A 115343-nucleotide genomic window follows, 5' to 3' on the forward strand; every position below is an offset into this window, starting at 1 on the left:
TGAAAGAATTCTGGAAAAAAAGAAATGTAAAAAAGTAGCATTAATTGCTGTATGCAATAAACTTTTAAGACAAGCTTTCGGGATTTTAAAGAATAAAATACAATATCAACAAAATTATTAATAAAATATAAATATTTTAACTTTTAAAAGTTGGCAATTAACATAGAATGTCAAGGTTCAAAATCTTGACAAGGATAATAATTAATATAGTTATAAAACCTCAATAGCTTGCCACCCGTTTTTTAAGTATTCCCCTTGATTACTATTTAATTTTGTCATAGATTTAATGAAACTCATAGTACATTTAAATAAACAATCCGGAATGCTGCCCTACAAATCATTAATACAACTGAAGAGAGATTCGAGTGTTGCGCTGTATATTCAGCTTTGTAACAGTTTTATCAATCTGATCACGAATGGAACGCTTCAGCCGTCAGATGTTTTGCCCAGCACACGTTTGCTGACAGAATTGACAGGTCTTAACCGGAATACCATAAAATTGGCCTATGAAGAACTGATCAGTCAGGGCTGGGCCGAGTCTGTAGAAAGAAAAGGAATTTTTGTTTTATCTAAACTTCCGGCACTTTCCGAAAAGAAAAAAACAGATTCTGAGCAAAAAACAAATACGCTTGAAGAAGCGTTTTCATGGACGAATCCTTTTAAAGAAATACAGATCAGTGAAAACTACCAGCAGTCGGTGCTTACTATTGATGATGGATTTCCTGATGTTCGTTTAACTCCGGTTGATCTTTTGATGAGAGAATACCGAAGCATCTCAAGAAAATTCTATGGTAAAAACTTTCTTAAGTATGGATTCCCGAAAGGTTCGGAAAACCTTCGTTCAGCGCTGTCCCGGTATTTATCGGATACCCGTGGGCTGGTTGTAAATCCGGACAACCTGCTTATTACCAAAGGAAGTCAGATGGGTATTTATCTGGCTTCACGGCTTTTGCTCACCCCATCTGACAGTATTGCGGTAGGCGTATCTAATTACCGTTCTGCTGATGAAATATTCAGGTATGTTGGGGCTCATCTGCTGCGTATTCCCGTGGATGAGCATGGTATGGACATAGATTTTCTTGAAGATATCTTAAAGAAACAAGTCATCAAAGCGGTGTACATCATTCCTCACCATCATTTTCCGACCACGGTAACCATGAGCATGGAGCGCAGATTAAAGCTTTTAAAACTGGCCAAGGAATATCGTTTTGCTATTATTGAAGACGACTACGACTTCGATTTTCATTATGATGCCAAACCCTATATTCCGTTGGCCAGCATTGATCATAACCGGAATGTCATTTATATAGGATCTGTTACCAAAACCTTTGCTCCCGCATTACGCATAGGATTCATGATCGCCCAGCCGGAATTTGTCCGGGCAGCAGCTTCATTGCGTCAACTGATAGATAAACAGGGAGATTCACTTCTGGAGGAGGCTTTTTCGTCTCTGTTTGAAAACGGAGAAATGGAAAGGCATTTTAGAAAATCACTGAAAATATATAAACAACGCAGAGACCTGTTTTGTGAGATTCTGCAAAGCGATTTCAGCGGTGTGATTGATTTTAAAATTCCCGAAGGGGGAATGGCAGTGTGGTCAGTTTTTGACCAGTCGATAAGTCTCCCGAAACTGTCTTTAGAGGCAGGGAAAAAGGGACTTAAGATCGCTGACGGATCTTTTTACAACAACGAAGTTTTTATACCGAATGGCCTCAGATTAGGTTTTGCATCACTCAATGAAACGGAGATTGTGAAATCACTTGAATTATTAAGATCAGTCATTTAACAGCTTCTTTTTTCATATTTAAATAAAAATAATAATTTCCTAACTTTGTCATTCCTAAATAATTATTCAACCCAAAATAAAAGACGATGTCTATAACCAATGAACAGGAATTGGCAGGAATGCAAAAAGCGAGTGAAGCTGTTGCCTACACTTTAAAAGAAATGATTCAGTACGCTCAACCCGGTATGACTACGAAAGACCTGGATGAATATGGCGCGAAGATCCTTTCCGACTTTGGGGCAAAATCTGCACCGCATCTTACGTATGGATTTCCCGGCTGGACCTGTATTAGTGTAGACAATGAATTTTGCCACGGAATTCCTACCGACAAAAGAGTTTTGAAAGAAGGAGATCTGATTAATATAGACGTTTCCGCTGAACTTGATGGATACTGGTCGGACAACGGTGGTTCTTTTGTGATCGGAAAAGACATTCATCAGCATCAGAAGCTGGTTAATGCTTCCAAAGAAATTTTACAGAAAGCGATCAACAATATTAAAGGTGGCGTAAAAATAGCAGACATCGGATTTCTAATGGAAACCGAAGCTAAAAAAAGAGGTTTTAAAGTGATCAGAAACCTTGCCGGACATGGCATCGGAAGAAGCCTGCATGAGCAGCCGGACGAACTGATGAATTACAGAAACCGTTATGATTCCAGAAGATTTAAAAAGAATTCTGTAGTTGCTATTGAAACCTTTATCTCTACATCCTCCAATATTGCAGTAGAATTGAACGACGGCTGGACGATGGTTGGCAACAAAGGCGGCTATATGGCACAGCACGAACACACCATTGTGGTAACGGATGGAAAGCCTATTATTTTAACTGAAATGAATGAGATCTTGAACTAGGGATTGGAAGCAGGAAGAAGGATGAGGGAAGTTCTTATCGGACCTTTCATTGCATCCTCTTTGGAGTTTTAAATTTCTTACTTAGTATAAAAGCATCCATATACTTACGGATGCTTTTTTGTTTAATATAAAGCAAAATCGTATAATTAAACGCTATTGTTTTTTATCTACGGTAATTTTGAATTCTTTTTTTTGCCCTGTACCGTAAAAGTGCTCCAGACAGCCTTATGGTCTGTAGGCCAGATTCCCTTCGGAAGAGAAAATTTATCTTTTGAAGTTTCCGGAGTCGCTACATTCTTAACAATGGTTGCTTTAGGCCCTACAATATAACTGTCATCTACTGTTATTTTCCCGTCATCATAGTAAAATATATAGTCAATCCTATCTCGCTCATCTGCCTTAGGTGCCCATGGTGCCTGTGTTACCCATGTGAATCCCGGATAATCTACCTCATTTGGATACATCATCCTGTAACTGTCTTTAAAACCTGCTTTGTCGAGAGATAAGGTGGAACTCCACAACATAACGACACCATTATGGTCATATTTATTTTTGACAGCCTCTGTCCAATCCAGATGAGAAGCTTCATTAAAATCTCCCCCTAATATTACAATTCGTCCCTTTTTAATATCTTCCTGTGCCCGCTCTATAAAATCTTTAATTTGTTGCGGCCTTTGAGATTGATTATTCATCTCAGTGATTTTCCTCAGATCAGTTACAGGTGCTGATAACTGATTTGAAGTTATAGGGTCATAACCTCTTGGGTAGTATAATGCATAGTGGGTATAATCCAGATGACCGGAATACACAGCAATTTCCTGACCGGGCCTGATTTCTGCAACAAGACGATGATAAGTGTTGCCACTAAAGCTTGAATAGTCTTTAATAGGATATTTACTCAGAACGCCATTATCGTATCCCTTGGATGCATAATAGGTTTTTCCTTTTGCTTTCAAAGAGGCTGTAATACGCTCATCAAACGAAGTATTGTTATAGTTCCTAACCTCTGACAATGTTACAAAATCCGGTTCTCGATCCGCTATTTCATTTACGATTGCGTCATACCCCCCGGAAACCTGGGTTCCTTCTTGCCATATATTGAACTGCAGGACACTAAATGAATACTTTTCCTCATTTAACACTTTGCTGGAAACGATCTTAGATTGCAGGGTATCTAAATTCTGAGAAGAATCAGTACAGGTTTCCGAAAAAGAATAAAAACTTAATAATGCTCCTATAAGAGAATTTAAATATATATGTCCCATTATTTTAATTATTTAGTACAGTCCTTGTATCAAGTTATTGAAGATGAACAGGCGATCATGGATATTGTTTTCAGCCTATTCGAACTTACAAAAAATTGTACTACAGAAAAAGAGAATTGGCAAATGGCTTGATTTTAGATTACAAATAACTAATTATCATTATCAATATTCATCAAAATTATGGATTTATGGAAAAATTTAAAAAAATAATTTTGAAAATTCTAAAATGGACCGGAATTTCAATAGCAACCCTTTTATTTTTAATGTTCATCATTCCCATCCTTTTTCCGGGAACGATTTCTCAGCAGGTAAAGATATTTGCCAATCAACATCTTGCGGGAAAACTCGATTATAAAAAGACGCATCTTACCTTCTTCCGGCACTTTCCTTCCCTTACGGTTTCTGTAGACAACCTCGTTTTACAGGGTTCAAAACCTTTTCAGAATGACACTTTACTGACGGCAAAAGAAGTTGCTGTGGGAATTAATCTTAAAAATTTAATTTTCAACCGTGAAGTGAAGATCGATGAAATCTATGTAACCGATGCCAATGCCAATGTATTCGTCAACAGTAAAGGGGAAGCGAATTATAATGTCTACGTCTCCAAACCTTCCGGAAAGCCTAAAGATACTACAGAAACAGGTGCTTCTATCAAATTGGACCTGATCAGGTTTAAAAACTGGAATATCAAATACAACGATCATTCTGCAAGGGTTTTAGTCGATGCCAAAGGACTGAATTATACTGGAAAAGGCGGATTGAGCGAAGATATTTTCGATCTTCAGACGAATCTTGATATTGATAAAGTAGATTTCAGCCTGAACAGAATTTATTACGCCAAACAAAAGACTTTACATGCGGACCTGATCACCAGAATTAATACCAATGCCTTAACTTTTGTCTTAAAAAAGAATGAGTTGAGGATTAATGATTTACCCCTAAAATTCATCGGTTTTATCAGTATTCTTAAGGATGGATACAATATGGATATCAAAGCAGCTTCGGAAAAAACTACGATCCGTGAGATGATCTCCGTGCTGCCTCCGCAATATCTCGACTGGGCAAAAGACACCAAAATAGAAGGCAACAGTGATTTGTATTTCCATATCAAAGGCAGGTTCAGTGAGCCTAAAAATATGAAACCGAGAGTTAAAGTACGACTTTTGGTTAAAAACGGTTTTGTGTCTAATGGAAAAGCACCTGTTCCGATGAATCATCTGAATATGGATCTGAATGTGGATTTACCGTCATTAGACACCAATCAGCTTGCAGTAGATTTGAAAAAACTGAGTTTCGATCTCGGTCCGAATAATAATTTCCGCGCTTATGTAAAAACCAAAGGTTTGAACGAAATGCAGGTGGATGCTAATATAAAAGGTGCTGTAGACCTGAAAACGTTGAGCCAGGCTTTGGGACTGAAAAATATTGATATCCGGGGATTGATGGATACCAATATTAAAGCCAATGGAATGTTCAGTCTGGATAAAAAGCTGTTTCCAAAAACCAACGGATATCTGAATCTTAAAAACGGTTTAGTCAAAACAAAATATTACCCCAACCCTATCCAAAATATCAATTTAGTAGCGAATATTATCAATACAGACGGAACTTTCAAAAGCCTTGGTGTAAAACTGGATCCTTTCAGCTTTGATTTTGAAGGAAATCCTGTGTTTGTGAATGCCGATTTGCAGAATTTTGAAGATCTGCTGTATAAAGTCCGGGCAAAAGGTGTATTGAATGTGGGAAGAATCTATAAAGTTTTTGCAAAAAAAGGATTCGATATCAGCGGATTAATCATGGCGGATCTATCGCTCAATGGCCGACAGAGTTATGCCACAACCGGTCAATACAGCAAGCTGGACAACAAAGGAACTTTAATTTTAAAAAATATTAAAGCCACTACAGAATACCTCCCTCAGTCATTTTTTATCAAAGAAGGAAATTTCCAGTTTGAAAATGAAAAAATGTGGTTCAGAAAATTCCTGGCTACCTACGGAAAATCTGATTTTGCACTGAACGGTTATCTCCTCAATACCATCAATTATTTTATTGAAAGAAAAGGAACGCTTCATGGGAAATTCACTTTAAATTCCAATTACATCCTGATCGATGAGTTTATGGCACTTAAAAGCGGAGACAATACCGATAAATCCATTGAAGTGGAGTATGCAAAAGTAGAAAACCCGAAAAGCAGCGGCGTGGTCATCATTCCGAAAAACCTGGATGTTTCCCTGGAAGCCAATGCGAAAAAGGTTGAATTTAAAGGATTGGCGCTTAATCATCTGAAAGGAAATGCTTCTGTGAATAAAGGAGAAGTATATCTTAAAAACACCTCGTTTGACATTATCGGAAGCCGGATGAATATTGATGCCCGTTATCAGGATGAATCTCCGCTCACGGCTAATTATGATGTAGCCCTTAAAGTTCAGGACTTTGATGTTCAGAGAGCTTACAAAGAGATTGATATGGTTCGTGAAATGGCCACCGCAGCCAAAGATGTCAAAGGAATTGTATCTCTGGATTATAAATTGAAAGGTGATTTTGATAAAAACATGAGCCCGATTTATCCATCACTGGAAGGCGGCGGAACGGTCAATCTCCGGGATGTGGAAGTGAAAAACCTGAAAATGCTTTCTGCAGTCGGTGATAATATCGGAGCAAAAGCTTTTGATAATCCTGATATGAAAGGCGTAACGATTGAAACCAATATCAAAAACAATTTGATCCACGTAGACAAATTCACCTTTAAAGTTTCGGTTCTGAGACCTTCTATCAGCGGAACCACGAGTTTCAACGGACTGCTGGATTTAAGAGTGAGAGTTGGTCTTCCTCCGGCTGGCTGGATTGGTTTTCCAATTGTAGTCACGGGAACTCACAGCAAACCGAAAATTAAAATTTTCAGCAAGACTGGGCAGGGAATCGTAGATGCGCTGTACAATAAAAAGTCCAACAAAGTGATCCGTGAAGAAAAACGGGCTGAGAAAAAATCAAGAAGGCAGCAACGGAAAGAAAAAGAAGCTCAGGAAGAGAAAGCTAAAAATGCGGAAAAGCAGATCAATACAGATCTTAAAGAGAAATAAAAAATTAAAGACTGCCGGATGTGCAGTCTTTATTTTTATAGTACAGAACAATGTATGATCTACTCCGCTTTATTTTTAAGCATCATCAGAAGGCTGTACGCTCCCTTTTGTACTATTTTTTTATCCTTTAAGAAATCTGCTTTCAGAACTTCTGTGAACTGATCATCGGATATTCCTGCTGTAATCAGAATCATCTTATAGCTGCCTTTTCCAAGATCTTCAAAAACATAACTTCTGTTTTCAAAAGAAACGACGGATTCATTGGGAAGTCCCATTGTATTTCTACCGTTAATGCTTACTTCTGCATTGATGTACATTCCTTTTACAAAATCTGAATTGGGAGAAGAAAGTTTCGCAACAGCCATCGCGGCGCCTCCGTTTTCAATGCTGGGAACTACGCTGATGATTTTTGCGTTCAGTTTAAGATCTGGATTTTCATTGCTGTACACCAGAATGTCCTGCCCGGTTTTAATATCATTCACGTCATTTTCAAAAACTTTAAGCTCGAGCAATAATCCGGCAGGATCAATCAGTTCAAATAAAGTATCAGCCGGATTAATATATTGTCCGTTATTGACCAGAATCTTGCTCACAAATCCATTGAAAGGTGCATAAATACTGATTCTGCTTCTGATATTTCCTGAACTCAGTCCTTTTGCATTGATGCCTATGATTCTCAGCTTTTCCTCCAAACCTTTTAAAGTGGCATTTAAAGTCGAATAATCAGCCTGTGCGGTCTGCAGGGTTTTATCGCTGCTGGCTTTACTGATATTAAGATCTTTCTGACGGCTGAGATTCAGTCTTGCAGATTCCAGCTGTGCTCTGGTCACCAGATAATCCTGCTGTAGCTGTATAAACTGGGGATCTTCCACCACAGCCAGCACCTGACCTTTCTTAAAATGACTTCCGCTGATCACATGAATCGACTTGATGTGTCCGCCCATAATACTCGAAACCGAACTCATATGCGACGGCGCAATCTCTGCTTTTCCGTTCAGCCTGACCAGTTTCTCCATATTCCTGCTTTGAATCATGGTCGTGGTCACACCTACTGTCTGAAGCTGCTTTTCTGAAAGATTTACCGTGTTTTCTTTATTCTGTGCAAATTTTTTATTCTCGTAAATGGTTTTCTTCTCTTCTTTTTTTCCTGAACATGAAGATAAAACAAGAGCTAAACCAAGGCTGTATATAGATATTTTTTTGAATGACATTCCGCTGTTATTTTGAAATTAAATAATTGAATTCTGCTGCAATCTGGTTAAGCTTTTCCAGATGATCGATGTAGTCTGCTTTCGTTTTTACTGCCTGATTGACCAATAAAACCCAGGTCATATAATCGATTTCTCCGGCATCCATCTGTTTTTGAGCGGCAGTTAAAATGGTTTCTGATTTCGGAAGCTGTTTCTGCTCATAATTGTCAATGATCTTCTTTTGATTCATGTAATGGCTGATCTGCTGTCCTATTCTGTTGTTAAGCTCAATCTCTTTACGCTGGTATTCATTTTCGGAAACCGCAATTTTAGCCTGAGCAGCTTTTGCCAATGCCCTCTGCCCTTTCGTGAACAACGGAATTCCCACACCCACCTGAACGGAATTAAAACGGTTGTTATTGATGTTCTTCATGCTCTGATTCGTGTATCCTACAAGAAGTTCTGGGAGAAGTTTACTTTTTTCAAGTTGTACTTCAGCTTCATTGATTTTAATCTGCTGCTGTAAATACTGAAGTTCAGGATGCTGGCTGATGGTTTCCTCAGAGAGCTGAAGATTGATATCCATTACAGATTGATCAGCTACCGGTTGATATGGCTTTTCGGACTGAAGCAGTAACTGGAATTGCAGCTTCGAGATATTCAGGTCATTTTCAAGGGTATTCAGTTGGATGTCTGCCTGTTCTTTCTGGATGGAACCGGTAGATTCTTCTAAAATATTAGCCTCTCCTTTTTTCAGCCTTAAGCTGGCTTTGTCAGCAAAATTCTGGTAGAGACGGCTGATGTATTCCAATACTTTTTTCTTTTCCTGAAGAATCAATATCCTGTAAAAAACATCTGAAACTTCCTTTCTGAGCTGAGCTTTGGTCAGGTTTTGATTCATCACACTAGCCGTCCATGAAGCATCAAGCATTTGTTTTCTTTTCGAATATACTGTCGGAAAACTGAATCTTTGGGATACGGAAAACGAATTGTCGGTTTCCTGCCCCTGAATCTGTCCGATAGCGCCAGCCACTTCCAGTTGCGGAATATCAAGATAAGTTCCTTTCAGTTTTTCCTGATAATCAGAGATCAGTTTTGAATTTTTAAGTGTCCCGTTTTGCTGATAAGCCTTTTCCAAAGCCTGTTCATAAGTAATATTTTCCTGTGCACTGATTCCACTTACGGAAAGTAATAACAGAACCACCGACAGTTTTTTATAATTAAATTTTTTAGAGAATTTCATTTTCTTTTTATTAATTCGTTCAAATAAGACATAGAGAATAGGAAGCACAAATAGGGTAAGTAAGGTGGCCAACATCAGTCCGCCGATAACTACGGTTGCCAAAGGCCTTTGTACTTCTGCCCCTGCACCGCTGCTGAGTGCCATCGGAAGGAAACCTAGTGAAGCTACAAAAGCGGTCATTAAAACCGGACGAAGCCTCATTCTTGTTCCCATCAGGACAATTCTGCTGGTGTTGGTTATCCCGTTCTTTTTTAACCGGTTAAACTCTGATATCAAAACAATTCCGTTAAGTACCGCAACTCCGAAAAGGGCAATAAATCCAACTCCCGCACTAATGCTGAAAGGCATTCCTCTCAACGCCATAAAATACACCCCGCCAATGGCTGATAAAGGAATCGCTGTGTAAATAATCAGACTGTGTTTTACAGAACCGAAAGCAAAGAATAGCAATAAGAAAATCATGACCAGTGAGATCGGAACGGCAATTCCCAGTCTGGCTTTGGCTTCATTTAAATTCTCAAAGGCACCGCCATAAGAAATTGTATACCCGGAAGATAATTTTAAATCTTTATCCGCCTTCTTCTGAAGCTCCTCCACGATGCTCTGAACATCTCTCCCACGCACATTGAATCCTACAACAATCCTTCTTTTGGTATCTTCCCTCTGAATCTGATTCGGGCTGTTTTTTAATTCCACTTTAGCCAATTGAGATAACGGAATCTGTTCACCTGACGCCGTAGGAACCAAAAGATTCCGGATGCTTGTGATATCTTTTTTATGTTCGTTATCCATACGGACTACAATGTCAAATTTTCTTTCTCCTTCGTATAAAGCTCCGGCGGTCTGTCCTGCAAAAGCCATATTGATCACTCTGTTGATTTCTGCTACGGAAATACGGTGACGTGAAAGTTCTGCCCGGTTGTAATCAATCAACACCTGAGGCGCTCCCACAACAGGTTCCAGATAAAGATCCTGAGCACCTTTCACAGTATTAATGATACTGCCCAGCTTTTTTGCATAGACCGCAAGACTGTCCAGATCTTCACCATAAATTTTACAGACCACATCCTGTCTGGCTCCCGTCATCAGCTCATTGAAACGCATCTGTACCGGAAACTGGAAGCCTGTTGTTAATCCCGGAATGACTTTGAGGGATTCGCTCATCTTAGCTGAAAGTTCAGGGAATGATGTGGCGGATGTCCATTCTTTTTTCGGTTTTAAAACAATGATCATGTCTCCCGCATCCATCGGCATGGGTTCTGTGGGAATTTCCGCACTTCCGATCTTGGTGACTACTTTTTCTACTTCAGGAAACTGTTTCAGAAGAATTCCGGCAGCCTGGCTGGTCACTTTTTTTGTTTCATTGATGTTGCTTCCCTGCAGAATACGCATTTCAACAGCAAAATCACCTTCTTCCAATGATGGAATGAATTCACCGCCCATTCTGGAAAGGATCAACACAGCGCCTGCAAAAAGGACCAAAACAGTAAGAAGAATTGTTTTCCTGAATTTAAGTGCTTTCATCAGGAATTTCTGATGACCTGCTTCTACTTTGGCCATGACCCTGTCTGAAATATTGTCCTTCTCCTTTTTCTTTTTACTCAAAACAAGCGAGCTCATCATCGGGATATACGTTAAGGAAAGCAGAAATGCTCCCACCAGAGCAAAAGCAACCGTTTGAGCCATCGGTTTGAACATTTTTCCTTCAATTCCCTGAAGCGTAAAAATCGGAAGATAAACAATCAGAATAATAATCTGTCCGAATACGGCGCTGTTCACCATTTTTGAAGCAGAACTGGAAACCTGTTCATCCATTTCCTTCTTGCTGAGCATATTGTCTTTACCGAAATGCTTTTTATGAGCCAGCTGATGGAGAACCGCTTCCACGATAATAACGGCTCCGTCTACAATCAATCCGAAATCAAGGGCTCCGAGACTCATTAAGTTTCCTCCGACGCCAAAAATATTCATCATGATAATGGCAAACAGCATGGCTAAAGGAATCACCGATGCCACCAATAATCCGGCTCTGAAATTCCCAAGGAACAGAACAAGAATGAACACGACGATCAAAGCTCCTTCCATAAGGTTGGTTTTTACAGTGCTGATCGTATTATTCACCATTTTAGCACGGTCCAGGAACGGTTCTACGACGACCCCTTCCGGTAATGATTCCTGGATTTTTTCAAGTCTTTGCTTTATATTTCCGATGACTTCATTGGCATTTTCACCTTTTAGCATTAAAACAATGGCTCCGGATACTTCTCCGGTATCATTGTAAGTCATGGCTCCGTATCTTGTGGCAAAGCCGATCTTAACTGATGCTACATCCTTGATATGAACCGGAATTCCGTCTTTAGTATCCGCAACCTGGATATTTCCGATATCTTCCACACTGCCTAAAAGTCCTTCACTTCGGATAAAAAGAACGGTTTCTTTCTTCTCAATATAGGCACCCCCGGTATTCTGGTTGTTCTTTTCCAGAGCTGCAAAAACATTATTAATATTGATGTTGAATGCCTGTAATTTATTTGGATTAATCGCTATTTCGTATTGTTTCAGCTTCCCTCCGAAACTGCTGACATCTGCTACCCCTTTTGTTCCTAAAAGCTGGCGCCTGATCACCCAGTCCTGAATGGTTCTGAGTTCAGTTTCATTGTAAACATGTTCGTAGCCTTTTTTAGCTCTTACCACATACTGAAAGATCTCTCCCAGCCCGGAAGAAATAGGTCCCAGCTCCGGTTTTCCAATGCCCTCGGGAATGTTTTCCTGAACAAGCTGAAGACGCTCCTGAACCTGTTGGCGGGCCCAGTAGACATCCGTTTTATCATCAAAAACGACCGTTACAAGAGAAAGTCCGAAACGTGAAAAACTGCGAAGTTCGGTGATTCCGCTGATGTTGCTGGTAGCCTGTTCTATGGGAAAAGTAACAAGACGTTCGATGTCTGCTGCTCCATAAGAAGGCGCTGTGGTAATGATCTGAACCTGGTTATTGGTAATATCCGGCTGGGCATCAATAGGAAGTTTGGTGGTTTCATAGATACCAAGAAGAATCAGCCCTATGGTAAAAAGAGCGATGATGAGTTTATTCTTTACAGAAAACTCAATAATTTTATTTAACATGGAAAAATTATTAATTGATAAACAAGAAATTGGCTGCTTCAGGGCAAAATCCTAAAGCATTAATTTTCAATTTAAAATCAATTAAGAGAACCGTGGAGGCTGGAAAATACGGGAAAGATAAAGACTTGGGAAGTTTTTCTCCTGATAGGTGCTGTTTTTCTGTGGAACCCTGATTTCTTTAGGTTTTTCTATGTGAAAACTGATATCAGGAAGCTGGGCATTCACCATCAGCACAATGGGTGGATTGATAAAGGGAAGTTTCTGGTCTGTAGCCCAGTCTGAATCTTCTTTATGGTTGTCATAGTGTTCCATGACAAACTCTGCGAAGTTTCCTTCATATTCCATAAGATGCTCCACAAACAACGGCACTTTGAGTACTTCCGCCGTATTGGTGGTAGCAAGCACATACATCATTGAACATATTATGGAAAGCCATTTTAACATTGCGATGCAAATATAGGGCTTAAATTTTTTCTAAAACGGTCCTCTGTATTAATTTTATGAGAATAATCCCTGTGTCAGAAGTCTTTCCCATAGATATTCGATATTTCAAAAGATGAATTGTTTTGTAAATAAGTAGAGATCAGTGAACTGATTTTCTCATTTCCTAAAATATAAACAATGGTATTTTTACTGCTTTCAGGGAATTTTTCCTTTATAATTTCCACGATTTTCTCCGGTGTTAAAGGATTAATGGTATATGATGTTAACGGAAAACTGTGATCAAGATCGGAAAATACATCTTCTTTTCGTTCAGTATAAATAAAGCTATCGACTTTCTTACTTATGGCTAATGCCCTGTTAATCTCATATAGATAAGCCAGTGCTTTAACATCTCCGATCAGGAAATAATGACTTCCGGATTCATCTAAAATCAATTCATCAGAGAGTTTTCTGAAAAACACCGTATCGCCTTCCTGAATGGTTTCTATCCATTTTGAAGTATGATTCATCACATCTGTATGGATAGCAAAATCTGCGGTATGAAAAACCGGTTCGTAATTCCAGAACGCATACTCCCGGATTTCAGTCTCCGGATTGTAGTAAGGGTCAGAAAGGAAAATTTCCGCCGTGTATCCCGCAGCATAGTGAAGCTGCGAAAAATCCCTGCTCTGAATTCTGATGTGAAAAGTGTTTTCTGCAATTTTACTTTTTGAAAGAATATTGCCTGAAAAAAAATCAGAAGGTTTAGGCTTGCTGTGCATAAGAAGCTAAAAATTAAAGATTAGACGGAGAAATTCAGAGAATGACAGAATCAGAGTTTTGATTTTAATCTGCTTAAGGTCTCCTGAGAAATATTGAGGTAGGAAGCTACCATTTTGTTGGAAAGTCTACGTACAATAATCGGGTTTTCATCCAGTAACTGGCGGTATTTTTCTAGGGCATCCTGTACCAGAAAAGACATCAATCGTCGTGTATTGTTTACATAAGCGCCTTCAAGGTAGATTCTGTAAAATTTTTCCCACTGCGGAATCTGATCCAGTAAATGATAAAAGCTTCCGTGCGTGATGTAGTAGATTTCTGAATCTTCCACAGCCTGAATAAATTCATCCGACGGCTCTGAGGTAATAAAACTGACCAAAGCGGTTGCAAACTGATTTTCAAAAGCAAAATACCGGGTAGAGTCCTGCCCTTCTTCATTGATAAAGAAGATGCGGAGACAGCCTTTTACTACAAAGAATGTTCTCTGGCTGGATTGTCCGTTAGCAAGAAGCAGTTCATTCTTTTTCAGTTTCATTGGTTTGAAATGGGAAAGAATGATACTAAGTTCTTCATCGGTTACCGATATTTTGCTTTTGATATATGAAGCTAATAGTTCTTCCATTGATTTTAAAATCAGTCGTCAGCAAATGTAGCAATAAATGCTCAATCTCTCTGGTTCTGCCGCTCTCTGGATGTTTCGTCCTCCGACTGACCAGCCTTCCAGTAAGAAACCACATGCATGCCGTGTGCATCCCAGTTTAATTCAGTTTTGAAGTAAGTGCGGATTTCTTTTGCCGTAGTATATTCGGTAGCGGCATAAACATATTCTTTCAGGATTCCTTTTGGAAATACAAAGCTTTTGACAACATCTGCCAATTGGCTTCCCTGTTCAGGATGAGAGTTATAAAGCCATTCTACGGATATATCGGCGGCAGAGCACAATATCACTTCATCTTCTTTTCCATGTACCTCCAAAAATATTTTTGCGTTTACAAAAGAAGGCAGCTGTTCTGCAATCGCACTGATAACAGGTAATGCCGTGGCATCACCAACGAGTAAATATAAATCTGCATCAGGAATCAATGGCCGTGTGCTTTCTTTCATGCCTATTTCAAGTGAATCACCCGGGTTTGCATTCAATGCCCATGCTGATGCCGGACTGTTTTCCCCATGAGCAACAAAATCAATGGTGAGTTCACGATTTTCCAGATCAATTTTACGGTTGGTGTAGGTTCTGGTGATAAATACCGGTTCTGACTTTTGGTCTTCTCTGTGGACAGGAATACATATTTTGTTATTGGATCCGGATCGAACATGGGTTAATAATTCCATCTGGTTTTCGTCTATTTTAAATACCACCCGGATAAGATGTGGGGTAAGGTATTTTTTATCTTTAACGGTAAATACGGAACGTATTTTTCGTGATGTTATTGAACTTGTTATCATTGTTTTTAAAGAATTATTTTTTGTTAAATAATAGAATAATCATAGAAAGAATACAGCTGATGGCTCCGAAAAGATAGACAGCCTGATAATTAAACCATCCCGCAGCAAGGCCTGCTGCCGGTCCCGCCAATCCCAGCGAAAGATCTACAAAAGCTACATAAGCTCCCAAAGCAGTTCCCCGCATCTGTGGTTTTACTTTCTGAATAGCCAGTACTCCAAGGGCAGGAAAAATAAGGGAAAAACCTATTCCAGTCAGTCCACACCCGATAATTGCTACAGCTTTTGAGGCTGAAGTCCAGATCATGATCTGTCCGGCTGCTTCAATAATCAGCGAAATAAAAGCGACCTTGAAACCTCCAAATTTGTCCGGAAAAGAAGCAAAGAAAATCCGGGTCAAAACATAGCATGCCCCGAAAGTCATGAAAGCCAGCGATGCATCACCCCAGTTTTTTTCCATAAAGAAAAGCCCTACAAATGAGGCAATGCAGCCGAAAGCCATAGAAGAAAATGCAAGACTTAACCCTTGGCCAGCCACTGTTTTGATTACCTTGTAAAAAGGAGTTCTGATATGGTCTTTATCCACAGGGATTGCAGGAAGTTTCGCTGTAGAAATCCAGCTGACAAGTGGCAACAGCATGATCAGAATAAATGCGGGAAGGTCTCCAAAGCCTTTACTTAACCAAATGCTTAACGGAGCTCCAATCGCAATCCCCGCATACATGGCGATACCATTCCAGGTCATTACTTTTCCCGACTTTTCGTGGCCTGCAAGCCCGATTCCCCAGGTTAAAGCTCCTGTAACGAGAAAACTTTCACCTACCCCATGAATAATCCTTGCCAGCAGAAGAAATCCAAGAGCCAACATAGGAGAAGTTTGAAAAAATACGGCAAGAACATAGGCTGCTCCGGCAATGACAGATAATATGATTCCTGACATTTTGCTTTTTTTAGCGCCTTTCGTATCTGTTATTTTTCCGGAATAAGCTCGGGTTAAAAGGGTAGCCAGCGACTGAAGCCCGATCACCAGTCCGATGATAAGGCTGTTGAAACCTAAGTTGTTCTGGACAAATTTTGGAAGTACACCTAAGGCAATTCCTATCGTCAGGTATATGGCAAAAACAGACAGGATAATGGGCATAGTTGCCTGATAGAAATTAATGGACTGTCCCTTTGCTAATGTTGCACTCATAATTTTTGTTTAAATATTTCGGTGCAAATGTCCTGGTACGACAGAAGAAAAACTTTGACTTAGGTCAAAAAAAGAAAAAACGAAACTTCTTTCTATTCAAAATCCAGAAAACCATCCGAAAGTTTTTTCCATTGGATCTTGGAAACACCTATCATTCCTCCGGCAGCGATCATAAGATTTCTAACAACATCAATCAATCCTGCATCGAAATTCGGTGTTTCATTCCGTCCGTAGACTGCCGCTTTTAAGTGAGTGGCTGTTCTGGAAATCATAAAGGTAGATGTAGCTTTAGCACTGTAAAAATGGGCAATATGTTTACTGTGTTTATCTTCAGGATCCTTTGATGGATTACAGGTGATCATAATACTTTCAGAGATATTGTCTTCCTGAAAACAGATATCAGTGATTTCTACCCAGTCATAACCCTTCGCTGCTTTTTCTCCCGGTCCGGGAATATCTATTCTTATAAAATCTCCTATCTGAGGAATTCTTACGACTTCATTTCCTTCGGCATCATACAGTTTAAAATCTGCAAACCCTTCTCCACAATAGCTTTTCCATTGGTTGACAGCAAAAAACCTTTCTTTCAGCAGTTCAAATTTTATCGGAAGAAGTGTTGGCTCAAACTGTTTTTGGCTTTCTGTATCGTGAAATCCACCGGATATTTGCTGGGGAACTCTCGGGATCTGCTTTGGTTTCATGGTATTGAATTTTAGACTAAGTTATAAAAACCGGAAGAATTCTTTTATGAGCGGAATCACAACACTGGTTTTTAAACACAAATGACACAAATACTATCGCAAATAACACTAATGTGACAAAGAGATTTGTATTACCCGTGAAAAATATTTGTGTCATTTGAGCAAAACATTGGTGTTATTCGTGTTTTAATCATAGAATATAAAAAACCTCTCAATTGAGAGGCTGATGTTAAAACGTAATGTATTAAAATATATGGAGTTTTATAATGCATGCCAAAAGTAAAAAGAATGGGTGATGTATTTTATGACTGGAGTCATGTTGTCGTGATTTCATTGTCAATTTGTTAAAGTTTGCTCATTTTACCTTCTTTTTATAAACTAATATTTATTTTTGGATAAAAATTTAAAGCAACAGCCGTGAAATTGATCTGAACAATTCAATCTCATGGTCTTTGTGTCCGATATGCCTATGATAATCGATGAAGAACTTTTATTGTCCTCGGGAGCCGAACTCGTTCGTTATGGCGTCAATGATGTTATTTTTAAAGAAGGAGATGCTCCGAAGTATTATTTTCAGATCAAAACCGGAACGGTAAAAATCAATAATTACCATGAAGATGGGCGGGAAATTATTCACAGCATCCCATTCGATGGGCATTGTCTGGTAGAGAGCTCCCTGTTCATTGATAGGGACTATCCTGTTAACGCAGTGGCAATGACGGTTTGTGAAATCATAAAGCTGGATAAGGTCAAATTTCTGGCGCTTATCGGAAGCTCGCCTGATCTTTTCTCAAAACTCTACACTTACACAGCAGAAAGGATGTATTACAGACATGTAATGCTGAATAATATCTCTGCACCCGATCCGGGAACCAAAGTAAAACGCGTGATGGAGTGTCTGAAATCTTACAATCAGTACACCAGCAAATATTCCTACCAGTTTCCGTTTACAAGGCAGCAACTGGCTTCTCTTACGGGTCTATGCGTAGAAACAGTGATACGTGTTGTGAAAAAAATGGAGAAAGAAGAAATGGTGCGGATAGAGAACGGTAAAATATTCTACTGATCAGAATTTTTTCAGCTGGCTCGGAATTATTCCGAATTTTTTCTTGAAAGCCGTCGAAAAATGGCGTGGATTTTTGTATCCTATTGCATCTGAAACTTCACTGATGGTCATTTCTTTTTCGAGGATCATTTTCCTGGCTTCGTCCATTTTAAGGTCGCTCCAGAATCCGAAAACGGTGGTTCCGAAAAGTTCTTTGAATCCTTTTTTTAGGGCAAATTCATTTGTACCGGCATAATGGGCAAGCTCAATCAGTGAATGATCCGAATCATGGTTTTTCATAATGAAATCCTTCACCGCATGAATCTTGTCGATTTCCGTCCTTTTTAAAGAAGTTTTTATCAATGACTGATCGGACATCTGTTCAAACTGAAGCAGTAGCAGTTCAATGGTTTTAGCTTCAATAAACATCCTTTTGAATAGTCCTTTTCGCTCACAGTTGATGATTTCATTGATCAACTCATACATCCGGGCATTGATTCTGTTATGTTCCGGGTTCAGTTGGCAACCATTCCCTTTTTCCATCCGGTTTCTGAAAGTTTCAAATAACGAGGATTCATCAGGCAGAAATTTTTTAAAGAAACCAGGAGAAAGATTGATCTCAAAAAGTTCAAAATTCCGGCTCTCCCATTCCATCGTTCCTTCCATTCCTGATGCGTAGATGATATTGTTCTGACCGTCGGAAAAGTCTATATTCTCAACAAAATTTCCGGAAACGGCACTGCTTTTTCCTTTCATGGCAAAATGCATTTCCACCGTTTCGTGATCGGTCTCAAAATTCAGCAGGGTTTTGTCTGCAAGATTGGCAAGCCCATATCCGATGTGGATGTCTCCAAAGTAAATCTCGTTATAGCTTCCTCTTCCGTAAGGCAGATCCAAATGGGTCTCACATTCTATGATGTCCTGATATGGTAATGAGCCGGTGAGCGGATGGTCTCTCTCCATCAGCGGGTTTTCAATATCGTCTCCATACAGTTTAAGCGCCATTTGTATTAATGTATTTCTCCTTTTGACGGAGTTTTTACTCCTTTATACAGACCCTGAAAGGGGAACCCGGCATCTATATTTGTACAAAGTTAATGATTATTTAGAATCATTCTTAATTATAAGCTATAAATGATGCAGATAAGCCATGTTTTATTCCGTACAGATGATCTAAACCGTGCCGTTCAACAACTGACAGATGCCGGATTCAGTGTTGAATACGGAGCCCATCCTTCCAAAGCGTACAATGCTTTTATCTGGTTTGAAGAGGGTGTTTTTATTGAAATTTTTAAAATCCGAACTATTCCTTTGCTATTCAGATGGTTGATAAGAATATTTGGGTATTCGCCAGTTGTGGACCGGATGAAGGTTTGGAAGGAAAGTTCAGGCTGGTGCGACTGGTCATTGGAAACCCGGAAGAAAGATCTCAAATATTATCAGCTTCTTCTTGAATATTTGGATATTGGATGCAAAGTTTTCAAAAGCACCCGAAAGGATCTGCATGGAAGAAAACTCTCATGGCGGCTTGCCTTTCCTGAGGACACCCACTTTCCTTTTTTAATGTCTGCCTATTCCGTAAATCCCAGACCTGAAAAAATTACACACTCAAACGGAATCAAAAGTATAAGAATGATAAAGGTTGGAAAAGAAAGTCTGGATACTGTTCTTCTTGATGCGCTTCTCGAAGATAAAGAAGCATTGAAGCTCATGGAGGGTTGTCAAGGACTTCAGACGGTGGAATTCCTTCATTCAAATATAAAAATAGAAGACATACTTATATAATGGAAAAGCAGAAACAACTTATTTTAAACGGGAATATGTATCGGGTCATGTGGCAGCTTTCATGGCCCGCCGTGATTGCGATGGTACTTTATGGAATGAATAATTTTCTGGACGGAATCTTTGTCGGCCACCTGATCAGTACAACAGCTCTTGCGGCAGTAGGTATAGCTTATCCTTTGGCCCAGTTTGCCCAGGGATTCGGGACACTGATCGGAACAGGAATTGGTTCTGCAGTAAGCATCTGGATTGGAGCTGACGACAAGGAAAAGCTTAACAACTCTTTAGGAACAGCGAATTATCTTACTTTAATTTTCTCTGTCCTGATCACCATTCCATGCTTTATTTTTGGAAAAGAACTGGTATATATGATGGGCGGAAGAGGTGAAATTCTGTCATTGGGAACCGAATACTTCCGTGCAACGATTCTCGGAAGCTTTTTCTGGATTCACGGGCTGGCCCTGAATATGATGATCCGTGCAGAAGGCCGTATGAAAACCGCAGCATGGATGATTGCTGTCGGGCTGGTGGTAGATGTTGCTTTAAAGCCTGTTTTCATCCATACTTTCGGCTGGGGTGTTGCAGGGGCAGCCTGGGCAACGAATGTTTCAATGATCATTTATACCGTTCTCGGAGTCTGGTATTATTCATCGGGAAAAGCGTCTTTTAAAACCAGGTTCTGGTCCCTGAAAAAAGATAAAGCCATTATTAAAGAAGCACTTTCGCTGGGAATGCCCGGATTTATTATGATGATTATGATCGTTATACAGAATATTGTCGTTTTCAATGTGCTGGCGAGGTATGGCAAAGATTCGGACATTACATTTTTCACTGCGGTAAGCCGTTTCTATATCCTCCTGAATACGCCGCTTTGGGGTCTCATGCGGGCATTTCAACCGGTATCGGGCATGAACTACGGAGCCGGAAAATATGAAAGAAGCATCAGCGCTTACCGGATCTTCTCTTTAGTTGGGTTGATGATTTTATTGCCTTTCTGGCTGTTTGTCATGTTCTATCCGTCTGGGGTATTATCGGTAATGATTCCGGATATGGTTTTCAGCAATAGCCAGCTGACTGATTTCAGAATTTACATGAGTATTCTGCCTGCGCTGCCATTTGTTTTTATGGCAATGGTCTGGTTTCCGTCTGTAGACCATGCGAAACCAGCTACAGTGATTAGTATTCTGAGGCAGGCTGTTTTTTATATCCCTGCCCTCCTTATTGTGCCCGTAATATTTGGAATTAGTGGCATCTATACTGCGAGTGCAGTCATTGACTGGATTATTTTTGGATTGATGATCTATGCAGTAGCAAAAAATTGTAAAAAAATGAAAGAAAAAGCCAATTAAGATCAAAGCCTATTTTCAAGTAGAATTAATAATTTTTGAATATTTATACCTTTATGATGTTTTGCATAATGTAAATTTTACTTATATTTGTGCTTCGAAATAATTTTTTTTCATCATTTGTGTTTTTTTAAGGTCTCCTCATCTAGGGGACCTTTTTCATTATATGCATACGTAATTGTTTATTTCATGTGTATATGAAAACATGTAATGAAAAATTCATCGTGTAAGTGTAAATACGTAATGATGAATTTGGTACTTTATACGCTGATATATATCCCTTTAAAGTGACAACTTTGTAATGTTAAACAACTTAAAACATTACACCATGTCAAAATTCAAAATCAACATCGTTGCAGGTCCGCTTTGGAGCAACGACGAAGCACAAAAAATCGGAGGTCGTATTGCAGCGGCCCATTTAGGAAAATTCACTGGACAATGGAGCACCATTGTTGAAGGTCAGATGAGCGTTATCGAAGTGGAATACGATACAGAACCATCCGGAAGTACAGAATATAAGTTGAATGTCCTTGCCGGGCCTATCTGGAGCACTGAAGATGCGAAGGAAGTATGTCCTGCAATATGCGCTTCTTATGGAGGCACATGGACAGGAGCCTGGTCAACGGTTGTTGAAGGTAAAATGAGTGTTTGCGAATGCTTATTTAAGTTCTAGAAATTATTTAAATTCGTCATAAAGATAATCTCCGGGGCAGCCTGGAGATTATTTTATTTTAAATTATTGAGTGGTTTTAATAAAATCAGTCGGCCTCGACTGCATCACAGACCGGAAACTTCTGGTAAAAGCCTGTACACTCTTATACCCTACCTGATACGCTGTTTCTGATATGGTAAGATCTCCGGAACTCAGGAGTTCAAGGCTTTTAATGATCCTCAATATCTGCTGGTATTTGCTTAAGGTCATTCCTGTTTCTTTCTTAAAAATCCGCTCCAAAGTACGTAAGGAGAGAAGAGAAATTTCACTCAGATCTTCTATCCTGATATCTTCCTGATAATGGTTGTGCAGATATCCAATGGGTTCAGACAGGCGCTTGTCCTCAGGAAGACGGATGTGGAGTTTAAGAGAATGTTCCACAAAACGGGGAAGCTCATTGAAAAGTGCTTTTAAAAACAGCATTTCATCGGGGTCTTTTGACATTATTTTAGACCATCTTTCAGCGTATTTTATCATTTCCTTTAAGACCGGAGGTACAGAAAACACATGGATTTCCTGGTGAAAAGATATATCCGGATCTACATCAGCAAACATAATCATCAGCTTAATTTTCTCAGAATGCGTATTGGTTTTATGAACAGAACCGGGAGGAATCCAGGCTGCATGGTTTTGCGGAAGCAGATAGATCTTCCCATCTACGGTAATGTACTGAAACCCGCTTTCCACATACACCAGCTGGCCTTTTTCGTGGGAATGAAGGATATCATCATGGGTCCAGTTGTCTTCAAACCATACAAAATAAGGTTTTTCCAGTTCATCAATCGCAATAGTATCGTGAGGATTCATGTCGTTTTAAGTTAAAACTTTGGCAAAATTAAACAAAACAACTGAATTAATTTTGCATCAAATATATCTGTATGATGAAGAATGAAACAAGAAAGAATGCTTCTTACGTTTTGATGCTGATTAATGTACTGGTTGTCATACTGGTATCCAGTAATCTGAGGTCTCCAATTATTTCTGTATCTCCGGTACTTTCCGAAATACGAAATACTTTGAAACTGGATAGTTTTCAGGTTAGTCTTCTTACGTCTATCCCTTTATTTATGTTTGCAACCTGTTCCGTTTTGGTTAGCAGATTTTCGCATAAATTCAGTATTAGCAGGTTTCTGATGTACTCTCTGATTATTTTAAGTTTCGGACTGTTTCTGAGAATTACAGGATCTCTTTGGATGCTTTTTGCAGGATCCGTGTTCATAGGACTTGGAATTTGTATCGGAAATGTGGTTACTCCCGGGTATATTAAAAATAATTTCCCCAAACAGATCGGACTGATGACCGGAATTTTTGCCGTGTCTATGAATCTCACCGCAGCTTTGGCATCAGGTTTCAGTGTAAGAATCGGTGAATGGACTGGATTCGGATGGCGTGGCTCATTGGGAATCTGGCTGGTGATTGCAGGTTTGGGGCTGTTTGTTCTGATTCTGGAATTGATATTTAATAAAAAAAATCCGGGTCAGTCCAAAACAGCATTGACAGTTTCTGACTTTAATATGTTTAAATCCGCCCAGGCATGGAATATCAGTATTTTTATGGGCCTTCAGTCATTGTTTTATTACTGTATGATGGCCTGGCTTCCGTCGTTTCTTACGGATTACAATATGCAGGGCGAAAGCACCGGATGGGTTCTATTCGTTATCCAGATTACCATGATTCCTGTTACTTTCTGTGCCCCGATTATTGCGGGAAAAATGAAAGATCAGCGGATTCTGATCATACTTATCTGTACTTTAATGTTCGGAAGTACCATGATGTTCGTCTGGCTGCAGTCTCAATGGATTTATGCGAATGCCATTATTATTGGTCTTTCCAACGGTTTGTCTTTCAGCTTATCCATTCTTTTCTTTTCAACAAGAACAAAAAACAGCGCCAATGCAGTAAAAATATCCGGAATGGCACAGTCTGTCGGCTATCTTATTGCGGCATTCGGGCCTCCGGTCTTTGGAAAGCTGCATGATTGGGATGTATCGTGGAAAAGTTCTTTTTACTTTTTAAGTTGTGCCGTTATCGTGATGTTTTACTTTGGAATGAAGGCGGCAAGGAATAGATTTGTGGAGGATTAGTGAAAGATATCAGATCTCAGACACTAGATATCAGATTAAGGTGAAGAAGTAAGGCACATTATTACTCATTGCTGATTACCCATTACTTATAATTTATGTCACACGTTTCTTGTTGCTTGCTTCCACCCATTCGTCTTTCCTGCATTTTGGACAGTTTCCGGCATTTCCTTCTGTTTTACATTCGGTATGTCCACAGAATGTACAGGAATAATGGCCTTCTTGAGGAATGATCTTCAATGGATTTTCCAATGAGTCAGGCATGATCGGAAGTCCGTATTTCACAGCTTGATCTTCATGAAAAAATATGCTGATCTCACCGGAACTCTCCACAATAGCTGTTTCGATCTGTCCGAGTTGTGAAACGCCTTTTAATCTAAGCTCGGCAAAGAATTCATCGCTGCCCAGATTTTCTTTTTTGAAATTATCTATAGCAAATTCTCCATCGCGGATCAGGCAGGCAGAAGTCCCTTCCACCAGTTTTTCAAACCTTTTACTTTTGGCGATAAAAATAGTAATGATCGTATATAAAAGAATAATAACAATAAAAACCAGGATTGAAGAGACAATTCCTACATCTTTGTTAAACATCGGGTCACCAGCTGCAGAGCCTAAACCTATAATAACGACTAACTCAAAAATGGAGAGCTGTTTCACGCCTCTTTTGCCCAAAACCCTTAAGCCGATGATAATAGCCAGAAACATAATGGCCGTCCGCAGAATGATCTCTAAAAGAAAAGACCATTCTTCATGTCCCATCAGTAATTCTTTCCAGTTGAGTTCTAAGAGAAATAAGGCTAGCATAGATATTAATTTAAAAGGAGTATCCAAAAAATGAGCCATAGCCTTTTTGGAAAGGTGGCTTCGAGTGCCTAAGCCACCATTTATTTATTTATTTATTTACCCATTCTTCTGCAAGGATTGCATAAATCACATCATCGACCCAAACACCATTGATGAACAAACTTTTAATGAAATGTCCTTCTTTTCTGAAACCGATGCGTTCTATCAATTGTAATGAACTTGCATTATCAGGATCAATTGAAGTGGTAATTCTATGTTTTTTCAGATCTTTAAACATGAGGTGAATCAATCCTTTCAACGCTTCTGAAGCATATCCTTTGTGATGATGCTTTTTGCTCAGTGTGATTCCAAATTCCACCTGATCACTGTCGATAAAATGCACGCCTACATCACCTATGACTTCTTTCGTCAGCTTATCCGTAATTAAAAGCTGATACCATGTTTCCGGCAGATTGAATTCTTTGGAGTTTCTGATGATGAATGCTTCCACTTCTTCCAGTGTTGTGGGAATCCAGCTTTGAAATTGATTGGTTTCCGCATCTGACCGATATCCGAAAATGGCTTCCTTATCATTCAGATCAAGATCTCTGAGTAACAATCTTTCTGTTTCAAGAATCATTTGTCAAAATTTTAATAGGCTAAATTATGAATATTAATGACATTAAATTCCCAATTCAATAAGATTAATCAAAGGAATATTCTTCACCATCCTGCAAAACAAAACATCGGTCCTGTAATCCGCTTTCTATGATTTTATCCTGAATAAATTTCCGGTCTTCTTTACAGTGACTTACCGCCTCAAGATGAGTTACCAAAACGGTCGCCTCCGGAATATATTCACAAAGTTTAATGATATCCCGGCTGGTCATAATAATAGGATCTCCCATGACAAAAGTGGCTGCACCGCCTGCAACTACAATATGCTGAGGCCTGTATTTATCAATTTCTGCGGCAATTCCTTCATACCAGATACTGTCGCCAACGATGTAAAGCGTTTTTTCTTCCGTTTTAAAGACAAAACCATTGACTTCCCCCATCTTCTCTCCTATTTCTCCGGTTCCGTGCTGTCCCTGTGTAATGGAAATATTGATATTTTCCCAGATGATGCTGTCTTTAATGGAAATTATATTTTTAAAACCTGACTGCGCAATCTGTTCTGCAATCACTTCAGGACAAATCACGGGAATATCTTTGTTTAAAAGTTCAATCGCTTTTCCGTCCCAGTGATCGGGATGAAGGTGAGTTACCGCTATAGCATCAATTTTTGACAGCTTATCTTTCAATTCCTCTTCACTGAATGGAAGATCAACTAATGGATTCAATAATTCGTTATCCGTCATCGGCAATTTTCCCAGAGAACTTTTTGCTCCAAGCATGGGATCAATTAAAATATTTTTTCCTCCGATTTGGATCAATAATGTGGCATTGCGCCATAATTCCAGTTTCATTTTGTTTAATTTTGTCCTGTAAAACTATCACTAAATTAAGGCTGGATAATAGACGGTTACCAAAAGGTTCACCACTTATATTAAAGGATCTATGAATTTTGAAGAATTTAAAAACTGCGGGCTCAGACGAAGCCTGGATATTCTTTCCGGAAAATGGAAACCGCTAATCCTTCAGAATCTTTTTGAGGAAGAGCAGATACGGTTTGTAGAATTGTGGCGTAAAATGCCCAGAGTTTCAAAGAAAGTGCTTTCGGAGCAGCTGAAACAAATGGAGGAAAATCATATGATTCAACGAATTGAAGTTTACAATTTTCCTCCTGAAGTCTATTATAAGTTGACGGATAAAGCCCGGAAATTAGGTCCTATTCTAGATCAGCTGCATCAGTGGGGCAATGATCTGGATTCTTAAAAGCATTCAGTACCTCCAGTATATTCTGATAAACAAAGTTCAGTTCTTCTGGTGTAATGCAATATGGCGGAACTAGATACATCACATTCCCCAGCGGACGCATAATGATCCCGCGTTCTAAAAATTCATCATACAAAACCTTTCCTATTTGATTAAAATAAGAAGTATTTTGATCGGTTTTATACTCAAAAGCCAGAATAGTTCCGGTCTGACGGACATTTTCAACATCCGTATGCTTTGAAAGAGTTTTAGAAAAATCTGAATGCTGTCTGCTGATACGATCAATAGCCGCTACCGTTTCTTCCTGTAATAAAAGCTCCATACTTGCCAGTGCTGCCGTACATGCTAAAGGATTCGCCGTAAAAGAATGCCCGTGAAACAGCGTTTTATACTTATCATCAGATAAAAAAGCATTGAAAATTTCCTGTGAACACGTGGTGATTCCCATAGGCATCGTTCCGCCGGTAAGACCTTTTGAAAAGCACATAATATCCGGCATTTGCGTCAGATGGTTGGCGGCAAAAAGCTTTCCTGTTCTTCCGAAACCTGTGAATACTTCGTCCTGAATCATCAGAATTTCTTCAGCTCGGCAAAACTTCATGAGTTCATCCAGATGTCTGGCTTCATACATCAGCATTCCTGCAGCACCCTGTACCAATGGCTCATAGATGAAGCAGGCTGTTTCTTCCGCCAGATCCTTAATCTGGATTTTCAAACTTTCCAGGTTTGCTACATTAGGTATATCGATAAAAACTACCTCAAACAGCATACTTCCGAAAGGTTTTGTCCAAACACTTCTTCCGCTTACGGACATGGCCCCGAACGTATCGCCGTGATAAGCATTTTTAAAAGCAAGAATCTTGGTTTTTTCTTTCCCTGAGTTATAGGCATACTGAATACACATCTTCAGTGCCGCTTCCACCGCTGTAGAACCATTATCCGAATAAAAAACTTTTTTCTGATTCTCAGGCAGCAGTTGTAATAAATTCTCTGACAACTGAACTGCCGGTTCATGCGTAAAGCCTGCAAAAATAACCTGTTCCAGAGTATTCAGCTGCTGAAAAACACGTTCTGCAATATAAGGATGAGCATGACCGTGCAATGTCACCCACCAGGACGAAACTGCATCAATATACTTTTTGCCATCCTCATCATATAAATAAACACCCTTTCCTTTTACGATAGGCACTGCATCACCAGCCGTTTTCATCTGCGTGTAAGGATGCCAGTTGACGGCTTTATCTCTTGATTGCAGTGATTGTATTACTCTATTCATTTTTTTTGAATTAGAAGTTAGAAATTAGAGGTTAGGAGATGGTAGCTTTACAGGTCAACCCGTAACTTAGAAAACAACGCCTTATAAACCCGAACCCCACATCCCGAACCTCGTTAACAACAACTACTCTTCTCATTCATCTTCATCGGCTTCAGACCCAGTTTTTCCAGCATCTGCATATCTTCTGAAACGCCCGGATTTGGTGTTACCAATAAGGTTTCTCTTTCACCTGTAAAGATAGAATTCGCTCCGGCCATAAAGCACCAGGCCTGTTCTGTTTCATTCATTTCGATACGTCCGGCACTTAATCTCACCATGGATGAAGGCATAACAATTCTTGCGGTAGCGATCATTCGGACCATTTCCCAGGTGTCTACTTTTTCGTTGTCTTCAAGCGGTGTGCCTGCCACTCTGGCTAAAGCGTTGATGGGAACAGATTCCGGATGTTTTGGCATGGTAGCTAAGGTTAAAAGCATTGAAATTCGGTCTCTATGCGTTTCTCCAAGTCCAATAATTCCTCCGGAACATACTGTTATTCCGGCATTTCTTACGTTGTTGATCGTATTAATTCTGTTATCAAAGGTTCTGGTCGAAATGATTTCTTCATAATACTGCTCAGAAGTATCCAGATTATGATTGTAAGCGTATAAACCTGCTTCCTGAAGACGGATAGCCTGCTCTTCGGTAAGCATTCCTAAAGTACAGCATACTTCAAGTCCAAGCTCATTCACTCCTTTTACCATATCGATGACACGGTCGAAATCACGGTTATTTCGGACTTCACGCCATGCTGCAGCCATACAGAAACGGGATGAACCGCTGTCTTTTGCCTTTTGAGCGTGGGCAATAACTGTTTCTGTCGGAAGCAACGCCTGTACTTTGATATTGGTATGGTAACGCGCCGCCTGACCACAATATGAGCAGTCTTCAGGACACCCTCCTGTTTTGATGGATAATAAGGTGGAGATCTGTACTTCTGACGGATCGTGCCATTCACGGTGAACGGTAGATGCCTTATAAATCAGTTCCAGCAAAGGCTGGTGGTAAATTTCTTCTATTTCTTCTTTTGTCCAGTTGTTTCTTACGGTTGTTTTTTGGTCCATTATCATAATTTTGTTTTTGTTAATTGTTCTGCGACAGCTTTAATGCTGTCTTTTGTGGGTTGGTCAATTTCAGGAATACGAATGATTCTCGTTTCTCTTTTAATAAAGTGGCAGATCACTCTCTCGGTATCCGGAGGAAAAACTCCGTTGAGGATCAGATATTCCAGTTTGAGTTTTTTCTGTTCTAATGCAATGATGGAAAGCAAAGTATGATTGATACATCCTAAATAATTTCTCACCACCAATGCCACCGGAAGTTCCAGTTTTTCTATAAGATCAATCATGAAGATATCATCTGTAAGCGGTACCATAAGCCCTCCGGCTCCTTCTACAATAAGACTGTTCTGTGTTTCAGGCAGGTGAAACTGATCAAGATCAATCTGCACATTTTCTTCCTGTGCCGACTGATGTGGTGATGCAGCCAGCTTAAAACGGTAAGTTTCCGGATGACAGACTGTATTTTCCGTCCATGATTCTATTTTATGGCTGTCCGTATAGTCCAGATCTCCGGATTGTACAGGTTTCCAGTAGTCGGCTTTAAAATATTGTGTTAAAACGGCAGAGCAAATTGTTTTTCCTACTTCGGTGCCTATGCCGGTAATGAATAGTTGGATCATGAGTGTTACGTGATTCGGGGTCTAAGTTTGGTTTATAGGAATGCTTTAATGATTCCTGTGAGTTGTTTAATTTCTTTTTCGGTATTGAAGCTGTGGAGGCATATTCTGAGTCTTTCGGTTCCTTCTTTTACGGTTGGACTGTATACGGCGTAGGTTAAGAAATTATTATCAAAAAGTGCTTTCTGTAAACTTCTTAATTGTTGATTATCCGTAACCAATACAGCCTGTATCGGACTCAATTCCGAAGATGGTGTTTCTATATTTTGATTTCTGAAAATTTCAATATTTTGATGAAGCTTTTCTGGAAGTTCCGGTTTTTGCTTTAAAAATTCATATCCCGTTTTAATAGCCATCCATAAAAAATCCTGAGCTGCGGTGGTATAAATAAACGGAGACGCAAAATTCACTAAATAGGATTTTACGGTTTCATCACAAATAACAGCCGCTCCATGGGCTCCTAAAGCTTTTCCATAAGTAATTACTGAGGCAAAAACATCATTCTGTAATTCGCATTTCTCAATCAAACCATATCCGAAAACACCGAAAGCGTGGGCTTCATCTACAATCAGTGCAGCATTATATTTTTTCGCCAGAGCAGCAATTTCCCGGAGAGGGGCAAGATCTCCATCCATCGAATACAGGCTTTCTATCGCAATAAAACATGGTCCGGTTTGCTTTTTCAGGATACTTTCCAGATCTTCCGGATCATTGTGACGGAATTTTAATTTTCTGGCATGAGACATCCTGCACGCATCATGAACAGAGCGGTGAATCTGCTCATCAATAATAATCGTGTTGTGACGGTCCGGCAGGGATGAAAATAATGCCAGATTCGCGTTGTAACCAGAAGAAAAAAGCAGAGCTGCAGGATATTGATGCTGTTCAGCAATGTACTCTTCTGTTTCATCAGTTATAGTACTGTTTCCACTAATCAATCTTGAACCGGAACTTCCGGAAAGAAGTGTAGGATTTTCCTGAACTTTTAGAAGCAGTTGTGCCTGAAGTTCTTTATTTCCCGCTAATCCAAGATAGTCGTTGGAATAAAAATCAATCCCAGCTGATTTTGGCTTTAAAGTTCTTAATATGCCCGCTTCTTTTCTTTTGTCAAGCGCTTCCTGAAATTTTTTAAGCATAATTCAACTCTGAAACTTCCTCTGCGATGGCATTGATCCACAGATCATGCAGTTCTTTTTCTATGGTCAAAATCTTTTCTGCGTGCTGCTTCCAGTCAGCGGAAAATTCATTTAACTGATTGATCATTTCTTCAAGATGTCCTTCCTCTTCCAAAATAATAGATTTCACCATAATCCTCGACGACTCTTTGGTCAGAATATCCTGATATACGGGATACAGTTCATCTGCACGAACTTCAATAGCATACGTCACAAAAAGGTAAGCTGCATATTTAAGCTCTTCTTTATTCAGGTTAAATACAGTCTGAAGGTATCTACAGGCTTTTACATCCAGCGAATGAAGATATTGTCGTGTCGCAGTTGGAGCCAAAAGTTCGTTCGCTTCATAGGTCTTGCACAATTCAGGATCTATTTTTCCAATCTGTTTTTTTAGATAATAAGCATGACGGTGCTCTTCAGCAGCATGTTTCAGCTGAATCAAAGTAACGGAAACCGGATGCTCACATTTGGAGATCTTTCTGGCGCCAGCATTTTCCATGAACGAAAGCGTATTCAGCCATTTGGCGTGTGTGCCACTGTCCTGTACAATTTTTTCAAGCAGTTGTTGAAATTCCATAGATTTTTATTTTGAACCAAAATTAGTATATTGCCGGACCATTAAAAGGTGCCAGTTTTAATATTATGGATAGTCCGGTTAAAATTCCTTACGAAAGTTTTATAGAAATTAACAGAAATTCAGAGACTTCAATCTATATGCAGATCGCTAATCAACTGATTAATGCTATTCAGCGGGGGGTTCTGCCCTATGGCACCAAGTTACCGGGAACGAGAGCCTTCAGTGAAGTTCTGGAAATCCATAGAAATACTGCTGTGGCTGTTTATGATGAATTATCTGCACAGGGTTGGGTGGAAAGCCTTCCGAATAAAGGAACGTTCATCATTGGAGAACATCAGGAAAAGCCTGTAAAGGTGAAGGATTTTGAAAAAGATAACCTTCAGAATTATCCTGAGACGACAGGTTTTTCATTCAAAACTTCGAATATTTTAGATAATCCTTTTGAACATTCAGACTGTCAATATGTGTTTAATGATGGTGTTCCGGATATCAGACTGACCCAGATCGGGCAGCATTCCAGGTTCTACAGTTCTATTCTTAGAAGAAAATCCAACCAGAAAATGTTGGGGCATTATAATCATGATGGTAGTGAATTTTTTAAGGAACATCTGTCGCATTACCTTAATCTCTCCCGTGGACTGCCTATTTCGAAGAACAATCTTCTTATCACCCGAAGCACGGAAATGAGTATTTATATTGTTTCCGAAATTCTACTTTCCGCAGGAGATACGGTATTGGTGGGAGCTTTGAGTTATTTTTCCGTGAATATGATTTTCCAGAAAGCAGGTGTGAATATTGTTTCCCTGCCGATAGATGAAGAAGGAATTATCGTTGAACATGTCCGGGAAGCCTGTAAAAAGCAAAAAATCCGGATGCTTTATCTTACGCCACACCACCACTATCCTACTACCGTTGCTTTAAGTGCTCAGCGAAGACTTGAACTGCTCGATCTTGCTCATGAATACGGCTTTATTATCCTTGAAGATGATTACGATTATGAATTTCATTACGACAAAAGTCCCATTCTTCCCTTGGCGAGTGCAGATACAAAAGGAATGGTGATTTATATCGGATCTTTTGGAAAATCGCTGGCTCCGGGATTCAGAACCGGGTTTATTGTTGCTCCGGAAAATCTGATGGTTGAGATGAGGAAATATCTCGGAATCATAGACCGTCAGGGTGATATTCTAATGGAAAGGGCTTTAGGTGAAATGATTGAAGAAGGAGAAATACACCGGTACCTTAAAAAATCTTTAAAGGTGTATCAGGAAAGGCGTGACCACTTTGCAGAACTGCTTAAAGATAATTTAGACGAATGTATTGAGTTTGAAAAACCTTCGGGAGGTCTTGCTTTCTGGCTGGAATGGAAAGTCCCCGTCAATCTGATGCAACTAAGCCGGAACTGTGCCCAGAACAATCTGTTTATTCCTAAAACACTGCTTTATCAGACAAAAGATCTTACGGCGATGAGGCTGGGTTTTGGAAATCTCAACTTTGAAGAAATGGAAAAGAGTATTGACATTCTTTCTGGGCAAGTGAAAAAAATGTTGTAAAATAAGCTGAGGATTATCAACCACAAAAGTGACAAAAGTTTTTAACACTTAAGTTATTTAAAGTTTAAAGTTCTATTGCTAAAAGTACACTTAAGTTTTTGTGAAAATCTTTGATTTTCTTTACTATAAAATCTGCCTGATCTTTTTAATCTGCGAGAGATAACATTTTAAACCATTGAAATTAACCACGGATGGCACGGATTTTCACAGATGTTTGCGTTTTATGGGTGTGCAAAATATAGCGGATTTTTTGGGGATAAAAAAAGTGCAACGGTTAGGTTACACTTATCTAAATTTTTGTTGTTTTTTTTAATTTGTAGGGACTGATATCTTTACTTTCTTTTTCTTGGGTTTCTTCCTTTTTCTGTTCAGATAAATAATGAATCCTGTGATGGGAAGTGAAGCGGCAATCATGCCTGCAAAAAGATATAAAATCCGGCCTGTCATTCCAAAAATGCTTCCTGTATGAAGGTCATAATTTCTTTCTCTTAATGCAGTTCCATTGCCGATGTTTTTGTCTTTGTAGGATTGATGTTTTAGGAGTTTCCCTGAGTATTGATCAAAACTAAACTGCTCATTCTGGTATTGCTTATTTCCGTACGTCACCTCAGCATAATACGTTCCTTCTTTTGTCTTCGGAAAGCTGATGAGTGCAGATTTCTTATCCGCCAAGCTTTGTTCTACCCTGTTTCCAACGATATTCAAGATGTTTTTCTTGTCTGACGATTCTTCGGAAGGAATGGTGCTCTTGGCCTTCTGTTCGGTTTTTGTTTTTCCGTTCAGTGTTTTTTTGACCCATTGATCTACATCCTCAAAATTCCATATCAAAGCGGCGTATGAAATAAGGCATAAAGGTATGACTGCATAAAATCCCAGGACATTGTGCATATCATAATTAACCCTTTTCCATTTGGCTGATGTTTTGATCATAAACATCCCTTTGAGTGCCTTCTTATTCATTTTTCGCGGAAACCAGATCACCAGTCCTGAAAAAAGCATGATCGCCAATATCAGTGTAGAATATCCGGTAATGGTCTTCCCGATTTTTTCACCCAATAAAAGCCTGCGGTGCAAATCCATCACGATTTCAAAAAAATCATTTTTGGCATTTTCCACCTCAAGAACTTTTCCCGTGTAAGGATCTACATACACTCTGTAATAATGAATATAAGAACCCCAATAGGTCAAAGCCTCTTTATCCATTTTCAGGGAGCGGAACGCATAGCTTCTGGATGGATCTGAGGATATTTCTACCCTGCTTACCTTTAAGCTGTCCGGAAGTGCCTGCTCTGCTTTTAGTTTAAGATCGGAAAACTGTAGCTTTTCTTTTTTTATGGTTTTGACGAAATATTTTTCAGGGTGTAATGCATGTTTCAGCTCTTTTTCAAAAGCGAGAATACATCCTGTCACCGCCATTATGACAACTATAAGCCCGGACGTTAGTCCGAGCCATAGATGTAATTGATATGCTGTCTTTCTTAGTATAGAATTCATATTAAAACTTAAGAGTAACCTCCGCCACAAAGTTACGAGGCATTTGGGCAACTATAACACCCTGCCCTGCGAAATACTGCGCATTTCCTAAATTATTCATTTTAAATCCTAGTCTGTATCTTTCTTTTTCAAGTGATACGGAAGCATTCACTAAAGTATAAGCCGGGAATATAAACTGTCCGGTAGCCGAGTTGTCTACACTAATCTGCTCACCCACACGGTTCATCCCAAAACCTAATCCAAGACCTGAAAGTCCCTGGATCGGCAATATGTAGCTCACCCAAGAATTGAATACATTAGCAGGCCCTGAAGAAGACGGACGACGGCCATCTACATTGGCAGCCGCTTTTACAAACTTACTGTCATTATAAGAATATCCTGCCATAATATTCAGGCCCTGAATAGGATTCAGAATGGTTTCAATTTCAATCCCTTTACTTCTCTGTTCTCCGTCCTGGATGGTGACATTATAGCTTGTTCCGCCCCGCGACACAATATCTGCTCTTAGCATATTGTTAACTAAAATATCATAATATCCTACTGTGAAATTCACTCTGTTTCTCCAAAGATTTCCTTTGAATCCTACTTCCCACTGATTAGACCTCTGCGGTTTGAAATCTCCACTGTAGTCTGCAAGTGGCTGCGCAACCGGAGCTAAATTACTGAAACCATTCATGTAGTTAGCGTATGCTGACAAACGCTCTTTAATGATCTGATAAGATAAACCAAATTTTGGAGACAACGCATTCTGATTGAATGGTCCCGAATTAGAATTCTTAACTAAATCAAGCTGTCCTTTGCTTTCATAATGGTCAAAACGTAAACTCAACAAAGTAACCAAACGGTCTGTAATATATACTGCGTCGGAAATGTAAGCGCCATAAATATTACTTGATGCCGTATTTCGTACTAAAGGTGCTGTAGAAGTCTGAATTTTCTGTAACGCCAAATCTCTGGTTATATTACCATATGTGCCTGTTATCGGCGGAGCTATAGGCGCTGTAGGATTTCTGGGATCAATGTAATCAAATACAACAATTGGTGAAAGGTTATTATTCATAGACTGGTTTAAATAATCCAATCCTACAAGAACCTTATTTTTGATTTTTCCTATTTTGAATTCCCCGTTAAAGTTCTGCTGAACACTGGTAGACGCTCCTTCGCCATTCTGCCACTGTACATTACGCTCTAAAAGATTATCCGTATTTCCTCTCATGAACTGATATTGATACAATCCTTCCGTTTTTCTGTAATTTCTTGAGATCAAAGTCTGTGAAGTCCACTGATCTGAAATTTTATAATTAATCTCAGCTTTTACGTTAATGGAAGGTGCCTTTAAGCTCATATCATTATTGGAATAAGATCTTTTCCAATCGTATCCAAGCTCATCCGGAGTGGTTGCGATGAATGGTCTGGTTCTCGGCAAAAAGATGATCGGCGTATTCGTTCCTTCATAGGTGTAAATCTGGGCTCCCAAATTAAATTTTAAACGGTCATTCACCTGGTAGCTGAATGTAGGCGCCACAAACATGGATTTTCTGAACTCAGAATCTCTGAATCCGTTCTGGTACTGATAGGCAGCATTCAAACGGAATAACGTCTTTCTTGACTCTGTGATTGGACCGTAAACATCAGCCGTCACACGGTTCAGGTTATAACTTCCCAAAAGATAAGAAGCTTCTCCCCCGAAATAATCTTTTGGCTTTTTCGTCACCACATTAATTAATCCTCCAAACGAATTCACCGCACCACCATACAAAGTTCCGGAAGGTCCTTTGATCACGTCGATACGTTCAATATCCGCAGGATCAATTTCTGAGTTGGTGGTCGCGGGAACACCATCTACCATAGAAACCCTGGTAGGAAAACCTCTTAAATTGTAGTAGAAACTTCCGTCTCCCGCTCTACCTGCACTTCCCTGCATTTTCACAATACCCGGGACGTTTTTTAAAGCATCTGACATATCATACACCAACTGCTCTTTCAGGATTTGCTGATTGATGCTTGTATACATTTGTGGGTTTTCAATGTTTCTCAAAGGCATTTTAGAGATTGAAGTACTGTCTCTGTCCAGAAACTTATTTCTGCTGAAGGCATAAACTGTAATCCCTTCAATCACATTGTTTTCTGTTTCAGGGTAAATCACCGGAATTTCAAAGACATCTTTTTCAATACGGATTTGCTCACGCATCAATTCAATGTCATTTAAAACCACCTGAAGCGTATATTCTCCCGGTGGCACATTATCAAAATAGTATTCTCCTAAACTGTTGGTCTTAGCCTGATACGGCGTATTAACTAATCTTAAAAGTGCATTCTTCACGGGCACCTTTTCAGACAACATGATCTTTCCGTTAACACGTTCACTCTGCTGGGCAGAAACAAATAATGGAAGACCGACAAGAAATAAAAGTAATATAGGGGTTTTAAATATTTTCATGCTGTAAGTTTTGTAACAGGGGATAGTTGATTTTGCCGTTTTGTGATAATGGAAATGATTCGATGTGTTCGGTGCGTACGTACTGCGGGTTGATTCGCAGCTTATTTTTAATGGTTTCTGTAATGGTTTGGGGATCAATTTCGATGTTGTCATACAGAACAATGATTTTTTTGTCATTGCCGTTCAGACAAACCACTGTATTCCCTTCGAGTTCATTCTTAAGGATAAACTCTACCTCATCCAGATTGAGACGGATCCCGAAAAGCTTCATGATGCGTTTGATTCTTCCTGTGATATAATACAGTCCGTTCTGCCCTCTTCTGCCTGTATCTCCTGTATGAAGAAGCTTAGGCTGTTCGTAGGTCGACAGATCTTCAAGCTTGTTGGCATATCCACCGCTGATGCTTGAATGTAAAAATAGGAGTTCATCTGTTTCTTCATCGATCTGGAAGCTTCCTCCGTGTACAGGAGTCCCAATAGACGTTTCTTCTTCAAGGAGTCCGTCTGTGGTAAGATAAGCCATTCTTCCGCCTGCTTCGGTCTGTCCGTATTGGGCAAAGAACTGTTTATTGAACTCAAGGCAGTAATTGAAGATGGTTTTTCTCAATTCTGCATTGATTACTCCTCCCGTATGAGTCATGTATCTCAGGCTGGTGCTGTCTTTTCTGAAGAATCCGATTCTGTTCAGGTTTTCATACAGATACGGAACGCCTCCCAATGTGCTGTAACCGTACTCTTCCATTTCATCCCAGAATGCTTTCTGCATGATGTCTTTGTCCGTGCAGACTATTCTTCCCGCACGCATACAGTTGGTGGTAAAAATAGAAAAACCGTACACGAAATTAATCGGTACGTTGAGCGGAACTACATCAGATTCCAGGATAGGCATGTATTGAAGGATGCTCACGGCATTCTGATAAAGGTTTTCATCCGAAAGTTTCACCAGTTTTGGAACTCCGGTGGTTCCGGAAGTGCTTAAAAGGATCTTGATATCAGGATGAATCGTGACCTCCGGTTGGTAATCTTCTTTAGCAAAGATTTTCACTGTTTCCGAAAACTCCTTTAACGAATATCCCTGGACCTCATCTCTTGAGGGATCAAAGATATATTTGGGACGGTATTCTGCTTCCAGACGTTCTTTAAATTCCGGATGCAGTTTCTGTCCCAAAACAGCAATGGCATGTGCGGTTCCATAGAAATTTAGGAGTACTTCAATACTGGGCACCTGATTGTCATTGTACAAAAAGATCAATCCTTTTTCTACAGGATTGAGGCCTAAAGAACGATACAGCGTTCCAACCGGCGTGGAAACACCGGTGGAAGCATCTGTAAACAACAAGTTCTTGTTGGCAATTACATTTTCTAAAATTTTCATATACTTAGTTTTCTACGAGTACATCGTATTTTTTCATTTTTTCGCGGATCTTTCCGACGGTTCCCATTTCAAGGATGTCATTAAAGTCAAACTTGACACGGTAGAACTGCTCCAAAGCTTCTACAATAAGCAGATGCGATATAGAGTCCCACTCAGGAATCTCCTGATAGGTAAGGTTTTCGTCTACTATTTCTTTTTTCACAGCGATTGCTGATGCGATAATTTCATAAAATTCGTCTGTTGTGTGCATTTTAAATTTTTATAGTTTTCCATTTACCATTTTTGAAGATCATGAGGAACAGTACAGCCAGTACGATTTCCGAAGAAACAATAGCGGTGAATATTCCTTTCAGTTCCCATTGAAGCCTTACCCCAAGCAGGTAAGCCAAAGGAAGCTGAATCACATAGAACATGATCATGTACAGCAGGGTTACCTGCATAATATTGCCGGCCGCATTAAGCGCACGGCTGATCACCATTGTAAAGCCTAATAAGAGATAAGCCATAGACACCACATGGATGTATTGTACGGCATATCGTGCTACCTCAGCTTCCTTGGTGAAGAACGTCACCACATATTCCGCAGCGAACTGCCAGAATATAGCGACGGCTATCAGATAAGTCATATTGATCCCTCCGGCTCTCCATACCGTTTTCTCTGCGCGGTCCGGATTTCCGGCTCCTAAATTCTGTCCTGTAAGAACCCCTGCGGCATTTCCTATTCCCCAGGCAGGCATCGTAGCAACAGAAGCAATTCTCTGCGCAATAATGTATCCTGCAAGAGCAGTAGTCCCAAAGGTAGCGATGATTTTAACCATGATCAGCCAGCTTGAAGCAGGAATAATATACTGAACCAGCCCGCCAAAAGTAATTTTCAGGATTTTCTTAATTAAAGGCAGATCAAGATGAAATTTCACAAGGATATTCACACTGGTTTTGCGTGTAAGAAGAATAAAGAACTGATACAAAACCGCCAGTAACCGGGATAATATGGTAGCATATGCCAATCCCATTATTCCGTAAGCGGGAATAAAACCCAATCCGAAAACAAGAATTACCGCAAAGACCATACTGGAGATATGACAAAGCCAAAGCGACTTCATCGCCAGATCCGCATCACCGGCTCCTCTGAACAAACCATTGATAGACAGGCGCAAAATTACCAGACCGATACTCAGAAAGACCAGTTTGGAAAAAGGGAGTCCGTTATCTACAATCCCCGTATTGAATCCAAGGAAACTGATAATCTCACCCGCAAAAAGGAATGACAGACCGCCAATCAGTAATGCAAAAGCAGAGGCCAGCAATATGATATAATGCGCAGTCCGGCTCATACCTTCCTGATCTTTTTCTCCGGCTCTCCTGGCCGTAAGTGTTGCAGCAGCGATACCCAAACCAATAGCAATTGCATTGGCAAAATTGATATAGTTATCTGCAATTCCCACGAGTCCAAGGACCTTGTCTCCCAATTTTGCAATAATTAAAAGATTGATACTGACAAAAACAGATTCCATCACGAGCTCCATCACCATCGGAATGGCAAGGCTGAAGATAGAACGGTTGATACTCCCTGAGGTAAGTTCTACTTTTTTTCCCGCTAAAGCTCCGTACGCAAATACAGAGCCTTCTTTTACAAGATGCAGAAACTTTCTCATACCGTCGCTACAGAGTTTTTATTGGCAATCTGATACAAAGGATTCGGCAGTGCACCGTCTTTCTTTGGAATAGCAAATGCTTTATTTTCGCTGTAACCGTTGTTTTTCAAACGCAGACTGTTGATGTAGAACCTTTTGAATGTAGGAACATACAGGTCATATTTTTCATAACGTTCATTCAGATGAGGATTGTGATTTTTATAGTTTTCTATACAAGCGTGAACAAGCGTCCAGAAGGTTTCTTCCTCAAAGTTGGAATGCGTATGTAGAACATTGGATAAATACCTGAAGAACGCATCAAAAACACCCAAAAGAATAGACAACGGAACGTTTTCCTTGTTGGAAGACTGGATCAGTCCGTCTGCCAGATGATCAGGAAGTTTCTGCCTAGCTTCTGCGGTCAGGACAATATCATCCACAAAATCTTTGATCACAATTCTCTGCGGTACTCCGTTTTTCAATACCACCATGATGTTTTCTCCATGAGGCGTTACACAAAGAGAATGGGTGTAATAAATGTGAAGCAACGGCGTAAGATAAGCATCCAGATAATCTGTGATCCACTGCTGAATAGTAATTCCGGCCTGCTCTGCAAAAGCCTGTACCAATGGAACTCCATTCTGATCTACAAAAAGCAGGGAAGCCATGGTAAACATTTCTTCGTCTTCCTGTAAATAGTTGGAAGCACTTTCGCGCCATAAAGCTCCAAGAAATTCGTTGTACTGATAAGGAACACCGGCAATCGCACTGTATTGAGGATGCAGATAAGCAATAGAAGCTTCTTCTCCTAAAAATATGGTTCCTTTTGTTTCAAGATAAGCATCACCTTTGATCAGTCCTTTCACCCAGTCTGTAATGGAAGGGGCAATTTTCATCTGCTTAGGCGACAGTCCTCTGATATTTCCTGTACTTAAAATAGAAACAGCGGTTTTCAGATATCTTTTTTCAGGATGATCTGTATTAAACAAAGTTCTGATACTCTGTTGCGGGCTATACACATCATTTCCTTCTCCTAACAGAATTAAGATACCGGATGCAATATCGCCTGCAAAGTGAATCTTCAGCTTATGTTCCCACTGCCATGGATGCACGGGAATTAAATTATAATCCTCAGGAGACTTTCCGGAATCAATCAACTTTTGTTGAAAATCCTGATACAATTCGTCTCCAATTTCAGAACGGTAAAAGTCTTCCTGATCAATAGGTTCCAGCGACTGGAACGCTGATCTGTCCTTATGAGCAGCCAGCCACAGCACTTTTAATTCCTCTCCCGCTTCCGGAGCAAAGGTTTCAAGATCGGTAGGAGAAAATCCTAACCTGCTTTTGTTAACGATCACCCACGGATGACCTGTCATCTGATGTTCTACCGTTTGGTAATTACTGGATGCCAGTTCTTTTGAAGACATAACGCCTCTTGATAAAATCAGTGCATCACAATATAAGGTATGAAGCAATTCTTCGGTATATCTCGCCAGTGTATTGGCATCTAAATCGAATACAGTCTGCATTTCAAGGAAGAACTGAGGAATATTCAGTGCTGAGGTTGGTACTCCATTCTCTATTTTCGCGATACTGTCTGTATCAATATGCCAGTAGTCCATCATTCTTTCCTGTCCGCGGAAAACGTATTCTATAGTTTCGATCCCCGTTTCCAGTTTGAAGACCGTAAATCCGCCTTCATCCTGAGTAACGGCAACAGGTTTTAACCGTTCTTCATGCATTAACTCTGCAATCGTCTTGGCCATAAGGTCTCTGTTTGCCTGTAGCCAGATTTCCTGGCTTATTGTATTATTTTTTAAGTGGGTGTTCATTGTTCTGTTATATTTTGACAGTTGATACAGCAGCATGTTTCTCTACATCAAAATCCTGGAAAGCAATTTTCTTTTCGATTTTGTAATGTTCTCTTCCCAAAATGTCATTGATGATATAGGAATTACGGTAGGCCGCCATTCCAAGATCGGTAGAAATGTAGCTGTGGGTGTGTACTTCTGCATGAAGCACATAGATTTCACCGCCGTTATGGTCTATGGAATAATTCCTGTTGACCGCAAATAATCCTGTAGAATCTCTTTTAATTCTGGACTGAATATTTTTCAGGAAAGCAGGTTCATGATAACGGTATCCTGTTCCTACTACCAGATAGTCAGCTTCCTGTTCGTAAGGAACCTCTTGTTCCAATTGTGTGAACTCAAGAGTTAAATGATCAGGATTGCTGTTGTCAACCCTATCCAACTGGCTGTTTGGAATGATGGTAAGGTTTGGATCAGCATTATCAATATTCAGGTCGTAGATGAAATCATAGATCTGGTTGATGAGGTCGTAATTGATTCCTTTGAACTGGGCCTGCTGCTTGCTTAATATTGATTTTCTTGCCGCTTCGTCCCTGCTGTAGAAATAATCAACATAATCAGGAGAAGTCAGTTCCAGCGTCAGCTTTGAATATTCCATCGGGAAGAAACGGTCCGGACGTGAATACCAACCCAATTGGGTATTTTCATCACGGCTTTGCAATAAATCATAAAAAACCTCAGCTGCACTTTGTCCTGAACCGATCACGGCAATTTTTTTACCCTGCGCTAAAAGTTCTTCCTTACGGTACAGATAAGAGCTTGTATGAAGAATACGGGAATCCTCTTTCGGAATAAACGAAGGAATATGAGGCTGTGTCCCTGTTCCCAGGATCAGTCTTTCTGTTCTGAACACCTCTGTCTCCTTGGTTTTGGTATGAATGGTTGTGATTAAATACAGTCCGTTTTCATACACAATATCAACCACCTGTGTTGAAAAACGACACTGTGGAAGCTGGCTCACTACCCATTGACAGTAACGGTTGTATTCTTTACGCGGAATGAAAAAATCTTCCCTGATAAAGAATTTGTACAGCCTGTTCGTTTCTTTCAGATAGTTCAGAAGGCTTAAAGGATTCGTAGGATCTGCCATGGATACACAGTCGCACAGAAAAGGCGTCTGTAGTGTTACGTGGTCAATCATTAATCCCGGATGCCAGTCGAAACCATCTCTCTGGTCAAGGAAAAGTGTTTTTAATTCAGAAATCGGATTGGATAAAGCGGCAAGTCCTAAATTAAAAGGACCAATACCTATTCCGATCACGTTATATATCGTGTCGTTATTCATGTTCAGTGATTTTTACGGTGAATTCTACGTCTTTGTTTTGCGGGAATTTTTCCCAGTACCATTCCCTGTAGCAGAAATTAAGGTTGGCTTTTTTATGAGGCATTTCAATGACTTTATCTACTTTGAAGCCTACATGGGCTTTATTCATCATAGAAGCCAGAGAATCTACCGAACCCTCGCCTACCATTTTTCCAACCTCAGGCTGGGCAAATACATAATCTACCATAGACTGTGTGGAAGGAGAAACGTATTTCTTCTTCGGATCTGTGGGTGCGATAAATTGGTGGGTTCCATAATCGGTAGGCAGTACATCATAGTAATCACCTACAATGTCTCTACACGGCCAGTAAACCTCAATATTACATGTAGGTTCTCCATTACTCATGACAATGTAGCTGTGTGCTTCATCACCTGGTAACATTAATCGGTAATAGGTTTCCAGTTCGTCTATCGGCCAGTTCATCTGCCAGATTTTGATCGCGTGTTCACGGTTGAACCACTCATGAAGCATTTCAAGATCTTCATCAAGATCAACAGGTCTCATGGTAACCGTGACATCATCTTTCTGGAAATAACGCTTGAAGAAAGCTTCTTTCCCTTTCGGATGAATCAGCTGATCTGAGAAGTAATGGTAGTGAAGAAGATTCGGAACTTTAGTATAAGAAATGGCTGCGGCGCTTGTAATTCCGTCAATTTCATTAGCAACCGCCTTAAAGTTGGTTTTTGTTCCCCAATGACGGTTTTCAAGTGCATAACGCGTAAAATCTGAAGGCATTTCCTGATGAACCTGTTCAAATTCGCTGTGCAGCATATTGATCAGTGTTCTTTCTTTCACCCATCCTGTCTTTCCTAATGAAGCCACCAATGCTGAAAGATTACTCACTAAAACATGGTAAGAGATAATATCTAAAAGACGCTCATCCCTGATGAAAAGATCTTCAATCTCAGGATACGTTTTGGAAAGCGCCGCATACTGTTCTCTTGCACTTTCTCTTAACAAATATCCTTGTGCATCTCTTACAAAAAGAGTTGTTGGCAGCAACTGATCATCCAGTTGGATCAGAAGATTCTGTTGATGCGCTTCAGGAGCCATGCCGTACTGGCTGTATAAATGGTTTAAAGGAGCAATCAGCAGGTGAATATATTTTGAAAACCAAGTGGTCACCGATTCTTCCGGACTTGTTCCCAGTTTTTCAGAAACATCTGTAAAGAACTTTTGGATAAAATTTTGTCCGTCTGCAGGTTCGTCCTGACATAATCTTGCTAAAAGAAGGATTTTATCTTCCGGCTGGAACGGATTTTCGCGAATCAGAAGATTAAGGCTTTCAATATTTTTATTCTGATGATAAACGCCTAATGTTACAGGTTCCAAAAGCAGTTTAAACTGGTTGAAATCCTTTTCAAATGCTGCGCCTGCATGTTTTCTCCATAAAGCCGATGCATAGCCTCTTTTGAGATCTTTCTCCGTATTGATTCGTATCGATCCTGTTAAAAGAACATTTAAAGAAAACTTAGGCATCCACGGAATTTGAGGACTGTACATACTTCTGATGGAAGAGGTTGAATAAAATTCTTCTCCAAAAGCTCCGATGTGAATTAACGTACGGTCTTTCACCATTTCCGCTCCTTCTTCGATAGACAAAAGATAAGTAGCTTCCCAAGGATGACACGGAACTGTATAAAAATCAGAAAGTTTTTCACCTTCGTTAAGGTATTTCGCTTCCAGATCTTCCGGTAATAAAACGATACTCTTCAGGAATTCACGATAAGGCTGTTCTAAAACCGACTGTTCCTGAACACAGCTTTTGTGCACCAGAAAATACTCCAGCTGAATGCCTTTATTGAATTCCGGGCCGTAAAGAAGCTGTTGTGCTCGGGAGAATCCCATTCTCGCTTTTGTAAACGGATGAAGATTGTGTCCTACAGGAAGCTGTTGTTCAGATTCCAGGAAAGAATATGTCAAAGCATCCTGATCCTGTAAACCTTCCTCCATGATCATTTCCAGATTTCTTAGGCTGCTGTGAATCCTTTTGGTAAATAATTCAAGGCCTTTTTCACTGAACTGCTCAGAAAGTTCGCGGTATACCAATTCAGTAAGCTGATCAACATCCGGTTCAAAAACCTTCTGATTGTTATGATCAACCACCCACAAAGGCATTCCATAATTGTGGAAAGCACTTTCGGAACGGTAAGAAACCGGAGCGAATAAAAAGATCTCGCTTTTCTTTAATTCAAATCTTATATGAAGCGGATAGGTACTGTTTTCCAGCGCCTGAGCCGTAAGCATGTCATATTTCGGAGCTCCCTGATAGAATTTTCCGTTTCCAAGCTCACGAAGCATTCCGTTGAGCAGGATTCTGATCGTAATTTCCTGTGCTTTTTCCGTAAGCTTAGTTTGCTGTATCAAAGTCTTCTCCATGCGATTTGATTGTATTTAAAATTTGGTGAACATCTTCTGTCGTGGTGATCGGGTTCAGGAAGGTAAACTTCAGGTAGAAATTTCCATCTACTTTGGTACTTGCCACCAGAATTTCCCCGCTGTAGAAAAGCTTCATTTTGATGTGCTGGTTCAAAGCATTCAGGTCTTCAATATCAGGTCTGATATAACGGAAAACCAGAACGCTCAGATCCGTATCGGAAAGCAGTTCGAAATGAGGGTTTTCAGTGATCATAGACGCTACGTCTTTGGTAAGGTCTATCACCGTGTCTGTATATTCTGAGAGCTGTTCTTTGCCCATCATTCTTAAAGTAAACCACAGTTTCAGCGCATCGAATCTACGGGTGCTCTGGATAATGGATTTGTTGATCTGCGCAGGAATTTCCTCTTCATCCATTTCCGCAGGATTCAGATAGTCTGCATGATGTTTCAGGATTCTTAATTCCCTTTTATTTTTAACGATGAAAGCACTACTGCTGATTGGCTGGAAGAAAGATTTATGATAATCTATCGTCACAGAATCTGCTCTTTCGATACCATTCAGAAGATGACGGTACTTTTCGCTCAATAATAAAGCACATCCGTAAGCCGCATCTACGTGCATCCAGATATTATATTGCTCGGCAACATTGGCGATATCTTCCAGTGGATCTACGTTTCCGAAGTCTGTGGTTCCGGCCGTAGCCACAATTCCGATAGGAATATTTCCCATCTGCTCTTCTCTCTTAATGTATTTCTTCAGTAAACCGATGTCCATGCAGAATCTTTCGTCTGTAGGAACTTTAACAATACATTTTTCGCCTAATCCCATGATGGAGGCATTCTTTAAATTGCTGAAATGAGACTTATCAGAAACAAAAATTCTGAATCTGCTCGCTTCCTGTGGAAGTCCATCCAGCTTTATATTATGGTTGTATCTCTTCTGGGAAAAGCAGTCGCGCATCATCACAAGGCCCATCAGATTGCTCTGTGATCCGCCTGCTGTGAAAACGCCATCGCTGGTTTCCGGATTATATCCTAACTGCTCTGCGGTCCAGTCGATCAGTTTTCTTTCCATGAAGGTTCCTCCTGCACTCTGGTCGTACGTATCCTGTGAAGAATTGATGGCGCTTACAAGGATTTCTCCTGCCAATGCAGGAATGACGATAGGACAGTTAAGATGTGCCACATATTGTGGAAGGTGAAAAGCAGTGGCATGCTTTACATATATAGTATCTACCTCTTCAAGTAGCTCCTGATACGAAGATAGTTTTTGATTAAGGTCTATCTGCTGTACCATGCCTTTCATTTCTTTGGCTTCTATTCCGCTGAAGGGTTTGTCATTTCTGTGAAGAAAAGTTCCTACAAGGTCTAAAGTTTCTTCTACAGCGGAACGATAATGATCATAATTGTCAGTATGAAAAATATTTCCAAAATTCCCCGAAATGTGAGGTAAGGAGGCACCCAGGATCTCTCCGGCGGGCATTTGATTGTTGTTCATATGGTATTTGTAAGGTGATTTTTGAAATCAATAAGTTGTATGAATTCTGTATAGTATATAGGCGTATATACTTGATTGTCAAGTTTTTATTTTTAGCATTTTTTCAAGTTTTTTTTTGGTGATTGATAAATTATTCCTAAATTTGAACCGTCTATTGTTATTTAGAATAATTAAAAACAAATATAAAAATTATATTAACACACCAAATATTTTTTTAATGAATTCGCTAGAAATTTTAGATAACGACAGTATTACTGCGGTAAAACTGCTTCCAAGAGTCATTGAGATCACCTCTCAGGAAAGAAGAATGATACAAGATGCGGCGGTGCATCTTCAGAGAAAGTATGGCAGCTATGAAAATAGAGATTTCATTACCCACGTTCATCAACTGGCTTCTTATTTTTTGCCGGAAAGAATTCTACATATGGCCGCTGATTTTGCCAGCGACTTCTCAATAAATCAATATGGAGCTCTGGTATTCAGAGGATTAATGGACATCGATCAGGAAAGTATCGGGAATACACCACCGAACTGGCAGTCTGCAGATTATTCCAAATTCAATATCTATGGTTTTGCCTGTGCTTTGATTCACGGAGCACTTCCGTCGAAGCCTGTACAATACTATTCTCAGCGTAAAGGAGGAGGATTAATGCATGCGATTATCCCGGACGAGAAAATGAGAGAAACACAGACCGGATCGGGATCTGCAACAGATCTTTATGTACATACCGAAGATGCCTTCCTGAAACATCAGGCAGACTTTTTAAGCTTTATGTACATCCGTAATGAAGAGCAGGTACCTTCTACCCTATACTCTATCCGTTCTCACGGAGCTATCGGCGAAAATTTCAGACCTCTTTTTGAGCGTATGTATAAAATACCAAAAGATGCCAATTTAGAGACCGGTATGGAGGAAGAAGAGAAACTGGATGCCGTATTGTATGGTAATTTTGAACTGCCTTTTATGAGGTTTGATGCTGCAGAACAGTTATTCAATCCAAGCATTAAGCAGACTGATGATGCCTACAGCCATCTGACAGAATTCTGGGAAGAAGCAAGAGATCTGATTTATTCGGGTTTCACGCCACAGGCCGGAGATGTCATATTGGTGAACAACCATTTATGTGCTCACGGAAGATCAGCTTTCCGTGCCGGGGTAAGAAACATCAATGGCGTGGAGCACAAATGTCAAAGGAGAATTATGCTCCGTATGATGAGCAAAGTGAGCCTGCTGGAAATGAGAGCCCACACGCTTACAGAAGACCCGTTCTTTGTTATTGAAGAACATTTGGGTAAAAATTTCGAAAACATTTAAAATGTTCTATTAGATATTTATTTGATAATAATTATGATGGATCCTTTTAAGCCTTGTGCTTAAAAGGATTTTTTTTAACCTGAAAAATATTTAAACCATTAAGAGCATTTAAGTTTTTAAGATGATTAAGGTGAGCATCGCTTTTAAAGGTATGGCTTAAAAAAATCATTTGATTTTTCTTAACTATTCTTATCATCTTAATGGTTTAAAGATTTGAGCCCTGTTAACCATGTCAAGATTTTGAACCTTGACATGGTTAGGAGCGTTGATTTCAACTTAAAATAAAACAACATAAAACACTATAATTAAGATAAATACAGCAATTTATGTAAACTCAATTTTACGGCTTGAAAAACCGATCAAATAAAGTCAATTGTTCAGATAAAGATCTGCTCCAATATTTAGGATCATGGATTCCTAAGGACTCTATATAAAGATGCGGGATCTTTTGGTCGGTTAATTTTTTATGAAAGTTTCTGTTCATAGCGATCATCTGGGTATCTTCTGTCCCGCAGTCAAAGATGTACTGCTGATCTGCTGAAGCCATTGTTTTCAACTTATTATCTGTAAGAAATTTAGGATTCAATGAAATTACAGGACCCGCCACTTTATCTACCTGATACTTCGTGTACCCTTCTCCAAATGAGGCCAGATCCAAAGCACCACAAGAACTTCCAACGATGCCAAACGTTTTATTGTATGTCGTACCAATGTTTACAGCACCATAACCTCCCATGCTCCAGCCCAGGATGCCACGGAATTTTCTGTCGTTTTTCACAGGATAGTTTTTATTGACAAAATCCACAAGTTCCTGCCCGATAAAAGTCTGGTACTGGGAATCTTTAACCAACGGACTGTCTAAATACCATGAATTGAAATTTCCGTCCGGCAAGACATAAATCATCTTATACTCTTGTGCTTTCTGAACCAGATCAGGAATATCCTGTTTGATCGTTCTGTCGGGATTTCCGCTGTACCCGTGAAGAATATAAACCGATGGATAAGTTGCGCCCTGCTGCACATCCGGGGTGATGATAATGGTTTTAATATTCTTATTCATTCTGGCACTGAACACTTCTTTATAAATGATTTTCTGTGCGGAAAGCTGTGCAGATATTGTTAATACACAGACAATGCTTACTATATTTTTCATAGGATATAATTTTAAATCTGATAGGACTGCATCCTATCTTAGGCTAAATCGCCACGTTGTGGCTGGCTACCATACCATTGTTATTGATTTACGGTACAAATATGCGGCCGATAGAATAAAAAAGCCTCAACATATGTTGAAGCTTTTGTCAGTTTATTTCCTTTTTTATGCGGCTCAGCTGAGTGGGTGTAATGCCCAGGTAAGAGGCGATGTGATGCTGTTTAAGACGGTCATGCAGATGTTTATTCTGCAATAACTGTAAATAACGCCGTTTGGCTGTTTCATGCTTTAGAGAAATCTCCAGCGGTTCTTTTTTTACCACCCAGTTTTTTTCCAGATAATGGATTTGAAATAATGCCAGATCATGATACCGGTTGATCAGTTCTCTGAAAGCCTTTGCCGGATATTTGATCACCGAACAGTCTTCAAGGGCAACAATATTAAAATCACTGGGTTTATCCTTGATTACAGCTGCAGTAGAAGCCACAAAACTCTTTTCTTCAAAGAAAATTTTATACACAGAATCTCCCTGTTCATCCACAGTATAATACCCTACCAGCCCCGATTTTATAAAATAATAATATCTGGCCGCAGTTCCGGCTTCCTGAAGAAGATCATTTTTACTGAATCTTTCTTCAGTACAAATATTGATCAGGGCATCAACCGTTTCTGCTGATAATGGGTAATAGAAATTGATTTCTTCTAAAAATTCTTTCAAAGCTGATGGTTATTAATCTAAAATTTTCTTCATCATCAGATCGGTCTGTTCATCATTTCCCAAGGTAAAAGTATGGGTTCCGAATTCCTCAAAACCATTTTTTCTGTAAAAGTTCAGGGCTCTCAGGTTCTTTTCCCAGACCCCAAGCCAAAGATAATTTTTGCCAAGACTTTGAGCACTTTCTAAAGCTTTATCATACAGTAATTGCCCTACTTTCTGTCCGTGGTGGCTTTTTTTGACGTAAATACGCTCTATTTCCAGGGAAGTATCATCGTCCTGCAGTTCAGTTTGTGCCGCTCCGGAATTCAATTTAAGATAGCCAACAGCATTGTCCTCTTCCCAGGCAATAAAGAAATGAGAATCGGGGTTATTTAATTCCAACTTTACTTTTTCCGTACTGAAACTTTCATCCAGATACGTTTTCATGGCCTCTTCGGAATTACTTTCCGCAAAGGTTTCGGAGAATGTCTGTCTACCCAGACTCTGTATGGTTTCAAGATCTTCAGCCGAAGCTGTATTAATGATAATAGATGCCATTTTTCTTTTTTGTTAAAATAATAATTTCTTAAACGCTTCAGAAGCCAGATGTACCTGAACGGCCCAGTCGTCTGCGGCATCACTTCCTGCATCGTCGGAGATATATTTCAGGCACAGGAAAGGGATGTTCTCTTTCTTAGCGATCAGGGCAAGCGGATAGGCTTCCATATCTACAATATTATAATCCGTTTCAGAATGATTCATCTCAAAACTGTCGCCACTGCCACAAATTCCTTCTTCCAGTCCGTTCATCTGAAGACCGTATTCCAAAACAGGCGGAATTCCGGATAAAGGAGTTTCATAAAGACTGAAGCCGAGACCTCTCACATCCATATCGCGCTGGATAAATTTTGTACAGCAAACGACTTCTCCCTTCCCGAAGCTTTTACTTCCTGCAGACCCCAGATTAACGATCAGTTTGGGTTTTCTGAAATGAATTTCTCTGGTCAGTTCAATCGCAGCATTTACTTTTCCTATTCCTGTCACCAGTTTATTTTTTCCTTCAAAAGCCTTTCCTGCTTCCGAATCCAAAGCAAAGACAAACAGCGTTTCAGAAACCGGATATTGAGCTTCGGTATTGATTTTTATCATTGAACATAAATATTTAAACAAAAATAAGCATTGAGCAGCTAAAACGGGAACCTTTTTACTGTTTTTTATAATCTGTACTGAACAAAAAAAACACCCCGGTTTGAGGTGTTTTTATATTGAATATGCTAAATTATTTTTCATTGAAAACACTAATATCACTCATCTTCTTTCACTAATTACACGAATATTTCCGCTCTTCAATAGTGACATTAGTGAATCTATTGGTGTTATTTGTGGTTAACATAGTCAGGAAGGTTGCAAACCCTAAGACTCTCAAACTTCCTCACATTATTAAATAGCGCATCCATCTGTATCACAAGATGCACCTCCTTCTTTCGAAAGATCCTTAAACGGGCTTACCGTTTCTTTATACGTCTGTTGAAGAGCATCTGCAAAAACTTCAGCAGGTTGTGCTCCGGATACGGCATATTTTCCATTCAGAACAAAAAAAGGAACGCTGGAAATACCATTGTTTTTAGCCTCCTGAATATCCTGGTTAATTTCAGAATCGAATACATGTGATGTTAAAGCCTGTCTTGCCTCATCCTTATCAATCCCTGCATTTTCAGCAAGGGAAACAAGTTCTTCTATATCCCCAACATTTTTCCCGTCGGTAAAATGAGCAATGAAAAGCGCTTCTTCCATTTCATTGGCCTTCCCGTGTTTTTTCGCAAGGTGAAGCAGTTTGTGTGCTGTAAATGTATTGATGATCAAAGCTTTTTCGAAATTAAAATCTATTCCGGCACTTTTCCCCATCTGAGCCACCTGACCAATCATCTGAGATGCCTGTTCTGCTGGAAAACCTTTTTTCTCTTTAAAATATTCAACGGTATTCTGAGGTTTTGAAGCATCTAAACTAGGATCTAACTGGAAGCTCTTCCACTCTACTTCGATTTCGTCTTTAAACGGCAGTTTTTCAAGAGCCTGGTCAAAATTATTCTTTCCGATATAGCAGAACGGACACATAACATCCGACCATATTTCTATTTTCATTTTCTTTGTTTTAATTTTTGATGAAATTTATTAATCCATCAAAATTACTGCTTTTCGCCAATGTAACAAAATTTGTTACACTATATTACCCACATGGAATAATGATCTTTTCCTTTTCAGCTCTTTTTTCCAGAATACTTCTCAGAATGATCATCAAAAACGCCAAAACGCCAAACACAAGGCCTATCCACGGATTGTATGAAGCTCCTTTAGCCACAATCATCCAGCCTCCCAGAGTTGTTCCCAGAGTTACTCCGAGGTTTCCAAAAGAAGTTGCTAAGCTGTTGGCAAATTCAAGAGAATCCGGGACAGAAGAAATCATGTAGGTAGACGCATTCTGAAAACTTGGTGAATACAGAAAACCCCAAACTGCAATACTGATGATATTGGCAGGCAGACTGTCCCCGGAAAAATACAGTAAGAACGGCATAATGACAGTCCCGGAAAGGAACAGAGCGGTCGTTTTCGGGACATTCCAGCTCAGCATTTTTCCCGCAATCCAGTTTGAAAATACACCAATAATTCCGAAGAGGAAAAGCATGTAACTAACCATCGTTCCGTCCATTCCTTTGGCTTTATTCAGATAGTCTGCAAAATAACTGTAGGTAGAAAACCAGGCAGTGATCATGAAAAAATTCATGGCTGTACTGATGATAAATGTAGGTTTAGTCAGAATCGTGAGCTGACTTTTATAAGATTTCTTTTCCTGCACAGGCATTGCGGGAAGCAGCAAATAAATCACGGCTAAAGCTACTGTACTCACAATCCCCTGAACAATAAATGAAGATTCCCATATCCATACACTGGCGAGCCACGTCGCAAAAGGAACTGTAGTCACCATAGCCAGAGCTACCCCGATAAAGACAATTCCCATCAGCTTATTCGCCTGTTTTTGATCTGCACCGGAAACTGCGACAGACAAAGCCGTGGCAATATAGACCGGTTGTAAAAATGCAGGAAGTATTCTCACCATCATCAGAAGCCAAAACGGGGGCGACATCGCCGAAACCACAGCCGTAAACAGGAAGATCGCAATCGCGGTCAACATCACTTTCTTACGGTCAAATCCGGACATCAACAAGGTCATAAAAGGTCCTGTTAATGCAATAATCAGTGCAAAAGCACTGAGCAGCCAACCGGCTTTGTCAGTTCCTATCTGATAATGTTCAGCAATCTGTGGCAGGATTCCTATCACTCCGAATTCTGTAGTAATGACTGCAATGAATCCTAAGCATCCGATGTAGGCGTACTTTTTCATGCTTCTTTTTCTACAGCTATTTCAAGGTGTTGATGGGCAAAAGCTGCCATTTCATTGGCTGCCTGCTCCACTTCATTCAATACTTCTCCCATATGCATAAAACCATGCACCATATCTTTGTAAAAACGGGTACGAACAGAAATCCCGGCATCTTTCATATGCTGTGCTAACAATTCTCCTTCGTCTCTTAAAGCATCATGTTCAGCAATAAGAACCAATGTAGATGGCGTATTTTTAAAATCTTTTATCAGTACAGGAACCGCTAATGGATCGGGATTGTTTTTACCATCAGGATAATACCAGTTCCAGGCCTGGATACCGCCTTCTTTATTTAAAACCGGGCCTGTTTCATAGATTTCCCATGATTTTGTATTAAGCTGATTATCCGCTGCCGGATAGATCAGTATCTGAAACTTCAGAAGTTCTCCAACCTGTGTGGAAACGCTGGCTGCAAGAGCTCCACCGGCACTGTCGCCTACAATTCCGATCTGATTTTTATCAATTCCCAGAGATTCTGCATGGTCAACCACCCATTTTACGGCATCAATGGAGTCATTTAATCCCGCAGGAAAAGGATGTTCAGGAGCCAAGCGATAATCTACGAATATCACTGCTGATCCTGTTTTATTGGCCAGTTTACGGACTACAGCGTCATGGGTTTCAAAACCACCGGCAATAAACCATCCGCCATGTATGTAGACAATAGCTGATGATTTCTGAGCTGTTTTTCCTTTCGGGCGGTAGATCCGGATCGGGATTTGGTAGTTGTCCATTGGAATATTCAGTTCTTCGATCATTGCAACGGATTCTTTTTTTCCGCTAAGCTGAAGCGACATCGTATCAAGATATTTTCGGGTATCATCTAATGGATCCTGTGCATTGAATGACTGTATTTTTTCTAAATGACTGATGATTTGGCTGATAGGTGATGTAAATTCCATTTTTAAAAATTTTCCTGTTAATATTGTTTGCATGGGAACCTAAGCGCTATTGTTCCCCAACTGATTTTTATTTTCAGTTTCTGAGGACAAAATTAATTTTCAAACCTTACATTTGCACTGTATACAGCGAATTGTATGGTACTAACAAATTTGTAAGCTATGGGGAAAATAAAGGAAAATTCGACGAACAACATCAATAAAAAGTACATACAGGAATGTGATCTTTCTTATGCCGTCTGCAAAATCGGTGGAAGATGGAAACTTTTGATTTTAAACAGGTTGAAAGACGGAAAACTGCGTTTCAGTGAAGTTCGGGACCGGATCTGCGGAATCACTGAACGGATGCTTACTTTACAGCTGAGAGAACTCGAAAAAGAAGGTTTGGTGAAACGAACCGTACATGCTGAAGTTCCGCCCAGAGTAGACTACGAATTGACGAATATAGCACGGGAGCTGATCCCGATCTGGGAAGACCTGGAAAAATGGGGAAATAAGCACAGAGACTTAGTTCAGAGCTGTGAAGTTGAGGCTAAGGTTTAGGCTGAGATGCATTGACTTTGTTGCAAAACAGAACGTGAGCAATGATCGCAAGCAGTCCGAAAGATGCTCCTACAAAGCAGACACCAGACCATTGAGCATATTGCCAGGCCATAGAAGCCAGCCATGTTCCGAGTGATCCACCAATGAAATAGGAAACCATATAAACCGTGTTCAGTCTGTTGACCGCATTGGATTTAATTAAAAAATAATTGGTCTGATTCATGATGTGGCTCGACTGTACGCCAAGATCTACCAGAATAACACCAACAATGAGTCCCCAATACGTTTCGCCCGCAAAATAGGTGAAAGCCCAGCTTCCTACCACAATAAAAAGCGAGTACAATATGATCCGGTTAATATCCAGATATTTCTGAAGTTTTCCCACTTTTGCAGCTGCCAAAGCCCCTACAGCTCCGGCCAGTCCGAAACTTCCCACTACAGAAGATCCTGCATTGAAAGGCGGTTTTTCCATATGAAAGACCAACGTTGTAAACAAGGCACACATAGATCCGAACGCCATCGCCCCACGGAATGAAGCCAGCTGCAAAATAGGCTGTGTTTTAGCCAGATGAGCAACAGATTTCATTAATTCTCTGTAAGTTCCTTTAAAATTTGGCTGCATTTCAGGTAGCATTTTATACACCGCAATCCAAACCAGAATCATCAGTCCTGCAGCAATGCCGAACATCGCTCTCCAACCCCATACATCGCCAACAATTCCACCGATAAAACGGGATAAAAGAATTCCTAATAACAATCCGGACATTACGACTCCGATATTGGAAGATTTTTCTTTATCAGAGGATAGTTCAGCGGCGATTGGTATAAATAACTGAGGAATCACAGAAGTAGCTCCAATCAACAGGCTGGCTGCATACAGCATCCATAATTGAGTAGCAAATGTCATCCACAATAATGATCCAAAAACTAAAAACAAGTCAATCAGAATAAGCTTTTTACGGAAAAATTTATCTCCCAAAGGCACAAGCAGCAACAGACCCAATGCATATCCTATCTGCGTCAGTACAGAAATCCGGCTTGCAGCACTTTCAGAAACATGGAGATCGTCGGAAATAAGGGCCAGTAAAGGCTGGTTATAATAGTTGTTGGCTACCACAAGTCCCGAGATGATGGCCATAAGCCAGATTACTGTTCTTGAAATACCGTTCGTATTGCTCGCCTGCATAGTTGAATTAAAATTTGACTTCAAATGTAAGAATAGAATTAATGAATAAGAGGCATTCCAAATTGTTAATCATGAATAATTCAATTAATACATTCAATCGGAAACACTACCTTTTTTAAGAAAAACAAAGGTAGTCAAATTAAAAAAAAGAGACCGTTTGGAAACGACCTCTTTCAATCAACTATGGCATTTAATCTTAAAATAATTTACAGGCAGGAAAAGAGGGAGATGTTTTTTGTCATAACAGCTTTACAGAAAGTCAGCTGTGGTTTTTGTGTATATCTGTAACGGAAAAATAGCTGTTAATATTTTGTAACATTATTTTTTTATTCTGCTTATCTAATCCCAACTATATTAAATACCTTTATCTAAAGGATTTTTGGCGAAAATTCAATTTTTTTTAGCACATTTGTACTAAACACATTTCACACGGGTTCCATGGATTCTAAACAACAGCTTTTACAGCAGTCAATCGCGGCAAAAGAGGTTTTTCTGCCTCACATTTCGGCTGATCCGGTTATTTTCGGGTTTGAGCATAATGAACTTAAAGTTCTTCTTTTAAAGACCAATTACAGACAAAAATGGCTTCTTCCCGGCGGTTACGTAAAAAAAGATGAAGATCTGGATGACGCAGTCAAAAGAATTTTGAAAGAAAGATCGGGAGTAACGGATGTGTATCTCGAAGAATTCGGGGTATTTGGAAAGAAAAACAGAAGTGAATTCCATTTCGAGGATTTTGATGATACGCTTTTCCAGAAACAGCGCTTTGTTACTGTAGGATATTACGCATTGTACAGTCCTTCAAGGTTTCGCCTGATTCCCGATGAGTTTAGTGAAACCTGCGAATGGGTATTTATAAGCCAATTGCAGGAGCTGGAATTTGGGATGGATCATTATGAAATTATTCAGAAAGCTTTATTTACCCTGAGACAGAAAATATCTACAAAGCCTATCGGACGGAATCTTTTACCCGAAAAGTTTACGCTTCCGGAATTGCAGAAATTATACGAAGCTGTTTTAGGAAAGGAGCTGAATCGCGGGAATTTTTACCGTAAAATAAAAAACCTCGGTATTCTGAAAAAACTTGAAGAACAAAGACGTGGTGGTGCTCACAAAGCACCTGACCTCTACTCTTTTGATGAAGAACATTACGTTAAAGCTATGGAAAACGGGCTTAACAGCTGGTAACTTCATTCTTTTTTCCGATGAGTTCTATTGAAAAAAAGGTTTTCAGGTTTTAGAAATAATAGGGAAATTTGCAGAATGAAAATTATCCCGCTTAAAGAAGGCAATTTCTCGGCCAGCAGAACAAAAGATTTTACGCTTTTAACAGATGAAAATTTTGATACCATAAAAGGAATCAGAATGTCTGTGCAGCCGTTTCTGGTAATTACAGAGCATGATTATATCCTTCTTGATGCCGGTATCGGATGGAAAAATACTGACGGAAAAACGGTCGTTTCTGAATTACTGGAAAAAGAAAATATCAGGCCGGAACAAATCACCAGGCTTCTGCTTTCACATCTTCACAAAGATCATATCGATGGCAGCATACAAAAGACAGACAATGGTTTTGTCCCAACATTTCCGAATGCCCAAATTTATATCCAGAAACGCGAACTGGCTTTTGCGATGGAAAATAAAGGAAATCCTTCTTTTGACTTTGATATTCTGGAAAAGCTGATTACCCTGCCTGATATTGTATGGATGGATGAAGATCAGGGAAAAATCAGTGATGAAATTTCTTTTGAAGTGGTGGGCGGTCATACCCCATTTATGCAGGTATTCTGGATCAGGGAAAATGATGAGACGGTCTTTTATGGGGCCGATGACCTTCCTCAGGAATCTTATTTGAAATACCATCTGGCATATAAAAGCGATTTCGACGGTAGAAAAGCGATGGAATTAAGGCTGGAATGGCAGAAAAAAGCAGCCGAGGAGCAATGGAAAATACTGCTTTACCATGATCTGGACAAAGCAGTAATCCAAATATAATCTGATTCAAAAAATAGGTTTAAAGATCATTAAACCATTTGTAAATATCCAGATCGGAAGGGATACCGAGTTTTTTTCTTATCCTGTTTTTTCTGTTCTGAATGGCTTTTGGGGTCACAAAAGTATAAGTCGCAATTTCCTTGGTGGTAAAGTTGAGTTTCAGGTAAATGCAGAAAATCAGTTCAGAATTTTTGAGATTGGGATGTACATTCGTGATCTTGTCAAAAAAATCCGGATACACTAATCTGAATTTATTCAACAGGCGCGGAGAATTTTCTTTCGCCAATGCCATGATATCGTCCTGTACTAAAATTTTTTGATTCAAATCTTCTAAATTGGATTGCGGTTTTTCGTTTTTCATAATATTTTTCTCATCTCTACTTATTTCTGATGCCTTTAAACGGGCAGCACCAGTACAAATTCTTCTTCTCCGGCTATTGTATAACAGCTGTTTTTATTGGGAGGCTTAAGACTGCATCTTTCAATTTCATTTTTTATAATTCAATAATCTGCGTATACTTTATAGTTTCAACATTTGTTCTTAAAAATTCTCTAACTGAAGTTCTCCTTTTCAATTATTTTTAAAACAAACAAAGAAATAAAAAATGATTAAAATTTTACAGAATTAAAATACCACATACATACCACGCCATGCCTATAAACACTGTATTTGTTCTATTTTGAACCGAGTTTTGAAATTGAACTGCTCATTTATTTATTTTAAACAAATTTAGAAGATTGTAAATCCCATTTTTATGATCCTAATCAATATTTTCCAGGATTTTATTCTATGCCTGGAATAAGATTTACAGATGTTTCCAAGCGAGACGTTAAGCTTTATTCTGTGGTATGTAAATGGTACCCGGTTTTGGAAAAACTGATTAAAATTGAACTTTCTTTACATTATTGAAATTTGGGACTTTTCTGTTGATGACATAATGAAACACATCCATGGTTAAACATTTGTTTAAAATTTTAATTAACCTTTCACCTTTATGATTGCTGAAGATGTACTCTTTTCATTTGGAGCAGAAACCAAAGAATATAAACCGGGAGATATTATTTTCCGGGAAGGCGAATTTTCCACATTTTATTACCAGATTGAAAAGGGGCAGATCAAACTCAATAATTATACGGAAGACGGAAAGGAATTTATTCAGAACATATTTTCCGGGGGACACAGTTTCGGGGAGTCACTGCTGTTTGTAGACCGTCCCTATCCCATGAATGCTATCGCTATAAAGAACTCTCATATTATAAGACTTCCCAAATCCGATTTTTTGAATTTAATCAAAGAAAATCAGGACGTTTCCCTGAATGTCTATCAATGTATGGCCGAAAGAATGTACTACAAATACATCATGCTGTATAACCTCTCTTTTCAGAATCCCATGCTGAAACTGAAACAGCTCATGGATTATCTTAAAAGTTATCAGGAAGACAAAAGTCCCTATTCTTTTGAAATTCCGCTTACAAGACAGCAACTGGCTTCCCTTACCGGAGTCCGCGTAGAAACCGTTATCAGAGCTATAAAAACAATGGAAAAAGAGAAGATTTTGAAGATTGAGAAGAGGAAGATTTTGTATTAGTCTGGAAGATGGGAGAAGGAAGATGGAAGTTCTATGAAGCCTGCGAAGAAAACAGAAGTCTCTTCAATTGGTATTTTTTAGTTTAGAAAAGAAAAATGGAAGCTATTTACAGACTTCCATTATTTATTTACACTTTTCTCCCTTTATTGATTTTCCACAAAATTAAGATTCCGGATAAATTCATGACAACCTTCAAAATCGAAATGGCGGTTTTTCAATAGTTCTATTTGATACTTTATAGGTAAGAATTGTCCCCATTTTGAAAAATCTAAAATTCCCGGACTTTTTTCAATTGCTATAGACAATGCTAAGTCTAAATCAGAAGGTATTTTGGATATTTCTTTAATGGTTGATTTGAAAATTTCTCTATTCATTTTCTTTTGATTTACATCCTCATTAGTTTTTATACTAAAACAGCTTTCCAGCTCAGAATAATGACATGCTATTCCTTTAGTTTCAAGAAGAAACCTGATCGTCCTGTTAATTCTGGAATCAGCAAATGAATAGAATCTGATATTGCTATTACTTAATAATAAAGGACGGTCACTCTGGATATCCTTAAGATCAAAAATTGAAAATTCTTTACGAAGATCATGTATTACATTTTCACCATTTTCATTAATAGATTCTATCTTATTTTTTTCTTTTAAAATACTAAGCATTTTTTCTCTAATCCTATGAGTGGTATCTCCACCATTGCCAAAAAACACAGGCTTTTTCCCATCTTTAGCAGGAATAACTTCTATCTTTTTTGATTGGAGATCTACCTCTACAATCTTCCATATTCGAGCGGCAAGAAATATGTTTTCATCCTCTTTAAGCTGGAAAGATAATGGCAGTTCTCCTATTTTATTGCCGTTATGAGAAACTTTAAAAAAGGTTTCCGTTTTAAAAACGCTGTAAAAATCTTTATTATTAACGACCTTTTCTCCTTCTATTCCAATAATAAGCTCTTTTCCTAATTTTTCAAAAAAATTAATTTTTATAAGATTACTGATCACCTCTACAGTTTCTTCTTCTGTAACGTTAGTAAATGTTTTATTTAATTTAATTTCATGGAGAAGCTTATCTAAAGTGATTCCTGAGGTTCCTTTAACTATTGAAAGAAGCTGATGAACAAGAATATCATAAGGTTTTTGGCTAACAGATACTGGTTCTATATAATGTTCCTGATATAATTGCCAGCAAGCTAGTGACTGCACTAAGCTCCATTCATCCGTTGCATATAAAAACAAATTACTTGCTTTATCCTCTCTTCGTCCGCTCCGCCCAACTCTCTGTATCAAAGAAGCGATACTATTGGTAGAATCAATCTGCACGACTTCATCAACATTGCCTATATCAATCCCCAATTCCAATGTAGAAGTACAGGAAATACAAAATTTCCGGCTCTTATTGTCTTGTTTTGCAAATTCTTCTATATCCTCTCTTACTTCTTTATCCACGGAAGAATGATGGGAGAAATAATTTTTATGTCCGTTTTTTCTTTCAGATTCTCTTTTAAGTTTTACAGCAACTTCTTCAACCCTTCCTCTAAAGTTAGGAAATATTAAAACTTTACTGTTTTTAGTCTGTTCATAAAGATCTTCAATCAATTCCACAGGGAGTTCACTATTTCCTCCTTCAAAGTATTTAAAAACAGCATTAATAGGTTTCGGCGTAGTATCTCTGATGACTTTCGTACGTTCAGGATCTCCCAGAAAATCTTTGAGTTCAGCGTATTTATTTTCATCACTTACCGTTGCCGAAAGGGCCACGGTACTGAACTTCTTTTTATTGACTTTCTGAAGCCGCTGCAACAGAGACTGCAGATGAATTCCTCTGTCTGAGCCTAAAAAGGAATGAATTTCATCAATAACCACATACTCTACCGTTGAAAAAAGATGATGGATATGGTGAGGCTTATTCACAAACATTGCTTCCACAGATTCGGGCGTGATGAGTACAATTCCTTCCGGAGCTTTGATCAGGCGGTCTTTGGCTCCTTTTGAAGCCTCTCCATGCCATTTGGTTACCGGAACATCCAGATACGCACAGAGTTTTTCCACGCGCATGAACTGGTCGTTGATCAAAGCAATCAACGGTGAGATGTAGAGAACTTTTACGCCCTGTTCCTTAAAATTAACTTTTGAAAGGATCGGCAGAAAGGCAGCCTCCGTTTTACCTGAAGCGGTTCTCGAAATTAAAACATAATTAGTGTCATTCGGAATAATCTTTTGAATGGCCGCGTCCTGAATAGGTCTCAGACTTTCCCATTTCTGGTCGCGGATGTATTTTCTGATCGGCTCAGAAAGCATGTCGAATGCTGTCATATTTCCTCAATACTGTCTAACATTACCAAATCATTCGGTCTCTCATCTGAAATCTCAATTTCCCCGAAAAGCTGCTTTTTATCTACATTTGGATTCTGCCTGATGATGTTCAGAATATTCAGAAAATCCCTGATCACTTCTCTGGGAGTCAGGAATTCTGAAGCTCCCGGTTTATTGAACATTTCTTCCATGAAAGCAAAAATTTCATCGTCGGTGATATTCAGTTCTACTTTATAGTTAAAATCAAAAATCAGCTTCAGTTTTTTCAGTAAAACAAAGATTTCATTATGGTCCAAAGGTGTTAATTTGATCACCGGCTGGGCAAAATCCCTGATCTCAAGTGTTTCAAATTTATTGGTTTCCAGTCTGGATTTTAAAGCCTGATAGCTGAACAGTCCTCTCCTTTCATTTTCCAGAAATTCTTTTGTTCCTGCAAAATTAATGAAGAGATTGGAAATTTTCCCTTGAAAACAGTCGTTATAGATAGATAAAATTTTCTCGTAATTTTTTTCACGGGCCGCTGCCGTAGATATTTTGTAGAGATTGATAGCTTCATCGAGATTGATCATAAACCCGCTATAGCCCATGCTTACAAAGAATTTACAGAAATTCTTAAGCATATCGTAAAAATTGGAATCATTGATAATTTCCCGGACACCCAGATCCTGTCTTGCTTCTGTTTTGGTTTTATATTCACCTTTGAGCCACTTCAAAGCATTTCTGCGAAGCAATTCATCTCCTTTAATGTAACCCTCGTAGTATTTAACAATCACAGAACCGAAATCGAAACCGCCGACTTCCGTGATTTCATTTACCGTTTTCATAATAGAATTCTGGATCAGACCCAAATACTGATCATTTCTGATTTCCGACAGTGAAATATGGTTTTCTTCAGCAGTTTTCGTAATCACTTGCTCGATCCATTTTTCCAGCAAAGTCTGTAATGCGCCGCCTTCCGGCTTGGTCTGGATGGCAATATTGTCCATAATGGCAGAATACAGGATCACGCTTTTTCCGTCGTTGGAATACAGCCTGTTGTCCGGGGTAAAATCTGCATTGGAAACAACGAATTTCTGTTTCAGGGCAACAGTGTTCAGCAGATGAAGCATAAAAGATTTTCCGCTTCCAAAATCACCGATCCAGAATTTCGCCATGCTGTGGCCGTTTTTCACGTCATCCAAAGAGCTTATGAATGCATTGATCTCTTCCGATCTTCCAACGGTTATATGCTGTACCCCTATTTTCGGGACTACTCCGCTCACCAGCGAATTGATAATGGAAGTGGCTTCTTTGGGTTTAATATTGTCAATCATTGTTTAAAAGTTTTTTATAATAATCAGTATTAATCGTAAAATATTCATCCTCTTCTTCAATAAGGATGTCGTCGAGGGTTTCAAAACAGAGATCATTAATTGAATCTATGGTAGATCCCATAAACAGGTTCTTAGACTGTAAATAAGCAGCCATTTCACTTTGTGGAATATTAAAACTCTGTTTTTCAAATAAGTCTAAAATTTCCTTCTGAATGTCTGATAAATTCAGTTGTTCAATATATTTCTGAGTGTCTGTTTCGGCATTGTGATGAGTGATATTCATCGTCAGTTCGTCCTCTTCTTCGGTCCCTGCTGGTTGTTCACTTATATTTTCTGCCTCATAATCATCTCTGAGATATTCTTCCAGCAAAGCTACCGTTCCGGAATGCTGTTTCTGAACATTTTCAACGGCATCTCTGTCGATCATTATTTTTTTTCTCTTCGGAAGATACAGTTTAGAGGCCTTTTCAATCGCTGCTTCAAGATTTCTTGTTGTAATGAATTCGTTTAATATATTTTCAAAATCTGTAAGCTGCTCCTGGGTGGAGAACAGGCTCTTCTGAATATTTTTTGTAAGCTGTTTTCTGTCAAATTGAGACGTATTGATATCTTTTTCAAAATAATGGAGATAAAGCTTTAAAGCACTGATCCGGTCATGCTTTGATACAAATTTTGAAGCTTCGAAAAAAATAGTGTCCTGAGAAGGATTTTTAATATTTACCTCTGCCAGCCTGAATATTTCCCTTTCAAAAGCAAGAGTATTGGAAAAATCTTCTTTAATGGTTTCAAATTTTGTCTTCCACCGGCCGGTATTGTTTTCATTCAGAATAATATTGGTTCTGTGATCTGCATCCAGAATCTGATGTTGGTTTTCTACAAGAAAAACCTCAAGTTTTGAAACGATCTTTCTGCCGTACTGGTGCTGAATATCCGGATGGGTATAGTTAAAATCCGCATTGATCTTCCTTTTAATTCCATAGACTTCCCTTACATTATTTTCGCACAATTTTAATATATGGTTGAAAATTTCAGTCTGTACGGCATCATAGGTAAAGCGGTAGTTGAGGCTTTCTTTTCTGTAGCTATACTGCAGGCAGACAATAATTTCGGACAGTTCTTCAATAACCGTTGCATAGGATTTATTGACCGGAATGCAATGGATTTGGAGATAATCTATGGCTCTTAAAAACTGTTTTAAAATCTGTATTCTGCAGTATTCAATTTCATTGAAAACATTGTCGGCAAACCATAACCTGTCCAGCATTGCAACCTGCTCATCATTTAAACTTAGTTTCCTGATGTATTTCTTTCCTATTTTCCAGCCCTCAGGATCATACTGCGGTTGTGCAATATTTTCGACGGAGGGTTCCTGCACATGTAAATCCGTTCCAAAATTGATGGGAATATCTGCACTTCCGGAGACATCAATGATAGAGTCATCATAATGTTCATTCTGCATAGTTGTATTCGTATTTAAGGTGATATTTTCGGATAAATTTTCTCTTCAGATGGCATCAAAAACATCAAACTCATGAACCAAAACTATAGTGTGTCCTGATTTTCTAAGATCCAAGGCTTTTTCTACTTTCCTTCCATAACAGGAATAACTCCAGCACGCATTATTGGTATCGCCAATAATCAGATAATCCGTTTTTTTAGAAATGGTGTTGACAGCAATTCCACCTTTATCCTGAATCGCTTTCTGCAGTTCACTGCGGTTTCCCCGGCTTAATATACCCGTAATACAGAATGTTTTGTTTTCAAATATAATTTCAGGATCTACCGCACAGATTCCTGAAATATTTACATCCGCAGTATCCTTTTCTATTTTAGCTGCCGTATCAGAGTTTTTCAGCTCGACAAACTGTTTGATAAAAGCCGTAAGTATCGTTCTTTCTTCATCATCAATGATTTTATCAGCAACAATAGACAATACCAGACTTCTAATCTCATCATAAGGATAATAAGAGCTTAAGTGTTCATTTTCAGAAAGCCATTCATGAAGTTTGAAGATTTCATGATCATTTAACATACCATCCGCCAGAACTCCATGAAAAATTCCCTGCAGAAGCTGAAGATCAGATGTGATTCCATTATAATAAATACTGCCGTGTTCGTATTTCTGACACAACCAATATAGATCTTCCACAGTTTCTTTGGGTGGTATTCCGTTAGCCACTGTATTTTCAATCAAAAGCATAAATTCCCTGAAAGGGTTTCTGTTGACCAGATCATAATGCTCTTTGGCCCATAATCTGAGTTCTTCCATTTCTTGGGCATCAATTATATCATCTGAAATTATTCCCAGAAGAAGGCCTTTTAATGAATTAATTGCTTTATCTGCTCTGGATTTGGTCGTGACAACCTGTAAGTCTGGATTTTCAAAATTCGTCATCTTAAATACATTGAGTTTATTGGTTAATTAGCTTGTGTTGATGGTAAAATCAACTTTCTAATATAGCAATATTATAGATTCAAAAATATTCAGAATTAAAAAAAATGCCTTACGGTTTTCCGTAAAATGAGAGATTAGATTTTAGAGGTTAGAAGCTAGAGGATAGAATTTCTATAAAATAACTTATCATTATAAATTCTATATCCCGCGCCATATACAGCAGCACTGAACGCAAACCCGAATCCCGACACAAACTCATCACTCATCATTCATAACTTATCCCTCTCCATCAAGCTGTCTCTGAAACTCCTCCAGATATTTCGCAAGATGAATGCCGTCTGCCAGTCCGTGGTGGGCTTCCACAGAAACCGGAAGATACTTTTTACCGTCGCGGACACTGAATTTCCCGAAGGTGATCTTTGGAACAGATTCCGAATTATTAAAGCTGGTAGGATGCAATAACGCACTGAAAGAATTCCAGGGAATGGTTGAATGTCTGATGAGATCTTTTCCAAGTTCGCCATTATTCATTCTGATCCCGGATGTCCGCTGTACATCTTCTATTTCGTCCTGCATCACCGCATTAAACACGTTAAAATCTTTTGAAAAAGGGATAAATGCAAAACCGAAAGTTCCGTCTGCCCTGCCGATCGTAGTTCCGGCGTGAATGGCATCATATAAAATCACCTGATCATCTACAATTCTTAGTTTTAATTCATCTACAGCATTGACAGCTACCATCGACCGGTGAAGATAGGTGGCGAAAAAAGAATGATCATTTTCCTTCGCATAGGCATACGCTTTTGTACAATCGACTTCAGTAGTAAAGCCAAAATACGGGCTTGCCATTTTGGAGAAAAATTCAAAATGTTCTTTTCTGTTCCAGTTTTCGACGTCTATGATTTTCATTGATTTTATTTGCTGCAAATTTCCGTAAGTTTTCCCGGTTTTAAAAGTTTATCCTGAAAAAAATATAGAAATAACGAATCAGAGATATATTGAAAACTTAATATCTATGCTTGGTTTTGGTCGGTTTTTTGATGCAAACAGAACAGGTTTACACGATGAGATCTTCATTCTTTACTGTAAATTTCTCACTAACATTCTTTTGGCTTACTTACTAAAGAAGCCGGACTTAACAATAATTGGACAAATACAATATGGAGACAGAAAAAATTGGATTCATCGGATTAGGAAATATGGGCCATCCTATGGCTAAAAACCTTGAAAAAGCTGGGTTTCCGCTCTCGGTTTACAACAGATCACCTGAGAAAGCTGTGGATTTTAAAGAAAAATCAATCGTTTACACTCAAATTCCGGAGCTGGTTCAGAACAACAGCATCATATTCACTATGCTTACCGATGATCTGGCAGCAAAAGCAGTTTATGAAGAAGTTTTAAATCGGACATCAGCGGAAAGCTCTTTATCGATATGAGTACTATTTCTCCGCAGGCAACCGGTGAAATTTCGGGAGCTGTTAAAATAAAGGAAGGATCTTTCATTGATGCTCCGGTAGCAGGAAGTACCGCACCGGCTGCAGAAGGTACGCTAATCATTATGGCTGGTGGTGAGGAAAAAGACCTTCAGAGAGCCATGCCTTATCTGGAAAAACTTGGAAAAGCAGTCAAACATCTGGGCGAAAATGGAAAAGGAATTGCCGGAAAATTGTCCATCAATTATTTTCTTTCCGCTATTTATCAGGGCTTGGCAGAAACCGTTTTGTTTGCTGATAAACTGGGGATTGAACGTACTGCGATGTTAGAAATTATCAATGAAAGTGCAAGCGGAAGCGGTGCCACGAAAGTAAAAACGCCTCTATTGATCAATAACCAGTACAATCCTGCTTTTGCTTTGGACCTGATGCTTAAAGATATTCTGCTGGCTCAAAATGCAGGTGCCGATTTTCCATTATCAAAGGTTTTAGGTGAAACGTATCAGGCAGCCCACGATCAAGGTTTTGGTAAAGATGATGTGATCGGCATTATTAATTATCTGAAAAAATAAATGACAGAAAAGTTCTGGGTTTTAGAAATAGCATTTAATGATAGACAGGATGGATACACAAAATTTTAAAGGCAATAACTGGTCTGCAAGAAAAACAGGACCTGTTTATATCGTCAGCATCAAAGATCAATCAAGTATTGTTGAGGCTTTGACTGATTTTGTTCAAAACCAGAATATACAGGCTGGCGAAATCACGGGCATTGGAGCTGTCAGCGAAGCCACCCTTCGATTTTTTAAACCTTCCGATAAAAAGTATGTTGATAAAACTTTTCATGAGCAGATGGAAGTGACTAATATTTCCGGAAATGTTTCTGAGATCGATGGAAAACCAGCACTTCATATGCATATTACTTTGGGAAGAGAGGATTATACGGCTCTAGCAGGACATCTTCTGGATGCAAGGATTCGCGGTGCCGGAGAATTTATTTTCTATCCTTTACATACGAGAGTCGTAAAAGTGAAGAATGAAGAAGTCGGGATCAATTTCTATGATTTTGAAAAATGAAACAGCATACTGCTTTGAAAATAGTATTTTTGAATAAATATTTTCCTGATGTTTGACATCCTTCTTTCCCATATCCAAAACAAAGTTGAGCTTTCTGAAGAACAGAGCCATAAGATCCCATCTTTCTTTACGTCCAAAAAATTACGTAAAAAGCAATATCTGTTACAGGAAGGTGATATTTGCAAATGTCTTTCATTTGTAAGTAAAGGCTTGCTCAAATCTTATGTTTTAGATGAAAAAGGAAACGAACGGATCAATATGTTTGCCTTCGAAGGATGGTGGATTTCTGATTTCAATAGTTTTATTCATCAGGAAAAAGCAATTCTGAATATTGATGCTGTAGAACAAACGGAAATATTGATGATCACCCTGGAGGATTATGAAAGAATGATGCTGGAAATTCCTATAATGGATCGTTATTTCAGGATTCTTTATCAAAACAGTCTTGTTACAAAAGATTACCGACTGATGGTTTCCAACAGCTTTACAGCAGAAGAAAAATATATGCAGTTTGCCCAAAAGAACCCGGAAATCATCAAAAGGGTTCCTCATAATCTTATCGCTTCTTATCTTGGCCTAGCTCCTGAAACGGTAAGCAGAATACGAAAAAAATGGTCCCTGAATACTTGATCTGGATCAATACTAATGCATGACGCAGGTCAAGTGTTTCAGCCCTCTCCTGTTCCTAATTTTGTAAAAGAAATTTTACAGAAATGGACAATACAAAAAACATAGCACTGGTAGTGGGTGCGACAGGAATTACAGGTAGTAATCTTGCGGAAGAACTTATCTCACAGGGATGGACCGTTTACGGACTTTCCAGAAATACAAATAACAATATCCCGGAACTTCTTCCAATAAAAGCTGATCTACTGGATATCGACAGTTTAAATTCAGCATTGGATGGAATCTCTCCTACTCATGTGTATTTCACGACCTGGATGCGAAATGATACGGAAGAAGAAAACATCCGTGTGAACAGTGCCTTGGTGAGGAATCTACTGGATGTGTTGGCTTCCAAACAATCGGTAAAGCATGTAGCTCTGGTGACAGGTCTGAAACATTATTTAGGACCTTTTGAAGCGTATGCTAAAGAAGGAAAACTTCCTGAAACTCCGGTCAGAGAAGAACATCCGAGACTTCCACTTCCTAATTTTTACTATGCTCAGGAAGATGAAGTATATAAAGCTTCGGAAAGAGATGGATTTACGTGGAGTATTCACAGGCCTCATACCGTGATCGGTTATGCAGTGGGTAATCTGATGAATATGGGAACTACTCTGGCGGCTTATGCCAGTATCTGCAAGGAAAAAGGGCAAAAAATGATCTGGCCTGGATCTGCGGAGCAATGGAATGGTGTTTCTGATGTGACCGATGCCCGGATTTTAGCCAAACAACTCGTCTGGGCTTCTACTACAGAATCTGCAAAAAATCAGGCTTTCAATATTGTGAATGGAGATGTATTCCGTTGGAAATGGCTTTGGAAAAAGCTGGCAGACTGGTTTGGTATTGAAGCCGAAGATTTTGACGGAACGGTAAGGCCTCTGGAAAATGTATTAAATCATGAAGGTGAAACCTGGAAAGAAATAGCGGAAAAGTATAGCTTGAAAGAGAATAATCTTGACAGATTAGCTTCTGCATGGCACACGGATCTGGATCTCGGAAGACCTCTGGAAGTGATGTGTGATATGGCTAAAAGCAGAAAACTTGGTTTTACAGCATATCAGAATACGGAAGATTCTTTCACGGAACTGTTTGAAAAACTGAAGGCGGAAAGATTGATTCCTTAACTTAAGTTTGGGAGCTGGAAGAGGGAGGCTGGATGTTACTATTGGGCATTCATATTTAATTGTTCTCATCAAATTTGATTCGTCATAAAAAAACTAACAGAATGCGCTTTAGCTATTATTTGAGATGTAAATAGCTTCACCCTCCAAACCTCATAAATAAAGGAGCAGTTTATCGCTGCTCCTTTTTTATTATTGATGTGTTTTTTTATTGTTAAATCTCACTGGTAGTCATTCCGAACTTCTGTTTAAACGAATAGTAGAAATGAGAAAGATTTTCAAATCCCAGTTCAAGATAAATATCTGACGGCTTCTTATCTCTGTGCCGGATCAGATAATACGCTTCTTCCAGTCTTTTCTCTTTAAGCCACTGTTTGGGGGTTGTGTTGAATGCTTTATTAAAATCACGCTTAAATCCCGACAAACTGCGGCCTGTAAGCCTGGCAAAAGTTTCCACCGATACATTGAACATAAAGTTTTTATTCATGTATTCTTTCAGATCAATCTTATGCGGTTCAGAAAAGTCAAAAAGAAGGTTTTTAAAATCAGGATTGCTCTGGAGAATCAATTCTATCGCTTCTTTGATCTTTAAAACAACCAATCTGGAAGTTGCTGTTTTAGTCTTGTCAACATAGGGCAGCAAAGAAACAAAATATCCTCTGAAAAACTCATCCGGTTCAAAAAACAGCTTTTCGATATCGGGAAATCTTTCCGCAGCAGCCATCTTATTTTCAGCAGCGTATTGGCGGAGCGTTTCCTGATCAAGTGTTATGGAAAGAAACTGATACTTTTCATTTTTTGAAGGATGTTTTACCGTACGGATCAATTGATTTTTCCGTACCAGAACGACTGTATTTTCTTTTATGACCGTTTTTCCTTTGTCATGAAAAGCATGCGTTTCACCGGACAGCTGGAAACCCAGAAAATGATCCGGAATAAATTCCTCATGTCCCCTGTACGTTTCAAAGGCACATGAATACACCAGTTTGTCAAATATGATCTCAGAAGTTCTCTCCATGATACAAATATCTGAAATTTAACCCACAACAGAAGCACCGGCCTCTGCAATCTCTTTGTCCTGCTCGGGAGTTCCCCCGGAGGATGCTATGGCTCCGATGATTTTCCCCTCAGCATCTTTGATCACTACTCCACCGGCAATCGTTAAAAGTCCGCCATTGGAATTCACCATACCATATCCGTGCATATCTGCTCCGGCAATGATACTTCCCATAACATCACTGTCAACCCCGAACATCACTGCAGTTTTTGCTTTTTTAAGGGCAAAATCTATAACCCCGTAAACGCTGTCCAGTCGTGCTAATGTCATCAAATGTCCGCCATTATCTACTACCACAATACTTACCGGAATATTGATGGATCCGGCTTTTTCAATGGCTGCCTGAAGTGCTTCTGCAGCCTGCTTATAAGTAATGCTCATGATTTAACTTTTTGCCGTCCATGCATCCGCCTGAAGCTGTTTTACAAAATCTTCCGTTTCTTTAGGATGTACGTTTCTGAAGTTAGAGTTTTCATCCAGTGCTACATTCACGATCACATCGGCCATAGACTGAGGATCCAGCTGATGCGCCAGAGATTCAGCAACGCCATCGAAAGAAGACTCCGGCGTGAAATTCACTTTCGGATCATACCAGCGGAAGATAGAATCTACCCCTCTGTCATTGAATCCTGTTCCGAAAACTCCGGGATTACACGTTGCGATCTTGATGTTGAACGGAGCCAGTTCAGTTTTTAAACCTTCTGCAATAGATTCCATAGCGTGTTTAGAAGCACAATATGCCGCAACGTAAGGTACGGTCCATAAACCTCCCATAGAAGTGGTGAACACAATTTTACCCGGTTTTTTCTGCTCGATAAATTTCTTAACGAAACCCTGTGCAAGCTCTAACCCACCGAAAACATTCACATCAAACATGGAGCGGATAAATTCCAATGGCTGCTCTGCAATAGGGCCGCCTTCCATAATACCGGCATTGCTGATTAAAATATCAATATCATATTTTTGATGGATATAAGCGATATCTCTGGAATTGGTCACGTCCAGTTTATCAACGGTCAGTTCAATTCCCTGTTCATTCGCTTCACGTATTAAATCACTTACCTGTGGATAAACCTGTGCAGTAGCGATTACTTTGTGTCCTTTTTTAGCCAGATCAAATGCGGCTATCTTCCCGAAACCGCTTGCTGCACCTGTAATTAAAATAGTTTTGCTCATTTTGTTTTCTTATTGTTACAGATACAAATTTCAAGGATTTTGAAGGGAATACTGTTGGTGGGTGGTTCAATGTTTTGTTGGTGGGTGGTTCAGGTGAAATAAGCCAGTATAAGTAGTTCAAGGAAGATGATAAAAAACTAAGAATAATCTTTACTATATAATTGGAAAGCTAATACCAAAAATCAGAATTCTAGTTTTTTAAGCGATTCATAAAAGGAAATTCTTTATTATATTCTACCACAACAGTATCTCCTATTTTGTACTTTTCATCATAGCTTGGATTAGAATATTTTTTACCATTTACTGAAAATTCATAATAATATGAAAAAGGTCTTATCAGGTTTCCTCTCGAAACGTCTTTATCATTTATAATATTTCCATTTGTAATTGCTAAAGAAACAATATTTAATAATGGTCTATATACTAAAACATTTCTATAGGTATAGATTGCAAAAATTAATAGAAGGACTAATATTAAATGCTTTTTATTCATCAGTTTTATCTTTTATTTTAGAAATAGGCTTATTTAATACTGCATTACTAGTATTTTCAACAACTTTATTCGTTGAGTTTTTAATTCCGTTACTTAATTGTTTTGAAATACCCTTTATATCAAGCTTTTTTGATATATTGTTTGATGTTCTTGAACTTAATCCAGTTACTTTCTGTACAAAATTTTTAGCTTTAGTATTACTGTTTAGGTTGACTTTATTAGCGATACTATTTAATTTTGTAGTTTTAACTAATCCTCCTGCTTTTTTAGCCACGCCTCCCGCAGCTGCATCTATTAGTATGTTTTTTGCAATATTACGAGCATTTGTTTCTACCTTACCTGTAAATTTCCCACCATTCATTGTTTTTACTTCTACTACGTTCTTTGCTATCATCACGGTCGTTTTTACAGCCGCCTTTCTAAGAGCACTTCCTCCTTGTGTCAAAGCCCCCTCTGCTGCAGATAAAGCTATTGAAGAAACGGATATATTATCAGTCCATTTATTTTTAATAGATGGATCCAAATAATTGGCAGCAACCTGAAGACCATAGTCTGTGGCAGCCCCTACAATAGCTCCAACAATGCACGTTGGACATTCTTCCATCCGGATCATCAAATTTTACAGGATTGTTATATCCATAAGAATATGGGCTAAGGTTATCCGGATTGAAAATTCCTCCGCCATTTCCTAATGTCGTTTGTATTGCACCTGCTACTTCATCATCATTTTCGTCATCAATATCATTAGGGTCAAAAGTAAAATCAAGATCTTTTATTAATGGGTCTGGTTGCATCCATCTACTAATATCTGGCATATATTGCCTCCAGCCATAATCATACATTCCCGTTTCCTGCAGTTCCTTACCGTTGTACTTATACTGATAAGCATTCTGCGTAGTCACCGTATAATTATGGAGCAATCCAAAAGGATAATAATTGTTTACTTCTACAATCTTTTGAAGGCACGAGCGAGACGCTCGTGCCAGCGGGGGATTTCTATTTCTGATTTTTTATCCTATTCATAAAAGGAAAAGTTTCATTATATTCTATCAAAACACTATCACCTAACTTATACTTCTCATCATAACTTGGATTTGAATAATCTTTGCCATTTACTGAAAATTTATAATAATATATAAATTGATTAGTAAACTGTCCTCTTCTCTTATAGTATTTTTCATTTATTATCTGACCTTTTATTTTTTGATTAGAAAAGATATTTAGTACTGGTGTATAAATAATGTTTTCTCTAAATAAATAAATCATAATCATTAATAATAGAAATATTTTAAGCCACTTGCTATTCATCTGTTTTCTTTTTAATATTATCAACGGTTGCTTTAGTTCTTGCATTAACAGTATTTTCAACCGCTTTATTAGTAGAGTTCTTTATTCCGTTACTTAACTGTTTAGAAACTCCTTTTACGTCTAATTTTTTGGCAATACTATTTGATGTTCTAGAGTTAAGTCCTGTTACTTTTTGAACAAAATTTTTCGCTTTAGTGTTACTATTTAAATGAACTTTATTAGCGACATTATTCAACTTTGTTGTTTTCACCAATCCTCCTGCTTTCTTGGCAATACCTCCTGCAGCAGCATCAATAAGGGTATTTTTAGCAATATTGCGAACATTAGTTTCAGCTTTAAACCCTTTGGAATTCCATTCAACCGTATTTTTAGCAACCATAACGGTTGTTTTCACAGCTGCCTTTCTAATTGCACTACCGCCTTGTGTTAATGCCCCTTCCACTGCGGACAAAGCTATTGACGAATAAGAAATATTATCAGTCCATTTATTTTTAACAGATGGATCCAAATAATTGGCAGCAACCTGAAGACCATAGTCTGTGGCAGCCCCTACAATAGCTCCAACAATGCACGTTGGACATCTTCCATCCGGATCATCAAATTTTACAGGATTGTTATATCCATAAGAATATGGGCTAAGGTTATCCGGATTGAAAATTCCTCCGCCATTTCCTAATGTCGTTTCTATTGCACCTGCTACTTCATCATCATTTTCGTCATCAATATCACTAGGGTCAAAAGTAAAATCAAGATCTTTTATTAATGGGTCTGGTTGCATCCATCTATTAATATCTGGCATATATTGCCTCCAACCATAATCATACATTCCCGTCTCCTGAAGCTCCTTTCCATTATATTTATACTGATAAGCATTCTGCGTAGTCACCGTATAATTATGAAGCAACCCAAAAGGATAATAATTGTTTACTTCTACAATTTCACCCGGTCTCCACTCCTGCGTTATGAAATTTCCGGAAGGAGAAGGATGAAAAACGGTTGTCTGATACATTCTCGGCTGAATCGTTCCGTCTTTATTCGCATCAGTATAGCTCAGTCTTATATTTCCCAAATGATCCGTAAAATTGTACACATAGCTTTTATTAAGAACATCATAATACCCTTCAGCTGTCGGGATGATTCTTAATTTCATAACTGCCACTTCATTGGGATCGGTTAACACAAGACCTCCGCCAGCAGATTCTTCAGAAGGTTTAGTAGATTTATACTGAAACCCATCCAGATAATCTGTTTGTAAATCTCCAAACAACTTCTTTACTTTTACTCCATCTGCCCTGTAGGTATAGTTAGTTACTTTGGCATTCTGAGTAATCTGTCTAGGTAAATTTAAATAATTGTATTGGATTGAGGAAATTCCCTTATCAGGATGGCTGATCATATTTCCATTGCCGTTACCATTGTTATTGTCGTACCCGATCGTACCCGGATTAGCCAGATAAGGATAGCCTGAAGGGTTCTGCTGTTCATCCGTAACTCTGATCAGTTTATTACCTGTATAGTCATATTTCAGGTTATCAATAGCCACAGCTGTGCTGTTTCCTGCCAAAGTTCCTGCTGACCTTTGCAGTCTTGTAATATTACCGTTAAGATCGTATTCCAGCTTTTCAAAATATTCTTTGGCATTTTCGCTGCCTGCTTTTTGATAGAAGCCTGCTGAAAGCCTGTTTAAAGGATCATAAGCATAACCATATCTTTTCAGGGGTTCATTGTCCTCCGTCAGAGTTTTCCAGGATACTTCAGCGATATTTCCATTGTATTTTGGTTTTACTTTTAAATTGGTGAAATCTGAATTCGGGGTTTCCAGACCTTCAACCTGATTATAATTGATCTTATATCCAAACAAATCATTTCCTAAGCTTACAGGATCATTGATCTGGGTCATCCAGCCTCTGATATTGTATTTGTAATCGATGCTTTGAAGCGGTGAACCCATACTCACTCCTCCCACTTTCTTGTTTTCAAGCTGTGAAAGCTCATTGTACTTGTTCTGAGCCAGAATTTCTTCGGGGTTACTGTCTATTTTATGTTTATGTACCAAAAGCCTGTTCTGATGATCATAAGTGAAGTTTTCAGTGATGACTCTTTCTGTATCCGTAGCAAGCCTTTTGTGTCTGGTAATAACCGTCTGCGGTGTCCCTGCAAAATCCAGTTTGGATTCTGTTTTAGTGTAGCCACCGAGATGATTGATAGAATAGGTTCCTATCGGTCGTGCTTTGGTATCGTAATAGGTATAATTCCTGGTCCAGTTGTCATCTTCAATATTCTTGACCAGGCTCATCACCGGAAGACCTTTTGTACTTCTTTCTGCAGAGACTGTCCCTGTAAGAACAGGTTCTCCCAGAACATTTGAAACCGAAGGGTTGAAACTATAGCCCGGAAGGCTATCATAATAATTTAAAGATAATAATGTAACCCAGGTCGGAGATTTGGGATATGTATTGTCAGGGTTATCATAATAGACATCTATTCCCTGTCTGTTAAAGAGCACAGTATTAATTCTGCCTACATTATTTGAATTCTGAAGATCAGCCTGAGTTTGTTCTACGGATCTTGATCCTCCTGTACTTATTCCAGTAATGGCAACTCTTCCAAACTGATCATATTTCGTGTACAGCCAATGACCTTTTGCATTTAAATTGGCGTCCTGAGTTGCTACCAATCTGTCCTGTTTATCATACACCATAAACTCCCAACCTTTGCCAGGAAGCTTTTTTTCTACTAAACGGTTTCTTCCATCATAGCGGTATTGATAACATAATTCATCCTGCTTTATGAGATTAGGAACAATATCACCACGAATGCTTGCCAACGGTGGAACTACAAATGCCAGCTGATTAAATTCATTGTAAACATAATAGGTATCAGCATATTCATCATTGGCAATGACTTTTCTGACCAATACGGTTTGGCCCTTTCCATTTTTAAATTCTATAGTTTCGTTCAGGTCTTCATCCTTAACAGAGTTTTTATACAATTGCCCATCGGTATACAGCCAGTTTTCTTCCAAACGGGACTTTGTTGCCCCATTTTCCCATGAGGTAACGGTGATGAATTTTCGTACCCGGTCTGCCACAGTAACAGCATCATATCCAAATTTCACAGGCTTGGTGTTCCAGGTATTTCCTACCTGTTTCTGTTCCAAAACCCTGTCTAATGGTGAATTTTCTAATATCTTTTCGGAATAAATCTTTTCAGAACCATAGATATCAGGCTGGGTAGCATTGGCCAAAGATAAAGGAACCATTCCTCCATTTTGCGTTCCAGACTGAGGAACGGGAAGGAAATCAAAAACCTGTCTCCCAAACTGGTCGTATTCTATATGAGTAACGACATCTCGTCCTAAAGGAGAAGCTTTTACGTTAACCACTTGTTTGGGTCTGCCTAAACCATCGAAATACTGCACGGTTTCTGAGGTTTTTGTCGGTTGTCCGCCCGCATTGTAATCAAGATAAGATTTAGAATACACATAGTTTTCTCCCTGGGTAAGCTGAGCATGCGCTGAATGAGCCATCAGCAAAGCCCCGATGGGAATGATTATTTTTTTCATGCTTGTGTTTAGTTTTTATAATTGTATTGGTATTCTTTCAACACTTTCCCATTCACGTCAATCACTTTTTCAAGCCTGTTGGCCGTGTCATATTTGTAAACCTCTCTGATGCCAGATGGTGGGGTGATGCTTCTCACCCCAATTAGTGGATCATATGTGTAAGTGCTGATTTGGTAATCAGATAATAAAGAAAATGTCCTGAGAACATCAAGTTTACCGATCAACAGGTTTTCTGCCTCTTCTTCCTGAAGATTATACAACGCAGGATCAGCATCCTTATCGGAATATAAAATAATCTCAGGGATATTAATCGTTCCATACCCTATCAATCTGTCATAAGTGATTCCCTCTACTTTTGCAATAGGTAAAGTCTTGTTGTAGCCCCACAAGATACTTACGGGAATACCATCTTTGGTAGTATATTGTAACAGATTTCCGTTATTGTCGTATCGATCATAGGAGACTTCCACAGTTGTTGCCGGAGGACTAACACTTGTATTCAGATCTTTTATGTTATAAGAAATTGCAGATAGAGGAAGTACCAAAGAAGCATTATTGTTTGTAATTTGTGTACCGTTCTTTGGATAAATTGTTTCTGATTTCGACAATATTTTTGCAGTACTTCCAATAGTTTGGGTAGTTGAAGTTTCCAGAGGAATCCCAATCATATTCTTGTTGATCATCAACTGATTACCTTTCTCGTAGGCATAACTATAGATTGTTTCCTCACTATTATTGTTCGGATAAGTGACTTTTTTATTTGTTAATTGATAATGACTAGGGTTATTATAAAAATATTTTATTTTTGTTATTAAAGAAGTTGTTTCATTGGGATAATTAATTATTTCTTCCTCATTTAAAAGATTTCTGAATATTTCTTTAAAATAATAACCAACAGTCATATTTCCTAAATCCGTGTCAACCCAAAGACATTTTCTTTGAAATATCTGATTGAAAATAAAATTATGATACTTGGTCTGATCCCTTACCTCTTTTATAAAAGTCCTTTTAATAATTTTATTCACCTTATTCGAACTTGAAGCGTACAGTGTCTCTAATTCATTTCCATGATCCCATCCTGTATTACTGTGCCCGGAAGATATCATTCCTGTACCAACACCCAAAAGAGAATTTCCATGATGGACCTGTGAAAAAGAAGCATCCCTGTTGATATTAAATTTATGCTCGATTCTACCTTTTTCTGCATTGTCTCCTCCTAGGCTTTCAGTCACATACTCATAAAATATATTGCTGTTCATTGATGTATCAAATAAGGAGAATAGCGGAGAAGAATGGATTACTTTTACAAATTGAGAAGTGTAATTACAATTTGGAGTAATAGTAGCAGCAGGATCGTTAGGGCAATAATTCCTTGTCTCATAAGAGCTAAAATAATGAGGTGTTTCAGGTGCATCACCACTGGAAATACTTCTTTGAGAATAAGTATTATAATAATACCTTTTTAAAACAGGATTACTACCGGAATTATCAATGCTCTTTTTAAGCCTAATTCCACCTGTTGGTAAATTTATTATATCTTGTGACGAATAATAAGTATTTATTCCAAAATCCACGGATACACATTGGGGAGAAAAGATTTTCAACTGATAATTATGATTGGCTTTAAGCAAAACCTTTGCAGATGCCGAAGGCTCTGAATTGATCCTTAATACCATATAATTGTTGGCATTGATAGACGCTGGACCCTGAAAAATACCTATATATCTATTTTCATCAACATCAAAAAGATGTAAAGTCACTGATAAGTCTGATCTCTCTGGAATATCAGGATTATAAAATGGAGGACAAATAGCAGCATTCTCTAATAGTACGGAAGCTTTGACATCTACAGGCTCAGTCTCATCAATATTTCCGGTGGTAAAATTTTTTGTATATTTAAAGAATGATGACTGAACCACAGATCCTGTAGTCAGATAATCTACATAACCACTTATTGTCTGATACAGATGAACAATTTTTTTTGATCCCCAATAAGAATTTTGCTCATATTCCATTACAGTATCGCCTCCTGTAGGATAAATAATTCTTTTTAGTATTCCTCTTGATGAAAACATTGGATTAACTTCTCTGTTAGCACCGATAATTCTGAACGGACTTGCCTCTTTAGGGACAAAATAAGTCCCATTACTTGCTCCATTATAATATCCCCATAAATCTTGGCTTGTATTTAATCTGTCGGGAAGACTTTGAGGATCATCATATTCAAATTGATATTTCTGATTACTATTCTCGTATTTAATGTCTTTTAAAAAATGTCTGTTTGTTGTATTTAAATAACTGATCTTAATTTTGTCTATGGTTTTAGAGACCATAGTTCTTGTTTTTTTCTCAATGCCTGTCAAAAGCTTATAATTACGATCAAAAACATGTTCTTGATCATAAACGAAAAGCACTTGCCCATCACTGGTATTATTTGAACTTATTCTTTTAAGAACTTTAATATAATTAGTTTGCATGGAATAGCAGTTAAAAAAGGTTGGTGTATGTGTAGGCAGAAAGTTGGCCGTACTGCCTTGATTTCCATAGCTACAAATAGCATTTTGGGTACCACCGTCAAATTTTAGCTGTTGGCTTAATGAGGGCGTATAAGTGTATTGGCTATCTCCATACTCAAAATAAATTTCATTACCGGAAGGATGGATGATCTTAGTCAAATACCAGGCAACATTAGCAAGAGTTGTTAGAGGTTCTCCCAAAGCAATACCTTCACAGGCACTCTTTAAATATCTTGTTTTTTCTATGGCTTCAAACAGATATATGATACCGGATTCATCTGTAGCTTTAAAATAATTTGTTCCATTGGCATAAATTCTTTCCAGCTTAATATCGGAAGGACTAATATTAACAATACCCCCACTTTTGTTGATAAGAAACTTCCCTGAATTTCCCAAAAAATTAAAGCTGAATTCATCATATTCAGTATTGTAAGCACTGGTCTCAACAAAATTTTCAAAGTAATCTATAGTCCCTTGATCCATTATAGTAAAGCTATCCGGGGAATTAGTAGGGGTAAAATCATCATCTGCTCCGTTAATCTTTTTTGTGATTACTCCACCCGTATTGAAACTCCAGCTCTGACCTACCAAAGTTTCCAACTGGTCGATCTTTACACCAGCTGAAGTATAATCGATAGTGACGGGGATTGTAATATTCCCGCCCTTAAATTCTAACAGTGGAATGTTAATCCTGGGAGTACCAATAAAGAGATTTGCAGGAAGATTTCCGTAATTGGAAAACGCAAAAGCACTTGGAGAGGGAGGAATCATTTTTTGATATTTTCCAACATTTACATTTTCAGAGGAAATACTTCCCTGAGGAAATACTCTCGTAAAAGTTAATGCAAATAGTAGTAGTAATATAATTTCTATTTTTCTCATTTGTTTTATTTTTTAATCAATTTTACACTTGCCGTTTTATTATCATCCGTCTTTACAGTCACCAGATAAGCACCCTGAATCAAATTCTGAGTATTGATCTTCGTTACCTTATTTTTAGTCTTCAAACTCTGAAGCTGTCTTCCGCCCATATCATACAGAATGATATCAGCTTCTTTAAAATCAAAGCCTATTTCTACATAAGCATAGTCTGAAACTGGATTAGGATAAATTTTGATATCCTGCTTTTCAATCAATTGGTCAAGCTGTTGATCTCCAAGCTTCACGATTTTCCAGTTCTCTTTTCCAAGTTCTTCAGCACTGGTTCCTGCCAAAATGATGGAGCCGTCACTGTTCAGCTTGATATCTGAAAGCCTTTCCTCTTTCTTCCTGGATTCTCCTTTTATATATTTTCTCCATGTCTCAATCCCTAGCTTATCAAGATATAAAAGCCAAAAAGTTTCGTCATCTGTTTCGATTTTTCCCTCTGCCTGAGTGTATCCACCCAATAAAATTCCCTTGGTGAGGTCTTGGTTGCTACCTCTTGAATCTTGACGCTGGCTAATCACGCTCATACCCATCAAAATATCACGGTTTCCAAAACTGTACGACTTCTGCCAAAGCTCTTCACCTCTTTCGTTAAGTGAAATAAGCCATAGATCTGTTCCTTCTTCAATTCCTACCATTTTATTCCCTGACATTTCTGATCTGGATTCTCCACCGATTAGATATCCTTCTGATGTCAAGGCAAGTGTTCTTAAGTGGTCATCAGCGTTTCCTCCAAAATTCCTTTCCCATTCTGTTTTCCCGCTCTTGTCAAGCTTCACGATCCAATAATCGCCTTCTCCGAAATTTTCAGTGGTTTTTGAACCTCCTTTGTTGCTCCTTGAATACATCCCGACCAAAACACCTCCGTCCTTTGTTGGAATCATTTTTTCCACTTCATCCAGTCCTCTTCCTCCAAGAATTGATTGTGAAACTTCTTTTCCATTCTTATCAAGTTTTACAATCCAAATATCTTTTGAACCATAACCTTTGGTTGAATTTTGAACACCGCCGGCTACAAAGAATCCCAAATCCGTAGTTTGGATTACTGATCCTGCTTCTTCATCCGGTGCTGATCCCAATGTTTTCTGCCACATCTCATCTCCAAATTCGTTAAGCCTCACCAGCCAAATGTCCGATCCGCCTCGGGTATCTTCTTTTTTATCCAATCCTTTTCCGGAATAAGATGTCCCGGCCAAAAGAAACCCTCCTTCCTGAGTGGCTACAGAGGCAGACAAATAATCATGATTCTGACCTGAGAAATATTTCTCCCAAACCTGCCCACCCTGCTGATTTAATTTGATTAAGTGAAAATCGTACCCGTTGTTTTGCTTACTACCTTCGGCCTCAAGCTTACTGCTTTGTATTGAACTTCCTGAAATAAGATATTGCTGATCAATGGTTGTTGTAACCTGGCTTAAAAAATCTTGAGTATTGGATTTAATATCGTTCTGCCATAATACCTGCTGCCCATTTAAGGACATGACAGTGCACAACAGAAAGATTCCTGAGTATTTTTTGTTCATTGCATTTGAATTTTTATGCAGCCAATATAATATTTATTCTCACCTAAAATCAGTAACAAAAAAACATACTTTAAAGATTTTTTATACTAACCAATTTTCAATTAAAAAGACTTAAAACATTCATAATCAAAATTTTTTAATTGTTTTAAGTTTAAATTTAAAATCAATAATAATCACACAAACGTGACGAAAAAAGACCAAACTATTCTTTTACAGTTTCTTTTGTAAAACCAGATACAGTTTTTTGGAACCCGAATGAGAATAAAACAATTCTTAAAAAGTTGGATTAAGTTTTAATTGATTAAACTCTTATAAAATCATTAACTTTCTCCAATTTGGTGGGATTTTTGAATGTAAAACATAAACCAATCACACCATTGAAATTAATCACATTCACAAAAAAAGGCATTTACTGTCCGCAGGGGAAATTCTATATCGATCCGTGGAGACCAGTTGATCTCGCCGTTATTACACACGGACATGCCGATCACGCCCGGTGGGGAATGAAAAAATACCTCTGTCATCATTATACAAAACCAATTCTGTATCAAAGGATTGGGATAGATATTGAATGCCAGAGCGTTGAATATGGGGAAACGGTGATTCTGAACGGTGTGAAAGTTTCACTGCATCCTGCCGGACATATCATTGGATCAGCCCAGATCAGACTGGAATATAAAGGTTATGTTACTGTTATTTCAGGAGATTACAAGGTTCAGGAAGATGGTCTGAGTACTCCGTTTGAACTGGTAAAATGCAATGAATTTGTGACGGAAAGCACTTTCGGACTGCCGATTTACAACTGGTTGGAAGTTCCTGATCTCAATAAAAAGCTTCAATCCTGGGTACTTAAAAACCAGGAAAATTCAAAAACTTCAGTATTTATAGGATATTCATTGGGAAAAGCTCAGCGAATTATGAAGGCTGTGGAAGGTTTAGGAAAAATCTATGTTCACAATTCCATTGGAAGGTTGAACGAAGCTTTTGAATCCGTAGGCATCAATCTTCCGGATTATAAGATCGCTGATTTTAAGGAAAACCCAAAAGAAGTTCAGCACGAAATCGTTATTGTTCCTCCTGCTTTACTGGATAGCAATATCATTAAAAAAATACCGGATGCTGCAACAGCGATCTGTTCAGGATGGATGCAGGTACGCGGAGCCAGAAGATGGCGCAGTGCCGATGCAGGATTTGCCATGAGCGATCACGCCGACTGGAAAGGGCTTTTGCAGGCCGTAAAAGCTACAGAAGCAGAGATCGTACACGTCACCCACGGACAAACCGAAATCTTCTCAAAATATTTAAATGAAATCGGTATTAAGTCCGATGTCGTAGAAACCCTGTTTGGTGAAGACGAAGAAGAATCTGAAAAAGAAATCACTGAAAATCCTAAGCCATGAAACATTTTGCAGATCTGATCAATGCTTTGGAAACGACTAATAAGACCAATGCTAAAATAGAGGCCATTATCGATTATCTGGAACGCGCTCCGGATGAGGATAAGGTATGGTTTATTGCGTTGTTTACAGGCAAAAGACCGAAAAGAAATGTCAACACCAATTATATGAAAGAATGGGCACTTGAGATCACAAAACTGCCGTTTTGGTTGTTCCAGGAAAGCTATTCTTCGGTAGGAGATCTGGGCGAAACCATTTCCCTGATTCTTCCTCCGCCTTCGGAAAAAATTGACAGTACCCTTTCCCAATGGATGTTGGATATTGTCAGTTTAAAAGACAAATCAGAAACAGAAAAGAAAGAATTTGTCTTGCAATCATGGAACGGACTGGATTACACTGAACGTTTAATCTTTAATAAATTACTGGGCGGAAGTTTCAGAATCGGAGTGTCAGATAAAACTTTGATTAATGCACTCACCAAATTTTCATCTCAGGAATCCAGCACTTTGATGCATAGTCTGATGGGAAAATGGCTTCCCGGAGAAGTTTCATTTCAGGAACTGATTTCGGCTGAAAATATCAATCCGGATAATTCAAAACCCTATCCTTTCTGCCTGGCTTATCCACTGGAAAAAGAACTGGAAGAACTTGGAAATCCTGAAGACTGGCAGATCGAATATAAATGGGACGGAATCCGCGGACAGATCATTAAAAGAAATGATGAAGTCTTTATCTGGTCAAGGGGCGAAGAGCTCGTAACCGATCAGTTTCCGGAAATCAGGGATACCGTACAGGCTATGAAAGGGAACTTTGTTTTAGATGGAGAAATACTTGCGGTAAAAGACTCTAATGTTTTAAATTTTAACGAATTACAGAAAAGATTAAACAGGAAAACTTTAACTAAAAAAATGCTCTCGGATATTCCGATTGAAGTCTTTGTTTATGATCTTCTGGAACTGGAAGGAACCGATCTTCGGGAAAAATCCATCGGAGCCAGACGGGCTATGCTGGAGGAATTACTGTTGAATGAAACTCCTCAAAACATTAAACTTTCTGAAGTTATCAAGTTTGAAAAATGGGAAGACTTGAATACAATACGGGAAGGCTCGCGGGACATCAACAGTGAAGGTCTTATGCTGAAACAGAAAAACTCCCCCTATCATTCCGGAAGAAAAAAAGGCGACTGGTGGAAGTGGAAAGTAAGTCCGCTCACCATTGATGCAGTTCTGATTTATGCCCAAAAAGGAAGCGGCCGACGAAGCGCCTACTACACAGATTACACATTCGCGGTGAAAAATGGCGATACGCTGGTGACCATTGCAAAAGCCTATTCGGGACTGACCGACAAAGAAATTATGGAGGTCAGCCGGTTTGTCAACAAAAATGCCATTGAAAAATTCGGTCCGGTGCGTACAGTGAAAGCTGAACTGGTTTTTGAAATTGCGTTTGAAGGAATCGGTTTCAGCAGCAGGCATAAAAGTGGTGTAGCCCTGAGATTCCCAAGGATAGTAAGATGGCGGAAAGACAAAACCGTAAACGAAATAGACGAACTTGAAGAAATAAAAAAACTGATCCAATAATTTGAAAGCATTTGAAAATAGCAACGGATTCAAAGTCATTCAGCAATGGATGGCTGATAAAGGCATTTCCCCTTTCAAATTTCAGATCGACACCTGGCAGAAATTCGGAAGTGGATACAGCGGAATGGTGGTGGCGCCTACCGGATTCGGAAAGACATTTTCTGTTTTCCTGGCGCTGGTTTCAGACTTTATGAATCATCCTGAAAAGTACAAAAAAGGATTGAAAATGATCTGGATCACTCCCCTGCGTTCCCTGTCCAAAGATATTGCAAAAGCGATGCAGGAAGCCATGGATGAAATCGGTTTGGACTGGACCGTTGGCGTCAGAAACGGAGATACAGAACAGAAAGTGAGACAGCAGCAGATAAGAAATATGCCTGAAATCCTCGTTGTCACTCCTGAAAGTCTCCATCTGCTTTTAGGTCAGAAAAATCATGCGAGATTTTTTCAGGAAATGAAATGTGTAGCCGTTGATGAATGGCATGAATTGTTAGGTTCAAAACGCGGTGTCATGGTCGAGCTGGCCATTTCACAGCTAAGAAAATATGTTTCAAAATTAAAAATATGGGGAATCACAGCTACGATAGGAAATCTGGATGAAGCAATGGAAGTTTTAATTCCCTACGACATCAAAAAGACAAAGATTACCGCCAAAGAACATAAAAAAATAGACATCCTGCCGGTTATTCCGGATGAGCTGGACATTTTGCCGTGGGCCGGACATTTGGGCGCCAAATTAGCCGATAAAATCGTTCCCATTATTTTGGATTCAAAATCTACGATCGTTTTTACCAATACCCGGAGTCAAAGTGAAATGTGGTACCAGTTGCTGCTTGATGCCTATCCTGATTTTGCAGGCCAGATTGCGATTCACCACAGTTCCATTGATGCCCATCTCCGGATCTGGATCGAAGAAAATTTAAGTGCAGGAAAATTGAAAGCTGTCGTTTCCACTTCTTCTTTAGATCTAGGAATTGATTTTAAACCTGTCGATACGGTGATTCAAATCGGTTCTGCTAAAGGAGTTGCAAGATTTCTGCAACGTGCCGGGCGAAGTGGCCACTCCCCTTTTGAAACCTCTAAAATCTATTGCGTTCCCACCCATTCTCTCGAACTGATCGAAGTGGCTGCTTTAAAAGAAGCCGTGAAACAGAAAGTAATCGAGCCGCGCGAACCTCAGGTTTTGTGTTTCGATGTACTGGTTCAGTTTCTGATGACTTTGGCGGTTGGTGACGGATTTTATCCCGAAGAAACCTTTGAAAGAATCAAAAAAGTATTTGCTTTCCAGGAAATGACCGATGAAGAATGGAAAAGTATCCTGGATTTTCTGACCATCGGTGGAAGTGTTTTAAAAAGCTACGAAGAATTCCACAAGATCGTCATTATGGAAGACGGTTTGTATAAAGTCACTTCACGGAAAATAGCCATGCTGCACCGAATGAATATGGGCGTTATCGTAAGTGATGCCATGCTCAAAGTGAAATTTATTTCTGGCGGTTACATCGGAATGGTGGAAGAATATTTTATCTCAAAATTAAAAAAAGAAGAAAAATTTATTTTGGCAGGACGAACGCTTGAAGTCGCCATGATCAAAGACATGACCGTCTACGTTCGCGCTGCAAAAGGAAAAGCAATAGCTCCGAGCTATCTGGGTGGAAGACTTCCTTTGAGCTCTAATTTAGGACACTTTTTAAGAGAAAAGCTCTCCCATGCCTTAAACCCGAAAGCTTCAGAAAAGGAACTGAAATTTTTACATCCGTTATTGGCCAGTCAGGAAAAAAATTCACATATTCCCAAAGAGGATGAATTTCTTGTAGAGTTAATCAAAAACCGCGAAGGTTATCATCTTTTCATGTATCCTTTCGAAGGACGTTTGGTTCATGAAGTGAAGGCAGCATTGATCGCTTACCGTATTTCAAAACTGGCCCCGATTTCTTTTTCAATGGCCATGAATGATTATGGTTTTGAACTTTTCAGCGACAAAGAAATTCCTCTGAACGAAGATAATTTAAACCAAATTCTCACCCGCGAAAACCTGATGAATGATGTCATTGCCAGTATCAACTCGGCAGAAATGGCAAGAAGAAAATTCCGCGACATAGCCGTGATTTCCGGAATGGTGATTCAGAATTACGCAGGAAAACAGCGCTCCAATAAGTCATTGCAAAGCTCAGCCGGCCTCATTTTTAAAGTGCTGGAAGATTACGACCCCAATCATTTCCTTGTCAGACAAGCCTATACCGAAGTTTTCAATATGCAGCTTCAGGAACCGCGGCTGGTGGAAGCTTTTAAAAGAATTGAAAAATCAAAAATCATTTTAAAATATTCCCATACCTTTACTCCACTGAGCTTCCCTATCAAAGTAGACAGCCTCAGACAGACACTTTCGAGTGAAAGTCTGGATGCGAGAATTAAACGGATGGTGGAACAGGCGAGGAAAAGAGGGTTTTAGTTTTAGAGTGATGAATTATGAATGATGAGTGATGAGTTTGTTGCGGGGTAAGGATTTCGGGTTCTATGTCACAATATAAAACTTCTGTTTATCATCTTCCAGCCTTATTAATACATTTTACGTTAATACATTTTACAGAAAAAATTGAACATCGCAGTCAAAAATATCACCATCAACAGCCAGGTTTTCACCCTGACCAATCAGCGCGCTGCGTTTTGGAAAAAAGAGAAAGCATTGATTTTGTCGGATCTTCACATTGGAAAAACTGCCCATTTCAGGAAAAATGGAATTGCTTTGGCCAATCATATTATGAAAAGTGATCTGGAAAGACTTTCCGTACTGATTGAATATTTTCAACCCGAAAAATTTATTGTCGTTGGGGATCTGCTTCATGCCGGAGACAACTCAGATGTAGACGAGTTCTGCAGTTGGAGAAACCAGTATCCGGATCTTCATTTTTATCTGATTAAAGGAAACCATGACCGTCTATCGGCTGCCTTGGAAAAGAAATTATGTTTAAATTTTAAATCTGAAATTCTAACGATTGATGGCTTTACTTTTATTCATGATTTTGACAAAACGTTGCCGGAATTTCAGATCACAGGACACATTCACCCGGGCGTTGTCCTGAATTCTTCCGTAAAGAACATCAGACTTCCGTGCTTTGTTCAGACTGAAAAACAATTACTGCTTCCCGCATTCAGTGAATTCACAGGACTTGATACCAAAAACATCCCTAAAGGAGGGAAATTCTTTGTATTTACAGATTCTGAGATTCATGAAATATGAGATTCCGGATATCTATTCAATAGAGATGGGCTTCAGCCCATCTGAACAAGGAAAGACATTCCAAGGGCTTTAGCCAAAACCTGAAAATATAGAATCAATTTCATTTTGATTTCTCGCTGATCTGGCGAATAGAGCAGATTTTTTATGTCTGATTGAGGATGAGGATAAAATTAAGGCTGAACACGTAAAATAAAAGACTGCCCACTAACGGACAGTCCTTGAAAATATAAAAAACAGGAAAAATTATTTTTGATTTTTACTTAAACGGATGCTGTAAAGTGTAATCAATACGGTTGCCACTAAAAATAAAGCCCCGATCCATGGCGTGCTTGCCAGCCCTAATGAAGACGTTACAATAAGACCTCCTGTGTAAGACCCGATCGCAATTCCTATATTGAATGCAGCAATATTAATCCCCGAAGCTACATCTTCAGTTCCCGGAAGTTCTTTTTCTGCAATCTGTACCACCAAGAGCTGAAGTCCCGGTACGGAGGCAAACGATAACCCACCTAAAAGAAACAGGGTAATAATACTTAAGATCTGATTACCGGCCGTAAAATAAAATGCCAGTAATACCACTCCCTGCGCAGCAAACATCCAGAGAAGCGCCTGTAAAGGGTTTTTATTTGCCGTTTTCCCACCTAAAAGATTTCCTAAAGCAATTGCAATTCCGTAAATCAGAAGGATAAAAGTTACTGTAGATTCCTGAAATCCTGTGATCTCCTGTAAGATCGGAGATAAGTAGGTAAATACCACAAATGTTCCTCCGTATCCCATGGCTGTCATTAAAAAGGCGAAGATCATACGTCTGTTTCCAAATACTTTGGGAAGACTTTTTAAAGAGGCCGTCTGGTCGCTTTTAAGGTTTTTCGGAACCAAAAGCATACTCGCTAATAAACCTATGATTCCAAGAATAGAAACCCCTATGAAAGTGGCTCTCCATCCAAAATGCTGTCCTATAAATGTTCCCAGTGGAACTCCGGTGACAATCGCAAGGGTAAGACCGGCAAACATAATTGAAATTGCTGTTGCCCTCTTCTCTTCAGGAACCAGTGATGCCGCAATGGTTGAGCCGATGGAGAAATAAACCCCGTGAGCAAATCCGGTAAGAATCCTGGCCATAACCAATGTAAAAAACCCGGGAGCAATAGAAGCCAGTCCGTTCCCGATCACGAATAAAAGCATGATGGATACGAGCAATGCTTTTCTTGGAATTTTTCCCGTTAATGCAGTCAGTATCGGAGCTCCTATCGCTACTCCAATGGCATAGAGACTTACCAAAAGCCCTGCTGACGGAATGCTGATTCCCAGATCCCCTGCCACCGTAGGAAGAAGTCCAACAATCACGAATTCTGTGGTTCCTATTCCAAATGCACTGATGGTTAATGCCCACAATGCTGCCGGAAGACCTTTACTTTTGACAGCAGGTTCCGTTTTGATCTGTATTTCTTTTTGATAATTCATTGCGTTGTAATTTTGTTGAGTTTTGACAGGACAAATTTCCGATGAATTATCGTATTATAAAAATAAGTTAAATTCTAGCAAACTATCAGAATAATGATAGTTTGTTTTTTTGAACAAAAATTCCGTTCCTTTGCAATAAAGCCAGTTATCCCAATGAAAAAATCGGAAGCCACCCGCCTGAATATCCTCCAGAAAGCCTTTGAACTGATCTATGTGAAAGGGTATAAAACCACCAGCGTTGATGAGATCATTGCCACTACACAGGTGACAAAAGGGGCGTTCTATTACCATTTTAAAACGAAAGACGAAATGGGACTGGCCATCATCAATGAACTTCTGAAAACCAACTTCAGAAGCACTTTTATTGAACCTCTTGAGAATACTGATCGTCCGTTGGAAAGTATTTATCAGCTGGTCTACGGAATCTTAATGGAAAATGATCTTCTAAAGGTTGAATATGGCTGCCCTACTTCCAATTTAACCCAGGAAATGGCTCCCTGGCATATGGATTTCACCAGAGCACTGAACGAGCTTGCAGAACGTTGGGAAAATGCAATGATCACCTGTATCGAAAACGGAAAGAAAGAAGGTTCGGTAAAAGAACATGTAGATGCCAAAGAAGTGGCCGTTTTTGTGATGTCCGGGTATTGGGGTGTAAGAAATTTAGGAAAATTGGAGAATTCAAAATCCGTATATCTTATTTATTTAAAAGGACTTAAGAACTATTTTCAATCACTGGAATAATTTTTTATCAAAAAACATACTAGTTAGTATGTTTTTATTCTATCTTTGATGCGTTCAAAAAAGTCATCCATGTACCAGACCCTTACCTTTTTGCACTCCACATTCCGGTGGATCGTTTTATTAAGTCTTGTTTATGCCTTATGGCGAGCCTATAGAGGATATTTTCATCATAAAACATTTACCAAAACAGATGACTCAGTCAGGCATTGGACGGCAACCATTGCTCATATCCAGCTGATATTCGGGATCATTCTGTATGTAAAAAGTCCAATCGTTAAGTATTTCTGGAAGAATTTCAGTGAAGCCAAAGAATCTCTGGACCTGCTTTTCTTCGGACTGATTCACATTTCCCTTATGATTACAGCTATTGTACTGATTACGGTTGGTTCCGCTTTAGCCAAAAGAAAACCTACAGACCGGGAAAAATTCAAAACGATGCTTATATGGTTCGCAGTGGCACTTGCCGTCATTTTTGTAGCGATTCCATGGCCATTTTCTCCTTTTGTTAACAGACCTTATTTCAGATAATTATGATACATTTATTAAAAACAAAAATCGGACGCCTGAGAATTCTGGCTATTCTGGAAGGAATCTCTCTGCTGACCCTCGTATTCATTGCCGTTCCCATGAAATACTGGCTTGGAAATCCTGCGCTTGTTAAAATGATGGGCCCCATCCACGGAACCCTATTTCTTCTTTTCCTGTTTAATACGTTAAGTGTAGGTGTTGAGCAGCACTGGAAGTTTAAGGAAACTACCTGGAAAGTGATTCTCGCTTGTTTTATTCCTTTCGGGACTTTTTATATTGACAGCAAAATTCTGAGCAAATTATGAAAACAGTACTGATATTTTGTGCAGCAGCACTTACCATCTATGTCTTATACCGGATGTACAAATATCAGACTTTAGATGACGGCCTGGATCAATTGATAAAAAAAGGGGCTGTCATTCTCGATGTAAGAACCGAGAAAGAATTTGAAATGGGACATATCGAAGGTTCGGTAAATATTTCTTTGGGAACCATCAGAGAAAGATATGTTGAACTGGATCGTGAAAAAACGTACATCACCGTTTGCTCCCACGGACTTCGAAGCGTAAAAGCTGAAAATATTTTAAAAGAAAGAGGATTTAAGCATGTGCATAACGGCGGTGCCTGGACTGATCTTCAGGAGCTGATAAAGTAAGTTTGGAGAGGGAAGTTATTGAGGTCTAAAAACAGCTGTACTTCTATTTTTAACCTGAGTTCGGGATAAGATATTTATAATAACAATGATTTCAGTATGTTTAAAGGATCAATTTTAGTAACTGATAATCTTTCGGGATCCGGGTTTTGTGGTTCAAACCTGAAATGACCTTTACATTGATATGCTGGATCAAGTTCAAAATCCGGGGAGAGCTGACAATGTTTTTTTGACGCAAAGAAACTGATTATTCTATTAATAAAGACTAGCAAAGGCGGAATCAATTTCATTGATTCGATGAAGCGGATGTTGTATACAGATCGCTTCATCAGTGACGCAGTCACAGTCTTTGCCTTCCTCAAAACTAAACGTTAACATAGAAATCTTTGCGTAAAAAAAAGCTTAAAAATATTTTACAGGTAATCCTATATACTTTCACACCTCAAACCCACATCCCGAAAACCCTCAAACTTAATTGTCTTATCCCAAACTCAGGTATTTTTATTAAATTTTTCATTTAGTAAAATATTCTAAGACCGTTTCGGAGAATACTTTTGTCAAGATTTAAAACCTTGACAAAAATATCTTCCATCCTCCCTCTCCCAGCTTCCAGACTAAATAGCACTATCCTTCATCCAAACCACTTTCTGTTCAGAATGATGTTCCAGACCAATGATGTCACGATATAGTTCCGGCCTTCTTGCCTTTACATATCGGCTTCCACCGGCCTGAGTAAGCTTTTCAGGAGTAAAAACAGCAGTTTCAAAACTGTCATCAAATGAACGGCATTCCGCAATAATATCTCCAAAAGGATCAATAATCATCGAACATCCGTTTTTCAACTGATCATCATCCATCCCGATCGGATTGGAGAAAACAGCATAAATTCCGTTGTCATAAGCTCTGGCAGGCAGCCATTTCATCAGCCAGTCACGTCCTTTCATTCCGTCAAATTCCAGGCGAAGCGATGTAGGATCAGCTACTCTGTTTTTCCATAATTCAGTATCTACAAAACCGGCTCCCGGCCTCGTGGAAGACGTACACATCGTCACATGTGGCATAAAAATAATATCTGCCCCTAAAAGTCTCGTAGCTCTTACATTTTCAACGATATTGTTGTCATAACAGATCAGGATTCCGCATTTCCAGCCATGAATTTCAAAAACACAATACTCGTTTCCGGGCGTCAGATGTGGATTGATAAATGGATGAAGTTTTCTGTATTTGGCTTTCAGTCCGGTTTTATCTACACAAACGTAAGCTTTGAAAATATGATTATTTTCATCTTTTTCAAATAATCCTGCCAAAACAGTAATATCATGCTTCGTCGCGATTTGCTGCAATCTTTGGATGCTTTTCCCATCAGGAATGAATTCTGCGACGTCAAGAAGCTGGTCTTTGGTCAGATTTCTGGCAAAAGTGTAGCCTGTAATTGAACATTCATGAAAAACAATGACTTGTGATCCTTTTGAAGCGGCTTCTGCGGCTAATTTTTCAATGACGGATAGATTGTATTCTTTGTCACCGCTTTTATTTTCAAACTGGGCGGTTGAAACTTTGAGATTGTCCATTCTTTTTTTTTGCAAAGCTAGCAGACGCAAACATCCAAAGATTGTACAAAACCGACATTGGCTAGGTAAACGGAATTTCGATAAAATTGACAGCCAGCTTATTTTCGGTTTTCAGATACTGACCGGGTGTCAATCCGATTGTATTTTTAAATTCCCTGATCAGGTGGGATTGGTCTGAATATCCCGCTTCGTACGAAAGACTGGCAATGCTGTTCTGATCTGTACTGTTTTTCATCAGACTTAAAAAATGATGAAGACGGATAATGGTACTGTATTTTTTGGGGGATATGCCAATATTTTCTTCAAACTTTCTTTCAATATGGCGCTCAGAATATCCTGTGAAATGTTCCAGGTCTTTAAGAGATAAAGCTCCCCTGTTTTGAAGCATATATTGCTGGACCTTCATAAGCCATGAATCCGGATTGTTTTTTGTTGAGATCAGCTTCATAAAATAGGTATTCAGTGCTGCTATTATCGATTGCGGATCTTCTTTATTATCCAGCTTTTCCTGAAATGGCAGCAACTGATCTTTTAAAATATCCGAAGCCGAAACGATTTCATTTTTAATGTCTTTAGCAGCCACATCAAACAGCAGATTAAAAAAATAGGGCTGAAAAACGACTGCCAGTAAGGAAAATTGACCTTTTGTACTCAAATCTTTATACTTGGTAGGCTGTCCGTAAAAAAAGGATAAGGGCAGATTGCTATCTTTTTCGTCTCGCATTTTCATATCCGCAGAGATGATTAAGCCTGTATTTCCATCAGCAAACAAGCGAAGATTTTTAGTCATATCTTCCGGATTTTCTAAGAAGATATAGTGCTTGATGTAGTTGGCCAGCTGTTTGGGAGGAGAAATCTGCATGATTATAATTTAAGTTTTTTTATAATCCACGGTAAGGTCAGTCCTTGTCCTAAAAGCGAAATCAGCACAACTGCTATGGATAAAAAGACAATTTCACTTCGTAATGGAAAAGGCTCGCCGTCATTTAATGTGGCCGGAAGACCCAGCGCAATGGCTAATGAAACAATGCCACGCATTCCCGACCAGGTAATGATAAAACTTGTTTTGGAATCAAATAAGGCTTCTTCACTGATTTTTCTTTTTCCCTGAAAGGCTTTCTGAAGATTAAACTGCTGCAAATAAACCCTTGCCATTCTGATCAGTAAGGTCACCAGTACAATTACGACAGCATATCCGGCATAAGTCCAGACCTGGATATGAGCCATTTTTCTCAGAATAGTCGGAAATTCAAGACCGATTAATAGAAATATCAGCCCGTTCAGAAGGAAAATAATGATGTCCCAGAAATTTCTGGACTGCTCCTTCACGTGATCCGGAAATTTATTTCTGCTCAGTTTAGACATTCCCAAACCGAGTACAACCACTGCAATCACGCCTGATACTCCGAAATGTTCTGCAATAAGATAAGTAACGAATGGCATGAGAAGAATCAAGCTGTTCACTACCATGGCATCTTTACGAAAGAAACCGATGGTAAGAGCCAATGTTTTAAAAATAACCCAACCCACCAAAAGACCACCTCCTAAAACGACAAAAAATTCCAGTGAGGCTTTCCACGTAACAAAGGTAATTCCGGTAACTGCAGCTACTGCAAAACGATAGGCAACCAAAGCTGAAGCATCATTGATCAGGCTTTCTCCTTCCAGAATCGTCATGGTTCTGTGAGACAGACCTAATCCTTTTGTGACCCCAACCGCAGCTACAGCATCCGTAGCGGACAGAATAGAACCCAATACAAAGGCCAGTGGCCAGGTCATCCCCGGAATTAAATAATACGCAATAACCGCAATTCCGGCTGTCGTTAAAAACACCAGTCCGATAGCCAGTGTTCCGATGGTATTGATATTAGTTTTAAACTGCTGAAAAGAAATATTAAAGGCCGCATCGTACAAAAGTGGTGGCAGAAAAAGCAGCATAATGATCTCGGGATTGATCTCAATTTCAGGCATTGCAGGAACAAAACCGATCATAATGCCGACTATTAAAAGCAGCATTGGTACCGGGATTTTTATTTTACCCGCCAAACCGGATATCCCGATCATTAAGGCCATGATCACTAAAATGACTGCATAATTTTCCATCAGATTTTATCGTATTGAAATGTTAGAATTCCTTTTTGAAATAGGTTTTACGAACAAAAATAATTATTTCTGATGAGCACAAGTCTCTTTTCCGACTTAAATCTATCCTGATCGTCATTCATATCATTTTTGAATAACAAAAAAAGTAGCAAAATTGGGATATGGGATAGATATTTTTTACAACAATGTTCCTTTTGGTTAGGTTTTTGAACTAAACAGAGCACGGATATTCCATTTTATTCCAATTCTTAAATTCCAATCACTAAAATATAATATTATGTCAACAAAAAATTTAACCCACCTCGAGGCCATTAAAAAGATCCAGGAACTGTCTGAAAAGGCAAGAATATGTATGTTCTGTACCGAGCTCGGAACCACACCTTTGAATTCCCGGCCTATGACACTTCAGGAAACGGATGACAGCGGAAATCTATGGTTTATCAGCAGTGCAACCAGCAATAAGAATTTTGAGATCAAAGATGACCGAAACGTACAGCTTTTCTTTATGAACAACAGCGATTCTCAATATCTGTCGGTTTATGGACAGGCTTCTGTTTATAAGGACAAAGCTACGATTGAAGAAAAATGGTCACCGATGGCCAAGGCTTGGTTTGACGGAAAAGATGATCCGGATGTGAGCATCATTCGTGTAGAACCCAAAGAAACCTATTACTGGGATACCAAAGCAGGAAAACTGGTCAGCCTGTTCAGCTTTGTGGCTTCGGCTCTGACTGGGATTAAAACCAATAACTCCGATGGCGTAGAAGGAAATGCCGTCGTATAAAATAAAGTTGGCTGAGGAAATCCTCAGCCAACTTTTCTACAACATAAATATTAAACTGACATCAAAAAAAACTGATTTTTTTAATAGATTTAAATTAATTGACCAGGGTTTTAATGATACTTCTAAGTTCTTCCGTTTCTTTTTCGGACAGAGATTTCAGCGGGCTTCTTAAGCTTCCGCCTTCTTCTCCTAAAATATTCAGCCCTGCTTTCACCGCCCTTGGAAGACCTTTGTTCACGATGAATTTTAAGAGATCAAACTGCTTGTAGAAAACTTCTTGTGCTTTCTCCATATTTCCTTCTTCAATAGCTTTATATAAACCAACATTAAGTTCAGGAATCAGATTGGGTGCCGCAGTACACCAACCTCTTGCTCCGGCAGTGAATGCAGCCAGTGCCAATGGATTGGATCCGTTGTAGAAGGCAGTTTCCTCGCCCAGTTCTTTTCTCAGATAATGCATTCTCTGAATATCTCCCGTACTTTCCTTGATCATGGTAACATTGGAAATCTCCAAAAGCCTTTTCAAAAGTGTCGGAGACATATCTACTCCACTGGTTGCCGGATTGTTATAAGCCATGATAGGAATTGAAATTTTACTGGCTACTGCATCATAATGGGCTACGATCTCGTCATCCGTCAGCTTCCAGTAGCTCATTGGAATGATCATCACGGCATCGGCACCTGCTTTTTCTGCAAACTGAGCATGATGAACAGTCTTTTCTGTGGTAAGATTTGACACACCTACCAATGTTGGTACTCTTCCTTTAGTCTGCTGTATAGAGGCTTCTGTGATCGCTTCCTTTTCTTCATCAGACAGGTAGGGCATTACTCCTGTGCTTCCTAACGGAGCAATTCCGTGGCTTCCTGAAACGATAAGTCTTTCTACAAGTTTTTTAAAAAGAGGAATATCTACTTTCTCATTCTGGTCAAAAGGCGTAATGGGATAAGCAATGATGCCTTTGAATGGAACATTTTTCATGTTTTATTTTTTTTAATTAAATGATAAACTGAGGATAGAGATTAGAGATTAGGGATTAGGGATTAGGGGAAATTCTTTATTTCCTATTTAAAAAGTGTTTGGTTGGATATGAATGAAGCCGATCAAAGCTTTCTTCTGAATCTTAAATTGAATCCACCTAACCCCTAAATCTTATCCTTGATCTTAACCTTCGATTTCTAAAGGTCTCTTCCTTCTTCTTCTCTCAATGCAACGCCTAAGTTCTGAAGCTGTGGAGCATTTTCGCAGGCTAAATATTTTGCAGATTCTGTATCACTAAGATTTTGGTGTTTATGCCAAGCCCAAGAAGGAATATAAACCGCATCTCCTGCTTCCCAATGTACTCTCTCGTCCTCTACTTCTGTCCATCCTTTTCCTTCGATTACATACAGTACCGTTTCATACGTGTGACGGTGTCTGTTGGTCTGCTGACCCGGAGTTAATCCACCAATCGTCATACTTACATTTTTACTTGGAAGATCTACAAAGAAAACCGGGTGCTTTCTTTCTGTTGAAAATTGATTGTGCTCCCCTGCATTTTCTACATTTTTATGAATTAAATGGCTAGGTTTTACGTACTTTGGTCTTGCGAATGTTTCGTGAAAGTCTTTTGAACTGAAATCTTTTTTGTCCATGATGTTTTAAATTTTAATTGTTTGTGCGTTATTGCATGACAAAATTACCGTATCTTTGGACTGTTTAAATGATTCAGTTTTCACGTAAATAGGTAGTCCAGATGCTTCGTCCTTGGAAATTAGAACTTGAAATAGATAAAGAGCTTGAAAAAGCCGTGTATCTGCAGATCGCGGATACCATCATTGCGGACATACGTTCCGGAAGACTCAATGCCGGGGATGCACTTCCCGGAAGCCGAAATCTTGCTTTGATGCTGAAGATCAACAGAAATACGGTGGTGGAAGCCTATCAGGTACTTATCAATGAAGAATGGGTGATCTCCAAAGAAAGAAAAGGAATCTTCGTATCTGACAAGCTTCCGGTTGTACAGGAAAGGCAAAGCATAAGAGATCCTGAAGCTGAAGAAGCTTCGTTCGCTTTAAGTAAGCCTATGATCAATTTTGATGATGGACATCCCGACAGTAAAATAGCCCCGGTAACAGAACTCGCCCGCGCCTACCGCCAAATCTTTAACAGGAAAGCAAAATGGCAGATGATGGGTTACAGCAATGAACATGGCGATATTGAATTCCGGAAAACCATTTCTCAGATGCTGAACCACCAGCGGGGAATGCATATCAATGAAAATGAAATTTCAATCACGAGGGGAAGCCAGATGGCGATGTTTCTGACTGCTCAATGTCTGTTAAAACCCGGAGATCAGGTTATTGTAGAAAACCCAGGGTACAAACCCGCCTGGAAAGCTTTTGAATATGCCGGAGCAGAACTTCTTCCGGCAGCAGTAGATGAGGAAGGGATTGTTACTAAAGACATAGAAAAGCTTTTAACAGAAAATAAAAATGTAAAAGCGATCTATATTACGCCTCACAGACAATATCCTACAACGGTTACTTTAAGTTTAGCACGAAGACTGGAATTAATTGAACTATCCAACAAACATGGAATGACTGTGATTGAAGATGATTATGACAATGAGTTCCATTTTGGATACCGTCCTATCCTTCCGGTTTCCAGCTTTGATGAACTTAACAGCTATGTCTACGTGGGTACATTGAGTAAAGTAGTGGCTCCTGCCCTGAGGATCGGCTATCTGGCATCCAAAGATCCCAGTCTGATTCAAAAAATAGGAGATCTGAGGAAAATCATTGATGTTCAGGGTGATGTGATTATGGAACAAGCCGTACTGCAGCTCATTAAAGAAGGTACTGTTAAAAAACACATTAAAAAAGCCACCATCCATTACAGAAACAAAAGAGATCTGGTGAACAGTCTTTTAGAAAAGCATTTGGAAGATGTCGCCGATTTTACACTTCCTGAAGGAGGTCTTGCCTTCTGGATCGTTCCGAAAGAAAACCTGGATTGGGATGCTGTAACGGCTTCCCTGCTTGAAAAAAGCATTAACATCATTCATCCGAAGCAATACAGTTCTGATCATGTTATCAACGGATTCAGACTTAGTTATGGTTCTCTTTCCGAAGAACAGTTGGAGGATAGTATAAAAATCATTTCTAAGGTTCTGAAATTTCATACCGACCGGGTAAAATAATTTTATATTTCTAAGTTTTGGCTAAAGCCGTTGTAAGGCGTTTTTTATTATTTAGACGGGCTAAAGCCCATCCCTATTGAATATTCAGAAGGTAATCAGAAATAAAAAAATCTGCTCTATTTGCCAGACCAGCGAGAGATTAAAATGAAATTCTCAGTTCATTTTCCCGCAGATTGAGCAAATAAAGCAGATTTCTATCGGCTTATAAGTGATTTATTCCACTTCAAAAATAGCCTGAATCTCCACCGAAGAATTCACAGGAATAGAGGAAGCTCCCAGAGTCGCTCTCGCATGTTTTCCTTTCTCACCGAGAATTTCTACCGTCAGGTCTGAAGCTGTATTCATCAGGTCTGCGTGCTTTGTGTAATCATCTTTTGTATTGAAAATTCCGGTAAGCTGTACACATTGTTTTACTTTGTTAAGATCACCGCCTACTGCTTCTTTTAAGACGGCTATAACGTTCAGCATCGTAGCTTTTGTAGCTTCTTTAACCTGCTGTTCATTAATATCAACGCCTAATTTTCCAGGATTTAAAATTTTCCCATCTTTTAAAGCGACCTGATTAATGAATACCAGATTTCCTGAACGCACATAAGGCTTATAATTTCCAGCTGGCTGGGGAACTTTTGGAAGGGTAATGTTTTTCTGTTTCAAAAGAGCGTTGATATCTTCAGATTTTTCTACAGGAACAACTGCTGTCATTTTTTTACTGAATGTCCCTTTCAAAGCTAAAGCCGTTTTAGCAAAATTACTTCCCTGAAGTTCTGCCAGCGCGCGTTCATCTTTTGTTGGTCTTTCCACATCTTTCAGTGAGGCCATACTTGTTACACCTAAAACGGTATTTCCCTGAGGAATAGCTTTATTGATACTTTCCGTTCCTCTGATTCCATTGGAAACCAATACCATTCCATGAACGGCTAACGTATTCCAGAATGCATTAAGAGCCAGCTCTTTTCCTGCACCACTTCCTGCAGACATAAAAAACGTTGCCGGCATTCCTTCCAGCGCATGATTGGTCCATAAATTAACGGTCTTCGACAAGAATTCACTCATCCCGGTACTGATATTCCCGAAATAAACGGGTGATCCAAAAGCAATTCCGTCATAAGAAGGCAGTTCTTCCACCAATGCTACTGGAATATTTTTCAATTTCGCGTTTTGTGATTCTTTGACCTGTTTAATGACCGCCGTAGCATTTTTACTGCTTTCGATGCCGGTTGCTATTTCTTTAGCCAATTCATAGGTTCCTCCATTATCCGAATGAATGAGGACCAGTATTTTAGCTTTGTTTTCCTGTGCCATGATTGTGGTGATTTTTAATAATAAAATTAATACAAAAACCGTACTTAGTTTTTTCATTTTTAATAGATAAATAATTACCATACAAAATTAGTATTGTCGTTTTTATTAACTTTGCCAAAAATTCTATGCAGAACGACATCGTAAAATGTGGTTTAACGGAACAGAGTGACAGCCGATTTGTAGATACCATCGGAAAAGAAGCGTATGTGTGGTGTGAGGAAGACTGGAAACATGACGACCATGAACATGCCCATCACCGGGCCCAGCTTACCTTTGTGGAAGAAGGCTATCAGTATTTTCATATTGATCAGAAGATCTATCTTGTGCCTCAGTATCATGTGATTTGGGTTCCCTCAGGAAAGGCTCACAGAATCTCTTCAGAAGCGAAAACGGTCAATCTGATGGTCTTTTTATTTAAAACGGTTTTTGAGGATGATTTCTACCGGAATGTTCATGTTTTTACAGTTCCTCCCGTTTTGAAGGAAATGCTATTGTATGCTTCCAAGTGGAATCAGCTGATAGAAGAAGATGAAGAACAGGATCTGTTTTTTAAAGCGATTTTAAAAAGTCTTCCCAATTTCTGCAGAGAAAGCAGTTATCTTGAAATACCTGTTCCATCGGATGCAAGACTCATTCCCGTTTGTACGTATATCAACACCAATTTTAAATACAGTCTGAATGCTGATGAACTGGCAGAAAAAGCACAAATGTCTGTCCGAAGCCTGCAGAGAATATTTAAGAACGAAACCGGAATAACCCTTCAGAAATACCATCAGCTTGTAAGAATTCTGAAAAGTATTGAGCTTATTGATACCGGAAACTTTACATTAAGCCAGATCGCATACAAAGTGGGCTATCAAAGCTTATCGGCGTTTACCTCTTCTTACTATGCTATTATGAAATCTAAACCTAAAGTAAAGAAGGTCAATTAGGTATTTAAGTTCCGGATCTGAGATTATTTTAAAATCAACAGCTGATTGATTTCGCTTTTAAAACAGCCTAAAATAAATTCCGTATAATACATCTGAGCATTCAAAGCCTGTGTCTTAGGATGCAGTTCCAGTTTTTTGGTAAGAATGATCTCTCCTTTATACGAAAATGAGAAATAGGCGAAAATTTTATATAACGATTTTCTGATCGGAGTACAATATCCCGTAGTCGCAATGGACCAGTCGGAATTAAAGAGTTTAGCGACATTCAGAGCCATCGTTTTGGCAACATTCTCTGATACACAGTCGCAGTCCTGGGCTTCCTCTCTGTCAACCTGCAAAAGCTCTACTTTCTGAGGCAGCGTATAAGTGGTCATCCCTCCTTTGAAAAATAAAGAAGCATTGGGCATCTGCGAAAAAGCCAGCTGAAGGCATCCTGAAGTAACGCTTTCTGCTACCGAGATGGTTTCACCTGCGGTCAGAAGCGACTGGCTGATATATTCTAAAAGATTTTTTTGAAATTCCATAATTTTAAATATTTAGTGATGTGAAGGTGTCTTGTTGTATCTACGCGTTTCTTTCCTGTTCAAGATCCCAAACCCTGTGTTTGGAAACTGCCTGGATAAACTGCTGATCAGAATTGTTATCTTTCCAGATCACAACTGCAGGATCTTCATGTTTTTTCTGGGCTATATTGCTGTTGTTATACAGTTCTTCCGTCTCTGCTCCAAAATAAACGGTTTTACAGTGCTTATAAGCTTCATTGATAAATTGCAGCACATGATGTTTGTTTTCAGGAGCCATAAGTTCTTTAGCTGATTTCTGTCCGGCACCGATGTATAAGGCATCAAAGCAGACACTCGCAATACTCGTAAGTGAATGTTTCGGGGTAAGGGATGATCCTTCTTTGGTTTTAACGGGAGCTACACTTGGGGCAATAAGTTCTACTTTTGCTCCTTCCGATTCAAGTTTTGATTTTAAATCATTGAGTGCATTTCCGTCCGTCCCATTGGCTATGATGAAACCTATCTTCCTGCTTTTAATGGTATCTTTTACCGTATCTTTCATGCTCAGCGCATCAGAAATCTTAATTTTAGGCTCTTTTTCTTCGCTCTGAAGTTCAGATTCATTTGCGTCTGCAGGAATACTTTGGTTGGGTTCTTTCAATTTTTTCACTTTCGCCCCTATTTTATCCGCTACTTTCTGAGCCAGAGTTTTATCAATAAAAGCAAGCTGTCCTACCATTCTTTCACGGATCTCCGGAATCGTTACTTTTGAAAGCTCAAAAATAAGAGCATTCTGAAGGTGAGTCTGTTCAGGTGCCGACTGGCTGTTATAAAATAATTTTGCCTGTGAATAGTGATCCACAAAACTCTCACTTCTTCTCCTCACCTTTTCACCGGAAACCCTTTCTTCCTGAGAAACAAATCCTCCTTCAGACATCATCGCCTGATAAGGACATCCTCCTCCGATGGAATTGGGTTCATAGCTTACTTTTCCTTTTACAATCTGCTGTCTCATATGTCCGTCACGCTGATTATTGTGAACGGTATTCACAGATCTGTTGATCGGGATTTCATGGAAATTAGGTGATCCCAATCTGGATAACTGGGTATCGGTATAGGAAAATAGTCTTCCCTGAAGCAGAGGGTCATTGGTAAAATCTATGCCGGGAACAAGGTGTCCCGGATGAAAAGCTACCTGCTCGGTTTCAGCAAAAAAGTTATCCGGATTTCTATTTAGTGTCAATGTTCCAAAGATTTCTACGGGAACTTCTTCCTCAGGAATTAATTTGGTAGGATCCAGAAGATCAAAATCGAATTGATGCTCGTCTTCTTCCGGAATCAGCTGTACACCGAAATCCCATTCCGGAAAAGTCCCGCTTTCAATGGCTTCCCATAAATCTCTTTTATGAAAATCGGGATCTACCCCTGATATCCTCTGGGCCTCGTCCCAGGCTACAGAATGCACTCCCAGTTTCGGTTTAAAATGAAACTTAACGAAGTGTACTTTACCTTCTTCATTAATAAATTTAAAGGAATGTACCCCAAAACCTTCCATCATCCTCAAGCTCCTTGGAATGGCTCTGTCACTCATTACCCACATAATCATGTGCATGCTTTCAGGCATCAGTGAAATAAAATCCCAGAACGTGTCATGTGCAGAAGCTGCCTGCGGCATTTCATTATCATGTTCCGGCTTTACGGCATGGATCAGATCAGGAAATTTCATGGCATCCTGTATAAAAAAGACGGGCACATTATTACCTACAAGGTCATAATTTCCTTCTTCCGTATAAAATTTAATAGCAAAACCTCTTACATCTCTGGCCAGATCGGTACTTCCTTTACTTCCGGCTACTGTTGAGAATCTTACAAAAACTGGAGTTTCATCTCCTACATTATTCAAAAATTTGGCTTTGGTATACGCTTTAAGACTTTTGTTAAGCTTAAAAACCCCATGAGCCCCTGAGCCACGTGCATGAACTACTCTTTCGGGAATTCTTTCATGGTCAAAGTGCGTGATCTTTTCCCTTAGAATGAAATCTTCCAGAAGTGTAGGACCTCTGTCTCCGGCTTTTAACGAGTCCTGGTTGTTGTTTATTCTGAGTCCCTGATCCGTTGTCAGTTTTTCATTTTCATTAGAGGTACTGTGTGTATTCAGCTGGTCTAACTTTTTATTCTTTTGAGCGCCTTTTTTCATATCAATTTTTTGGGTGGTGTGAAGGGTAAAAAGTCAAACAGTATGGATGAGATGTTTATTCCGTACCTATCCTGTCCTTTTCCAAAGTATTCAGGAGTTTGTTCAGGCATTCTTCTTCTTTTAATACTTTGTAGTATGCTGTTTTGGCATATAAAGTAAAAGACGAGTTTTCAATTTTAATTTCTGCATCTATTGGTGTGGGAGATACTGTTTTTTCGCTGTGGTATTCACGGATATTCAGGATATACTCTTTAATGTAAGTATCGATTACATTTTTCAGAATATCGCACTTGGCATTGTTTTTTATCTTTTCCAATGATTTGATCAGAAAAGCCGTGACTCCGTACGAATTGATAACGCTAGGGAATAAAGATTCATTCTCCAGCATATTATTCTTATCATTCAGCCCGGAATGTTTCAAAGTGTCGTTTTCAAATATCATATGCTCATTGGTTATTAGTTATCGGAAATTTTTAAATATTTCTCAAAATAATGAAGGTCTTCCTTGTCTTTGATCGAAAGATAGAACATGATCTGTTCCGGCTCTTTCAGTCCTATGCTGCTGAAGCTGTCAAAATGGGCTATCAGAGCCTGAATATTTTCAATCTCAATGTCTTTTAAAATGACAAACAGCAGAAAAATATTATCCTTAATCTCTTTCGCGTACACAGCCGCTCCATCCTCAAACCAGTTTCCTTTATTGGGCACTTTTACAAAGTTTTTGTGCTTCAGGTTTTTTACTATTTTCTGACAGTCCATATCTGAGTATCGTGGTTTATTGGGTTTTCAGATCAACTTATACAGTGTATTCTGAACCAACTTTCTTTTTCAATTCAACCTTTCATGACTGTGGTCGCCAAAATCTCCAGTAAGCTCAACTGAATTTTTATGAGTTAATATGGAATGATGTTTGCAACCCCGCAACGGTTTGGAATCTGATCATCTCACCCGGAAAGCCTAAGCTAACATGCTGCCCTTACTGAGGTCTTAAGAATTGTATCGAAACTTGATATCTCAAATGTACGCTGAAATAATTCACTTTTTTATGACCTGGATCATAATGGATACCTGTCAATAAACAATTTTCCTGTTTTCAATCGTGATATTTCCTTCCTTCTCCATCTTTTTTAAAGCCCTGATCACCGTTTCTACCCGCAGTCCCACCAGATTAGCGATCTGCTGTCTGGTGAGTTCTATCTGAAAACAACTTCCGCAACTGTCATCATGATAACTTTTAAGATAGTCCAGAAGTCCTTTAAGCCTTGAAATGGGATTCAGCGATGCCATACTTTGCAGCATAATTGCCTTAAAATAAAGTCTTTGAGACAGACATGCATTCATTTCCAAAGAAAGATGAGGATGTTTTTTGATCAGTTCCAGAAAACGGTCCTTCGGAACTCTTATAATTTCTGCAGGACTGATGCAGACCGCATTCGTAGGATAAAATTTATCTAAAAAAAGCATTGAATCCCCAAAGCTCTGTTTTCCTCCAAAAATGTTGTGAATAAATTCTTTCCCTTCATCATCATAATTATTGAGTTTCACCTTTCCTTCCCTGATCTGGAAATAGTACAGGGCGTGGTCTCCTTCTCTGTATATAAGTTCCCCTTTTTTATAGTTTTTCACTTCTCCTCCCGATGAATATAACATCTCTTCGTCAATATTCATGCAGCTTATTGTTTTCATACGTATCTCTTTAAAATATTTTCAATAAAAAATAGGGAATTTTATTATTGAAACCACTTTTTTAATATAATATTTTTCTGTCTTTAATCTGAACAATTTTATTTTTCTCCATATGTTTGATCGTTCTTATCGCTGTTTCTACCCTTAATCCTGTAAGACTGGCCATTTGCTGTCTGGTTAAAGGAACCATGTAGGAATAAGGACTTTCGTCTTCATGAAAGCTTTTAAGATAATCCATGAGTCCCTTAAGTCTTGTCTCGGGATTCTGGGAAGATATATTCTGCATCATGATGAATTTATAATAAAGCCGCTGTGATAAAAAGCTGCTGATCTCAAGACACAGCTTGGCAGATGAGTTTAATAAACTAAAAAAAGCAGACTTATGAAGCCTTAAAACCGTACAGTCCGTAAGCGCCTGAGCATTCATTGGATAAGGCTTATCGATAAAAAGAATAGATTCTCCACAACTCTGCCCTTCCGAAAGAATATTCTGTATAAACTCCTTTCCTTCTTCATTGTAATTGTTCAGTTTCACCTCTCCCTGGGTGATCTGATAATAATAAATCGGGTTCTCTCCCTCGTTGAACAGATAGTCCGAGGGTTTATAATGTCTGATTTCCGCCCCCGCTGAATGTAAAATATTTTCGTCGATAACCATGATAGTTTTTATTTAAGTTTTCTACAATCCTTCTCAATCTTTTCTTAGTAAAAATTTCATTGGGAACTTGGTTCTGTAGAGCACATGCAAATATTGAACCCTATCGATTACATAAAACGTTAAATAAAGTTAAAATATTTAATAGAATTTATTATAATTAAATTATTGTTTGAATTTTTAACACCAATACTATTTATAAATTAAAATATCAACAAAAATAAAATCAAAGCACGCGAAATCGCTCCTCACAGCCAGCCGGAGGATATTAAAACCCGCTTTAATACAAAAACGGGTTTTAAAGATCTATGATGATAAAATTATTTCTTGATCACTTTTGCAGTGTCCATTTTTTTGGCAGCAGCAGTGTCCTTGCTGTGTAAAGTATCGGAAGGCATAGGAGCAGCAAGTGTATCAGCAGGCATGGTATCAATAACCACACTGTCTGTTTTTGTAGAAGTATCCACTTTAGTTTCTTTTTTGCAGCTCATTACGGTTAAGCCCAAAGACACAAGTAAAATAGCGTATTTCATAATCATTATATTTTGCAGTTGTGCCCAAATATAATTCAATTCCAAAATGTCATTTTATGATCAGAATCATAAGGCTTTATTTTTAATTATTTCACAAATTTTTTGGTTCCTGCAACACATAAGATAACACCAATGGTAACCACCACCATTCCTATGCTTACCTGCTCATGAAGGAAGTATGCCGCAAGACCCAATCCAAAGAAAGGCTGCAACAGCTGCAGTTGTCCTACAGTGGCAATACCACCCTGTGCCAGGCCTTTGTACCAGAATATAAATCCGATGAACATACTGAAAAGTGAAATATAAGCCATTCCAAACCAACCCTGAAAACTTACCGTTTCAATATTTTCTGGAAAATAGATGAAAAATAATGGAATCATCAATGGTAAAGCCAATACCAGCGCCCAGGAAATCACCTGCCAGCCACCTAATGTTTTGGAAAGCTTTGCGCCTTCTGCGTAGCCCATTCCACATAAAATAACAGCCAGCAACATCAGAATATCGCCTACAGGTGAAGCTGAAATTCCCTGCGAAACCGCATATCCGATCACCAAAAGACTTCCCACAACCGAAAAGAACCAAAATATAGGATGCGGCCGTTCGCCACCACGCAAAACACCAAATACAGCAGTTGCCAATGGAAGCATTCCCAAAAATACGATAGAATGTGCCGAAGTAAGATACTGAAGCGCCAATGCGGAAAGAAGTGGAAAACCTACTACACAACCGATGGAAACAAGCAACAAGGGAATCAGCTGCTTCTTTTCAGGACGTTTTTCTTTACCAATCCATAAAACCATCAAAGCTAAGATCCCTGCAACAGCTGCACGGACTATGGTTACAAAAATCGGGCTCATTTCCATGACGGCCAATTTGGTCGCAGGCAGACCACCGCTAAACAGGACTACTCCAATAAAACCGTTGATCCATCCGTTTAGGCTTTCGTCTTTAACTAATATTTTATCTGTCATCATTGTAATATTTATTTAATACGTCAAAATTAGAAAGATGAAATAAATAAACACAGTCTCAGTTTTGTATATTTGCATGAGCACAGTTACAAAAATATGAACAGAGAATTTATATACAATGAGATCGCAGACGGAATAGCGTCCCAGATCAGAAATGGTGTATTGAAAGCCGGAGACAAGCTTCCTTCGGTAAGAATGATGTGTCAGGAACATCAGGTAAGCATGAATACAGCCAAACGTGTGTTCCTGGAACTGGAATCCCAGTCGCTGATAGAATCTAAGCCGCAGTCCGGTTATTTTGTCAGTAGATTAATGTCCGTCAAGCTGCCTCTCTCCGAAGTGAGCCGCCCATCACTGATGGCCAATAACAACGAACCGGATGAACTCATCAGTAAGGTTTATGAGAATATGGGTAAAAAAGGAATCACTTTCTTCTCTATCGGAATTCCTTCGGGAGACCTTCTGCCACAGGCTAAATTAAAGAAAGAGATCATCAATGCTACCCGGGAATTAAAAGATGGCGGAACGGAATATGAAGAACTTCAGGGAAATTTAAAACTCCGAAGAATGATTGCTGTCCGGTCCCTTCAATGGGGCGGAAACCTCAGTGAAAATGATCTCGTGACCACCAACGGCGGGATGAATGCCCTTTCCTTCTGTCTTATGGCTTTGGGAAAACCCGGCGATACAATAGCCATTGAGAGCCCCTGTTATCCCGGAATTCTTCAGTTGGCAAACGGTCTAGGCTTAAACGTCCTCGAACTTCCCACCCACCCGACCACCGGTATTGAAATTGAAGCGTTGAGAAAAGTAATTCCCCAAATCAATCTGTGTTTATTAATTCCGAATTTCAACTCCCCGTTAGGAAGCTGTATGCCGGATGAAAATAAGAAAGAGATTGTAAGAATTCTGTCAGAAAATAACATTCCTCTGATTGAGGATGATGTGTATGGTGACCTTTATTTTGGCTCTACCCGTCCGAAATGCTGTAAATCTTTTGATAAGGATGGCAATGTTCTGTATTGCAGCTCAATTTCAAAAACATTGGCTCCCGGATACCGCGTCGGATGGATTGCTCCGGGTCGTTATAAAGACAAGATCATGAAGCTTAAACTACTCCATTCCACTTCTTCCATTTCCATTGTGAATGAAGCGGTTGCCAATTTTCTCAAATCGGGACGCTATGAAAAGCACCTCCATCAAATGAGAAAGGCCGTTCAGAGTAATTATCAGAATTATGTACAGACCATCGCCGATTATTTCCCTGAAGGTACAAAAACCAGCCGTCCTCAGGGAGGTCTGTCTCTCTGGATAGAATTTGACAAAAAGATCCGGACCACTGAGTTGTATGATCTGGCGATTAAACAGAACATCAGTATTGCACCCGGCAGAATGTTTACCCTCCAGGATCAGTTTGAAAACTGCATGCGTCTCTGCATCGGTCTTCCATGGACGGAAGAAACAAGGCTCTGTCTGCAGCAGCTCGGAAACCTTGCGAAAAAGATCTGATACTATTTATCCGGAACGAAATTTTTCCTGGCCAGTTCTTTTCTTACCCGGCTTAAGCTCTCCGGTGTAATGCCAAGATAAGAAGCAATCATCCATTGTGGGACTCTGAGAAGAAGATCCGGGTACATTTTGATGAATTTCATATACCTTTCTTCCGCCGTTTCGCCCAGAAGAGAATTGATCCTGTTCTGAAGACTTCTGATGTGTTTCTGCAACAGGAAATCACTTCTTTCGATACTGTTCGGGAACTGTTCTACCAGTTTGTTGAAGAAATCGGGATGAAGAAACAGAACTTCCGTGTCTTCCACCGCTTCAATATAGTAAATGGATTTTTCGTTAAAATATAAGCTGCTTCGGTCAGAAATCAGCCAGCTTTCAGGAGCGAACTGTATGATGTGTTCTTTCCCGTTTTTATCGATGGAATACATCTTTAAAAGCCCTTTTTCGACAAAGAATATATGCCTGCATATTTCACCATACTGTAAAAGAAACTGGTTTTTAGGTATTTTCTTTACTTCATAGTGTAAGCTGCACATGTTCACTTTTTCTATGGGAACATTGAGTACTTTAGCTAAATACGTGTTGATATTCTTCATTATACAATCTGGCTTATGGATATATCTTCGTGCGAAGCGCTGTTGATCACCTTCCCGTCTTCAATGATGATCAGCTGCGGGCTTTCATGCCTGATTTCAAGATCCCTGGATATTTTATTTGAAATCGCTCTGTGTTCCAGCAAATCTAGGTAATATAAATCCAGTTTATGATCTAAATTATCTATTTCTCTTTCAAAGTTTTTCAATACCGTTTTGCTGATGAAGCATCGTGTTGAATGTTTGAAGATAGCTATTGTATGGTGATACGAACTTTCAATGGCTTGGGCCAGATCTTCCTCAGATTCTATATTTTTCCAGAAAGATTTACGTTCAGGGGTGCTTTCTTTTCCTCCGAATATTTTATCAAAAAAACTCATACATTAAATTGTTTTAAATGATGATCAAGATGTTTGTACTCTAAAAATCCCCAGTCTTTTTCAGTCATTGTACCAAATAGTCTGTGACGGTCCGGAAGCTCTTTTTTTTCAGATGCTGTCCGGAAATCCTTCAGTGTATTCAGCAGATTGGTTTTTGATTCATCAAAATCACATTCAAAATTAACGATTAGTTTTTGAAAAGTGGGCATGTTTCGGGGAATTCCGTTGTTAAAGACCTGCATTTCTATTTTGGTAGCTGCTCCTATTGCCTGAAAAAAGAGGTTAATATGAGGAAGTACAACTTTCCTCAAAGGCACCTTAAGGACAAGCTCACAGTGTTTTAACATCTGGGAAACATTCATTTTCCCCCATCTTTTGGGAGCGTTTTCATTGAGCAGGGAAATCCTTTGAATGATCTCTTCAAAATAAACCGGATCGTGCAGACTCTTTTTTACCACCCTTTTTCCTTCTTCAGATTTTCGATGTGAGCAAAATGATGATTGCAGTGCCAAACATATAAAGCAAGATAATTTCTCAGATCATAATCCTGGTTTTGCTCGGGATGATGAAAAGTCCTCTCGAATTGCTTATTGGTAAGGGTTTTAAGCAAAGCAGCCCATCTCTGATGCGTTCCTTTAATCATTCTCATGGCCGGTTTTATCGGCATATTAGCGCTGTCCTGAAGTTCTGCCCATTTGGCTTCATCGTAAGGCCTTATAGTAGGATTATCCTCCGTTAATGCCAGTTTAAGACGGATAAAACTGTTGATATGACTGTCTGCAATATGGTTCACAAGCTGTCTTACCGTCCATCCTCCTTCTCTGTAAGGCGTGTCCAACTGATCATCAGAGAGGTCTTCTATCAAAGTTTTAAGCTTTTCAGGAAAGTTTTTGATGACTTTAATGTATTCATCAAGTTTAATATCGCAGATGTTCTCAGGTTGTTGGTACTCACCTATCGGAAACCTCTTCTGTTCTAAGTTGCTCATTTTGTTAATTTTAATTTTTAAAGTCTCAGTTTTGTCCGGTCATTATTTTTTGGACGTTGTGTAGATGGCAGTTTTTGTAAATTTATCAAAAATCCAAGAATCTAAAATGAAAAAAGCGTTAATTATGCTTATTATCCTATAGAAATCCGGAATAATTTACTGATAAAAAAAGCTCCAATTCTATTAAAATTGAAGCTTATTACTTAAATCATTGGGCTAGTAACCGTGCAAGTCAATGCCCTCAGTTCTTTGCAGCGTTATCTTCTTACCCATTTTCTTTTGAATCACTCTGAAGTGCTGTAGTTCGTCATCCGTCAGAATATTGATCGCCGTTCCTTTTTCATTGGCACGACCCGTTCTACCGATTCTGTGAATATAATCTAAAGGCGAACGCGGTAACTCATAATTGATCACACATGGTAAGGACTCAATGTGGATACCACGGCCAATAAGATCTGTAGCTACTAAAATCTGAGCTCCGTTTACTTTAAACTCTTCCAGGTTATTTCTACGGGCACCCTGTGATTTCTGACTGTGAATGGCTACTGCCTTAATTTTATTCTTTTTAAGTTTCTCTACTAAATTATCCGCTGATCTTGTAGAAGAAACAAAGATCAACGCTTTTTCCACTTTCTTTTCCTTAATTAAATAACGCAAGAAAGGTCCTTTGTTTTCAGGAGAAACATGATAAGCTAATTGTTCAATATTGTCAATTTCAACTTCTTCTTTTTTAATCTCAATCATTGTTGGATTAATGGACAAACGCTCCTTCATTTCTGCTACTTTATCATTTAAAGTTGCCGAAAACAATGTTGTTTGCCTTCCGACAGGCATTAGCGAGAAAAGTTTATTCATTTCCTCTCCAAAACCTAACTGAAACATTTTATCCGCTTCATCAATAACCAAATGCTGAATTCCTGAAATACTTAACGCATTATGATCAATCAAATCCAATAAACGGCCCGGTGTTGCAATAAGAACTTCCACCCCAAACATTCCTTTCATCTGCGGATTGATGGAAACCCCTCCATAAACAGCCATTGTACGGATCTCACGCTTCAGATTATCTGTAAAAGCTCTGAAAACTTCATCAATCTGAATCGCCAGCTCACGGGTAGGAACCAATATTAACACCTGAACATTACGGTCTTTTTTAACTTCTGCGTTTTGTAATTTCTCTAAAATAGGCATCACAAAACAAGCTGTTTTTCCGGAACCGGTCTGGGCAATTCCCATCAGATCTTTTCCCTGCAAAATAACAGGAATAGCCTGCTCCTGAATCGGGAACGGCTTCAGATACCCTAATTTATTGACAGAACGAATAATATTGTGTGATAATCCTAACGACTCAAATGACATAAAATACTTATTTCCTGCAAAGATAAGCTATTGATATTTGGTTTATATCCCGAAACCGGATGCTGGCTGCAATTATTTTCTTTTTAAGTGAAAAAAATTATATTGCCGATTTGTCCGATAATTCAGTTTTGGACGATTTTTTGAGTATTTTTATCCAAAATTCGAGAAATCTAAATATGAAAAAAGCGTTAATAATCGTAGATGTACAGAATGATTTCTGTGAAGGCGGCGCATTAGCAGTTCCGGAAGCGAATGAAGTGATTCCATACATCAACCTTTTGATGGAGGAAAATGAATATGATCAAATCGTTCTTACCCAGGACTGGCATCCTTCCGATCATAAAAGTTTTGCAAGCAACAACAACAGAAAAGTCGGTGAAAGTATTATCCTGAACGGTGTTCCCCAGTTTATGTGGCCGGATCACTGTGTCCAGGGAACTTTCGGGGCAGAATTCCATAAAGATTTAAACAGAGATAAAGTCACCCATATCATCCAAAAAGGAAAAAACACTGAGATCGACAGCTACAGCGGATTCCAGGACAATAATCACTTTATGAAAACAGGACTGGATGATTTCCTTAAATACCATGAAATCCAGTTGCTTGAAGTAGTAGGTCTTGCGATGGATTACTGTGTAAAATTCACCTGTACAGATGCAGTAGCCAACGGATACATCACGTGTCTTCACTTCAACGGAACAAAAGCAGTTAATGTAAAACCTGAGAATGGCAGAGATGCTATTTATGAAATGATTCAGAAGGGAGTTACGATTTTGGGATAATTTTTTGATGAGTTATCAATGATGAATTATTAGTGATGAGTTTGAGAGTATCCAAATAACTTTCTACTTATAATTATATCTAAATAATACAAAGACGCAGAGAAATCTGCGTCTTTTTTTGCCTGCTTACACTATCCTTATTAACTTATAACCCATCACTTATAACTCATAACTTCCCACCCCAGTTTTCAGATAATTATCTATATTTGAAAGAAATACACCGAATGAAAAAAAGCATTGTATTGGGAGCATTTTTCACTGTTGTTCTGGGAAAAGCTCAAAACACAACCCATAATGAATTTAAATATCTGGAATATGATATCCAGAAAATTCAAAGTCTTTACAAAGATCAGAAAACTACCGTAAAAGAAGTGGTGGAAGCTTATCTGAAGCGCATCAATGATGTTGATAAAAACGGAGTCAAGCTTAATTCAATCATTACCGTCAATCCGGATGCGGTCAGAATTGCAGATTCTTTGGATCATATCAGTTCAAAATTTAAAGATAAACCACTGTTTGGAATTCCTGTTTTACTGAAAGACAATATAGATACCCGCGATAAAATGCCGAATACTGCAGGATCTTTGGCATTAAAGAATTCTTTTCCGCTGCAGGACAGTTATCTGGTGAAAAAATTACGGGAAGCCGGAGCAGTCATTATTGGAAAAACCAATCTCAGCGAATGGGCCAACTTCCGGGGAATGAAATCTACCAGCGGTTGGAGCGGACTCGGTGGCCTGACAAAAAATCCATACATTTTAGATAGAAATACCTGCGGATCCAGTGCTGGTTCCGGAGCGGCTATCTCTGCCAACCTGGGTATTGTGGCTATTGGTACGGAAACCAACGGATCTATCGTCTGTCCTTCCAGTATCAATGGAATTGTTGGATTAAAACCAACGGTGGGATTAATTTCAAGACAGGGAATCATTCCTATTTCAAGCACACAGGACACGCCGGGACCTATGGCAAGAACCGTGAAAGATGTTGCGAT

104 protein-coding genes and 2 pseudogenes (1 of these 106 running past the window's edge) are annotated in these 115343 nt (G+C 39.0%); 34 read left to right on the forward strand and 72 right to left on the reverse strand.

Annotated elements, in window-relative coordinates:
• From BM143_RS24325 to map, 3 genes and pseudogenes are all read left to right on the forward strand, one after another.
• Positions 1-121 (forward strand): annotated as a pseudogene (locus BM143_RS24325) (IS110 family transposase); the annotation flags it as partial.
• 165 nt (positions 122-286) lie between these two features.
• The gene (gene pdxR, locus BM143_RS10630; protein WP_090024478.1) at positions 287-1786 is read left to right on the forward strand and encodes a MocR-like pyridoxine biosynthesis transcription factor PdxR; all 1500 of its coding nucleotides are present in this window, start codon (positions 287-289) and stop codon (positions 1784-1786) included.
• A gap of 86 nt (positions 1787-1872) precedes the next feature.
• A complete protein-coding gene (gene map / locus BM143_RS10635; RefSeq protein ID WP_090024479.1) occupies positions 1873-2637 on the forward strand; it encodes a type I methionyl aminopeptidase in 765 nt (254 codons plus the stop codon).
• A 167-nt stretch (positions 2638-2804) separates the two neighbouring features.
• Here the strand turns inward: map and BM143_RS10640 are convergent, their stop codons facing one another.
• Positions 2805-3902, reverse strand: coding sequence for an endonuclease/exonuclease/phosphatase family protein (locus tag BM143_RS10640; protein WP_090024480.1), 1098 nt, complete (start codon positions 3900-3902; stop codon positions 2805-2807).
• A gap of 212 nt (positions 3903-4114) precedes the next feature.
• On the opposite strand from BM143_RS10640, the gene BM143_RS10645 reads away from it, so the two are divergent.
• Positions 4115-6982 carry an AsmA-like C-terminal region-containing protein gene (locus tag BM143_RS10645; RefSeq protein ID WP_228430760.1) on the forward strand — a complete coding sequence of 956 codons (2868 nt, stop codon included), beginning with the start codon at positions 4115-4117 and terminating at the stop codon, positions 6980-6982.
• A gap of 59 nt (positions 6983-7041) precedes the next feature.
• Here the strand turns inward: BM143_RS10645 and BM143_RS10650 are convergent, their stop codons facing one another.
• The 8 genes from BM143_RS10650 to BM143_RS10685 form a co-directional block, all read right to left on the reverse strand.
• Complete coding sequence (locus tag BM143_RS10650; protein WP_090024482.1) at positions 7042-8193, reverse strand: efflux RND transporter periplasmic adaptor subunit; 1152 nt, start codon at positions 8191-8193, stop codon at positions 7042-7044.
• 7 nt (positions 8194-8200) lie between these two features.
• On the reverse strand, positions 8201-12538 hold the full coding sequence (locus tag BM143_RS10655) for a CusA/CzcA family heavy metal efflux RND transporter (protein WP_090024483.1): 4338 nt from the start codon (positions 12536-12538) through the stop codon (positions 8201-8203).
• 81 nt (positions 12539-12619) lie between these two features.
• Complete coding sequence (locus tag BM143_RS10660; protein WP_139222022.1) at positions 12620-12952, reverse strand: hypothetical protein; 333 nt, start codon at positions 12950-12952, stop codon at positions 12620-12622.
• Between the two features lie 104 nt (positions 12953-13056).
• Positions 13057-13743, reverse strand: a complete 687-nt coding sequence (locus BM143_RS10665) for a hypothetical protein (RefSeq protein WP_090024485.1) — start codon at positions 13741-13743, stop codon at positions 13057-13059.
• 50 nt (positions 13744-13793) lie between these two features.
• Positions 13794-14363 carry a Crp/Fnr family transcriptional regulator gene (locus BM143_RS10670; protein ID WP_047455577.1) on the reverse strand — a complete coding sequence of 190 codons (570 nt, stop codon included), beginning with the start codon at positions 14361-14363 and terminating at the stop codon, positions 13794-13796.
• Positions 14364-14404: 41 nt separating this feature from the next.
• Positions 14405-15187: a siderophore-interacting protein gene (locus BM143_RS10675; RefSeq protein WP_090024486.1), complete on the reverse strand. Its 783-nt coding sequence runs from the start codon at positions 15185-15187 to the stop codon at positions 14405-14407.
• Between the two features lie 13 nt (positions 15188-15200).
• Positions 15201-16376: an MFS transporter gene (locus BM143_RS10680; RefSeq protein ID WP_090024487.1), complete on the reverse strand. Its 1176-nt coding sequence runs from the start codon at positions 16374-16376 to the stop codon at positions 15201-15203.
• Between the two features lie 92 nt (positions 16377-16468).
• Complete coding sequence (locus BM143_RS10685) at positions 16469-17077, reverse strand: hypothetical protein (protein ID WP_090024488.1); 609 nt, start codon at positions 17075-17077, stop codon at positions 16469-16471.
• Between the two features lie 445 nt (positions 17078-17522).
• Between BM143_RS10685 and BM143_RS10690 the strand changes: the two genes are divergently transcribed.
• Positions 17523-18143, forward strand: a complete 621-nt coding sequence (locus BM143_RS10690) for a Crp/Fnr family transcriptional regulator (protein ID WP_228430762.1) — start codon at positions 17523-17525, stop codon at positions 18141-18143.
• Here the strand turns inward: BM143_RS10690 and BM143_RS10695 are convergent, their stop codons facing one another.
• On the reverse strand, positions 18144-19127 hold the full coding sequence (locus BM143_RS10695) for a helix-turn-helix domain-containing protein (protein ID WP_090024489.1): 984 nt from the start codon (positions 19125-19127) through the stop codon (positions 18144-18146).
• A 129-nt stretch (positions 19128-19256) separates the two neighbouring features.
• Here BM143_RS10695 and BM143_RS10700 point away from each other — a divergent pair, with 129 nt between their 5' ends.
• The 3 genes from BM143_RS10700 (at position 19257) to BM143_RS10710 (ending at position 21923) form a co-directional block, all read left to right on the forward strand.
• Positions 19257-19907, forward strand: a complete 651-nt coding sequence (locus BM143_RS10700; RefSeq protein ID WP_090024490.1) for a VOC family protein — start codon at positions 19257-19259, stop codon at positions 19905-19907.
• Positions 19907-21253 (forward strand): MATE family efflux transporter, encoded by a 1347-nt coding sequence (locus BM143_RS10705; protein WP_090024491.1) that lies wholly within the window; start codon positions 19907-19909, stop codon positions 21251-21253. The genes BM143_RS10700 and BM143_RS10705 overlap by 1 nt, the downstream gene beginning before the upstream one ends.
• Positions 21254-21578: 325 nt before the next feature.
• The gene (locus BM143_RS10710) at positions 21579-21923 is read left to right on the forward strand and encodes a mannan-binding lectin (RefSeq protein ID WP_090024492.1); all 345 of its coding nucleotides are present in this window, start codon (positions 21579-21581) and stop codon (positions 21921-21923) included.
• 63 nt (positions 21924-21986) lie between these two features.
• Here BM143_RS10710 and BM143_RS10715 read toward each other — a convergent pair whose 3' ends face one another.
• The gene (locus BM143_RS10715; RefSeq protein ID WP_090024493.1) at positions 21987-22769 is read right to left on the reverse strand and encodes a helix-turn-helix domain-containing protein; all 783 of its coding nucleotides are present in this window, start codon (positions 22767-22769) and stop codon (positions 21987-21989) included.
• Between the two features lie 71 nt (positions 22770-22840).
• Between BM143_RS10715 and BM143_RS10720 the strand changes: the two genes are divergently transcribed.
• Complete coding sequence (locus tag BM143_RS10720; protein WP_228430764.1) at positions 22841-24046, forward strand: CynX/NimT family MFS transporter; 1206 nt, start codon at positions 22841-22843, stop codon at positions 24044-24046.
• 93 nt (positions 24047-24139) lie between these two features.
• On the opposite strand, the gene BM143_RS10725 is transcribed toward BM143_RS10720, so the two are convergent.
• From BM143_RS10725 to BM143_RS10735, 3 genes are all read right to left on the reverse strand, one after another.
• Complete coding sequence (locus BM143_RS10725) at positions 24140-24847, reverse strand: DUF421 domain-containing protein (RefSeq protein WP_228430766.1); 708 nt, start codon at positions 24845-24847, stop codon at positions 24140-24142.
• An 88-nt stretch (positions 24848-24935) separates the two neighbouring features.
• Positions 24936-25466, reverse strand: coding sequence for a GNAT family N-acetyltransferase (locus BM143_RS10730; protein WP_090024495.1), 531 nt, complete (start codon positions 25464-25466; stop codon positions 24936-24938).
• 64 nt (positions 25467-25530) lie between these two features.
• The gene (locus BM143_RS10735) at positions 25531-26295 is read right to left on the reverse strand and encodes an MBL fold metallo-hydrolase (RefSeq protein ID WP_090024496.1); all 765 of its coding nucleotides are present in this window, start codon (positions 26293-26295) and stop codon (positions 25531-25533) included.
• A gap of 91 nt (positions 26296-26386) precedes the next feature.
• Between BM143_RS10735 and BM143_RS10740 the strand changes: the two genes are divergently transcribed.
• Complete coding sequence (locus BM143_RS10740; protein ID WP_090024497.1) at positions 26387-26704, forward strand: winged helix-turn-helix transcriptional regulator; 318 nt, start codon at positions 26387-26389, stop codon at positions 26702-26704.
• Here BM143_RS10740 and bioA read toward each other — a convergent pair.
• The 5 genes from bioA to BM143_RS10765 all read right to left on the reverse strand — a co-directional run bounded on the left by bioA (position 26658) and on the right by BM143_RS10765 (position 31449).
• Positions 26658-27980, reverse strand: coding sequence for an adenosylmethionine--8-amino-7-oxononanoate transaminase (gene bioA / locus BM143_RS10745; RefSeq protein ID WP_090024498.1), 1323 nt, complete (start codon positions 27978-27980; stop codon positions 26658-26660). The two genes, BM143_RS10740 and bioA, sit on opposite strands and share 47 nt — an antisense overlap.
• Positions 27981-28093: 113 nt before the next feature.
• On the reverse strand, positions 28094-29083 hold the full coding sequence (gene bioB, locus BM143_RS10750; RefSeq protein WP_090024499.1) for a biotin synthase BioB: 990 nt from the start codon (positions 29081-29083) through the stop codon (positions 28094-28096).
• A gap of 2 nt (positions 29084-29085) precedes the next feature.
• Positions 29086-29700 (reverse strand): dethiobiotin synthase, encoded by a 615-nt coding sequence (bioD, locus tag BM143_RS10755; RefSeq protein WP_090024500.1) that lies wholly within the window; start codon positions 29698-29700, stop codon positions 29086-29088.
• A 32-nt stretch (positions 29701-29732) separates the two neighbouring features.
• Complete coding sequence (locus BM143_RS10760) at positions 29733-30833, reverse strand: aminotransferase class I/II-fold pyridoxal phosphate-dependent enzyme (RefSeq protein ID WP_090024501.1); 1101 nt, start codon at positions 30831-30833, stop codon at positions 29733-29735.
• Positions 30826-31449 (reverse strand): hypothetical protein, encoded by a 624-nt coding sequence (locus BM143_RS10765; RefSeq protein ID WP_090024502.1) that lies wholly within the window; start codon positions 31447-31449, stop codon positions 30826-30828. The genes BM143_RS10760 and BM143_RS10765 overlap by 8 nt, the downstream gene beginning before the upstream one ends.
• 65 nt (positions 31450-31514) lie before the next feature.
• On the opposite strand from BM143_RS10765, the gene pdxR (BM143_RS10770) reads away from it, so the two are divergent.
• Positions 31515-33002 carry a MocR-like pyridoxine biosynthesis transcription factor PdxR gene (gene pdxR, locus BM143_RS10770; RefSeq protein ID WP_090024503.1) on the forward strand — a complete coding sequence of 496 codons (1488 nt, stop codon included), beginning with the start codon at positions 31515-31517 and terminating at the stop codon, positions 33000-33002.
• Positions 33003-33311: 309 nt separating this feature from the next.
• Here the strand turns inward: pdxR (BM143_RS10770) and BM143_RS10775 are convergent, their stop codons facing one another.
• The 9 genes from BM143_RS10775 to BM143_RS10815 are packed head-to-tail and all read right to left on the reverse strand — an operon-like array spanning position 33312 to position 47018.
• Entirely contained in the window at positions 33312-34496 is a 1185-nt protein-coding gene (locus BM143_RS10775; RefSeq protein WP_090024504.1) for a PepSY-associated TM helix domain-containing protein, read from the reverse strand.
• 1 nt (position 34497) lies between these two features.
• Positions 34498-36936, reverse strand: coding sequence for a TonB-dependent receptor (locus tag BM143_RS10780; RefSeq protein ID WP_090024505.1), 2439 nt, complete (start codon positions 36934-36936; stop codon positions 34498-34500).
• The gene (locus BM143_RS10785) at positions 36923-38311 is read right to left on the reverse strand and encodes an AMP-binding protein (RefSeq protein ID WP_090024506.1); all 1389 of its coding nucleotides are present in this window, start codon (positions 38309-38311) and stop codon (positions 36923-36925) included. Before BM143_RS10785 ends, BM143_RS10780 begins: the two co-directional genes overlap by 14 nt.
• A 4-nt stretch (positions 38312-38315) precedes the next feature.
• Positions 38316-38561 carry an acyl carrier protein gene (locus BM143_RS10790; RefSeq protein WP_090024507.1) on the reverse strand — a complete coding sequence of 82 codons (246 nt, stop codon included), beginning with the start codon at positions 38559-38561 and terminating at the stop codon, positions 38316-38318.
• A 1-nt stretch (position 38562) separates the two neighbouring features.
• The gene (locus BM143_RS10795; protein WP_090024508.1) at positions 38563-39966 is read right to left on the reverse strand and encodes an MATE family efflux transporter; all 1404 of its coding nucleotides are present in this window, start codon (positions 39964-39966) and stop codon (positions 38563-38565) included.
• Positions 39963-41777 carry an IucA/IucC family protein gene (locus tag BM143_RS10800; protein WP_090024997.1) on the reverse strand — a complete coding sequence of 605 codons (1815 nt, stop codon included), beginning with the start codon at positions 41775-41777 and terminating at the stop codon, positions 39963-39965. Before BM143_RS10800 ends, BM143_RS10795 begins: the two co-directional genes overlap by 4 nt.
• A gap of 7 nt (positions 41778-41784) precedes the next feature.
• Positions 41785-43101, reverse strand: coding sequence for a lysine N(6)-hydroxylase/L-ornithine N(5)-oxygenase family protein (locus BM143_RS10805; RefSeq protein ID WP_090024509.1), 1317 nt, complete (start codon positions 43099-43101; stop codon positions 41785-41787).
• Complete coding sequence (locus BM143_RS10810; RefSeq protein WP_090024510.1) at positions 43094-45520, reverse strand: GNAT family N-acetyltransferase; 2427 nt, start codon at positions 45518-45520, stop codon at positions 43094-43096. The genes BM143_RS10805 and BM143_RS10810 overlap by 8 nt, the downstream gene beginning before the upstream one ends.
• Positions 45492-47018 (reverse strand): pyridoxal phosphate-dependent decarboxylase family protein, encoded by a 1527-nt coding sequence (locus BM143_RS10815; RefSeq protein ID WP_090024511.1) that lies wholly within the window; start codon positions 47016-47018, stop codon positions 45492-45494. Before BM143_RS10815 ends, BM143_RS10810 begins: the two co-directional genes overlap by 29 nt.
• Before the next feature lie 217 nt (positions 47019-47235).
• Between BM143_RS10815 and BM143_RS10820 the strand changes: the two genes are divergently transcribed.
• Positions 47236-48333 carry a Fe(II)-2OG oxygenase family protein gene (locus BM143_RS10820; protein ID WP_090024512.1) on the forward strand — a complete coding sequence of 366 codons (1098 nt, stop codon included), beginning with the start codon at positions 47236-47238 and terminating at the stop codon, positions 48331-48333.
• A gap of 340 nt (positions 48334-48673) precedes the next feature.
• On the opposite strand, the gene BM143_RS10825 is transcribed toward BM143_RS10820, so the two are convergent.
• From BM143_RS10825 to BM143_RS10855, 7 genes are all read right to left on the reverse strand, one after another.
• Positions 48674-49486, reverse strand: a complete 813-nt coding sequence (locus BM143_RS10825; protein WP_090024513.1) for an alpha/beta hydrolase — start codon at positions 49484-49486, stop codon at positions 48674-48676.
• Positions 49487-49634: 148 nt separating this feature from the next.
• Positions 49635-50204, reverse strand: a complete 570-nt coding sequence (locus BM143_RS10830; protein ID WP_090024514.1) for a Crp/Fnr family transcriptional regulator — start codon at positions 50202-50204, stop codon at positions 49635-49637.
• 12 nt (positions 50205-50216) lie between these two features.
• On the reverse strand, positions 50217-50741 hold the full coding sequence (locus BM143_RS10835; protein ID WP_090024515.1) for a GNAT family N-acetyltransferase: 525 nt from the start codon (positions 50739-50741) through the stop codon (positions 50217-50219).
• 12 nt (positions 50742-50753) lie between these two features.
• Positions 50754-51332, reverse strand: coding sequence for a 5'-methylthioadenosine/S-adenosylhomocysteine nucleosidase family protein (locus tag BM143_RS10840; RefSeq protein WP_090024516.1), 579 nt, complete (start codon positions 51330-51332; stop codon positions 50754-50756).
• A gap of 291 nt (positions 51333-51623) precedes the next feature.
• The gene (locus BM143_RS10845) at positions 51624-52325 is read right to left on the reverse strand and encodes a DsbA family oxidoreductase (protein ID WP_090024517.1); all 702 of its coding nucleotides are present in this window, start codon (positions 52323-52325) and stop codon (positions 51624-51626) included.
• Positions 52326-52410: 85 nt separating this feature from the next.
• A complete protein-coding gene (locus BM143_RS10850) occupies positions 52411-53583 on the reverse strand; it encodes an MFS transporter (RefSeq protein WP_090024518.1) in 1173 nt (390 codons plus the stop codon).
• Complete coding sequence (locus BM143_RS10855) at positions 53580-54524, reverse strand: alpha/beta hydrolase (RefSeq protein WP_090024519.1); 945 nt, start codon at positions 54522-54524, stop codon at positions 53580-53582. The genes BM143_RS10850 and BM143_RS10855 overlap by 4 nt, the downstream gene beginning before the upstream one ends.
• Positions 54525-54683: 159 nt before the next feature.
• On the opposite strand from BM143_RS10855, the gene BM143_RS10860 reads away from it, so the two are divergent.
• Complete coding sequence (locus BM143_RS10860; protein ID WP_090024520.1) at positions 54684-55064, forward strand: winged helix-turn-helix transcriptional regulator; 381 nt, start codon at positions 54684-54686, stop codon at positions 55062-55064.
• On the opposite strand, the gene BM143_RS10865 is transcribed toward BM143_RS10860, so the two are convergent.
• Complete coding sequence (locus BM143_RS10865; protein WP_090024521.1) at positions 55054-56250, reverse strand: MFS transporter; 1197 nt, start codon at positions 56248-56250, stop codon at positions 55054-55056. The genes BM143_RS10860 and BM143_RS10865 overlap by 11 nt on opposite strands.
• Before the next feature lie 438 nt (positions 56251-56688).
• Here BM143_RS10865 and BM143_RS10870 point away from each other — a divergent pair, with 438 nt between their 5' ends.
• Both BM143_RS10870 and BM143_RS10875 read left to right on the forward strand, forming a co-directional pair.
• Positions 56689-57438, forward strand: a complete 750-nt coding sequence (locus BM143_RS10870; protein WP_090024522.1) for an NUDIX hydrolase — start codon at positions 56689-56691, stop codon at positions 57436-57438.
• A 75-nt stretch (positions 57439-57513) separates the two neighbouring features.
• A complete protein-coding gene (locus BM143_RS10875; RefSeq protein ID WP_090024523.1) occupies positions 57514-58245 on the forward strand; it encodes an MBL fold metallo-hydrolase in 732 nt (243 codons plus the stop codon).
• 19 nt (positions 58246-58264) lie between these two features.
• On the opposite strand, the gene BM143_RS10880 is transcribed toward BM143_RS10875, so the two are convergent.
• Positions 58265-58606: a helix-turn-helix transcriptional regulator gene (locus BM143_RS10880; RefSeq protein ID WP_090024524.1), complete on the reverse strand. Its 342-nt coding sequence runs from the start codon at positions 58604-58606 to the stop codon at positions 58265-58267.
• A 634-nt stretch (positions 58607-59240) separates the two neighbouring features.
• On the opposite strand from BM143_RS10880, the gene BM143_RS10885 reads away from it, so the two are divergent.
• Complete coding sequence (locus BM143_RS10885) at positions 59241-59834, forward strand: Crp/Fnr family transcriptional regulator (RefSeq protein ID WP_090024525.1); 594 nt, start codon at positions 59241-59243, stop codon at positions 59832-59834.
• A gap of 143 nt (positions 59835-59977) precedes the next feature.
• Here the strand turns inward: BM143_RS10885 and BM143_RS10890 are convergent, their stop codons facing one another.
• From BM143_RS10890 to BM143_RS10910, 5 genes are all read right to left on the reverse strand, one after another.
• Positions 59978-62146 carry a DEAD/DEAH box helicase gene (locus tag BM143_RS10890; protein ID WP_090024526.1) on the reverse strand — a complete coding sequence of 723 codons (2169 nt, stop codon included), beginning with the start codon at positions 62144-62146 and terminating at the stop codon, positions 59978-59980.
• Entirely contained in the window at positions 62143-63459 is a 1317-nt protein-coding gene (locus tag BM143_RS10895; RefSeq protein ID WP_090024527.1) for an ATP-binding protein, read from the reverse strand. Before BM143_RS10895 ends, BM143_RS10890 begins: the two co-directional genes overlap by 4 nt.
• Positions 63452-64918, reverse strand: coding sequence for a tellurite resistance TerB C-terminal domain-containing protein (locus BM143_RS10900; RefSeq protein WP_090024528.1), 1467 nt, complete (start codon positions 64916-64918; stop codon positions 63452-63454). The genes BM143_RS10895 and BM143_RS10900 overlap by 8 nt, the downstream gene beginning before the upstream one ends.
• A 45-nt stretch (positions 64919-64963) precedes the next feature.
• Positions 64964-65854, reverse strand: a complete 891-nt coding sequence (locus BM143_RS10905) for a BRCT domain-containing protein (RefSeq protein ID WP_090024529.1) — start codon at positions 65852-65854, stop codon at positions 64964-64966.
• Positions 65855-66130: 276 nt separating this feature from the next.
• On the reverse strand, positions 66131-66763 hold the full coding sequence (locus BM143_RS10910) for a chloramphenicol acetyltransferase (RefSeq protein WP_090024530.1): 633 nt from the start codon (positions 66761-66763) through the stop codon (positions 66131-66133).
• A 308-nt stretch (positions 66764-67071) separates the two neighbouring features.
• Here BM143_RS10910 and BM143_RS24280 point away from each other — a divergent pair.
• The 4 genes and pseudogenes from BM143_RS24280 to BM143_RS10930 all read left to right on the forward strand — a co-directional run.
• Positions 67072-67856, forward strand: a pseudogene (locus BM143_RS24280) (NAD(P)-binding domain-containing protein); the annotation flags it as partial.
• Between the two features lie 52 nt (positions 67857-67908).
• Positions 67909-68364, forward strand: a complete 456-nt coding sequence (locus BM143_RS10920) for a PPC domain-containing DNA-binding protein (protein WP_090024531.1) — start codon at positions 67909-67911, stop codon at positions 68362-68364.
• A 48-nt stretch (positions 68365-68412) separates the two neighbouring features.
• Entirely contained in the window at positions 68413-68994 is a 582-nt protein-coding gene (locus tag BM143_RS10925; protein ID WP_090024532.1) for a Crp/Fnr family transcriptional regulator, read from the forward strand.
• A gap of 83 nt (positions 68995-69077) precedes the next feature.
• Complete coding sequence (locus tag BM143_RS10930) at positions 69078-70154, forward strand: SDR family oxidoreductase (RefSeq protein WP_090024533.1); 1077 nt, start codon at positions 69078-69080, stop codon at positions 70152-70154.
• Between the two features lie 211 nt (positions 70155-70365).
• Here BM143_RS10930 and BM143_RS10935 read toward each other — a convergent pair whose 3' ends face one another.
• From BM143_RS10935 to BM143_RS10980, 10 genes are all read right to left on the reverse strand, one after another.
• Positions 70366-71169 (reverse strand): helix-turn-helix domain-containing protein, encoded by an 804-nt coding sequence (locus BM143_RS10935; RefSeq protein WP_090024534.1) that lies wholly within the window; start codon positions 71167-71169, stop codon positions 70366-70368.
• Positions 71170-71187: 18 nt separating this feature from the next.
• A complete protein-coding gene (locus tag BM143_RS10940) occupies positions 71188-71589 on the reverse strand; it encodes a GlcG/HbpS family heme-binding protein (protein ID WP_090024535.1) in 402 nt (133 codons plus the stop codon).
• A gap of 3 nt (positions 71590-71592) precedes the next feature.
• Positions 71593-72384, reverse strand: a complete 792-nt coding sequence (locus BM143_RS10945; RefSeq protein WP_090024536.1) for an SDR family oxidoreductase — start codon at positions 72382-72384, stop codon at positions 71593-71595.
• 190 nt (positions 72385-72574) lie between these two features.
• Complete coding sequence (locus BM143_RS10950) at positions 72575-72877, reverse strand: hypothetical protein (RefSeq protein WP_090024537.1); 303 nt, start codon at positions 72875-72877, stop codon at positions 72575-72577.
• Positions 72870-73481, reverse strand: a complete 612-nt coding sequence (locus tag BM143_RS10955; RefSeq protein WP_167375275.1) for a hypothetical protein — start codon at positions 73479-73481, stop codon at positions 72870-72872. Before BM143_RS10955 ends, BM143_RS10950 begins: the two co-directional genes overlap by 8 nt.
• On the reverse strand, positions 73384-73797 hold the full coding sequence (locus tag BM143_RS10960) for an RHS repeat-associated core domain-containing protein (RefSeq protein WP_167375276.1): 414 nt from the start codon (positions 73795-73797) through the stop codon (positions 73384-73386). The genes BM143_RS10955 and BM143_RS10960 overlap by 98 nt, the downstream gene beginning before the upstream one ends.
• A gap of 76 nt (positions 73798-73873) precedes the next feature.
• Positions 73874-74185 (reverse strand): hypothetical protein, encoded by a 312-nt coding sequence (locus tag BM143_RS10965; protein WP_139222023.1) that lies wholly within the window; start codon positions 74183-74185, stop codon positions 73874-73876.
• Entirely contained in the window at positions 74178-77750 is a 3573-nt protein-coding gene (locus tag BM143_RS10970; RefSeq protein ID WP_090024541.1) for a DUF6443 domain-containing protein, read from the reverse strand. Before BM143_RS10970 ends, BM143_RS10965 begins: the two co-directional genes overlap by 8 nt.
• 8 nt (positions 77751-77758) lie before the next feature.
• Positions 77759-81148: a hypothetical protein gene (locus BM143_RS10975; protein WP_090024542.1), complete on the reverse strand. Its 3390-nt coding sequence runs from the start codon at positions 81146-81148 to the stop codon at positions 77759-77761.
• Between the two features lie 5 nt (positions 81149-81153).
• Positions 81154-82716, reverse strand: coding sequence for a T9SS type A sorting domain-containing protein (locus BM143_RS10980; protein ID WP_090024543.1), 1563 nt, complete (start codon positions 82714-82716; stop codon positions 81154-81156).
• 377 nt (positions 82717-83093) lie between these two features.
• Between BM143_RS10980 and BM143_RS10985 the strand changes: the two genes are divergently transcribed.
• The 4 genes from BM143_RS10985 (at position 83094) to pdeM (ending at position 88934) form a co-directional block, all read left to right on the forward strand.
• Positions 83094-84116: a ligase-associated DNA damage response exonuclease gene (locus BM143_RS10985; RefSeq protein ID WP_090024544.1), complete on the forward strand. Its 1023-nt coding sequence runs from the start codon at positions 83094-83096 to the stop codon at positions 84114-84116.
• A complete protein-coding gene (locus tag BM143_RS10990) occupies positions 84113-85693 on the forward strand; it encodes an ATP-dependent DNA ligase (protein ID WP_090024545.1) in 1581 nt (526 codons plus the stop codon). Before BM143_RS10985 ends, BM143_RS10990 begins: the two co-directional genes overlap by 4 nt.
• A gap of 1 nt (position 85694) precedes the next feature.
• Positions 85695-88145 carry a ligase-associated DNA damage response DEXH box helicase gene (locus tag BM143_RS10995; RefSeq protein ID WP_090024546.1) on the forward strand — a complete coding sequence of 817 codons (2451 nt, stop codon included), beginning with the start codon at positions 85695-85697 and terminating at the stop codon, positions 88143-88145.
• Positions 88146-88289: 144 nt separating this feature from the next.
• Complete coding sequence (gene pdeM / locus BM143_RS11000) at positions 88290-88934, forward strand: ligase-associated DNA damage response endonuclease PdeM (protein WP_167375277.1); 645 nt, start codon at positions 88290-88292, stop codon at positions 88932-88934.
• Positions 88935-89177: 243 nt separating this feature from the next.
• Here the strand turns inward: pdeM and BM143_RS11005 are convergent, their stop codons facing one another.
• Positions 89178-90398 (reverse strand): MFS transporter, encoded by a 1221-nt coding sequence (locus BM143_RS11005; RefSeq protein ID WP_090024548.1) that lies wholly within the window; start codon positions 90396-90398, stop codon positions 89178-89180.
• 153 nt (positions 90399-90551) lie between these two features.
• Here BM143_RS11005 and BM143_RS11010 point away from each other — a divergent pair, with 153 nt between their 5' ends.
• The 4 genes from BM143_RS11010 (at position 90552) to BM143_RS11025 (ending at position 92325) form a co-directional block, all read left to right on the forward strand.
• Positions 90552-91142, forward strand: a complete 591-nt coding sequence (locus BM143_RS11010; RefSeq protein ID WP_090024549.1) for a TetR/AcrR family transcriptional regulator — start codon at positions 90552-90554, stop codon at positions 91140-91142.
• Between the two features lie 69 nt (positions 91143-91211).
• Positions 91212-91670 (forward strand): hypothetical protein, encoded by a 459-nt coding sequence (locus tag BM143_RS11015; protein WP_090024550.1) that lies wholly within the window; start codon positions 91212-91214, stop codon positions 91668-91670.
• 2 nt (positions 91671-91672) lie between these two features.
• Positions 91673-91975, forward strand: a complete 303-nt coding sequence (locus BM143_RS11020) for a DUF3817 domain-containing protein (RefSeq protein ID WP_072923675.1) — start codon at positions 91673-91675, stop codon at positions 91973-91975.
• Positions 91972-92325: a rhodanese-like domain-containing protein gene (locus BM143_RS11025; protein ID WP_090024551.1), complete on the forward strand. Its 354-nt coding sequence runs from the start codon at positions 91972-91974 to the stop codon at positions 92323-92325. Before BM143_RS11020 ends, BM143_RS11025 begins: the two co-directional genes overlap by 4 nt.
• A 611-nt stretch (positions 92326-92936) precedes the next feature.
• Here BM143_RS11025 and BM143_RS11030 read toward each other — a convergent pair.
• The 3 genes from BM143_RS11030 to BM143_RS11040 all read right to left on the reverse strand — a co-directional run bounded on the left by BM143_RS11030 (position 92937) and on the right by BM143_RS11040 (position 95996).
• Complete coding sequence (locus BM143_RS11030) at positions 92937-93893, reverse strand: nitrilase family protein (RefSeq protein ID WP_090024552.1); 957 nt, start codon at positions 93891-93893, stop codon at positions 92937-92939.
• 61 nt (positions 93894-93954) lie between these two features.
• The gene (locus tag BM143_RS11035; RefSeq protein WP_090024553.1) at positions 93955-94755 is read right to left on the reverse strand and encodes a helix-turn-helix domain-containing protein; all 801 of its coding nucleotides are present in this window, start codon (positions 94753-94755) and stop codon (positions 93955-93957) included.
• Positions 94756-94757: 2 nt separating this feature from the next.
• Positions 94758-95996 (reverse strand): Na+/H+ antiporter, encoded by a 1239-nt coding sequence (locus BM143_RS11040; protein WP_090024554.1) that lies wholly within the window; start codon positions 95994-95996, stop codon positions 94758-94760.
• Positions 95997-96273: 277 nt separating this feature from the next.
• On the opposite strand from BM143_RS11040, the gene BM143_RS11045 reads away from it, so the two are divergent.
• Positions 96274-96780 (forward strand): pyridoxamine 5'-phosphate oxidase family protein, encoded by a 507-nt coding sequence (locus BM143_RS11045; RefSeq protein ID WP_047455696.1) that lies wholly within the window; start codon positions 96274-96276, stop codon positions 96778-96780.
• 94 nt (positions 96781-96874) lie between these two features.
• Here BM143_RS11045 and BM143_RS11050 read toward each other — a convergent pair whose 3' ends face one another.
• Both BM143_RS11050 and BM143_RS11055 read right to left on the reverse strand, forming a co-directional pair.
• On the reverse strand, positions 96875-97759 hold the full coding sequence (locus tag BM143_RS11050) for a dihydrodipicolinate synthase family protein (protein WP_090024555.1): 885 nt from the start codon (positions 97757-97759) through the stop codon (positions 96875-96877).
• Between the two features lie 197 nt (positions 97760-97956).
• Complete coding sequence (locus tag BM143_RS11055) at positions 97957-98412, reverse strand: cupin domain-containing protein (protein WP_034730275.1); 456 nt, start codon at positions 98410-98412, stop codon at positions 97957-97959.
• Between the two features lie 101 nt (positions 98413-98513).
• On the opposite strand from BM143_RS11055, the gene pdxR (BM143_RS11060) reads away from it, so the two are divergent.
• Entirely contained in the window at positions 98514-99959 is a 1446-nt protein-coding gene (pdxR, locus tag BM143_RS11060; RefSeq protein ID WP_090024556.1) for a MocR-like pyridoxine biosynthesis transcription factor PdxR, read from the forward strand.
• 213 nt (positions 99960-100172) lie between these two features.
• Here pdxR (BM143_RS11060) and BM143_RS11065 read toward each other — a convergent pair whose 3' ends face one another.
• A complete protein-coding gene (locus BM143_RS11065; protein ID WP_090024557.1) occupies positions 100173-101318 on the reverse strand; it encodes an Atu1372/SO_1960 family protein in 1146 nt (381 codons plus the stop codon).
• Positions 101319-101386: 68 nt separating this feature from the next.
• Here BM143_RS11065 and BM143_RS11070 point away from each other — a divergent pair, with 68 nt between their 5' ends.
• The gene (locus BM143_RS11070) at positions 101387-102193 is read left to right on the forward strand and encodes a helix-turn-helix domain-containing protein (protein ID WP_090024558.1); all 807 of its coding nucleotides are present in this window, start codon (positions 101387-101389) and stop codon (positions 102191-102193) included.
• Positions 102194-102216: 23 nt separating this feature from the next.
• Here the strand turns inward: BM143_RS11070 and BM143_RS11075 are convergent, their stop codons facing one another.
• The 8 genes from BM143_RS11075 to BM143_RS11110 all read right to left on the reverse strand — a co-directional run bounded on the left by BM143_RS11075 (position 102217) and on the right by BM143_RS11110 (position 108741).
• Entirely contained in the window at positions 102217-102717 is a 501-nt protein-coding gene (locus tag BM143_RS11075; RefSeq protein ID WP_090024559.1) for a CinA family protein, read from the reverse strand.
• A 40-nt stretch (positions 102718-102757) separates the two neighbouring features.
• On the reverse strand, positions 102758-104893 hold the full coding sequence (locus BM143_RS11080; protein WP_090024560.1) for a catalase: 2136 nt from the start codon (positions 104891-104893) through the stop codon (positions 102758-102760).
• A gap of 55 nt (positions 104894-104948) precedes the next feature.
• A complete protein-coding gene (locus tag BM143_RS11085) occupies positions 104949-105335 on the reverse strand; it encodes a hypothetical protein (RefSeq protein ID WP_090024561.1) in 387 nt (128 codons plus the stop codon).
• A 14-nt stretch (positions 105336-105349) separates the two neighbouring features.
• On the reverse strand, positions 105350-105652 hold the full coding sequence (locus tag BM143_RS11090) for a hypothetical protein (protein WP_090024562.1): 303 nt from the start codon (positions 105650-105652) through the stop codon (positions 105350-105352).
• A gap of 312 nt (positions 105653-105964) precedes the next feature.
• The gene (locus tag BM143_RS11095; RefSeq protein WP_228430768.1) at positions 105965-106579 is read right to left on the reverse strand and encodes a Crp/Fnr family transcriptional regulator; all 615 of its coding nucleotides are present in this window, start codon (positions 106577-106579) and stop codon (positions 105965-105967) included.
• Positions 106580-106640: 61 nt separating this feature from the next.
• Complete coding sequence (locus tag BM143_RS11100; protein WP_090024563.1) at positions 106641-107237, reverse strand: Crp/Fnr family transcriptional regulator; 597 nt, start codon at positions 107235-107237, stop codon at positions 106641-106643.
• Between the two features lie 317 nt (positions 107238-107554).
• Complete coding sequence (locus BM143_RS11105) at positions 107555-107767, reverse strand: hypothetical protein (RefSeq protein WP_139222024.1); 213 nt, start codon at positions 107765-107767, stop codon at positions 107555-107557.
• An 86-nt stretch (positions 107768-107853) separates the two neighbouring features.
• Positions 107854-108741 (reverse strand): DMT family transporter, encoded by an 888-nt coding sequence (locus tag BM143_RS11110; RefSeq protein WP_090024565.1) that lies wholly within the window; start codon positions 108739-108741, stop codon positions 107854-107856.
• A gap of 93 nt (positions 108742-108834) precedes the next feature.
• Here BM143_RS11110 and BM143_RS11115 point away from each other — a divergent pair, with 93 nt between their 5' ends.
• Complete coding sequence (locus BM143_RS11115; protein ID WP_090024566.1) at positions 108835-110247, forward strand: aminotransferase-like domain-containing protein; 1413 nt, start codon at positions 108835-108837, stop codon at positions 110245-110247.
• 2 nt (positions 110248-110249) lie between these two features.
• On the opposite strand, the gene BM143_RS11120 is transcribed toward BM143_RS11115, so the two are convergent.
• The 5 genes from BM143_RS11120 to BM143_RS11140 all read right to left on the reverse strand — a co-directional run bounded on the left by BM143_RS11120 (position 110250) and on the right by BM143_RS11140 (position 113567).
• On the reverse strand, positions 110250-110843 hold the full coding sequence (locus BM143_RS11120) for a Crp/Fnr family transcriptional regulator (protein ID WP_034730236.1): 594 nt from the start codon (positions 110841-110843) through the stop codon (positions 110250-110252).
• Positions 110843-111220, reverse strand: coding sequence for a bacillithiol system redox-active protein YtxJ (gene ytxJ, locus BM143_RS11125; protein WP_047455723.1), 378 nt, complete (start codon positions 111218-111220; stop codon positions 110843-110845). Before ytxJ ends, BM143_RS11120 begins: the two co-directional genes overlap by 1 nt.
• Complete coding sequence (locus BM143_RS11130; RefSeq protein WP_228430770.1) at positions 111217-111678, reverse strand: DUF1569 domain-containing protein; 462 nt, start codon at positions 111676-111678, stop codon at positions 111217-111219. The genes ytxJ and BM143_RS11130 overlap by 4 nt, the downstream gene beginning before the upstream one ends.
• Positions 111672-112208 (reverse strand): YfiT family bacillithiol transferase, encoded by a 537-nt coding sequence (locus BM143_RS11135; RefSeq protein ID WP_090024567.1) that lies wholly within the window; start codon positions 112206-112208, stop codon positions 111672-111674. Before BM143_RS11135 ends, BM143_RS11130 begins: the two co-directional genes overlap by 7 nt.
• 216 nt (positions 112209-112424) lie before the next feature.
• Entirely contained in the window at positions 112425-113567 is a 1143-nt protein-coding gene (locus BM143_RS11140; RefSeq protein WP_090024568.1) for a DEAD/DEAH box helicase, read from the reverse strand.
• Positions 113568-113743: 176 nt separating this feature from the next.
• On the opposite strand from BM143_RS11140, the gene pncA reads away from it, so the two are divergent.
• Complete coding sequence (pncA, locus tag BM143_RS11145; protein ID WP_090025000.1) at positions 113744-114349, forward strand: bifunctional nicotinamidase/pyrazinamidase; 606 nt, start codon at positions 113744-113746, stop codon at positions 114347-114349.
• Positions 114350-114573: 224 nt separating this feature from the next.
• On the forward strand, positions 114574-115343 hold the start of the coding sequence (locus tag BM143_RS11150; protein ID WP_090024569.1) for an amidase. Its footprint extends 793 nt past the window's final position; only the first 770 of its 1563 coding nucleotides appear in the window; it begins with the start codon at positions 114574-114576; its stop codon lies off the right edge, out of view.

Origin of the sequence: Chryseobacterium oleae, from assembly GCF_900115055.1 — a bacterium.
GTDB lineage: Bacteria > Bacteroidota > Bacteroidia > Flavobacteriales > Weeksellaceae > Chryseobacterium > Chryseobacterium oleae.

Coding starts and splice junctions, on each gene's coding strand:
- BM143_RS11040 (WP_090024554.1), bottom strand. CDS start 95,996: ATGGAAAATTATGCAGTCATTTTAGTGATCATGGCCTTAATGATCGGG.
- BM143_RS10930 (WP_090024533.1), top strand. CDS start 69,078: ATGGACAATACAAAAAACATAGCACTGGTAGTGGGTGCGACAGGAATT.
- BM143_RS11030 (WP_090024552.1), bottom strand. CDS start 93,893: ATGGACAATCTCAAAGTTTCAACCGCCCAGTTTGAAAATAAAAGCGGT.
- BM143_RS10845 (WP_090024517.1), bottom strand. CDS start 52,325: ATGAAAATAGAAATATGGTCGGATGTTATGTGTCCGTTCTGCTATATC.
- BM143_RS11090 (WP_090024562.1), bottom strand. CDS start 105,652: ATGGACTGTCAGAAAATAGTAAAAAACCTGAAGCACAAAAACTTTGTA.
- BM143_RS10850 (WP_090024518.1), bottom strand. CDS start 53,583: ATGAAAAAGTACGCCTACATCGGATGCTTAGGATTCATTGCAGTCATT.
- BM143_RS10815 (WP_090024511.1), bottom strand. CDS start 47,018: ATGAACAACAATCAAATGCCCGCCGGAGAGATCCTGGGTGCCTCCTTA.
- bioB (WP_090024499.1), bottom strand. CDS start 29,083: ATGGACCAAAAAACAACCGTAAGAAACAACTGGACAAAAGAAGAAATA.
- BM143_RS10880 (WP_090024524.1), bottom strand. CDS start 58,606: ATGAAAAACGAAAAACCGCAATCCAATTTAGAAGATTTGAATCAAAAA.
- BM143_RS11075 (WP_090024559.1), bottom strand. CDS start 102,717: ATGGAATTTCAAAAAAATCTTTTAGAATATATCAGCCAGTCGCTTCTG.
- BM143_RS10890 (WP_090024526.1), bottom strand. CDS start 62,146: ATGACAGCATTCGACATGCTTTCTGAGCCGATCAGAAAATACATCCGC.
- BM143_RS10690 (WP_228430762.1), top strand. CDS start 17,523: ATGGTCTTTGTGTCCGATATGCCTATGATAATCGATGAAGAACTTTTA.
- pdxR (WP_090024503.1), top strand. CDS start 31,515: ATGGATAGTCCGGTTAAAATTCCTTACGAAAGTTTTATAGAAATTAAC.
- BM143_RS10990 (WP_090024545.1), top strand. CDS start 84,113: ATGAAACATTTTGCAGATCTGATCAATGCTTTGGAAACGACTAATAAG.
- BM143_RS10825 (WP_090024513.1), bottom strand. CDS start 49,486: ATGAAAAATATAGTAAGCATTGTCTGTGTATTAACAATATCTGCACAG.
- BM143_RS10860 (WP_090024520.1), top strand. CDS start 54,684: ATGGGGAAAATAAAGGAAAATTCGACGAACAACATCAATAAAAAGTAC.
- BM143_RS10905 (WP_090024529.1), bottom strand. CDS start 65,854: ATGACGAATTTTGAAAATCCAGACTTACAGGTTGTCACGACCAAATCC.
- BM143_RS10925 (WP_090024532.1), top strand. CDS start 68,413: ATGTTTGACATCCTTCTTTCCCATATCCAAAACAAAGTTGAGCTTTCT.
- bioA (WP_090024498.1), bottom strand. CDS start 27,980: ATGAATAGAGTAATACAATCACTGCAATCAAGAGATAAAGCCGTCAAC.
- BM143_RS10715 (WP_090024493.1), bottom strand. CDS start 22,769: ATGAATCCTCACGATACTATTGCGATTGATGAACTGGAAAAACCTTAT.
- BM143_RS10795 (WP_090024508.1), bottom strand. CDS start 39,966: ATGAGAAAGTTTCTGCATCTTGTAAAAGAAGGCTCTGTATTTGCGTAC.
- BM143_RS11035 (WP_090024553.1), bottom strand. CDS start 94,755: ATGCAGATTTCTCCTCCCAAACAGCTGGCCAACTACATCAAGCACTAT.
- BM143_RS11015 (WP_090024550.1), top strand. CDS start 91,212: ATGTACCAGACCCTTACCTTTTTGCACTCCACATTCCGGTGGATCGTT.
- BM143_RS10820 (WP_090024512.1), top strand. CDS start 47,236: ATGAATTCGCTAGAAATTTTAGATAACGACAGTATTACTGCGGTAAAA.
- pdxR (WP_090024478.1), top strand. CDS start 287: ATGAAACTCATAGTACATTTAAATAAACAATCCGGAATGCTGCCCTAC.
- BM143_RS10680 (WP_090024487.1), bottom strand. CDS start 16,376: ATGAGTGCAACATTAGCAAAGGGACAGTCCATTAATTTCTATCAGGCA.
- BM143_RS11110 (WP_090024565.1), bottom strand. CDS start 108,741: ATGATGACAGATAAAATATTAGTTAAAGACGAAAGCCTAAACGGATGG.
- BM143_RS10965 (WP_139222023.1), bottom strand. CDS start 74,185: ATGAATAGCAAGTGGCTTAAAATATTTCTATTATTAATGATTATGATT.
- BM143_RS10695 (WP_090024489.1), bottom strand. CDS start 19,127: ATGGCGCTTAAACTGTATGGAGACGATATTGAAAACCCGCTGATGGAG.
- BM143_RS11135 (WP_090024567.1), bottom strand. CDS start 112,208: ATGAGCAACTTAGAACAGAAGAGGTTTCCGATAGGTGAGTACCAACAA.
- BM143_RS10970 (WP_090024541.1), bottom strand. CDS start 77,750: ATGAAAAAAATAATCATTCCCATCGGGGCTTTGCTGATGGCTCATTCA.
- BM143_RS10805 (WP_090024509.1), bottom strand. CDS start 43,101: ATGAATAACGACACGATATATAACGTGATCGGAATAGGTATTGGTCCT.
- BM143_RS11045 (WP_047455696.1), top strand. CDS start 96,274: ATGTCAACAAAAAATTTAACCCACCTCGAGGCCATTAAAAAGATCCAG.
- BM143_RS10920 (WP_090024531.1), top strand. CDS start 67,909: ATGGATACACAAAATTTTAAAGGCAATAACTGGTCTGCAAGAAAAACA.
- BM143_RS10980 (WP_090024543.1), bottom strand. CDS start 82,716: ATGAACAAAAAATACTCAGGAATCTTTCTGTTGTGCACTGTCATGTCC.
- BM143_RS10940 (WP_090024535.1), bottom strand. CDS start 71,589: ATGAGCATTACTTATAAGCAGGCTGCAGAAGCACTTCAGGCAGCCATT.
- BM143_RS10900 (WP_090024528.1), bottom strand. CDS start 64,918: ATGCAGAATGAACATTATGATGACTCTATCATTGATGTCTCCGGAAGT.
- BM143_RS11100 (WP_090024563.1), bottom strand. CDS start 107,237: ATGGTTATCGACGAAAATATTTTACATTCAGCGGGGGCGGAAATCAGA.
- BM143_RS11055 (WP_034730275.1), bottom strand. CDS start 98,412: ATGGACAAAAAAGATTTCAGTTCAAAAGACTTTCACGAAACATTCGCA.
- BM143_RS10640 (WP_090024480.1), bottom strand. CDS start 3,902: ATGGGACATATATATTTAAATTCTCTTATAGGAGCATTATTAAGTTTT.
- BM143_RS11010 (WP_090024549.1), top strand. CDS start 90,552: ATGAAAAAATCGGAAGCCACCCGCCTGAATATCCTCCAGAAAGCCTTT.
- BM143_RS10855 (WP_090024519.1), bottom strand. CDS start 54,524: ATGGAATTTACATCACCTATCAGCCAAATCATCAGTCATTTAGAAAAA.
- BM143_RS10955 (WP_167375275.1), bottom strand. CDS start 73,481: ATGGAAGAATGTCCAACGTGCATTGTTGGAGCTATTGTAGGGGCTGCC.
- BM143_RS10810 (WP_090024510.1), bottom strand. CDS start 45,520: ATGGAGAAGACTTTGATACAGCAAACTAAGCTTACGGAAAAAGCACAG.
- bioD (WP_090024500.1), bottom strand. CDS start 29,700: ATGATCCAACTATTCATTACCGGCATAGGCACCGAAGTAGGAAAAACA.
- BM143_RS10800 (WP_090024997.1), bottom strand. CDS start 41,777: ATGAACACCCACTTAAAAAATAATACAATAAGCCAGGAAATCTGGCTA.
- BM143_RS11070 (WP_090024558.1), top strand. CDS start 101,387: ATGCAGAACGACATCGTAAAATGTGGTTTAACGGAACAGAGTGACAGC.
- BM143_RS10935 (WP_090024534.1), bottom strand. CDS start 71,169: ATGGAGAGAACTTCTGAGATCATATTTGACAAACTGGTGTATTCATGT.
- BM143_RS10700 (WP_090024490.1), top strand. CDS start 19,257: ATGATGCAGATAAGCCATGTTTTATTCCGTACAGATGATCTAAACCGT.
- BM143_RS10650 (WP_090024482.1), bottom strand. CDS start 8,193: ATGTCATTCAAAAAAATATCTATATACAGCCTTGGTTTAGCTCTTGTT.
- BM143_RS10775 (WP_090024504.1), bottom strand. CDS start 34,496: ATGAATTCTATACTAAGAAAGACAGCATATCAATTACATCTATGGCTC.
- BM143_RS10705 (WP_090024491.1), top strand. CDS start 19,907: ATGGAAAAGCAGAAACAACTTATTTTAAACGGGAATATGTATCGGGTC.
- BM143_RS10885 (WP_090024525.1), top strand. CDS start 59,241: ATGATTGCTGAAGATGTACTCTTTTCATTTGGAGCAGAAACCAAAGAA.
- BM143_RS10865 (WP_090024521.1), bottom strand. CDS start 56,250: ATGCAGGCGAGCAATACGAACGGTATTTCAAGAACAGTAATCTGGCTT.
- BM143_RS10895 (WP_090024527.1), bottom strand. CDS start 63,459: ATGATTGACAATATTAAACCCAAAGAAGCCACTTCCATTATCAATTCG.
- BM143_RS11005 (WP_090024548.1), bottom strand. CDS start 90,398: ATGAATTATCAAAAAGAAATACAGATCAAAACGGAACCTGCTGTCAAA.
- BM143_RS10675 (WP_090024486.1), bottom strand. CDS start 15,187: ATGATAACAAGTTCAATAACATCACGAAAAATACGTTCCGTATTTACC.
- BM143_RS10665 (WP_090024485.1), bottom strand. CDS start 13,743: ATGCACAGCAAGCCTAAACCTTCTGATTTTTTTTCAGGCAATATTCTT.
- BM143_RS10910 (WP_090024530.1), bottom strand. CDS start 66,763: ATGAAAATCATAGACGTCGAAAACTGGAACAGAAAAGAACATTTTGAA.
- BM143_RS10730 (WP_090024495.1), bottom strand. CDS start 25,466: ATGATTCTTGAAACAGAAAGATTGTTACTCAGAGATCTTGATCTGAAT.
- BM143_RS10670 (WP_047455577.1), bottom strand. CDS start 14,363: ATGGAAGAACTATTAGCTTCATATATCAAAAGCAAAATATCGGTAACC.
- pncA (WP_090025000.1), top strand. CDS start 113,744: ATGAAAAAAGCGTTAATAATCGTAGATGTACAGAATGATTTCTGTGAA.
- BM143_RS11080 (WP_090024560.1), bottom strand. CDS start 104,893: ATGAAAAAAGGCGCTCAAAAGAATAAAAAGTTAGACCAGCTGAATACA.
- BM143_RS10840 (WP_090024516.1), bottom strand. CDS start 51,332: ATGATAAAAATCAATACCGAAGCTCAATATCCGGTTTCTGAAACGCTG.
- BM143_RS11085 (WP_090024561.1), bottom strand. CDS start 105,335: ATGATATTTGAAAACGACACTTTGAAACATTCCGGGCTGAATGATAAG.
- BM143_RS11120 (WP_034730236.1), bottom strand. CDS start 110,843: ATGAAGAATATCAACACGTATTTAGCTAAAGTACTCAATGTTCCCATA.
- BM143_RS10660 (WP_139222022.1), bottom strand. CDS start 12,952: ATGATGTATGTGCTTGCTACCACCAATACGGCGGAAGTACTCAAAGTG.
- BM143_RS10655 (WP_090024483.1), bottom strand. CDS start 12,538: ATGTTAAATAAAATTATTGAGTTTTCTGTAAAGAATAAACTCATCATC.
- BM143_RS10685 (WP_090024488.1), bottom strand. CDS start 17,077: ATGAAACCAAAGCAGATCCCGAGAGTTCCCCAGCAAATATCCGGTGGA.
- BM143_RS11020 (WP_072923675.1), top strand. CDS start 91,673: ATGATACATTTATTAAAAACAAAAATCGGACGCCTGAGAATTCTGGCT.
- BM143_RS10710 (WP_090024492.1), top strand. CDS start 21,579: ATGTCAAAATTCAAAATCAACATCGTTGCAGGTCCGCTTTGGAGCAAC.
- BM143_RS11050 (WP_090024555.1), bottom strand. CDS start 97,759: ATGAAAAATGTTCCATTCAAAGGCATCATTGCTTATCCCATTACGCCT.
- pdxR (WP_090024556.1), top strand. CDS start 98,514: ATGCTTCGTCCTTGGAAATTAGAACTTGAAATAGATAAAGAGCTTGAA.
- BM143_RS11095 (WP_228430768.1), bottom strand. CDS start 106,579: ATGAAAACAATAAGCTGCATGAATATTGACGAAGAGATGTTATATTCA.
- BM143_RS11115 (WP_090024566.1), top strand. CDS start 108,835: ATGAACAGAGAATTTATATACAATGAGATCGCAGACGGAATAGCGTCC.
- BM143_RS10870 (WP_090024522.1), top strand. CDS start 56,689: ATGGATTCTAAACAACAGCTTTTACAGCAGTCAATCGCGGCAAAAGAG.
- BM143_RS10950 (WP_090024537.1), bottom strand. CDS start 72,877: ATGAATAAAAAGCATTTAATATTAGTCCTTCTATTAATTTTTGCAATC.
- BM143_RS10790 (WP_090024507.1), bottom strand. CDS start 38,561: ATGCACACAACAGACGAATTTTATGAAATTATCGCATCAGCAATCGCT.
- BM143_RS11105 (WP_139222024.1), bottom strand. CDS start 107,767: ATGAAATACGCTATTTTACTTGTGTCTTTGGGCTTAACCGTAATGAGC.
- BM143_RS10720 (WP_228430764.1), top strand. CDS start 22,841: ATGATGAAGAATGAAACAAGAAAGAATGCTTCTTACGTTTTGATGCTG.
- BM143_RS10735 (WP_090024496.1), bottom strand. CDS start 26,295: ATGAAACTGGAATTATGGCGCAATGCCACATTATTGATCCAAATCGGA.
- BM143_RS11025 (WP_090024551.1), top strand. CDS start 91,972: ATGAAAACAGTACTGATATTTTGTGCAGCAGCACTTACCATCTATGTC.
- BM143_RS10765 (WP_090024502.1), bottom strand. CDS start 31,449: ATGGAATTTCAACAACTGCTTGAAAAAATTGTACAGGACAGTGGCACA.
- BM143_RS11065 (WP_090024557.1), bottom strand. CDS start 101,318: ATGAAAAAACTAAGTACGGTTTTTGTATTAATTTTATTATTAAAAATC.
- BM143_RS10945 (WP_090024536.1), bottom strand. CDS start 72,384: ATGAGCAAAACTATTTTAATTACAGGTGCAGCAAGCGGTTTCGGGAAG.
- BM143_RS10780 (WP_090024505.1), bottom strand. CDS start 36,936: ATGAAAATATTTAAAACCCCTATATTACTTTTATTTCTTGTCGGTCTT.
- BM143_RS10760 (WP_090024501.1), bottom strand. CDS start 30,833: ATGCTTAAAAAATTTCAGGAAGCGCTTGACAAAAGAAAAGAAGCGGGC.
- BM143_RS11140 (WP_090024568.1), bottom strand. CDS start 113,567: ATGTCATTTGAGTCGTTAGGATTATCACACAATATTATTCGTTCTGTC.
- BM143_RS10975 (WP_090024542.1), bottom strand. CDS start 81,148: ATGAGAAAAATAGAAATTATATTACTACTACTATTTGCATTAACTTTT.
- BM143_RS10740 (WP_090024497.1), top strand. CDS start 26,387: ATGAATTTTGAAGAATTTAAAAACTGCGGGCTCAGACGAAGCCTGGAT.
- BM143_RS10785 (WP_090024506.1), bottom strand. CDS start 38,311: ATGAAAATTTTAGAAAATGTAATTGCCAACAAGAACTTGTTGTTTACA.
- BM143_RS10835 (WP_090024515.1), bottom strand. CDS start 50,741: ATGGCATCTATTATCATTAATACAGCTTCGGCTGAAGATCTTGAAACC.
- BM143_RS10875 (WP_090024523.1), top strand. CDS start 57,514: ATGAAAATTATCCCGCTTAAAGAAGGCAATTTCTCGGCCAGCAGAACA.
- map (WP_090024479.1), top strand. CDS start 1,873: ATGTCTATAACCAATGAACAGGAATTGGCAGGAATGCAAAAAGCGAGT.
- ytxJ (WP_047455723.1), bottom strand. CDS start 111,220: ATGAGTTTTTTTGATAAAATATTCGGAGGAAAAGAAAGCACCCCTGAA.
- BM143_RS10725 (WP_228430766.1), bottom strand. CDS start 24,847: ATGCTAGCCTTATTTCTCTTAGAACTCAACTGGAAAGAATTACTGATG.